This window comes from Geobacillus sp. G4, from assembly GCF_040327975.1.
Lineage (GTDB): Bacteria > Bacillota > Bacilli > Bacillales > Anoxybacillaceae > Geobacillus > Geobacillus thermoleovorans.
The window spans coordinates 54,900-139,280 of sequence record NZ_JBEPJY010000009.1 but is presented as its reverse complement, the minus strand read 5'-3'; the positions used below and the strand labels follow the sequence as shown (position 1 = coordinate 139,280).

General features: G+C 50.5%; 73 protein-coding genes and 6 pseudogenes (1 of these 79 cut by a window edge). 62 read left to right on the top strand and 17 right to left on the bottom strand.

From position 1 onward, the window contains the following. Positions 1-433: pseudogene (locus ABS784_RS12500) on the bottom strand (IS701 family transposase); the annotation flags it as partial. Between the two features lie 111 nt (positions 434-544). Between ABS784_RS12500 and ABS784_RS12495 the strand changes: the two are divergent. From ABS784_RS12495 to ABS784_RS12480, 4 genes and pseudogenes are all read left to right on the top strand, one after another. Continuing rightward, positions 545-1,057, top strand: a pseudogene (locus ABS784_RS12495) (glucuronate isomerase); the annotation flags it as partial. Between the two features lie 7 nt (positions 1,058-1,064). Next, positions 1,065-2,180, top strand: a complete 1,116-nt coding sequence (uxuA, locus tag ABS784_RS12490) for a mannonate dehydratase (RefSeq protein ID WP_352512675.1) — start codon at positions 1,065-1,067, stop codon at positions 2,178-2,180. Then, positions 2,156-3,001, top strand: coding sequence for an SDR family oxidoreductase (locus ABS784_RS12485; protein ID WP_352512673.1), 846 nt, complete (start codon positions 2,156-2,158; stop codon positions 2,999-3,001). The genes uxuA and ABS784_RS12485 overlap by 25 nt, the downstream gene beginning before the upstream one ends. Positions 3,002-3,087: 86 nt before the next feature. Continuing rightward, entirely contained in the window at positions 3,088-3,729 is a 642-nt protein-coding gene (locus tag ABS784_RS12480) for a YesL family protein (protein ID WP_352512671.1), read from the top strand. A 249-nt stretch (positions 3,730-3,978) separates the two neighbouring features. Here the strand turns inward: ABS784_RS12480 and ABS784_RS12475 are convergent, their stop codons facing one another. Further along, positions 3,979-5,202 carry an endo-1,4-beta-xylanase gene (locus tag ABS784_RS12475; RefSeq protein ID WP_352512669.1) on the bottom strand — a complete coding sequence of 408 codons (1,224 nt, stop codon included), beginning with the start codon at positions 5,200-5,202 and terminating at the stop codon, positions 3,979-3,981. Between the two features lie 453 nt (positions 5,203-5,655). Between ABS784_RS12475 and ABS784_RS12470 the strand changes: the two genes are divergently transcribed. The 15 genes from ABS784_RS12470 (at position 5,656) to xylB (ending at position 25,770) form a co-directional block, all read left to right on the top strand. Then, positions 5,656-5,823, top strand: coding sequence for a hypothetical protein (locus ABS784_RS12470; protein WP_160164937.1), 168 nt, complete (start codon positions 5,656-5,658; stop codon positions 5,821-5,823). Between the two features lie 14 nt (positions 5,824-5,837). Continuing rightward, positions 5,838-6,632: a Nif3-like dinuclear metal center hexameric protein gene (locus ABS784_RS12465; RefSeq protein ID WP_352512667.1), complete on the top strand. Its 795-nt coding sequence runs from the start codon at positions 5,838-5,840 to the stop codon at positions 6,630-6,632. A gap of 28 nt (positions 6,633-6,660) precedes the next feature. Next, positions 6,661-7,332, top strand: a complete 672-nt coding sequence (locus tag ABS784_RS12460) for an SGNH/GDSL hydrolase family protein (protein WP_352512665.1) — start codon at positions 6,661-6,663, stop codon at positions 7,330-7,332. Between the two features lie 625 nt (positions 7,333-7,957). Further along, complete coding sequence (locus ABS784_RS12455; protein ID WP_352512663.1) at positions 7,958-9,436, top strand: glycoside hydrolase family 5 protein; 1,479 nt, start codon at positions 7,958-7,960, stop codon at positions 9,434-9,436. Between the two features lie 291 nt (positions 9,437-9,727). After that, a complete protein-coding gene (locus ABS784_RS12450; RefSeq protein ID WP_352512661.1) occupies positions 9,728-11,032 on the top strand; it encodes an extracellular solute-binding protein in 1,305 nt (434 codons plus the stop codon). Positions 11,033-11,205: 173 nt separating this feature from the next. After that, positions 11,206-12,150 carry a carbohydrate ABC transporter permease gene (locus ABS784_RS12445; RefSeq protein ID WP_023633588.1) on the top strand — a complete coding sequence of 315 codons (945 nt, stop codon included), beginning with the start codon at positions 11,206-11,208 and terminating at the stop codon, positions 12,148-12,150. Then, positions 12,151-12,978 (top strand): carbohydrate ABC transporter permease, encoded by an 828-nt coding sequence (locus ABS784_RS12440; protein ID WP_023633587.1) that lies wholly within the window; start codon positions 12,151-12,153, stop codon positions 12,976-12,978. Positions 12,979-13,040: 62 nt separating this feature from the next. After that, a complete protein-coding gene (locus tag ABS784_RS12435; protein ID WP_352512658.1) occupies positions 13,041-15,137 on the top strand; it encodes a beta-glucosidase in 2,097 nt (698 codons plus the stop codon). Between the two features lie 56 nt (positions 15,138-15,193). Then, complete coding sequence (locus ABS784_RS12430; protein ID WP_023634176.1) at positions 15,194-16,033, top strand: aldo/keto reductase; 840 nt, start codon at positions 15,194-15,196, stop codon at positions 16,031-16,033. A 182-nt stretch (positions 16,034-16,215) separates the two neighbouring features. Next, positions 16,216-18,417: a dihydroxy-acid dehydratase domain-containing protein gene (locus tag ABS784_RS12425; protein ID WP_352512655.1), complete on the top strand. Its 2,202-nt coding sequence runs from the start codon at positions 16,216-16,218 to the stop codon at positions 18,415-18,417. Between the two features lie 229 nt (positions 18,418-18,646). Then, positions 18,647-19,546, top strand: a complete 900-nt coding sequence (locus ABS784_RS12420; protein WP_352512653.1) for a fumarylacetoacetate hydrolase family protein — start codon at positions 18,647-18,649, stop codon at positions 19,544-19,546. A gap of 23 nt (positions 19,547-19,569) precedes the next feature. Beyond that, the gene (gene gucD, locus ABS784_RS12415; protein WP_352512651.1) at positions 19,570-21,042 is read left to right on the top strand and encodes an alpha-ketoglutaric semialdehyde dehydrogenase GucD; all 1,473 of its coding nucleotides are present in this window, start codon (positions 19,570-19,572) and stop codon (positions 21,040-21,042) included. A 161-nt stretch (positions 21,043-21,203) separates the two neighbouring features. Next, on the top strand, positions 21,204-22,811 hold the full coding sequence (locus ABS784_RS12410) for a glycoside hydrolase family 43 protein (RefSeq protein ID WP_352512649.1): 1,608 nt from the start codon (positions 21,204-21,206) through the stop codon (positions 22,809-22,811). A gap of 108 nt (positions 22,812-22,919) precedes the next feature. After that, positions 22,920-24,257 (top strand): xylose isomerase, encoded by a 1,338-nt coding sequence (gene xylA, locus ABS784_RS12405; RefSeq protein ID WP_352512647.1) that lies wholly within the window; start codon positions 22,920-22,922, stop codon positions 24,255-24,257. Between the two features lie 13 nt (positions 24,258-24,270). After that, positions 24,271-25,770 (top strand): xylulokinase, encoded by a 1,500-nt coding sequence (gene xylB, locus ABS784_RS12400; RefSeq protein ID WP_352512645.1) that lies wholly within the window; start codon positions 24,271-24,273, stop codon positions 25,768-25,770. Positions 25,771-25,813: 43 nt separating this feature from the next. Here xylB and ABS784_RS12395 read toward each other — a convergent pair whose 3' ends face one another. Continuing rightward, positions 25,814-26,338 carry a hypothetical protein gene (locus ABS784_RS12395; RefSeq protein ID WP_128738870.1) on the bottom strand — a complete coding sequence of 175 codons (525 nt, stop codon included), beginning with the start codon at positions 26,336-26,338 and terminating at the stop codon, positions 25,814-25,816. Positions 26,339-26,539: 201 nt separating this feature from the next. Between ABS784_RS12395 and ABS784_RS12390 the strand changes: the two genes are divergently transcribed. The 6 genes and pseudogenes from ABS784_RS12390 to ABS784_RS12365 all read left to right on the top strand — a co-directional run. Then, complete coding sequence (locus tag ABS784_RS12390; protein WP_033012688.1) at positions 26,540-27,574, top strand: NAD(P)H-dependent flavin oxidoreductase; 1,035 nt, start codon at positions 26,540-26,542, stop codon at positions 27,572-27,574. Positions 27,575-27,677: 103 nt separating this feature from the next. Next, positions 27,678-28,865, top strand: a complete 1,188-nt coding sequence (locus tag ABS784_RS12385; RefSeq protein WP_033012690.1) for an iron-containing alcohol dehydrogenase — start codon at positions 27,678-27,680, stop codon at positions 28,863-28,865. Between the two features lie 221 nt (positions 28,866-29,086). Then, a complete protein-coding gene (locus ABS784_RS12380; protein ID WP_352512642.1) occupies positions 29,087-29,488 on the top strand; it encodes an acyl-CoA thioesterase in 402 nt (133 codons plus the stop codon). An 18-nt stretch (positions 29,489-29,506) separates the two neighbouring features. Then, on the top strand, positions 29,507-29,911 hold the full coding sequence (locus ABS784_RS12375; RefSeq protein ID WP_352512641.1) for a DnaA N-terminal domain-containing protein: 405 nt from the start codon (positions 29,507-29,509) through the stop codon (positions 29,909-29,911). 220 nt (positions 29,912-30,131) lie between these two features. Next, positions 30,132-30,809 (top strand): annotated as a pseudogene (locus tag ABS784_RS12370) (molybdopterin oxidoreductase family protein); the annotation flags it as partial. A gap of 235 nt (positions 30,810-31,044) precedes the next feature. Next, positions 31,045-31,470 (top strand): annotated as a pseudogene (locus ABS784_RS12365) (MFS transporter); the annotation flags it as partial. A 73-nt stretch (positions 31,471-31,543) separates the two neighbouring features. Here the strand turns inward: ABS784_RS12365 and ABS784_RS12360 are convergent. Then, positions 31,544-31,681 (bottom strand): hypothetical protein, encoded by a 138-nt coding sequence (locus tag ABS784_RS12360; RefSeq protein WP_011231352.1) that lies wholly within the window; start codon positions 31,679-31,681, stop codon positions 31,544-31,546. Continuing rightward, entirely contained in the window at positions 31,641-31,856 is a 216-nt protein-coding gene (locus tag ABS784_RS12355) for a Fur-regulated basic protein FbpA (protein WP_041467865.1), read from the bottom strand. The genes ABS784_RS12360 and ABS784_RS12355 overlap by 41 nt, the downstream gene beginning before the upstream one ends. A 180-nt stretch (positions 31,857-32,036) precedes the next feature. On the opposite strand from ABS784_RS12355, the gene ABS784_RS12350 reads away from it, so the two are divergent. From ABS784_RS12350 to ABS784_RS12305, 10 genes are all read left to right on the top strand, one after another. Then, positions 32,037-32,342 carry a MerR family transcriptional regulator gene (locus ABS784_RS12350; RefSeq protein ID WP_011231350.1) on the top strand — a complete coding sequence of 102 codons (306 nt, stop codon included), beginning with the start codon at positions 32,037-32,039 and terminating at the stop codon, positions 32,340-32,342. 299 nt (positions 32,343-32,641) lie between these two features. After that, entirely contained in the window at positions 32,642-32,953 is a 312-nt protein-coding gene (locus ABS784_RS12345) for a PTS sugar transporter subunit IIB (protein ID WP_011231349.1), read from the top strand. A gap of 1 nt (position 32,954) precedes the next feature. Beyond that, a complete protein-coding gene (locus ABS784_RS12340; protein WP_020279317.1) occupies positions 32,955-33,287 on the top strand; it encodes a PTS sugar transporter subunit IIA in 333 nt (110 codons plus the stop codon). 15 nt (positions 33,288-33,302) lie between these two features. Next, positions 33,303-34,622: a PTS cellobiose transporter subunit IIC gene (gene celB / locus ABS784_RS12335; protein ID WP_021321473.1), complete on the top strand. Its 1,320-nt coding sequence runs from the start codon at positions 33,303-33,305 to the stop codon at positions 34,620-34,622. A 26-nt stretch (positions 34,623-34,648) separates the two neighbouring features. Beyond that, the gene (locus ABS784_RS12330; RefSeq protein ID WP_352512637.1) at positions 34,649-36,061 is read left to right on the top strand and encodes a glycoside hydrolase family 1 protein; all 1,413 of its coding nucleotides are present in this window, start codon (positions 34,649-34,651) and stop codon (positions 36,059-36,061) included. A 158-nt stretch (positions 36,062-36,219) separates the two neighbouring features. Then, positions 36,220-36,933 (top strand): GntR family transcriptional regulator, encoded by a 714-nt coding sequence (locus tag ABS784_RS12325; RefSeq protein WP_023634484.1) that lies wholly within the window; start codon positions 36,220-36,222, stop codon positions 36,931-36,933. 466 nt (positions 36,934-37,399) lie between these two features. Further along, on the top strand, positions 37,400-37,975 hold the full coding sequence (locus tag ABS784_RS12320; protein ID WP_318538180.1) for a YkoP family protein: 576 nt from the start codon (positions 37,400-37,402) through the stop codon (positions 37,973-37,975). 60 nt (positions 37,976-38,035) lie between these two features. Then, the gene (locus tag ABS784_RS12315) at positions 38,036-38,884 is read left to right on the top strand and encodes a metallophosphoesterase (RefSeq protein ID WP_352512635.1); all 849 of its coding nucleotides are present in this window, start codon (positions 38,036-38,038) and stop codon (positions 38,882-38,884) included. A 174-nt stretch (positions 38,885-39,058) separates the two neighbouring features. Further along, positions 39,059-40,564 (top strand): Na+/H+ antiporter NhaC family protein, encoded by a 1,506-nt coding sequence (locus ABS784_RS12310; RefSeq protein WP_352512633.1) that lies wholly within the window; start codon positions 39,059-39,061, stop codon positions 40,562-40,564. 66 nt (positions 40,565-40,630) lie between these two features. Then, entirely contained in the window at positions 40,631-41,557 is a 927-nt protein-coding gene (locus ABS784_RS12305; protein ID WP_352512631.1) for an endonuclease I family protein, read from the top strand. 168 nt (positions 41,558-41,725) lie between these two features. Here ABS784_RS12305 and ABS784_RS12300 read toward each other — a convergent pair whose 3' ends face one another. Then, the gene (locus ABS784_RS12300) at positions 41,726-42,685 is read right to left on the bottom strand and encodes a bile acid:sodium symporter family protein (RefSeq protein ID WP_352512629.1); all 960 of its coding nucleotides are present in this window, start codon (positions 42,683-42,685) and stop codon (positions 41,726-41,728) included. Positions 42,686-42,911: 226 nt separating this feature from the next. On the opposite strand from ABS784_RS12300, the gene ABS784_RS12295 reads away from it, so the two are divergent. The 4 genes from ABS784_RS12295 (at position 42,912) to ABS784_RS12280 (ending at position 45,611) form a co-directional block, all read left to right on the top strand. Beyond that, complete coding sequence (locus tag ABS784_RS12295) at positions 42,912-43,133, top strand: FeoA family protein (protein WP_144329591.1); 222 nt, start codon at positions 42,912-42,914, stop codon at positions 43,131-43,133. Then, the gene (gene feoB / locus ABS784_RS12290) at positions 43,133-45,127 is read left to right on the top strand and encodes a ferrous iron transport protein B (protein ID WP_352512626.1); all 1,995 of its coding nucleotides are present in this window, start codon (positions 43,133-43,135) and stop codon (positions 45,125-45,127) included. Before ABS784_RS12295 ends, feoB begins: the two co-directional genes overlap by 1 nt. Before the next feature lie 14 nt (positions 45,128-45,141). Then, positions 45,142-45,288, top strand: a complete 147-nt coding sequence (locus ABS784_RS12285; protein ID WP_075261408.1) for a FeoB-associated Cys-rich membrane protein — start codon at positions 45,142-45,144, stop codon at positions 45,286-45,288. Positions 45,289-45,401: 113 nt separating this feature from the next. Next, positions 45,402-45,611, top strand: coding sequence for a hypothetical protein (locus ABS784_RS12280; protein WP_021321482.1), 210 nt, complete (start codon positions 45,402-45,404; stop codon positions 45,609-45,611). 178 nt (positions 45,612-45,789) lie between these two features. Here the strand turns inward: ABS784_RS12280 and ABS784_RS12275 are convergent, their stop codons facing one another. Beyond that, positions 45,790-46,212 carry a type II toxin-antitoxin system death-on-curing family toxin gene (locus ABS784_RS12275; protein ID WP_014195947.1) on the bottom strand — a complete coding sequence of 141 codons (423 nt, stop codon included), beginning with the start codon at positions 46,210-46,212 and terminating at the stop codon, positions 45,790-45,792. A gap of 20 nt (positions 46,213-46,232) precedes the next feature. Next, a complete protein-coding gene (locus ABS784_RS12270; RefSeq protein WP_014195946.1) occupies positions 46,233-46,514 on the bottom strand; it encodes an AbrB/MazE/SpoVT family DNA-binding domain-containing protein in 282 nt (93 codons plus the stop codon). A gap of 191 nt (positions 46,515-46,705) precedes the next feature. Between ABS784_RS12270 and ABS784_RS12265 the strand changes: the two genes are divergently transcribed. The 8 genes from ABS784_RS12265 (at position 46,706) to ABS784_RS12230 (ending at position 55,676) form a co-directional block, all read left to right on the top strand. Further along, positions 46,706-46,861, top strand: coding sequence for a hypothetical protein (locus ABS784_RS12265; RefSeq protein ID WP_352512623.1), 156 nt, complete (start codon positions 46,706-46,708; stop codon positions 46,859-46,861). Between the two features lie 440 nt (positions 46,862-47,301). Then, the gene (locus ABS784_RS12260; RefSeq protein WP_015374932.1) at positions 47,302-47,898 is read left to right on the top strand and encodes a DUF5317 domain-containing protein; all 597 of its coding nucleotides are present in this window, start codon (positions 47,302-47,304) and stop codon (positions 47,896-47,898) included. Positions 47,899-48,090: 192 nt separating this feature from the next. Further along, positions 48,091-49,920, top strand: coding sequence for a bifunctional diguanylate cyclase/phosphohydrolase (locus ABS784_RS12255; RefSeq protein ID WP_352512621.1), 1,830 nt, complete (start codon positions 48,091-48,093; stop codon positions 49,918-49,920). A 336-nt stretch (positions 49,921-50,256) separates the two neighbouring features. Then, positions 50,257-51,009 carry a DeoR/GlpR family DNA-binding transcription regulator gene (locus tag ABS784_RS12250; RefSeq protein ID WP_020278815.1) on the top strand — a complete coding sequence of 251 codons (753 nt, stop codon included), beginning with the start codon at positions 50,257-50,259 and terminating at the stop codon, positions 51,007-51,009. Further along, the gene (pfkB, locus tag ABS784_RS12245) at positions 51,006-51,917 is read left to right on the top strand and encodes a 1-phosphofructokinase (RefSeq protein ID WP_014195938.1); all 912 of its coding nucleotides are present in this window, start codon (positions 51,006-51,008) and stop codon (positions 51,915-51,917) included. Before ABS784_RS12250 ends, pfkB begins: the two co-directional genes overlap by 4 nt. A gap of 24 nt (positions 51,918-51,941) precedes the next feature. Next, complete coding sequence (locus tag ABS784_RS12240) at positions 51,942-53,813, top strand: PTS fructose transporter subunit IIABC (protein WP_020278816.1); 1,872 nt, start codon at positions 51,942-51,944, stop codon at positions 53,811-53,813. Positions 53,814-53,945: 132 nt separating this feature from the next. Next, positions 53,946-54,812: a permease gene (locus ABS784_RS12235; protein ID WP_352512618.1), complete on the top strand. Its 867-nt coding sequence runs from the start codon at positions 53,946-53,948 to the stop codon at positions 54,810-54,812. A 15-nt stretch (positions 54,813-54,827) separates the two neighbouring features. Beyond that, entirely contained in the window at positions 54,828-55,676 is an 849-nt protein-coding gene (locus ABS784_RS12230; protein ID WP_047757903.1) for a TIGR03943 family putative permease subunit, read from the top strand. 43 nt (positions 55,677-55,719) lie between these two features. Here the strand turns inward: ABS784_RS12230 and ABS784_RS12225 are convergent, their stop codons facing one another. Beyond that, positions 55,720-56,727 (bottom strand): MBL fold metallo-hydrolase, encoded by a 1,008-nt coding sequence (locus tag ABS784_RS12225; protein WP_352512616.1) that lies wholly within the window; start codon positions 56,725-56,727, stop codon positions 55,720-55,722. A 90-nt stretch (positions 56,728-56,817) separates the two neighbouring features. Here ABS784_RS12225 and ABS784_RS12220 point away from each other — a divergent pair, with 90 nt between their 5' ends. Then, positions 56,818-57,219, top strand: a complete 402-nt coding sequence (locus ABS784_RS12220; protein ID WP_014195933.1) for a secondary thiamine-phosphate synthase enzyme YjbQ — start codon at positions 56,818-56,820, stop codon at positions 57,217-57,219. A 126-nt stretch (positions 57,220-57,345) separates the two neighbouring features. On the opposite strand, the gene map is transcribed toward ABS784_RS12220, so the two are convergent. Both map and ABS784_RS12210 read right to left on the bottom strand, forming a co-directional pair. Beyond that, complete coding sequence (gene map, locus ABS784_RS12215; protein ID WP_014195932.1) at positions 57,346-58,095, bottom strand: type I methionyl aminopeptidase; 750 nt, start codon at positions 58,093-58,095, stop codon at positions 57,346-57,348. 263 nt (positions 58,096-58,358) lie between these two features. Further along, positions 58,359-59,663 (bottom strand): ATP-binding protein, encoded by a 1,305-nt coding sequence (locus ABS784_RS12210; RefSeq protein ID WP_014195931.1) that lies wholly within the window; start codon positions 59,661-59,663, stop codon positions 58,359-58,361. A 269-nt stretch (positions 59,664-59,932) separates the two neighbouring features. On the opposite strand from ABS784_RS12210, the gene ABS784_RS12205 reads away from it, so the two are divergent. The 5 genes and pseudogenes from ABS784_RS12205 (at position 59,933) to ABS784_RS12190 (ending at position 64,624) form a co-directional block, all read left to right on the top strand. Then, complete coding sequence (locus tag ABS784_RS12205; protein WP_352512614.1) at positions 59,933-62,299, top strand: immune inhibitor A domain-containing protein; 2,367 nt, start codon at positions 59,933-59,935, stop codon at positions 62,297-62,299. A 159-nt stretch (positions 62,300-62,458) separates the two neighbouring features. Beyond that, positions 62,459-62,704, top strand: a complete 246-nt coding sequence (locus ABS784_RS12200; RefSeq protein ID WP_020278820.1) for a hypothetical protein — start codon at positions 62,459-62,461, stop codon at positions 62,702-62,704. A 209-nt stretch (positions 62,705-62,913) separates the two neighbouring features. Beyond that, complete coding sequence (locus tag ABS784_RS12195) at positions 62,914-63,708, top strand: uroporphyrinogen-III synthase (protein WP_020278821.1); 795 nt, start codon at positions 62,914-62,916, stop codon at positions 63,706-63,708. A gap of 171 nt (positions 63,709-63,879) precedes the next feature. Beyond that, positions 63,880-63,981 (top strand): annotated as a pseudogene (locus ABS784_RS17365) (pyruvate synthase alpha chain); the annotation flags it as partial. Positions 63,982-64,096: 115 nt separating this feature from the next. Then, entirely contained in the window at positions 64,097-64,624 is a 528-nt protein-coding gene (locus tag ABS784_RS12190; protein WP_352512678.1) for a hemerythrin domain-containing protein, read from the top strand. Between the two features lie 219 nt (positions 64,625-64,843). On the opposite strand, the gene narI is transcribed toward ABS784_RS12190, so the two are convergent. From narI to ABS784_RS12170, 4 genes are read right to left on the bottom strand one after another with little or no spacing between them, the layout of a single operon-like run. After that, positions 64,844-65,548 carry a respiratory nitrate reductase subunit gamma gene (gene narI, locus ABS784_RS12185; RefSeq protein ID WP_014195922.1) on the bottom strand — a complete coding sequence of 235 codons (705 nt, stop codon included), beginning with the start codon at positions 65,546-65,548 and terminating at the stop codon, positions 64,844-64,846. After that, complete coding sequence (narJ, locus tag ABS784_RS12180; protein ID WP_014195921.1) at positions 65,524-66,099, bottom strand: nitrate reductase molybdenum cofactor assembly chaperone; 576 nt, start codon at positions 66,097-66,099, stop codon at positions 65,524-65,526. Before narJ ends, narI begins: the two co-directional genes overlap by 25 nt. A 54-nt stretch (positions 66,100-66,153) precedes the next feature. Then, positions 66,154-67,623 (bottom strand): nitrate reductase subunit beta, encoded by a 1,470-nt coding sequence (gene narH / locus ABS784_RS12175; protein ID WP_352512611.1) that lies wholly within the window; start codon positions 67,621-67,623, stop codon positions 66,154-66,156. Then, positions 67,613-71,299: a nitrate reductase subunit alpha gene (locus tag ABS784_RS12170; protein ID WP_352512610.1), complete on the bottom strand. Its 3,687-nt coding sequence runs from the start codon at positions 71,297-71,299 to the stop codon at positions 67,613-67,615. Before ABS784_RS12170 ends, narH begins: the two co-directional genes overlap by 11 nt. 171 nt (positions 71,300-71,470) lie before the next feature. Between ABS784_RS12170 and ABS784_RS12165 the strand changes: the two genes are divergently transcribed. The 5 genes and pseudogenes from ABS784_RS12165 (at position 71,471) to yidC (ending at position 78,267) form a co-directional block, all read left to right on the top strand. After that, complete coding sequence (locus ABS784_RS12165; protein ID WP_011231316.1) at positions 71,471-71,974, top strand: metal-dependent hydrolase; 504 nt, start codon at positions 71,471-71,473, stop codon at positions 71,972-71,974. Between the two features lie 86 nt (positions 71,975-72,060). Beyond that, entirely contained in the window at positions 72,061-72,813 is a 753-nt protein-coding gene (locus ABS784_RS12160) for an alpha/beta hydrolase (RefSeq protein ID WP_014195917.1), read from the top strand. A gap of 145 nt (positions 72,814-72,958) precedes the next feature. Next, positions 72,959-77,121 (top strand): annotated as a pseudogene (locus tag ABS784_RS12155) (tetratricopeptide repeat protein). Between the two features lie 85 nt (positions 77,122-77,206). Then, positions 77,207-77,473 (top strand): hypothetical protein, encoded by a 267-nt coding sequence (locus ABS784_RS12150; RefSeq protein WP_011231313.1) that lies wholly within the window; start codon positions 77,207-77,209, stop codon positions 77,471-77,473. A 44-nt stretch (positions 77,474-77,517) separates the two neighbouring features. Beyond that, a complete protein-coding gene (gene yidC, locus ABS784_RS12145; protein WP_352512607.1) occupies positions 77,518-78,267 on the top strand; it encodes a membrane protein insertase YidC in 750 nt (249 codons plus the stop codon). A gap of 57 nt (positions 78,268-78,324) precedes the next feature. Here yidC and ABS784_RS12140 read toward each other — a convergent pair whose 3' ends face one another. After that, complete coding sequence (locus tag ABS784_RS12140; protein WP_014195913.1) at positions 78,325-78,609, bottom strand: hypothetical protein; 285 nt, start codon at positions 78,607-78,609, stop codon at positions 78,325-78,327. A 124-nt stretch (positions 78,610-78,733) separates the two neighbouring features. Here ABS784_RS12140 and ABS784_RS12135 point away from each other — a divergent pair, with 124 nt between their 5' ends. Beyond that, positions 78,734-79,285 carry a cysteine hydrolase family protein gene (locus ABS784_RS12135; protein ID WP_352512605.1) on the top strand — a complete coding sequence of 184 codons (552 nt, stop codon included), beginning with the start codon at positions 78,734-78,736 and terminating at the stop codon, positions 79,283-79,285. A gap of 80 nt (positions 79,286-79,365) precedes the next feature. Then, entirely contained in the window at positions 79,366-80,835 is a 1,470-nt protein-coding gene (locus ABS784_RS12130; RefSeq protein ID WP_238980107.1) for a nicotinate phosphoribosyltransferase, read from the top strand. A gap of 144 nt (positions 80,836-80,979) precedes the next feature. Here the strand turns inward: ABS784_RS12130 and pepF are convergent, their stop codons facing one another. Next, positions 80,980-82,836, bottom strand: coding sequence for an oligoendopeptidase F (pepF, locus tag ABS784_RS12125; protein WP_352512603.1), 1,857 nt, complete (start codon positions 82,834-82,836; stop codon positions 80,980-80,982). Positions 82,837-82,925: 89 nt separating this feature from the next. On the opposite strand from pepF, the gene ABS784_RS12120 reads away from it, so the two are divergent. Further along, the gene (locus ABS784_RS12120) at positions 82,926-83,816 is read left to right on the top strand and encodes an aldo/keto reductase (protein WP_352512601.1); all 891 of its coding nucleotides are present in this window, start codon (positions 82,926-82,928) and stop codon (positions 83,814-83,816) included. Between the two features lie 12 nt (positions 83,817-83,828). Further along, a protein-coding gene (locus tag ABS784_RS12115; protein WP_352512599.1) for a DNA topoisomerase III crosses the window boundary here: on the top strand, positions 83,829-84,381 show its 5' end (the start). The gene runs 1,604 nt beyond the window's last position; the window shows 553 of its 2,157 coding nt (coding positions 1-553); its start codon is at positions 83,829-83,831; its stop codon lies off the right edge, out of view.

Sequence of the window (84,381 nt, the reverse complement as noted above, 5' to 3'; positions counted from 1 at the left end):
GCCAAACGAGCGAATGCCCCCAGACCGATTGATGATCTTTATGCGAGTAGTGCCAGTCGCACCCTTGAATGGCGTGCACAGCCCGTGACGAAGGCTTTGTTTTTTGGCAAATCGTATCATCAATCGAAACAAAAAGGGGTTGATTCTTCCGTTTGGCCAGTCGTTCGACCTGGGAAAGGATCCACTCTTGAAGCTTCCCAAGCAGCCTTTCCTCGTTCCAAGGGCTTTTCGTGAAAAAGTGACTGAGCGTCGTTCGATGATTCGGATGAAAGCTCCAGTAATGAATATCAGTCAATGTTCCCGAGAATCCCTTGGTGGTCAAGGCATCGACAATATGAATGAGATGCTTGATGACCGGTTTGGAAAGCTGCAGCGTCAACCCCAGCGTGAAGAAAAACTTGTGGATTCCTTGGTGATGTGCTAATCTATTCATGAGACATGAACCTCCTTGTGGATAGTTGGTGGTACATCTATTCTAACCAAGGAATCGGGTTCATGTCTCCTTTTTTGTTTAGTTGTCAATTTATGTCAGTGAATTTGCTCATCTACAGATGAAAAGATGTTTCAGCGTCTTGGTCCGAATACAGGATATGATTCGATTCATGACTTTTTCCTTGCCCAGCCGTTAAATGCCTTTCTTAATGAGCTAGAGTGTCGCGATCAACTGCCAAAAACGATTGTGTACACATTAAACCCTGCTTATAACTATATTGTCGCCTCAACGGTCGGCAATTTTCAATCAGAAGGAGTAAAAGGGAAAGTTCAATTTGGCGCAGCTTGGTGGTTCAATGATCATCAAGATGGCATCATCAGACACTTGACGGATCTTGCCAATGTCGGTGTGTTCAGCACGTTTGTCGGAATGTTGACCGATTCAAGGAGTTTTGTGTCTTATGTACGCCACGAGTATTTTCGCAGAATTGTATGCAATTTGATCGGTTCATGGATTGAAAAAGGAGAGGTGCCACAAGACTATGATTTTTTAGGGAAAATCGTTCAAGATGTATGTTACTTCAACGCGAAACAATACTTTCAAGTCGGCGTGAGTGGGGGATGAGATCAGAATGAAAATGACGTTTCGCTGGTTCGGAAAGGAACATGATACTGTTTCATTAGATCATATTCGGCAAATTCCAGGAGTTGAAGGAATCGTTGGAGCTCTATATCATATTCCAGTCGGTGAAGTATGGCCGCTTGATGATATATTGGAACTCAAACAGCAGGTAAATGAAAAAGGATTTCATCTTGAAGTCATTGAGAGCGTCAACGTCCACGAAGATATTAAACTTGGTTTACCCTCGCGAGATCGATATATTGAAAACTATAAACAGACGATTCGCAACTTGGCGAAAGCAGGAGTGAAAGTGATTTGTTACAACTTTATGCCGATTTTTGACTGGACCCGTTCTGATTTAGCCAAAAGGCGGCCTGACGGGTCGGCGGTGCTTGCCTATGAGAAACAAAAGATCGAACAAATCGATCCGGAGGAAATGATCGAACGCATTGAAAGTGGAGCGAACGGGTTTTTGCTTCCGGGATGGGAACCGGAACGTTTGAAAACAATCAAGCCTCTTTTTTCGCTATATAAAGGGGTAACCGAAGATGATCTATTTGACCATTTGCGTTACTTTTTGGAACAAATCGTTCCAGTGGCAGAAGAGTGCGGCGTTCGGATGGCTCTTCATCCTGATGATCCACCCTGGTCGGTGTTCGGATTGCCGCGAATTGCGACCAATAAGGAGAATTTGGAGCGGATCGTCCATATGGTCAACAGCCCGGCGAACGGGTTGACATTATGCTCCGGGTCGCTTGGAGCCAATCCGGCCAACGATGTTCCGGGCATTTTCCGCCACTTTTTGCGAATGGAACGAGTGCCATTTGCCCACGTCCGGAATGTCGAAATTCACGCGAATGGCGATTTTGAGGAAACGTCTCATCGCAGTTGCGACGGTTCGTTGAATATATGCGAGATTATGAAAGCGTTGCATGAGGCTGATTTTCAAGGGTACATTCGACCGGATCACGGTCGAATGATTTGGGGGGAACAAGCTCGTCCAGGTTACGGGTTGTACGATCGGGCGCTTGGCATTATGTACTTGCTTGGCATTTGGGATAGTTTGGAGAATGAAAAAAAGAAGCAGGAAGGTGAGAAGACATGCTCCCGATCCATCCAAGTTTAAAAGGAAAGGTAGCAGTCGTAACGGGCGGGGGTGGGGTATTGTGCAGCTGCATGGCGAAAGAGCTAGCCCGCCAAGGAATGAAAGTGGTGATTTTAAACCGAACGCTCGAGAAAGCTGAAAGAATCAAGGATGAAATTGAAGAGCAAGGAGGTGAGGCGCTGGCCATTTCGTGCGATGTTCTGAATGTCAAACGGGTCAAACAGGCGGCAGAAATGGTAGCGGAAGTTTACGGACCGTGTGATGTCCTGATTAATGGGGCAGGCGGAAACCATCCGCAAGGCATTACGACAAAGGAAATATTCGAGTTGCAGGATCTAGAGAATCAAGACATTACAACGTTTTTCGATTTGACGACAGAAGGGTTTTCCTATGTTTTTGATTTAAATATTCTTGGGACGATCATCCCGACGCAGCATTTTCTCAAACAGATGGTGGGCAGAGGGGGAACCATCATTAATATTTCCTCGATGAGCGCTCCGCGGCCGATGACGAAAGTGCCGGCGTACAGTGCGGCTAAAGCGGGAATTGAAAACTTCACGAAATGGTTGGCTGTGCATGTCGCCGAGATCGGGGTTCGCGTCAATGCGATTGCCCCGGGGTTCTTTTTGACGAAACAAAATGAACATCTTTTGAAACATCCTGACGGATCGTATACAGAGCGGACGAAAAAAATTTTGATGCATACACCAATGCGGCGGCTCGGCAAGCCGGAAGACTTGCTGGGGACTTTGCTTTGGCTTGTGGATGATCAAATGAGCGGATTTGTCACTGGAACGACTGTTCCTGTTGATGGCGGCTTTTTGGCTTATGCCGGAGTTTGAAGGGAGGATAAACAAAGCCTCCCCTCTTTTTTTGACTTATGATATACTGGTAAAAAGCAAGAAAGGACGAAAAGGGTGGATGAATCATGCGCACCGGTTTGCTAGATGGAAAGTTGTATCGGGCTTGTGAATGGATTACAAGACTTGCATACATCAATCTATTGTGGCTTTTTTTTACCGTCCTTGGACTTGTCATTCTCGGCATTGCGCCGGCGACGGTGGCGCTGTTTACGATCGTAAGAAAGTGGCTTCTCTTTCACGATCACGATGTTCCAGTGCTGAAAACATTCGTTCGCACGTATAAAGGTGAATTTTGGCGGGCGAACCGGATTGGGCTTTTGTTGATGGCGGTAGCGTATATTTTCTATATCGATCTTTTATACCTCGCCCACGTGCCAATAGAATGGAGATTTCCGTTTTCTGTTGCTTTGCTGATCATTTTCATTTTTTATACAGTGACGCTTTTATATGTGTTTCCGATCTATGTGCATTACGAATTGCGCTTTTGGCAATATATCAAATATGCCTTTTTCATTGGAATGGCCAATCCATTCATGACGCTCGTGATGCTGATGAGTGTTGGGGTCTTGTTCGTCTTATTGATGTATATTCCGGGGCTGATCCCGTTTTTCAGCATCAGTTCGCTCGCCTTGGTGGTGATGAGCGGCGCATTGCGTGTATTTCGCAAAACAGAGGAAAGGCTGGAGGTCAGGAAACAAGGGGGGTGATGATATGAACACCTTCCCTTAAGAGTAATGTAGAAAAAGGTCCATTATGGCTTAAAAGAAGCTTAAGCGGACTAAGGTGTTGTCAACACAAGCGATCAAAAAGGCTGGTTTAAAAGGATGCTTGTCTTCTCGATGAAACACCGGATATAGAAGTGAATTCGTTCAATACAGTATATATAGAAAGAGGATGCCTCGTTGCTGTTGAGACATCCTCTTCCTTGCTGGAGACACCTATGTGCTTTTGGCTGTCTATTTGTGGTCGATAATAGCCCAATATGCGGGTTTGACTTTGTAATCCGGTCCAAAAACGAACGGCGCATCTTTTCCTTTCCCTTTTTCCACTTTTGCGTACGGAGCGTTCGGGTCAACCACAACATTCCCGTTGGCGTCATAGTACACATCCGCACGGCTGTCGAGCCACGTATGATTGTCGGCGATGCCCCAGAAGGTGACGTTGCTAATTTTATCGCTCAACTTTTCATACAGTTTGAACAAACGATCATAGCGCGCTGCCTGATCCAAAAACTTTTGTTTTGGAATGGCGTCATACGTCGGGTAAGCGCGCGGCGGCCAACCGTACATGCTCACATCAAGCTCAGTGATTTGGTTGTCTAAGCCGAGAGCGGCGAACATGTTAATCGTTTTCTCGATTTCTGCTTCAGAAGGCCAGCCGATTTGAATGTGGGATTGATGGCCGATGCCGTCAATAGGAACGCCCTCTTCTTTTAATTGCTTCACCAAGTTATAAAGAGCGCTTCGCTTTGGTTCCACTTCGGTATTGTAATCATTGATATAAAGTTTAATCTTGTTGCCGCCATATTTTCTCGCTGTTTGGAATGCCACTTTAATATAATCGATGCCGGCGATTTGATACCATGGAGAGTTGCGCAGTTTTCCGTCGTCCCCCACAACCTCATTTACAACGTCCCAGTACTTAATGTCATCTTTGTACCGCTCGACGATCGTTTTAATATGAGTTTCAAGTCGTTTTAACAGCAGTTGTTTATTTTGTTCACGTTTCACTGGATCTGTTTCATTAACCATTGGCTTGCCTTCCTTGTCAAGAAAGAACCATTGAGGTACTTGGCTATGCCAAACGAGTGTATGGAAGCGAATATCCATGCCATTCTTTTTGGCGAATTGGACGATCTTGTCGGCTTGTTCAAAGTTAAATTTCCCTTCCTCCGGCTGAATGTTGATCGGTTTCATAACATTTTCAGCAACAATGCTATTGAAGTGGCGTTTTAGCATTTGGGCGTCTTTTTGGTTCAGCAGCTGATTTGGTTCAACAGCCGCCCCAATTGTGAATGAGTTTTTGTAGCGTTGATCCAGTTGTGGGGCATGCAATGCACTGATGCTGGGTTTGTTTGCATAAGAATCGGCACTCTCAGCAGATGTGGCGGTCATTCCGATAGGAAGCAATAGCGATAGAGCTAATCCAACAGTTACTGGTTTACGCATGACATTCCACATACCCATCGTTCCTCCTTCCTTCATATCGCAATATAGGGATGAAAGGGTTTTTCCTTTCGAGGAAAGGTGTTGCATTTCCCTAATTTCATTTTATCACGACCAACTTTGTTTGTAAAACAAATATACTAACTATTATGTATATTATAATTATTAATTCGATTATGGATATGTTGCCGATGCGAGCTGTTCGCTCTGGAACAATCAATAATTCGGTGCGCGAGAACTCCAATGAACAGGGATATAACATCTCTCCCTTTGCTTAATGATTTAACGGGCGCTATCATCAGCAATGGGAGAAGGAGATATTTCACTGAATTGGCGGATAGTACGTGAATACCACTATTGAGAATTTAAAAAATTCTGTATATAATTAGTTTGAATAGTAAACATACTGATTGCAACCATTTCATCCTTATTGTTTCTGAATAGAAGAAGTTTTAGGTAGAAAGCAACATGCTGAAGGGACAAGAGCAGGGGGTGAACTCAAAATGGCTGGACATGCTTGTTTTGTGCGCACACTTCGATGAGTCATTTTCATGCCAAGGTGGCGGGCAAGGCTCGTTTATGAAAATTTTTTGTGAACAAACAATAGAGTTTTATGGCAGCCAGCGTATTAATTGAAAGGAGACAGAATAATGGTAGTCACCGTTCAGGAAGTACTAGAACGATTAACAGTGTCGATAGGGAAAATCTCGAATACTGTGGATGCCCTTAAGTACGGTGATCCTAATATGAAAGTAAAAGGGATGGCAATTAGTTTCATGCCTACATATCGCGTGATTCGGCAAGCTATTTCAGCGGGCGCCAACTTCCTTATCACTCATGAAGGGTTGTTTTACAGTCATACTGACCATACTGAAATGATGAAAAAGGATCCGGTATATCAAGAAAAGATTCGCTTGATTCGCGAGTCGGGCATCGCCATTTACCGATTTCATGATGGTTGGCATCGATATCAACCGGACGGAATTATGGTAGGCCTAATCCGCGCTTTGGGCTGGGAAACGCATATCTCCAAATATTTGCCCACTGCGGCAATTATAGTGATTCCTCGCATGACTGCAAAGGAAATAGCTAAATATGCAAAAGAAAAGTTGCATGCCCCATTCGTGCGGATTACAGGAGATTTATCTGCCCCATGTACTCGTATTGGGCTATTAGTGGGGTATCGAGGCAGCGGATCGCTGTCGATTCCATTGTTTGAACAGGAGCACCTTGATGCGATTATTTGCGGAGAGGGACCTGAATGGGAGACACCAGAATACGTTCGCGATGCTGTGCATCAAGGAAGGCGAAAAGCACTGATTGTACTGGGGCACGCGGAAAGCGAAGAACCGGGCATGAGGTACTTGGCTGAGTGGTTGGGATTGCAATTTCCTGATGTCCCAGTCCATTTTATTCAAGAAGCTCCGCTCTTTCAAGTAGTTTGATAGAAAACTTCAAGGGAGGCAATGCGAAATGAAAATCGGTCGAGGGGAAAAGTTGTTGTTTATTGGCGATTCAATTACTGACTGCGGTCGTGCTCAGCCGGAGGGGGAAGGCTTGTTTGGCGCGCTGGGAACCGGGTATGTAGCGTATATCGATGGTCTCCTGCAGGCGGTTTATCCAGAGTTGGGGATTAGGGTTGTCAATAAGGGAATCAGTGGCAATACGGTGCGGGATTTGAAAGCAAGGTGGAAAGAAGATGTCATCGCACAAAAACCGGACTGGGTATCGATTATGATCGGCATTAACGATGTTTGGCGGCAGTATGATTTGCCATTGATGAAAGAAAAACATGTATACTTGGATGAATACGAAACAACACTCCGCAGTCTTGTCCTCGAGACAAAACCGCTTGTAAAAGGCATGATTTTGATGACGCCGTTTTATATTGAGGGAAATGAACATGATCCGATGCGCCGCACGATGGATCAATACGGCCGTGTTGTCAAGCAAATTGCAGAGGAAACAGACAGCCTCCTTGTCGATACCCAAGCAGCTTTTAATGCGGTATTAAAAACGATTTATCCGGCCGCTCTTGCTTGGGATCGTGTTCATCCATCTGTTGCGGGGCATATGATTTTGGCAAGAGCTTTTTTGACGGCGATCGGTTTTGATTGGAACAAGCCCAATGGATTGAGGGGATAGGCAATTGAGCCAATCGGCCCTTACTGGCTGAATCTTTTCTTTCCTCTTCTCCTTAGGGTGTACCTTTTCATCTTCTCAAGGAAATGAAAGATAATTTCTGAAATTTAAGCATGATTAGTTGTAATATTCTAAAAATGGTGATAAAATAAAGACAGATAGTTTGTGATATAAATAAACTATCTAATTGTTACTGGAGATTGGTAAGATCTAATATTCGACAGTAAGGAGAAAAAGTGTCTACTATTTCTTCGGATGCGGATGGGTTAAAAGAGATAGGTTTACGACGAACGACCACTAACGTCATAGACAATTCTTGTACTAGGCATCTAATTATGCGGTATTTTGTAAGCGGTTTATTTAGGAGGTGGCATTTGGTTCATCAACAAGGATATAAAGCAGTAATATCATTCGGGAGTGAGGAAGATGCGCAGAAGATATTATTGCTTAAAAACCTGAACCGATTGTCGGTTTTAACTAAAATCAACGGTATTTGATGGCAATATAGCACCCATTTTGCCCAGGGCATATACACTTAGATTAAGTACGAGAAGTCCATATGGGTGCGGATATGGAAGCTAGTTAATGAAAAAATAATAGATCAACAGAGGAAAGGATGAGATAAATTATGGAAATGCTTAAAGTCACTAAAAATAAGATTACTGACCAAAAGGGAAACCCTGTTCAGTTGAGGGGTACTTGCATTGGTGGCTGGATGAATATGGAGGATTTTATTAATGGCTATACGGGTTCAGAGCACGCGTTGCGCCATATGGTAGCTGAAGTGATTGGGAAAGGGAAGGCCGAGTTTTTGTTTGAGAGAATGCAACATTATTTCTTCGGGGAAGATGACATTCGGTTTATTAAAAGTTGGGGAGCCAATGTTATTCGTCTGCCGCTAAACTATCGGCATTTTGAGGATGATGAGCACCCGTTCACTTACAAGGAAAGTGGATTTGAGCGTTTGGATCATATTATTAACCTTTGTGAGAAGTATGAATTATACGTTATTTTAGATCTCCATGCGGTTCAAGGATATCAAAATACCCATTGGCATTCGGATAATGATATCCGTCATAGCTTGTTTTGGCATGACCGGACGTACCAAGATCGGTTTGTTGCCTTATGGGAGGAGTTCGCGCGCCGTTATCGGGGAAGAGCGGTTGTTGCTGGCTACAATTTGATGAATGAACCGTGTGTGAATACCCCACATGGGGATTACCCACATACGTTTTTCAATAATTACAAGCCGGATTGGGACAGGATTAACCGCATTTACCGGCGGACGGTTGAAGCCATACGCAATATTGACCCAGACCATATTATTTTCCTTGAAGGAGATCAGTATTCTAGATTGTTCGACGGATTGGAAGCGCCGTTTGCGGACAATCTTGTTTATAGTAGCCATAACTATACAGCGGCAGGATTTGGACCAGGGCCGTATCCAGGAGTGGCAGATGCAAAAAATGCCCGTGTGGATGGAGGGAAATATTGGGATAAAGAAGTACAAAGAAAGGAGTTTCAAAATCACCAAGGCACAAAGTTTGCCCAAAAATATCATGTTCCGCTTTGGGTAGGGGAGTTTGGTTCCGTGTATAATGGACCGGCTCATGAAATTCCTGACCGTTTACGGGCCATGGACGATCAAATTAGTATTTTCGAAGAGTTTGGTGCGCACTGGACAACATGGACGTATAAAGATGTCGGAGTAATGGGGCTCGTCACTCTTGATCCGGAATCAGAATACATGCAGCGGATCGCTCCGATCATTAAGCTAAAACATGCACTAAACACAGATGATTGGATGGTCTGGCTTCCGGGGTTTCGGGCAAGAAAGATGGTTGAAGAATTGGCGTCCCATCTCGAAGAAGTGATTGGGGATCCTGGGATTGTTCACAGTCATAATGTCGCTTGCCTCTCGCAAGCTATTTTAACAGTCTATACAGGGGCATTGATCCAGCCAACGTATGCAAAACTTTTTAAAGATTTATCAGAGGAAAAAATTGATGACATTATGCAGTCGTTTGCGTTTAAAAATTGCAAAATCAACCAAGGTTTGTTGGAGGTGCTGACGAAATACGCTAGTCAGTCCGTTTCCAATTCGTGAGTAACAAAATATAGAAAGAAAATAGCATTGGTTTAGTTTGTATTGTTCGTTTATCAAAGGATCTGATAGGGGGTGATGGTTCAAAAGACAATCTCTAGAGGACTGGTGATTTAGTGAAAAATCGGCCTAAAACGTATTTTTTCAAGTTGGGAAACCTTTTAAAATCAGCTCTTTCCCTGCGACAGAAAACACCAATTGAGCCGGAAATCAAGGTTTTTCACCAGCCTTCTAGGTTAACCTCGATAAAGAAACCTTTAATAGAAAAATAATAGCGAAAGGGGACGAGGGGAAATGTTTAAGTTTTTAAAAAGGGGTAAACTGTTTGCTTCAATTTTACTGGTTATTCTTTTGGCAGCCTGCCAACCAAAAGCTCCTTCAACAAATACAAGTAGTTCGGGTAAACCGAACTCTGGAGAAAAAACATTAACCGTTTGGCATATTGAAACAGGCGAGTCAGAGGTAGCTCTTAAGAATGCCGCGAAGAGGTTTGAGGAGAAACACCCGGGTGTAACTGTGAAGTTGGTAAGATATGAAAACGACCCGTACAAAACAAAATTAAGTGTTGCCATGGGCGGCGGAAATCCTCCTGATGTTTTTCATTCTTGGGGAGGGGGATGGCTAAAAAACTTTGTTGATGCTGGCCAGGTAATGGATATTACAAATAAAATTGACAAAGACAATTATTTGGAAGTAGCAATTTCTCCTGCTACTTATGATGGTAAGATTTATGGTGTACCAGTTGGGATGGATATTGTCCCTGTTTGGTATAATAGGGAAATTTTTGAAAAGTACAACCTTAAGGAACCCAAAACATATGATGAATTTTTAGAAATTATAAAGACACTAAAATCAAAGGGAATTATTCCTTTAGCATTAGCCAATAAAACCAAATGGCCTGGTTCTTTTTATATGATGTATTTGGCAGAAAGAATTGGTGGTAAGGATTTGTTTAATGAAGCTTTTGGGCGCACCGGTAGGGGATTTGATGATGAAGCATATGTCCAAGCAGCAAGAAAAATTCAAGAGTTAGTGAAAATGGGGGCGTTTCCAGAGGGAGTAAATGGCTTAAATTATGATACAGGTCAATCGAGACAGTTGCTGTATACAGGAAAAGCCGCAATGACTATTGATGGGAGCTGGTTCTTAGGTACAATCAGAAAAGAAATGCCAGAGTTTGAGGAAAAACTAGGATTTTTTATGTTCCCAATAATTGAAGGTGGAAAAGGTACTAATAAAGATATTGTAGGTGGGGTTAGTCCAGTTTACTCAGTTTCGGAAAAAAGTCCAAATAAGGACCTAGCGGTTGAGCTTATAAAAGAGTTTGCAAGCAAGGAAACGGCGCAAGAAATGGCAAATAAAGCTGGGGTTATCTCGGCCGTAAAAGGCGTTAAATATGAGGATGGTTATATTAAAAAAATCAATAGTGTTTTAGAAAACGCAGAATTTATGCAAACCTATTATGATCAAACTCTCCCAACTGAAGTTGCAACTGAACATTTGGATACAACTCAAGCACTTTTCGGATTATCAATAACTCCTGAGGAAGCAGTAAAAAGAGTGGAGCAAAAGGCTAAAGAAGTCATAGAAAAAAAATAAAGCAATAACAATTACAATTACAATACGATTATTTAATGGGATGTCATATAGGATTCCTGATCCTGTGGGTACCTAATTCAACGCCAAATAAAAAACAGACGGAAGGTATTGTAAGGATCAGGGCCATATGGCATCCTTGTATAAAAGAGGAAGGGGGAGGAGAAATTGTGAAAATGACTGTTAAGCAGTTGTCGACTGCCTCTATTCCTATGACAGCAGTTGGCAAGAAAAAAGTAACTTCTAAAATTAAACAAGGCCTAGTAATCGGAAGTTTTTTAGCTCCTGCATTGCTCGTGTATGGTATTTTTGTTTTATATTCCATTGTGATGACGTTTTACTATAGCCTCTTCGATTGGTCAGGGATTGATAATACTTTTAAATTTATCGGTTTACAGAACTACATAAAGCTTTTACATGATGAGTTGTTTTGGGCTTCCCTAAAAAACAATTCATTGCTGGTTTTTTCCTCTTTATTAACCCAATTGCCTCTTGGTCTAATAATGGCTTTATTGCTATTTAGCCCAATAAAGGGGATGCGTTTTTTTAGGTCGGTTTACTTTATGCCATTCTTAATGTCTACGGTGGCTATAGGCATCTTATTTACATTTATGTATGACGGGAACTTTGGAATAGTAAATCATATTTTAGGATTGCTCGGTTTGGACTCATTACAAAGGGCATGGCTCGGGAACGAAGATACCGCCATTTGGGCAGTTATTGCTACTATTTGTTGGCAGTATGCTCCATTCTATATGGTTTTATTTAGGGCGGCGATTGTAGGGATTCCGGAAGAACTTTATGAGGCTGCCATGATTGATGGAGCGAACTCAAGGCAACGCTTTTTCAAGATAACACTACCATTGTTAATGCCAACAATTGTTACCTCAAGTATTTTATCGATCATTGGTTCGTTGAAGTATTTTGATTTAATTTATGTAATGACCGGCGGGGGACCTAATAATTCCACAGAACTGATGGCGACGTACATGTATGAGGAAACATTTACAAACTTCAATATGGGCTACGGAAGTAGCATATCTTTTTCTATGTTTTTGATTGCATTCATAATCACTGTTATTATTGTCTTCTCTGAACAAAAAAGAAAAGGAGGAAGCTAAATGGCTTTTATAAAGAAAATAAGCAGTATGCCCCTTTATCTATTGGCCATTATCTTGCTGATATTTACCGGCCTACCGTATTTCCTTATGGTAAGTTCATCTTTTAAAAGCCAGCTTGAATTTATGACCTCACCTTGGTCTTTTCCTAAAGATTTTACCTTAGACAATTATTCCGCAGTACTTTCATCGAGCTTTCTCCGTTACTTTGGCAATAGCCTAATAGTTTCAACAGTTTCTGTGGTTATAGTAATTGTTATATCCGCAATGGCCAGCTACCCATTGGCAAGAATGAAATTTAGATTAAACAGACCTGTTTTCATCCTTTTCCTGATCGGGATGATGATCCCGATTCATACCACACTAATTCCAATTTATTTGTTAACGATTAACATTGGATTGTATGATACGATTTGGGGATTAATCGGTCCATATGTTGCATTTTCAATACCTGTATCGGTTGTAATATTCACCCAGTTCCTACAAGAAATACCTGTTGAATTAGAAGAATCAGCCAAGATTGATGGCTGCGGGCCATTTAGGTTGTTTTGGAAAATTCTGTTTCCGCTTTTAAAACCGGCTGTAGCAACGGTGGCCATTTATAACTTTATTCATATTTGGAATGAGTTTATTTTTGCGCTAGTTTTAACAAACTCAAAGGAAAATTCTACCTTACCGTTAGGACTAAGGGAGTTTTATGGCGAGTTTTCTGTCAATGTGCCAGGAATAATGGCAGCGCTCACATTGGGAAGTCTGCCTCTATTATTAGTATATTTTGTGGCTCAAGAAAAAATTGTGAAGGGGATCGCAGCAGGGTCTGTGAAGGGTTAAGAAGGTTAGGGAAAAAAGATTTATTAATAACAAAACAATAAAATGTTATGGGGAGGAAAAACATGAAAGTGAACAAACAATATCGCCTGTCTTACACATCAAGAGCACAAGAAATTGTAAATCAAATGACATTGGAGGAAAAAGTGTATTTAATGAGCGGTAAGGTATCAATGGAGCAAATGGTGGATGACTTTTCCAACGGGAAACACTATAATTGGATACCGTATCCGGCTGGTGGCAACGAACGACTTGGTGTTCCTGAAATGAAGTTTGTTGATGGGCCGCGTGGGGTTGTTTCAGGGAACAGCACATGTTTTCCCGTAACGGTGGCAAGAGGTGCGACTTTTGATAAAGACCTCGAGCGGCGGATTGGCCAGGCGATTGGAAAGGAAATCAGGGCGCATGGTGGTAACTTGTTTGGGGGAGTTTGCATTAACCTCCCTCGAAATCCAGGCTGGGGACGAAGTCAGGAAGTGTATGGGGAAGATTCTTTCCTTTTGGGAGCGATGGGGTCGGCATTAGTTGAGGGAGTTCAAGGAGAAAATGTCATTGCCTGCATCAAGCATTATGCTTTTAACAGTATGGAAAATGCAAGATTTAAAGTGAATGTTAAAGCAGATAAACGGACAGAACGCGAAGTGTATCTAGCCCACTTCAAGGACTGTGTTGACGCAGGAGCTGCCTGTGTCATGAGTGCTTATAACTTGTATCAAGGTGTGCATTGTGGACATAGTGATTATCTCTTAAACCAAGTTCTAAAAAATGAGTGGGATTTTGATGGGTTTGTGATTAGTGATTTTATTTGGGGAGTGAAAGATACAGTTGAAGCTGCAAATGGTGGAATGGATATTGAAATGTGTCATACGAAATACTTTGGTGAAAAGCTTATAGAAGCGGTTAAAAATGGCCAGGTAAGTGAAGAAACAATTAACAAGGCTGCGTTGCGCATTGTCAGAACATTGCTTGCATTCACAGAAGCAGACAGTAAAGAGTACAGTAAAGACTTAATTGGTTGCAAGGAACATATTAATTTGGCCTTGGAAGCAGCAGAAAAATCAATGACTCTGCTGAAGAATGATCAAAATGTTTTACCGTTTTCGAAAGAGAAGACAAAACGTATCGCTGTTATCGGAAAACTTGGAAACCAGGAAAATATAGGCGATCACGGATCGAGCAGAGTATTTCCAGAGTATGTTGTAACACCTCTGGAAGGGATAAAAAGAATCGCGGTGAATAGTGAAGTGATTTTTAATGATGGACAGGATTTGCTTAAGGCAAAAGAACTGGCAAAAACAGTTGATGCTGTTATATTTGTTGTGGGGTACAATCACGACGATGAAGGTGAGTTTATCGAGAATGCCGATGATACGAATACCTCTCAAATAATCGGCGAGGGTCACAGGTTTGCTGCTGGCGGAGACCGAAAGGGTTCGTTGGGGCTTAAGCGTGATGAGATAAAACTTATCAAGGAAGTTGGACCTTTAAACAAAAATTCAGTCGTTGTTTTAATTGGTGGAAGTATGATTATGATTGAGGAATGGAAAAATGATGTTTCCGCGATATTAATGGCATATTATCCTGGCATGGAAGGCGGAACTGCAATTGCAAAAACACTATTTGGCGATGTAAATCCTGGAGGCAAATTGCCCTTTGTTATTCCAGCTCATGAAAGTGATTTGCCACAAACTGATTGGGAGGCAACAGAAATAACATACGAATATTATCATGGGTATGCAAAGTTGGAAAAGGAAGGAAAATCCCCTTCATTACCTTTCGGTTTTGGCTTATCTTATACTACATTTAGTATATCAAATGCAAGGTTTGAGGTCCGGAACAATCAAATTATTGCGTCCTGTGAGGTTGAAAACACGGGAAACCGTGAAGGTGATGAAGTAGTTCAAATGTATATAGGGTTTAGTCAGTCCAAGGTTGACCGGCCAGTTAAGGTATTGCGCGGATTTGAACGGGTATCACTTAAACCGGGAGAGAAGAAGGTAGTGAGTATTGCATGTCCAATCGAGAAAATCAAATGGTTTAACCCGGATACAAATAAGTGGGAGCTAGAAATGATGGATTATGAAGTTTATATCGGAAATAGCAGCGATAGCAAAGATTTAATCGCAGGAAAGGTAAGTATAGGCAGTCATGTAAATAGCTAAGGAGCTCACGGACCACTTTAATATCAAAAAGGAACATTTCTAGAGGGAGGATCGCAATGTTGGAACATTTACAAAGTACAACAACATTGCATAACGGTGTAAAAATGCCTTGGTTAGGGTTAGGAGTGTTTCAAGTAAAAGACGGAGAAGAGGTTGTAAATGCTGTAAAAGCAGCTCTTGAAGTCGGTTATCGGAGTATTGATACAGCTGCGATTTACGGAAATGAACAGGGAGTAGGAAAAGCTATTGCGGAGTCAGGTATTCCTCGTGATGAATTATTTATTACAACGAAAGTTTGGAATGCGGACCATGGCTATGAATCTACATTAGCTGCTTTTGATGAAAGCATAAAAAAACTGGGATTAGACTATTTAGACTTGTATTTAATTCATTGGCCGTTACCCTCTCGGGGAAAATATGTTGAAACATGGAGAGCGCTTGAGAAACTTTATAAGGATGGGCTTGTTCGCGCCATTGGTGTGAGCAATTTTAAGATTCATCATTTAGAAGAAATTATGGCAAACTGTGAAATTAAACCGATGGTCAATCAAGTAGAGTACCATCCACGGTTTAACCAAAAGGAGCTACATGATTTTTGTAAAAGTCATGGTATACAGCTTGAAGCGTGGTCACCGTTAATGCAAGGAAGACTTCTTGACGATCCCGTGTTAGTTGAAATTGCAAATAAATACAATAAATCAGCCGCACAGGTCATCATCCGCTGGGATTTACAAACCGGGGTAGTCACCATTCCAAAATCTGTGAAACCTCACCGTATTGCAGAAAATGCGGATGTCTTTGATTTTGAGCTTTCGCAGGAAGATATGGATAAAATAAATGCTCTTAATCAGAACAAACGTATGTTTGCAGATCCTGATGAATTCGACAAAGTATAAATAAGAGTATAGAAAATGACAAAGGAAACGCCCACGAGCAAGTTTTGCTTGCTACTTAAGGATGAAAATGACGATTTACAAACAATGATTTTTATACAAATATGATGTTCAAATTTTTAGAGGATATCTTCGCCGGACAGAATAAAAGAAATTCTCTATTGTTTAGAAGGGGGGCGACGATTGTGTCAACTGTTAGGTACCCTTATATTGAGTGTAAAGTTAACCCATACCGAGACAATGTTCAAGGAAAGGCCAACGAGCCGATATGCGTCGCCGGGCTGCTCGACCGTGCGAAACAAATTTTAGGCCCTGAACTAAAAGGGGTGCAACCAGACTGGACGCTGGAGGAAATTTATGACCGGCTGCACCACAATGCCCCGAGAATTGCGATTATTGGCGGGTCGCCTGACCATCCGGCCCACATTATGGATTTTCAAACGATCGCCCGGGCGGCGATTCGCATTTGGCAAAATGGCGGTGTGCCGTTTCAATTTTCGACACCGGTGATGTGCGACGGGACGGCGCAAAGCAACCAAGGCATGAGCTATTCGCTGCAAAGCCGCAACGCCGTGGCGCAAATGATTGTAAACCAGCTGGAAGCGCACAGCTACCACGGGGCGTTTGTCATTCAAGGGTGTGACAAGCAGCCGCTTGGCGTAGTCAGCGCGTTGGCCCATCTTGACCGCGTCCGCCGCGAGCGGGGGGAGCCGCCTTTCTTCGCGACATTTGCGCCAGCCCATGTATTAAAAGGCGGGACGATTCCGCCTAAGTTGTATGCCGAGCTCGAGGAAGTCGCCCGGCGGGCGGAACTTGCCGGGGAAGAAGACATTGCCTATGACTTGCGGGATGCGCTCGCGTATATTTTGCAGTGCTCTTCCAACACGGCGTTTCAAGGGGTGCTCGAACGGGCGAGAGGAAAAGGGCTCATCACGAAAGAGCAGCACGAAGACTATGAAAAACGGTTGGCGGTGGCGACCTGCGACAGCCAAGGCGGAGTGTGCGCCTTTAACGGAACCGGCAACAGCTCCCGGCATTTGATCGCCGGATTGGGATTGATTCATCCCGCCTTGGAATTGCTCGCCGCCCCGCCGACGCAGGAGCAAATAAATATGGCGTTGGACAGCCTCGCCCATTTAATGAATGATCCGGTGTATGGAGTGGCCAATATTATGGCGGCCAACATCAAAAACGCGATTCGCATCCACAGCGCCACCGGCGGATCGACGAACATTATGATGCATATTGTGGCGGCTATGCTTTATGGGGGCTATCAGTTCGACCTGTGGGAGTATGATCGCATCCACCATGAAGTGCCGGTGCCGGATTTATTTGACTATAGTTTAACGGAAGGAAGAGACATTTTCGCACTGGCTGTTCAGTGCTGCAGCGGGAAGATCCGGGGAATGGAAACAGTATTCCATGAACTGATGAACAATGGAGTGCCGATGGATGTGGATGCTCCGACGGCAACCGGAACGACATGGCGGGAAAGACTGTCTGTCAACCAAGCGCAGCTGTCGGCGCAAAACGTCGAGCATAACCCGGTCATCTTATCCAAACCGAGACGGCCGTTTAGCGGGGTCGACGTGTTGTCAGGCAACTTCTTTGAAAGTGCGGTGGTGAAAATCAGCGGCATGGCGACAAGGCAAATTGACGAGTTTGACAAGAAAGTCGCCTTTGTCCTGTATTACGAGAACGAAGACGATGCCAACGAGGGGCTGCTTGATGTCCATTTGTTGGAAAAAATCAAACAAAACCGCTGTTTTCACCATCAAAGCTTGCTCGCTGCCTTGAAACATAACGCGCCGCATTTGTTTGAGCCATTGAAAGATCATGAATATGACGACCTGTTTGATGCGATGGCAAGGGAAGGGGCGCTGAAAATCGCGGTTGTGATCTCCGGCCAGGGGCCAGAGGCATTTGGCATGCCGGAAATGTTCACCCCGATGCAGCATATTAACGCGAACAGACAGCTAAAACGGATCGCGACGCTGATCAGCGACGGGCGGTATTCAGGCGTCACGTACGGGGCGGCCATCGGACATATGACGCCGGAAGCCATTCGCGGCGGAGGCATTTTGTATTTAAAAACGGGGGATCTTCTCTACATTGGCCTTCGTGAGCGGAGAATCGAATTTGTCGATGAATTGGCGTTCCGAAATGGAATTCTGCGGTTCGAGTTTGAATCGATCAAGCAGGAAAGAACGGAAATCGCCAACCAACGCGTAGCGGCGATGCGCAAGCGCCAACGGCGGATTGCGGCGAGCAACCGATTGATTGGGCATACCGATGCCGCCCATGGAGTTGTTCCGCTGCCGATTGCCGAAGAGGCCGTGTATGACTACAAAAAGGATGTTGTCCTTCCTACAGTCAAACGATCATAACGGGAGGATTGAAGTGATTCTTGCCTTCTCAGCATCTCCCAGCCTTCGGCCAAAATAACGGACACCGTGCTCGAGGAGGAAATCCGGCTGCTGCAAAATGCGGCTGAACAGATCTCAAAAGAAATGGGGTATATCCGCCCTAGCCGTTTATCTGTGTAATGAAGCGGCTTCTTTCTGACAAGATGATAAAACAGAGTTTTTTAATATCAAACAGTAAGGGGAGAGGGTTATGAGAATTATTCGCTACTTAGAAGATTCACAGGAAATAGTAGCCGCGGTTACCGATGATAATATCGTGTATCCGCTCCCGTTCCGCGATTTGATGAAAGTGGTTCGCGAGGCAAAACATCGCCAAATGTCGACCGTCAGCTATATTCAAACGCTGATTAGCGGAAAACAAGGGATCCACAAAGAGATAGGGGAATTGAATTTGCTTGTGCCGATTGTCGCCCCTGAGGTATGGGCGTCGGGCGTCACCTACGAGAAAAGCCGCGAGGCGAGAAACTATGAAACGGTCGAGAAGGCAACAGGCCAGGAAACGTGCTATGACCGGGTGTACAACGCGGAAAGGCCGGAACTCTTTTTGAAATCAACTGCGGCGCGTACGATTGGCCCGAATGCCCCCGTGTATTTGCGCAGTGATTCCAACTGGCAAATTCCGGAGCCGGAACTTGGACTGGTGATCACCCGAGAAGGGGAAATCGTCGGGTATACGATTGGAAACGATATGAGCTGCCGGGATATCGAGGGGGAAAATCCGTTATACTTGCCGCAGGCGAAAATATGGAAGCATTCGTGCGCCATTGGGCCGGCGATCCGCCTGACGGAGACAGTAGAAGACCCGTATAACTTGCAGCTGACTTGCCGCATTTACCGCAACGGCCAACTTGTCGTTGAAGAAAGCGCCAATACAAGACAGTTGAAACGAACATACGATGAGCTAGTGTCCTTCTTGATTCGCGATAACGAAGTGTTTGACGGCACGGTATTGTTAACGGGAACGTGCATCGTTCCCCCGAATCAGTTCACTCTCCAAGAGGGGGATCGGATCGAAATCGAGATTCCTGAAATTGGAGTGCTGTCCAATCCAGTCCAATCGCTGATTCGTCAAACAATCATTCATCAATAATGGATAGAAGGAGTGGGGAGAACATGGCAGTCCAAACCGAAATCAAAACATACTTGAACTACATTAACGGCAGCTGGGTCAGCTCCGTGAGCAATCAGGTCGAACCGAGCCTCAACCCGGCGAATCGGCATGACATCGTCGGGTATGTCCAACGTTCGACACTCGAAGATTTAAATGCCGCTGTAGCCGCGGCAAAACAGGCGCAAGCATCGTGGCGGAAGCGGTCCGGGGTTGAGAGGGGAGAGTATTTGTATAAGGCCGCTCGCCTTTTGGAACAGCGCCTTGACGATATTGCCGAAACGATGACAAGAGAAATGGGGAAAACGCTTGCTGAAGCAAAAGCCGAGACGATGCGGGGCGTCCATATTTTGCGTTACTATGCCGGCGAAGGAGCGCGGAAAGTGGGCGATGTGATCCCATCGAGCGACAGTGAGGGGTTGATGTTTACGACCCGCGTTCCGCTTGGGGTTGTCGGGGTCATTTCGCCATGGAATTTCCCTGTCGCCATTCCCATCTGGAAAATGGCGCCGGCGCTTGCCTACGGGAATACAGTCGTGTTAAAACCGGCAAGCGAAACAGCGGTGACGGCGGCGAAGGTGATCGAGTGCTTCCACGAAGCCGGTTTCCCGAACGGGGTCGTCAATATGGTGTGCGGTTCCGGATCGGTCATTGGCCAAGGGATTGCGAATCACCCCGATATTGACGGCGTGACGTTCACCGGCTCGAATGCTGTCGGAAAACAAGTCGGAAGAGCCGCGTTTGAGCGCGGGGCGAAATACCAGCTTGAGATGGGCGGAAAAAATCCGGTCATTGTGGCCAAGGACGCGGATTTGGATTTGGCGGTCGAAGGCACGATCAGCGGCGGGCTGCGTTCGACAGGGCAAAAATGCACCGCGACGAGCCGCGTCTTCATCGAGAAGGAAGTGTATGAGCCGTTTAAAGCGAAACTTCTTGAGCGGGTCAAACAGCTGAAAATCGGCAATGGCCTGGATGCGGACACATGGATGGGGCCGTGCGCCAGCGAGTCGCAATTGAATACGGTTCTTTCCTATATTGAGAAAGGGAAAGCGGAAGGGGCGAAGCTCCTTTACGGTGGAAAAAGATGCCTCGACGGCGAACTAGCCAACGGTTTTTACGTTGAACCGACGATTTTTGAAGAGGTCAACCTTCAAATGACGATTGCCCGCGAAGAGATCTTTGGCCCGGTATTGGCGTTGATTCCAGTTGACAGCATTGAAGAGGCGATTCGGCTCGCCAACGATACAGAATACGGGTTGAGCGCCTCGCTTTATACGAAAAATATCGGGAATGCGCTGCAGTTCATTCAAGACATCGAGGCCGGGCTCATTAAAGTCAACGCGGAGACGGCAGGAGTCGAGTTTCAAGCGCCGTTTGGCGGTATGAAGCAATCGAGCTCCCATTCGCGGGAACAAGGGCAGGCAGCGATTGAGTTTTTCACATCGATTAAAACGGTATTTGTGAAAGCCAGTGAGTAAGGTTAAGTAGCTAAGTAAAAACGTGTAGTTATTTCCGCCTCCAATATAAAAATGAAAATCAACAGTTTATAACCAATGGATTTCGTGCCTAAGCGGCATGTCATGCACGCTTATATGTCTTTTGTATGAAAAATTTAGCATTTTTCCTAGGGGGATCAGAAATGATCAAAATCAAAAATCCTATTTTAACCGGTTTCCATCCCGATCCATCCATTTGCCGGGCGGGAGACGACTATTACATTGCGGTTTCGACGTTTGAGTGGTTTCCGGGGGTGAGAATTTACCATTCGAAAGATTTAAAGAATTGGCGTTTGGTGGCGCGGCCATTGAATCGGTTAAGCCAATTGAATATGATCGGAAACCCGGATTCCGGGGGCGTTTGGGCGCCGCATTTGTCGTACAGCGACGGGAAGTTTTGGCTCATTTATACGGATGTGAAAGTTGTCGAAGGCCAGTGGAAGGATGGGCACAACTATCTTGTGACGTGCGACACGATCGATGGCGAGTGGTCGGATCCGATTTATTTAAATAGCTCTGGGTTTGACCCGTCTCTCTTTCACGATGAGGACGGAAGAAAATACTTGGTGAATATGTATTGGGATCACCGCGTCGGCCATCATCCGTTTTACGGGATTGTGCTTCAAGAATACAGTGTGGAACAGAAAAAATTGGTTGGTGAGCCGAAAATTATTTTCAAAGGAACGGACTTAAGAATTACAGAAGGGCCGCATTTGTATAAAATCAATGGTTATTATTATTTATTGACGGCGGAAGGGGGAACGCGATACAACCATGCGGCGACGATTGCCCGTTCGCGCTCTCTCTATGGTCCGTATGAGGTGCATCCCGACAATCCGCTGATTACGTCTTGGCCTTACCCGCGCAATCCGTTGCAAAAGGCTGGCCATGCGTCGATTGTCCATACTCATACGGACGAATGGTTTCTTGTTCATTTAACTGGTCGGCCGCTGCCAAGGGAGGGACAGCCGTTGCTGGAACATCGCGGCTATTGCCCGCTCGGACGTGAAACGGCGATTCAGCGGCTTGAATGGAAAAATGGATGGCCTTATGTGGTCGGGGGAAACGGTCCTTCGTTAGAAATTGACGGGCCGAACGTTAAAGAAGTTCCGTGGGAAAACGATTACGATGAAAAAGATGATTTTGATGGTGATACATTAAACCACCATTTTCAAACATTACGAATTCCTTTAGGGGAAGACATCGCTACCTTAAAGGCCCGTCCGGGACATTTGCGGCTGTACGGAAGGGAATCGCTCACTTCCCGGTTTACACAGGCGTTTGTCGCCAGACGATGGCAGCATTTTACCTTTGTTGCGGAAACGAAAGTCGCGTTTCGTCCGACGACTATCCAACAATCGGCTGGGCTCGTGAACTACTATAATACGCAAAACTGGACAACACTGCAAATCACATGGCATGAGGAAAAAGGACGGATTCTTGAATTGATGACATGCGACCATCTCGTGGTTGATCAACCGTTGCGGGGACGGGAGATTGTCGTTCCTGATGACGTTGAGTATGTGTATTTACGGGTAACCGTGCAAGCGACAACATACAAATATTCTTATTCTTTCGATGGAATGGACTGGATCGATCTTCCCGTCATGTTCGAATCATATAAACTGTCGGACGACTATATCAAAAGCCGCGCGGCGTTTACCGGGGCGTTTGTCGGCATGCATTGCCGGGACGGTTCAGGACAAAACAACTACGCCGATTTCGACTACTTTTTGTACAAAGAATTGTAGAATACTTTGTTTATATGATAGACAAACAAATGTGAAAGCGTTATAATAAAACCGAAGCAAGCCATTTTCGCTGATTGAACTTGATTCATGATGAAGGGGGACCTAGGCATGGCTTATTTTCCGAATATCGGCAAGATTGCGTATGAAGGACCGGAGTCGCGCAATCCGTTGGCGTTTAAGTTTTATAATCCGGAAGAAAAAGTCGGCGACAAAACGATGGAGGAGCATTTGCGCTTTTCGGTCGCGTATTGGCATACATTTACCGGGGACGGATCGGATCCGTTTGGCGTCGGCAATATGATTCGTCCGTGGGACAAATACAGCGGGATGGATTTGGCGAAGGCGCGCGTGGAGGCGGCGTTTGAGCTGTTTGAAAAGCTGAACGTTCCGTTTTTCTGCTTCCATGACGTCGACATTGCGCCAGAAGGGGAAACGCTCAGCGAGACGTATAAAAACTTGGATGAAATCGTTGATATGATTGAAGAGTACATGAAAACAAGCAAAACGAAGTTGCTGTGGAATACGGCGAATTTGTTCAGCCATCCGCGCTTCGTTCACGGGGCGGCGACGTCGTGCAACGCCGATGTGTTCGCCTATGCGGCGGCGAAAGTGAAAAAAGGGCTCGAGATCGCCAAACGGCTCGGGGCGGAAAACTACGTGTTTTGGGGCGGCCGGGAAGGTTATGAGACGCTTTTGAACACAGATATGAAGCTCGAACTTGACAATTTGGCCCGCTTCTTGCACATGGCGGTTGACTATGCGAAAGAAATCGGCTTTGACGGCCAGTTTTTGATCGAGCCGAAACCGAAAGAACCGACGAAGCATCAATATGACTTTGACGTGGCGACGGCGTTGGCGTTCTTGCAGACATATGGGCTGAAAGATCATTTCAAATTCAATATTGAAGCGAACCATGCGACGTTGGCGGGCCATACGTTTGAACATGAGCTGCGCGTCGCCCGCATTCATGGCATGTTGGGCTCGGTCGATGCCAACCAAGGCGATACGCTGCTTGGCTGGGATACGGACGAATTCCCGACCGACTTGTATGCGACGACGTTGGCGATGTATGAAATTTTGCAAAACGGCGGCCTTGGGCGCGGCGGCTTGAACTTTGACGCGAAAGTGCGAAGAGGTTCGTTTGAACCGGAAGACTTGTTCTACGCCCATATCGCCGGGATGGACAGCTTTGCGATCGGCTTGAAAGTCGCGCATCGCTTGTTGGAAGACCGCGTATTTGAACAGTTCATCGAAGAGCGGTACAAAAGCTATACGGAAGGCATCGGCCGCGAGATCGTCGAAGGGACGGCGGACTTCAAAAAGCTTGAGGAGTACGCCTTGCAGCTTGGCGACATTCGCAATACGTCCGGACGTCTTGAGCGCTTGAAAACGTTGCTGAATCAATATTTGCTCGAAGTCAGCGCGCCGAGTGGATCTCGTTCGTGAAAGAGGGATGAGCGTGGAATATGTCATTGGCGTCGATTTAGGAACAAGTGCGGTGAAAGTGTTGCTTGTCGACCGCAATGGGCAAGTCAGAGGGGAATGGACCGAGTCCTATCCCCTCTACCAGCCTCATTCCGGCTATAGTGAGCAGCGCCCGGACGATTGGGTGGAGAAGACGATTACGGCGTTGCGCCGCGTTTGGGAAACGGCGGGCATTTCTCCGGAGTCGGTCGTGGGCTTGAGTTTTTCTGGGCAAATGCACGGGCTTGTGCTACTTGATGGCGACGGGAACGTCGTGCGCAACGCGATTTTATGGAACGACACGCGAACGACGGAAGAGTGTCGGATCATTGAAGAAAAGGTCGGCCGCGATCAGTTGCTTTCCATTGCCAAAAATGAGGCGCTCGAAGGGTTTACGCTGCCGAAACTGCTGTGGGTGAAAAATCATGAACCCGAGCTGTACGAGCGGGCGCGGGTGTTTTTGTTGCCGAAAGATTATGTCCGCTTCCGCTTGACCGGGCACATGGCGATGGATGTATCGGATGCGGCGGGGACGCTGCTGTTGGATATCCAAACGAAAACGTGGAGCGAGGCGATCGCCCGGGCGGTCGGCGTCGATCTTTCGCTTTGTCCGCCGCTTGTTGAGGCGACGGCATGGGTCGGGACGCTGCGTCCGGAGGTGGCCGAACAGACCGGGCTGCCGGTATCGGTGAACGTGTTCGCCGGCGGGGCGGACAACGCCTGCGGCGCGGTTGGCGCGGGCATTTTGGCAGAAGGCCGCATGATGTCAAGCATCGGCACATCCGGCGTCGTCTTGGCGTATGAGCAAAGTGGGGAAAAAGATTTCGCCGGACGAGTGCATTACTTCAACCATGCCGAGCCGAACGCCTACTATATTATGGGGGTGACGCTGGCGGCGGGCTACAGTTTCGACTGGTGGAAGCGGACGTTTGCGGAAGACGTGCCGTTCGCTGAGATTGTAAAATGCGCGGCCAAGTCGCCGATCGGTGCGAACGGGTTGTTGTTTACGCCGTATTTGGTCGGCGAGCGGACGCCTTATGCGGACGCTGATATTCGCGGGTCGTTTATCGGCATCGACTCGCGGCAGACGAAATGGGATTTCGCCCGCGCGGTCATGGAAGGGATTACGTTCTCGCTCAACGAGTCGGTGGAGATCATCAAAGCGAGCGGCAAAACGATCGACTCGGTCGTCTCGATCGGCGGCGGGGCGAAAAGCGCCGAGTGGCTGCAAATCCAAGCCGATATTTTCGGTCTGCCGGTCGAGAAGCTGAAAAACGAACAGGGGCCGGGGCTCGGCGCCGCGATGATCGCTGCGTGCGGCGTCGGCTGGTTTGATTCGCTCAAGGAATGCGCCGACGCGTTCAAACAAGTCGATTCCATCGTCGAACCGCGGCCGGATGCGGTGGCGAAATACAAAGAGCTGTTTGCGATTTATCGCGATGTATATCCGCGTACGAAAGAACTGGCGAAACGGTTAAAGGCGTTTCGGCCGTGACTTCTCTCCCCCAAACCGGCTGGTGGGTTGGGGGAGAAGCATTTTATTTTTCCAACTGTTTTGTGCTTTGGTTCATCTGTGATTGTTTTGTGATCGCTTCGTCGATTAGTCGTTCGATTTCTTCACGTGTTTCAGCTCCGAAAATGTCATCTAACAGATGGGTCAATATATACAAATCGGTGATCGTATCTACTTTGTCCTGTATTTCTTTTGCCGCTGCTCCATACCGGGCTTTCATATATTTTTTGATGGCTTGTTGGCTTTCAAAAATTCTCCCTTTCAGCTCTGCTCTTTTTTCCAATTCCCGAAGTACTCTCACCATTTTGATCGCCTCCATTAGTCTTTCAACGTATTTCTCATCGATAAATTTGTCCGACACAGCAATAATCGTTGACAATAAGCGGAATTGTTTTTCTGGATCTGTAATCTTTTGGGCTAATTCTACTGCCTCAATTGCTCGTTCTGAACAGTCTACAGTACTTTTCATCAAGGGTAAAAAGATAAGATTCAACTCATCTCGTTCTGTTAGTTCCTCGTTGTTTTCGATTTTGGTTTTTAGTTGCTTCATTATTTGATCCCCGTCATAGTCTTTCATAAAGACAGCCTGTGTCTCGTTATTTCTTCGCCGTATCAGTTTTTTATTCCTTTGTAGGAGAATCAAAATGCTCCTATACGCAACGATGAAGGAATTTCTTGAGTAAAACGCGAAAGAGTTAAGAAGCCGTAAACGAGGATAGGACAACCACTAATGCAGAAAGAGGGTATTGCCATGTTCTCTACACTTCCCATCCCGATCATCCAAGCCCCGATGGCTGGCGGAGTGTCGACGCCTGAACTGGCGGCGGCGGTGTCGAACGCCGGAGGGCTTGGTTTTTTGGCCGGCGGGTACAAGACAGCGGAGGCCATGAGGAAGGAAATTCACAAGCTGCGGACGTTGACGGACCGGCCGTTTGGGGTGAATGTGTTTGTGCCGGGGGATAAAACAGTGGATGAAAAGGCGCTCGAACGCTACCGCGCCGTGCTCGAATCCGAGGCGGAGCGGCTTGGGGCGTCAGTCGGCGAGCCGAAATGGGATGACGACGACTGGGAGGCGAAGTTTGATGTGCTTCTTGAGGAGCGGGTGCCGGTCGTGAGCTTTACGTTCGGCTGCCCGGACAAGGAAGTGATCGCCGCCTTGCAAAAGGCCGGGTCGTTTGTCATGGTGACGGTGACATCAAGGGAAGAAGCCTGCATGGCTGCTGAAGCAGGGGCGAATGCGCTTTGTGTGCAAGGGGAGGAAGCGGGAGGGCATCGGGCGTCGTTTGGCAACGATCCGAAAAAGGATGAGACGCTCGCGTTGTTCCCGCTGCTGGCCCAAGTGCGGACGGCGGTTCGGATTCCGCTTGTGGCGGCGGGCGGGATCATGGACGGGCGCGGCATCGCGGCGGCGCTCAAAGCAGGGGCGAGCGCGGTGCAGCTCGGGACGGCGTTTTTGCGCTGCCCGGAAAGCGGGGCGCATCCGCTCCATAAGCAGGCGCTTGCCGATCCGCGGTTTGCCGAAACGGCCGTGACGAGGGCGTTTACCGGCCGACCGGCGCGCGGGCTTGTAAACCGGTTTATGGCGGAGTATCGCGCCATGGCGCCGGCGGCGTATCCGCATGTGCACCATATGACGAAGCCGCTGCGAGCTGCTGCCGCCAAGGCGGGCGACCCGGAGGGAATGTCGCTTTGGGCCGGGACAGGATACCGGCTGGTGCGGGAGCTTCCGGCCGCGGAGCTTGTCGAAGAGCTGAAGCGGGAGCTGGAGGAGGCGCAGGGCCGCTAAATTAGCCCTTGCATTTGTCTGATGGAAAAAGCGGGGCGCGTCGTTTTGAGCGAGTGTCTAAATGGCGCTGTTTGATCAACGAATAGAAAGGATGGGGAGAACCATGACCGCAGCTCGCATTGTTTTTCCGCCGCTCAGCCATGTCGGCTGGGGGGCGCTTACGCAGTTAGTTCCAGAAGTAAAAAGGCTTGGGGCAAAACACGTGTTGGTGATCACCGATCCAGCGCTTGAAAAACTCGGCCTCGTCGAGCAAGTGGCATCTCCGCTCCGGCAAGCAGGGTGCAGCGTGCATGTGTATACGGATGTTGTGCCGGAGCCGCCGCTTGAAACAGGGGAGAAGGCGGTGGCGTTTGTCCGCGACGGAGAGTTTGACCTTGTCATCGGCGTCGGCGGCGGCAGCGCGATGGATTTGGCGAAACTGGCCGCTGTTTTGGCCGTGCATGAAGGTTCGGTCGCCGATTATTTAAACTTAACTGGAACGAGAACACTTGAGAAAAAAGGATTGCCGAAAATATTGATTCCGACGACATCAGGCACCGGGTCGGAGGTGACGAACATCTCCGTGTTGTCCTTAGAAACGACGAAAGACGTCGTGACGCATGACTATTTGTTGGCGGATGTGGCGATCGTCGACCCGCAACTCACGGTTTCTGTTCCGCCGCGGGTGACGGCGGCGACGGGCATTGATGCGCTTACCCATGCGGTTGAAGCGTACGTGTCGGTCAACGCGAGTCCGACATCGGATGGGTTGGCCATCGCCGCCATGCGCCTGATTTCTCGCTCATTGCGCAAAGCGGTGGAAAACGGAACGGACAAACAGGCGCGCACCGATATGGCGAACGGCAGCTACCTGGCCGGTTTGGCGTTTTTCAACGCCGGGGTGGCCGGCGTGCATGCGCTCGCTTATCCGCTTGGCGGACAGTTTCATATCGCCCATGGCGAATCAAATGCCGTGCTCTTGCCATATGTGATGGGCTACATTCGCCAAAGCTGCACGAAACGAATGGCTGATATCTTAAACGCCCTCGGTGGCAACTCGAGCTTTTTATCAGAGGAGGAGGCGTCGCACCGCTGCGTCGAGGAGCTCGAGCGCCTCGTCGCCGATGTCGGCATTCCGAAGACGCTCGGCGGTTTTGGCATTCCGGAAAGCGCATTAGAAAGTCTGACGAAAGACGCCGTCCAGCAAAAACGGCTGCTCGCCCGCAGCCCGATGCCGCTTTTGGAAGCCGACATCCGCGCGATTTATCAAGCAGCGTTTGCCGGGACGATCATGGAACCGAACAACAAGTGAGAACACAAAAACAGGGGCTGCTTCAGGCTCCTGTTTTTTCTTTGGCTGTTGGAAATAGGGTCTCGCTCCTCAGGTTGGATCCCCCTTCCGCTCAAGGGGTGACGTTTTTCACGTTTTCTTGATGGTGAAGCAGGAATTTCCACATCGTGGAGCGAACCCATATACATCAGTCGCCTAAATTCGACAAAAGAAGATTCCGGTTCTGTTGAGGGGGAGCGTTTATGTTTACGACTGTCATTACGCCGCGCGTGTCGGAAACCGACGGCGTCGGCCATATTAACAATACGACCGTGCCCGTTTGGTTTGAAGCGGGGCGGCATGAAATTTTCAAGCTGTTTACGCCTGATTTGTCATTCAAACGTTGGCGAATGGTGATCATCCGCATGGAAGTCGATTATGTCAACCAAATGTATTATGGGCAAGATGTGACCGTGTATACCGGCATTGAACGCATCGGCAACACAAGCCTTACGATTTATGAAGAAATTCATCAAAACGGTGTGGTCTGCGCGAAAGGGCGGTCGGTGTATGTCAATTTCAATTTTGACACCGGGCGGCCCGAGCCGATTCCGGATGACATTCGGGCGAAATTGCGCGAACATCTATGGCAGCCAAGAGAGTAGATGAAAGGAGGTGACAGTGTGAAGGAGCATCATCTTTGGGAGCAAGTGAAAACGAAGCTTGCGCAAAAGCTGCCCGGCCCGTCGTTTGACACGTGGTTTGCCTCGACGTCGGCGACGGTGGATGAGGATTGGCTCATCATCGAATGCCTAAACGAGATTCAATGTGAATGGCTGCAAACAAGATATGGCGAACTCATCAGTGAAACCGTACGCGAAGTGTTTGGCCGCGATATGCGCATCTTCGTCTCTGTCCACGGCGAGCGGCAGCGAATCGAAAAGCGGCTCGAACAGCGGAACGGCGTTCCCATGACCTTTCGCCAATATATGACCCAGCTTGAGAAGCAAGTGGATGAGCTTGAGCGGCGCATTGACCACTACGCGCGAATCATTGATGAGCTGCTCGCGTCCCGCCCGATCCACTGATGATCCCCTATGAGCAACCTCCAATAAGAAGCGGCCTCCGCTCGATCATGCGAAGGCCGCTTTTTCGCGCGTGTTTTTATGTAATAAAAAGTTACGCTGATATGATAAATGCGTATATTAAACTGATTTTTTATGCGATTATTCATTATTTTATGTTAAAAATATGTTATATAAGTTTGCAAATAAAATGCATACTTCGTTTTTTGCATGATATGATGCTGGGGAGGTGAAACATGATTGGGAAATTTTATGAGCGATCGCTCACAAGCTTGGCAAGGGCCGCTGCTTTTCCTTTACGTCAGCCGAAGAGATTTTCAACGAACTGCGGCTGGCAAGCCGCGGCGGCAAAGCGGACTATTATGGTGTGACGTATGAGCGGCTGCGCCGCGAACGTGTCTACTGGCCTTGCCCCGATCCGCATCATCCCGGGACTCCTCGACTGTTTACGGAACGGTTTGCTCATCCGGACGGCAAGGCGCGGTTTGCGGTTTTGCCGTTTTGGATGGACAAAGAGGAGACGGATGAACGTTATCCGCTTTATTTAACGACAGGAAGGGTGCTTGCCCATTATTTAAGTGGAACGCAGACGCGGCGCAGTCCAGCACTGGCGGCGCGGCAGCCGGAGGCGACCGTCGAGATCCACCCGAGGACAGCCAAACGATACGGGATCGGCCCAGGGATACTTGTGCGCATTGAAACGCGGCGCGGTGCGGCGGTCGTCCGCAGCCGTTACAATGATCAAATTCGCGAGGATACCATTTTTGTCCCATTCCACTGGAGCGGCCTCGGGCAAATCAACAACGTTACGTCCGATGAGCTCGATCCGCATTGCCGGATGCCGGCGTTTAAGCGGTGCGCAGCTCGGGTGCGGCCGGTGGTCGATTTAGGGAGAAATTAGCCATCAAGATTCAAACATCGTTCTGCCTCTCATCAGCAGTTGGAAACCGCACTCATCAAGGTTCGCGAGCGGGGAACGCTATGGTGATGGGTCTAGTCAATCGCCGAATTTTTCAATGAATCACGAATGCAGAAAAAAAACTTCCCGGCAATACGGCGGGAAGTAGGTGTAGAAATCGCTTTCATTTCCATTTTAACATAACAAACACTCTGTGCCAAGGGGGAGTCGGGGGAAGATGGCGAGGAAATCGTTTTGGCGCGTCGGGCATGCGCCGACGCTATTGTCGTCGTTTTTGTATTTTGATATCAGCTTTATGATTTGGAACTTGCTTGGCGCGCTTGGTGTATTTGTCGCTGAGTCGTTTGCGCTCACGCCGGCGGAAAAAGGGATGATGGTCGCCATTCCCGTGTTGGGCGGGGCGCTGCTTCGCATTCCGATGGGGATGCTCGCCGACCGCTGGGGCGGGAAGCGGGCTGGTCTGCTTGGCATGGCGGTGACAGCTGTGCCGCTTGTGTGGGGGTGGCAGTTCGCTGACCGGATGTCGGATGTGTATGCGCTCGGATTTTTATTAGGGGTGGGCGGAGCCAGCTTTGCCGTTGCGTTGCCGCTTGCGAGCCGCTGGTATCCGAAAGAATATCAAGGGCTGGCCATGGGGATCGCCTGTCTATTGAAGAATGATGATGAGAAAAGGTGCCCGTGAAGAAATTCAGGGCACTTTCTCATTTGCGATCGTTTTACAATCGATTTTGCAAAAAACGAAGCAGTTCATCTGCTCGGTTGCCGATGAGCGCGATCAGTTGCTCAAACATCGCATCGCGCTCCAGATCGAGCTCAATGATGCGCTTGGCCAGTTCGAGCGCTTGTTTGTCCATGGCGGCGTCCTCCTTCGATCGTCTGGGCGGGGTGGAATCGTTCGTATTCGCGTCGCAGTTCGGCCATCGTCCATTCTTCAAGCCGCTCGCGGTCGGCGGCTAAGCCGAACCGTACGAGCTGTTCGATGTAAAATTGCTTTTTCTTCCGTACGGCGCTTCTCATCCATGTCCCCATTCGATTCCCTCCCTGTTTTTACCTTTACCATACTATCTTTTTCTTCAGTGTACAGCAAATGTGTTAAGCTCATTTACAGGAAATTTAAAAAATATGTTAATTTTATTTACAAAAGTTAGCGAGCTAACATCATTTTTTGTATAATTACGTTAGAAAATATAACGTATTGAGGTGAGGAGTATGACAGCTCATCCGCAAGAAGATCACTACAAATACAAAAAAGTCATTTCGATCGGGGTTGTCAGCGAACTGACCGGGCTGTCGCAACGGCAAATTCGTTATTACGAGGAACGGAAGCTGGTGTTCCCTGACCGTTCGAAAGGCATCCGCAAATATTCGTTCGCCGATGTGGAGCAGTTGATGAAAATCGCCAATCAGCGCGAGGAAGGGGTATCGACGTGGGAAATCCGTCAAGAGATGACGAAAGAGCTGCGCGAGCGGATGTTGAAAGGGCAAATGAATGCGCATTTTCGGCGGCGTTCCTAGGGGCGCGGGCAGATTCGAATTTTGGATGCATCCCCTGCTTGGAAGCAAAGCATGCAGAAAACCGCCTGGCCGTGTGCCAACAGGATGTAAACACAGCGGCGTTTGTCCAATCGTAAGAGCATAGTTGTTTGGCGCGCACAGAGATTCGTGCGTGCTTTTTTGTTTGCAGGATTAAAAGGTTGATTTTAAAAATATTAATCTTTTTTATTAAATGACTAGACAAATAAAAATAAATGTATATAATTTAAATTGAAAACGATATCATTTATTTTACTCAATGAAAAGAGGAGGAATGAATCATGAAACGGATTTTATTGGCGTGCAGTTCTGGCATGTCGACAAGCTTGCTAGTGACGAAAATGCAGGAGTATGCAAAATCCGTCGGTGAGGAGGCAGAGATTTGGGCGGTCGGCCAAGATCAGGCGAAAAAAGAGATGGCCCAAGCCGATGTCATTCTTATTGGCCCACAAATGAGCTTTTTGAAAGAGGAATTGCAAAAAGAAGCGCAAAAATACGGCATTCCAGTCGATGTCATTGACATGGTGGCTTATGGGATGGCGGATGGCAAAAAAGTGTATGAGCAGGCATTGAAATTGATGGGGGACAAGTAAGATGGAAAAAATCGATGTCAATCAACTCACCAATGAACAAGTCGCTTTCCAGTTGATTTTGCATAGCGGCAATGCCCGCAGCAAAATCGTCCAAGCCATCCGTGAATACCGGAACGGACAGGTCGGAGAAGCGGAGCGGCTGATTCAAGAAGCAGAGCAAGACTTAAGCATCGCCCATGATGTTCATTTTCAGCTCATTCAAAAAGAAGCGGGTGGAGAAGAAACAAATCTTACGTTGCTTCTTATGCATGCGGAAGACCATGTCATGTCAACGCTGGCAATGAAAGAAATTGTAAAAGAAATGCTTGCGCTGTTGAAGGAACGAAACGTGTAAAGGGAGGATGGCGACATGAACCAAGCATTATTCGAAAAACTAAGCAAAGTTCTCGTTCCGATCGCAGGAAAGTTGAACAATAGCCGTTATTTGCAAGTGTTGCGCGATGCGTTTATGTTAGCATTTCCGCTGACGATTTTCGGTTCGATCGCGGTCGTCATCGCCAACTTGCCGTTTTTGGACAAGGTGATGAGTGAAAACAGCCTCAATACATTCAAGGGGATGCTCGGCGTTGCTCCAAATGCAACGATGGGCGTGATGACGATTTTTGTTGTATTCGGCATTGGTTACTATTTATCGAAAAGTTATGAAGTCGAAGGGGTTTTTGGCGGTGCGATCGCGTTAGCTTCTTTTCTCTTGTTGACGCCATTCGTTTTGCAGGTTGAGGGGAAAGAGGCTGTGCAAGGAGTCATCCCGCTCGACCGCCTAGGAGCGAAAGGGATGTTTCTTGGCATGATTACCGCATTTACTGCTGGTGAAATTTACCGGAAGGTTGTGCAAAAAAATATTACAATCAAAATGCCGGCCGGGGTGCCGCCGGCGGTTGCGAAGTCGTTTGCGGCGTTGATTCCGGCGGTGGTCACCCTGACCTTCTTCCTCGTCGTTAATATCATTGTAACACAAATTTTTAAGACAAACATGCATGATGTCATTTACAATGCAGTGCAAGCACCGCTTGTCGGGCTGGGAAGCGGCATTATTCCAACGCTGATCGCGATTTTTGTCACGCAAATTTTGTGGTTTTTCGGATTGCATGGGCAAATCATCATTAACTCGGTGATGGATCCGATTTGGAACACACTGTCGCTCGAAAACTTAAATGCGTATACAAAAACGGGGGAAGTTCCGCATGTCGTCAGCAAACAGTTTATTGAAATTTACACGGTCGGCATGGGCGGAACGGGAATGACGCTCGCTGTCATTTTCGCCATCTTGCTCTTTATGAAGAGCAAGCAAATGAAGCAGGTGGCTAAGCTCGGGCTCGGACCCGGAATCTTTAACGTCAATGAACCGATTATTTTCGGTTTGCCGGTCGTGATGAATCCGCTCGTCATCGTCCCGTGGATTTTGGCACCGATGGTCGTCACGTTGGTGACCTATTTGGCGATGTCCTCAGGCCTTGTACCGCCGCCTAACGGCGTAGCGGTGCCGTGGACGGTGCCGATTTTCATCAACGGCATTATGGCGACGAACTCGCTGGCCGGCGGATTGCTGCAAGTGGTCAATTTCCTGATTGTGCTTGTCATTTGGTTTCCATTCTTAAAGTTCATTGACCGGATGAACTTGCAAAAAGAGCGGGAAGAGGGGCAAGACGCTGCGAAAAGTGCATCATAACGATACAGCAAATGAGGTGAATCACGATGGAACAACGATCAAAGCAACCAATCACGTATCGCTTTCCTGCCGGATTTTGGTGGGGAAGTGCGACATCAGCGACGCAAATCGAAGGAGCGGCAAACGAAGGGGGGAAAGGGAAGAACATTTGGGATCATTGGTATGAGAAGGAGCCACATCGCTTTTTTAACGGTGTCGGTCCGTCAACCACATCAGATTTTTATCACCGCTACAAAGAGGATATTGCTTTGATGAAGGAGATCGGGCATAATTCATTCCGGTTTTCGATTTCGTGGTCACGCTTGATTCCAGATGGAGTCGGTGAGGTCAATCCGGAAGCCGTGCGGTTTTACAATGCAGTCATTGATGAACTATTGGCGAGTGGGATCGAGCCATTTGTGAATTTGTATCATTTTGATATGCCGTTAGCAATGCAAAATATCGGAGGTTGGGAAAGCCGCGAAGTCGTGGATGCATATACCCGCTACGCCAGCATTTGTTTTGATTTGTTCGGGGATCGGGTAAAAAAATGGTTTACCCACAATGAACCGATCGTTCCGGTGGAAGGCGGGTATTTATATGATTTTCATTACCCCAACATCGTAGACTTCCGCCGCGCTGTACAAGTGGCTTACCATACGATGATTGCTCATGCCAAAGCGGTTGCCGCCTTCCGCAGGGCGGCGATACCGGATGGAAAGATCGGCATTATTTTGAATTTAACGCCGTCTTATCCGCGCAGCCAGCACCCTGCTGATGTGAAAGCGGCGCATATTGCCGATTTGTTGTTTAACAGGAGCTTCCTAGATCCTGCGGTGAAAGGAGAATACCCGCAAGATTTGATTGAACTGTTGGATGAACATGGATTTTTGCCTGTAACGGAAGCCGGTGATCGCGAGCTGATCAAAGAAAACACGATTGATTTGCTCGGCATCAACTACTATCAACCGCGCCGCGTCAAGGCAAAAGAAAATATGCCAAATCCGGACGCCCCGTTTTTGCCTGAACGGTTTTTCGATTACTATGCCATGCCGGGGCGGAAAATGAATCCGTATCGCGGTTGGGAAATTTATGAAAAAGGTATTTATGATATTTTAATTAATATAAAAGAAAAATATGGAAACATTGAGTGCTTTATTTCTGAAAACGGGATGGGTGTTGAAGGAGAAGAACGGTTCCGTGATGAAAGCGGCATGATTCACGATGACTACCGGATTGAATTCATTCAAGAGCATTTAAAATGGGTGCATCGCGCGATTGAAGAAGGAGCAAATGTTAAAGGTTACCATATTTGGGCGTTTATGGACAATTGGTCGTGGACCAATGCCTATAAAAATCGGTATGGGCTCGTGGCAGTCGACTTGGAGAACGGTTTGAAACGAACCATTAAAAAAAGTGGTTATTGGTTTAAATCGTTGGCAGAAAACAACGGATTTTAAACGGAAAGCAAGGCGTCCCGGGCAGCGGGGCGCTTTTTGTCGGTTGGGAGGACGGAGCGGCAACGCAAAAGCAGTGAAGGAGAAAGCCGCATTGGCTATTGTGCAAACAGATGATTGTTCGTACAATGAAAATAGGACAATGACGAGGGATGAAAACGATGCCAAAATATGAGCAAATTTCTAACGAAATACGCAGACGAATTAAAGAGGGAGTGTATTCCCTAGACGAGCCGATTCCTGATGAAATCTCGCTCGCTGAGGAGTTTGGCTGCAGCCGGATGACCGTGAAACGGGCGCTTGATCTGCTTGTGTCCGAAGGGCTGTTGTATCGAAAGCGCGGCCATGGCACGTTTATTGTAAAATCCGCCATGCTTGATGGATTGGTGAACGTCGTCAGCAACGAAACGCTCGGCTTGACGAGTTTATTGAAAGGTCGAAAGGTGACAAGCCATATTATCACGTTTGAAGTGCTGTTTCCATCTGATGAGGTGGCTGCTCATTTGTGCATCGACGCGAACACACCGGTGTACCACTTAATCCGGCTGCGCAATGTGGATGGCGAACCGTACGTCATTGAACGGACGTATATGCCCGTCCATTTGATCCCGGGGCTCAACGAAACGGTGCTTCATGGCTCGATTTATCGTTACATCACTCACGAACTCGGCTTAACGATTGCAGGGTCGCACCGAAAGATCCGCGCGGATAAGCCGAATGAGCTTGATCGCCAGTACTTGCAGTGCGCACCCGACGATCCGGTGTTGGAATTGGAACAGGTTGGTTTTTTGAACAATGGAGAGCCCTTTGAATACTCCTTTTCCCGTCATCGGTACGACAAATTCGTATTCGTCACCGTCAGCACCCGCCGCTAAACGGCGCCTGCTTTCGCGATCCGGGAAGGCAGGCGCGTTTTGTTTGCCGTTCAGGGTTGTTCTTTCCGTCTTTCTTCTAGAGAGTTGGTGGTTTATTGAACGCTCTCCCACCTACGCTAACGCTTAGAGGTGGGAGATTCTTGGGAACACCCGCCCAACGGCAGGCTATGAACCAAGCCATCCCCGTGCGTCCCACGGTTCGACTGCCCTACAACGACAGCAAACGAAGCCCTTCCTGCAAAAACCCGATCGTTTGGTTGATCAGCTCCGCTTGTGTTCGGGTGGGATACAGCCTGGGGCAGGGGGGGAAATGGAACTGGACCTCAGTACGCGCGTCTCCCGACTGGTTATGCAGCGATTTTTTCTCCTTTTTTCTCCTTTTTTCTCCTTTTTTCTCCATTTATAATGGCGCTCGATCGATTCCATAATGTAAATGGATAGAACGAGCAGGGGAAGGATGCTGCCAATGAGAAGCAAAGCGACGCAGTGGCTGTTGTCTGTATGGGGACTGATGGATCCGCTCTATTATGCATGTTCCCGCCTCGAATATGTTGGTGGGAAAGAGAACGGCTGTCGTTCCATTTTCCGCGTCCGTTTGCTTCGATACAAGGGTGAAACCATTCACCTTTCGGACGGAACGACGATCGCGGCCAATGACTGGCTGTTGAAAATTCACCTTCATAATGTTCGTCTGCTTCGCGAACTGATGCAGTATCGAGGCGATATTCAAAAAGGACGTTATATTTTCGAACAAGTGAAAGCCGGTTTGCCGCATGTCGCTCATCATCTTTACCATCACAAACAGTCCTCCCGCATAAAAGGGATCATCGGCGTGACGATGTTAAATAAAGGTTGTGAGAGACTAGGATTTGATGCCATTGACATTGGCAATTCATTTTACCGTTGGTTTAAAATGGCATCCCATTGGCCGATGATGACAGTGGCCCAACACCGTCTCATGCCGCTTGTCCGCCCGCCGAAATATTTGGTGATGTCAAAGGAAAAATTGTTTTCGTTGTACGGCTGCCATCTCATCCACTAACTCCCTCTTTCTTCTCTCCTCCGTTTCACTATAATGGGTATCGAGGGAGGAGAGAAGACGATGACTTTCTTTTTTGTTTTTCTTGCAATCTTGTTATTGCTTGCTTTGGCCATTCGCAAAGCCCACCGCAACACGTATGAAGCGGTTTTGCATAAAGTCCAAGTCGGCCGTTCAGAGGATGGAGACGGAGCCCTTCGGATTTTGCAGCTATCGGATTTGCATCTTGAAAAACTGTCGATCACCCCAGACGATTTATACGAAAAGCTGAAAGAGGAAGCGATCGATTTGATCGCGTTGACGGGCGACTTTTTGGACCGTGAGGAAAGCATCGCCAAGCTCAGTCCGTATTTGGCCGCGCTGAATGCATTGAAACCGACGTACGGCATGTATGCGGTGTTTGGCAACCACGATTACGTGCTTCAAGGCGAACCGTTTGCGCGCTTGAAAGCGACGCTTGAGGCGCACGGCTGCGTCGTCTTGCAAAACGAGACGAAAACGATCACCGTCAACGGTCAAACCGTCAATATCATCGGCATCGATGACTTTTACACGGGGCGCAGCGACATCAAAAAGGCATACGCCGGCGTGAAAGACGGCATCAACCTCGTGTTGACGCACGATCCGGACATCGTGCCGCATATGAAAGACTATCATTTTGACTACTTGTTGTCCGGCCATTTCCACGGCGGGCAAATTCATTGGCCAAAGCCGTACCATTTGGCGAAAATGAGCAAAACGCTCATCGAGCGGAACATGATCAAAGGTTATCATGAATGGGAGGGGAAACCGTTTTATATCAACGAAGGGCTTGGGCAAACCGGGGTGAACATTCGAATCGGCTCGAAGCCGGAAGTGACGCTCCACTTGTTGGCGCTGCCGTCCCGAAGAGAAGCAGTGAAAGCTGTCTAATTGGCAGCTTTTTATTTTTTTATTAGGCAGGAAAGCGGCTTCGCTTGCGCGTGCCACCATGCGGCGCGCTTTTTGTGTGGACTCGTCTCCCTGTTGTTGGGGGAAAATCAATGACCGTTTGCATAGACAAGGGAAACAATCGCCATACTTTTTAAAGAAAGGAGTGAATGGCCAATGGAACCGTCGTGGAAAGCTCTCTTGCCATTTTTAGTTGTCATCCCGATTTCAATTTGGACGAAGCAAGTGATCCCTGGACTGTTTGTCGGGCTGTTGGTCGGCAGCTATTTCATGACGCCGTCGTTGCTTGGCGGGCTGCGGACGATGCTTCATTACGTCGTCGATAACTTGATGCAGACGAACAACATTCGCATCATCATTTTCTTGTATGTGTTCGCCGGTCTTGTCAGCATGATCAAATATACCGGGGGAATCAAAGGGTTCGTCCATCTCGTCAGCAAAAAAGTGAAATCGGCCAAAACCGCCATGCTGCTGACGTGGATTTCGACGATGGTGACGTTTAGCGACCCCGATTTTCGCATCGTCACCGTCGCGCCGATCATGAAGGCGCTGCGCAAACGGCTTGGGCTGTCGTCCCAGCAAATCGGCTTTGCCATTGAGGTGACATCCAACCCGGTTGTCGCGCTCATCCCAATTGCCACCGCGTTTGTCGGCTATATGGTGTCGGTCATCGATAAGGCGCTTGATACGGCTGGCATCGGAGCGGAGCCGTACATCGTGTACGTCCGAAGCATTCCGTTTAACTTTTTCTCGTATGCCATTATTGCGGTTGGGCTCTACTACAGTTTTTTTGTCTATTCGCGCAAAAAACAAGCGGCAGTAAGCGAAAAGCGGAAAGAGGCGCCGATTCGAAGCTGGAACGAGCGGTTGGCGCTCGAAATGGCGGAGGAACAGCGGCTGGATGGCGGCGAGCCGAACGAGGCGCAAGGGGAAGAAGGAGACGCGATGCAGACATGCCCGCGCGCTTACCAAAAAGAAACGCCGGTCAAGCCGTGGAATTTGATCGTTCCGCTTTCGATCGTGCTTGTCTTGACGTTGTTTTTAAGTTGGTGGGACGGCCGCCGGGGGGCAAGAACGTTTTGGCAGGCGTTTTTGCAAAGCGATGCGCTCGGTGCGATGTTGGAGGCGCTTTTGTTTACCGTTATCATTACGGTCGCTTTCTTCCTTTGGCAACGATTTAAATTGAACGATTTGTTGACTCATTTTGTCAAAGGCGGCAATGAGCTCATTTCCGTCATTTTAATGCTGGCGCTCATTTGGGCGCTGTCGGCTGTGGCTGAGGACTTAGGGTTTTCGCAATACATTACGGGCCACGTCAAACAATGGATTCCACCGTTTTTTGTCGCCCCGATTTTGTTTTTGCTTGGCGCCGTCATCTCCTATTTTATCGGCTCGTCGTGGGGGACATGGGGGATGTTGATGCCGCTTGGCGTGACGCTTGCGAGCCAGTCGGGGACGAATATTTTGCCGGTCATCGGCGCCGTGTTTGCGAGCGGGACGTTCGGAGCGTTCGCCTCGCCGCTCAGCGACAATACGGTCACGCTGTGCACCATTTTGGATTTGCCGGTGATGGAATACGCGCGCACGAAGTTGATCCCATCGTTGATCGCCGCCGGCATCGCCGCCGTTTTGTTCGGCGCTGCGTCATTTCTTTTGCATTAGCGCCGTTGCCGTCCTCCCCTCTTTCCATGGTAAACTAAAAGAAAAAAGGAAGAGAGGGGAACGGCGATGGGGGAGGCGGAACGGCAGCTTGACGAGCTCAGCCAATGGCAGGCGGAAGATGCGGCGGAACAGCTGGAGCAGTTGAACGAGCGGCTCGCGGTGGAGGACGCGTATTATCGTGCGGATGAAGACCAACGGGCGCGCCAACGGTATTATCGCCATCTGCCGCTTGAAGGGGACGGATTGATGTTGTTTGTCCGCTATCACGAACTGGTGGCGCATACCCATAAGCGGCGGCTGCCGTATTTTTTCAGCAAGGACGAATATTTGTACACATGGGTCGACTTGCAGCCGGACGGAACGGTGCGAAGCTTGTACTCCGGCGAGCGAAAAGACCCGAAGATGTTGATCGTCCAAGATGTCCAAACGATGAAACGGCGCTACGATGAATTTCGCCAGTTGTTGAAAAAAATGAAGCATGGGCTCGGCGATGTGCACGAGCGGGTGAAAACGATCGAGCAGCAATGGAAATTCAATGCCGAACATGTCGTGCCGCAGTCTTGGTTTGGCGCCCGCGAACCGATGAAAGGCGATTTGCATCATTTATTCGTTTGCCAGCCGGAGTGCAATACGATGCGGTCGAATTTTCCGTACGCGGATTTCCCGTTTTACAATCCGGAAGATCCCGACGAGCAAATCCAAAACCGTTGCGGAGTCGTTCATAATGGCTATTTCGAGCCGGAATACGGCAAAGGGACGGCGGCAAGGGCGATGCTGTATTTTTTGCTTCGCTACCCGAAGGCGATCGCGAAGTCGTTTCGGCGCAAAATCGATATTCCGCTCCTTGTCCGTTGGCACGAACAATTTCCGCCGACGGTGTATGAACATCATCGCAACAGCGCGATTTTTTTCATCCAAGGCAACCGCAATCCGTTCATCGATTTCCCTGAACTGGCCGGGCGGATGGTGTTTCCGCTTGAAGGGACACTGTGAAATGAGGTTGAAGGCGGATGTCCGCCTCTTTTTGTTTCCAAAGAGCACCTGATCGCTCGGGAGTGGAGAAATAGGAGTGATGATAGGCAAAAAAAGCTGCCTCCGAAAGACGGTCGTTTATTTCGGGAGACAGCTTTTTCCTTGCTGCTAGACAAAGCATGAGAGAGGTCAAGCGGAAATTGTTTGTTCATCCGCCGCCTGGCTGTCCGCTTGTTTGCGGAAGTATGTTGCGACAATCGGACCGGAAATATTGTGCCAGACGCTGAAAATGGCGCTCGGAACAGCGGCGAGCGGCGAAAAATGGGCGGTCGCTAAGGCCGCACCAAGCCCGGAGTTTTGCATGCCAACTTCGATGGAAATCGCCTTTTGTTTTGGCGGTGACAGGCGAAACAGTTTGGCAAACCAATACCCAAGCAGCAAGCCCAATCCGTTATGAACAACGACAATAAGAAAAATAAGCAGTCCGCTTTTGGCAATGGCCGCCTGGTTTTGTCCGACGACGGCGGCGACAATGGCCACGATGGCGATGACCGAAACGAGCGGCAGCGCCGGGATGCACGCTTTGACTTGCTTTTGGAACAGAGCCTGGGCGATGAGCCCTAAAAGAATCGGAATCAGCACGACTTTGACGATCGACCAAAACAAGGCTGCGGCCGATACGGACAGCCATTTTCCGGCTAAAAGCAAGATTAACGAAGGAGTCAAAATCGGCGCTAAAATCGTAGAAACAGAAGTGACGGCGACCGACAGCGCCGTATCTCCTTTCGCCAAATACGTCATGACGTTGGACGCCGTTCCGCCCGGGCAGCAGCCGACTAAAATAATGCCGAGCGCCACTTCACGCGAAACCGGCAAAAAGTAAGCGAGCAAAAACGCGACAAGCGGCATGATCAGAAACTGGGCAACGACGCCGATCAACACATCAAGCGGACGCTTGAATACTTCTTTGAAATCATCTGCTGAAAGCGTCAATCCCATGCCAAACATCACGATGCCTAAAAGCGGCACAATATACGGGGCGATCCACGTAAACGCGCCGGGAGCGAAAAAAGCAAGCGCTCCGAACAAAAGCACCCAAATCGCAAACGTATTGCCGACAAAGTTGCTGATTCTTCCTAGTGTATTCACTGTACTCACTCCTTGAACAAAGATGGGAAAGATATACAAGAAATTATATATATTTTTTTGAAGAGTTCAACTAATATGAAGAATAATTTTGAAAAAATGTTGACAATATAGAATGATTGTGAAAAAAGTCACTTCCTTTTTCTTCGGTTATGCTATGATAGGAATTGAGAAAAAGAATCATTCTTGACACACATGAGAATAGACAGGGAAATAGGGGGAAAAGACGATGGTGCTGACCGATTTGCATAAAGGAGAAGCAGCGGTCGTCGTCCATTTGGCCGTCGAGCAGGAGGCACTGAAACAGCGCCTCCTTCATCTAGGGGTCAAAGAAGGAAAAATGGTGCGGTTGAAAGCTGCGATGCCGTTTGGCGGACCGGTGATGATCGAAGTTGATGGGCAGGCCATCGGCTTACGGCGCAAAGAAGCGTCGGCGATTGAGGTGAAATGATGGCGTACGTAGCGCTGTTTGGCAACCCCAATACTGGCAAAACGTCATTGTTTAACTGTTTAACCGGCTCTTATGAATATGTTGGCAACTGGAGCGGGGTAACGGTTGAGAAGAAAGTAGGAGTGCTCCGCCAACACGGTGTGCCGGTCGTCGATTTGCCCGGCATTTACTCGCTCCAGCCGCTGTCCCGTGATGAAGGAGTGGCGACTGATTTCTTATTGACCGAGCCATGCTCGGCAATCGTCAATATCGTTGATGCGTCGCAACTCAAGCGCAACTTGCATTTGACGGTTCAGCTATTGGAATTTGGCCGCCCACTCATCATCGCTTTGAATATGGTGGATGTCGCTGAAAAGCGCGGCGTCAAAATCGATGCCGCCAAGCTGTCGCGCCATCTCGGCGTCCCAGTTGTTCCGGTCATCGCCCGGACGGGAAAGGGGACAAAGGAGTTATCCCGCACCATTTTGTCGGCAAAAGACGGACACCATTCCCGCATTTTTATTGATTACGGCGTTGAGGTGGAACGCGCGATCTGTCGCATTGCCGAGCAGCTGCCGGACGATGTGCCTGGAAACAAACGATGGGTGGCGTTGCAGTTTTTGGAGGGGAATGAGCGCATCGCCGCCTATTTGCGCGGGCGGTTGGATCTTTCTCCGCTTCTGGAAGCCCGCGCAGAGGCGGAACAGAAGCTCGGATCTTCGGTCGCCGAACAGATTTATGAGACGCGTGACCGCTGGATCGGTGAGGCGATCGCTGTTGCGGCGATCGCGCTTGAGAACAAACCGTTGATATGGACGGAAAAAATCGATGTGGTTGTGACAAACCGTTATGTCGGGCTGCCGATTTTTTTGGCGCTGATGTATCTCGTGTTTATGCTCACGTTTAACTGGCTTGGGACGCCGCTTGCCGATCAGCTTGACGCTTTCTTCTCAGGGCCGTTCACTGATTGGCTGTCCCGTCTTCTCGACTGGGCGGGGGCGTCGCCGTTTATCAAGGCACTCGTTTTGGACGGGATTGTCGCTGGGGTCGGCGGGGTTCTGGTGTTTGTTCCGCAAATTTTCATTTTGTTCTTTTTCATCTCGCTTCTCGAAGACTCCGGGTACATGGCGCGCGTGGCGATGGTGATGGACCGGATGATGGAAGCGATCGGGTTAAACGGCAAGGCGTTTATCCCGATGATCATCGGCTTTGGCTGCAACGTTCCCGGGGTGATGGCGGCGCGCACGATCGAGCAGCCGAAAGAACGGCTGTTGACGATCTTGGCGCTGCCGTTTATGTCGTGTTCCGCCCGCTTGCCGGTGTACGCCTTGTTTGCCGGCACGTTTTTCGTCCGCGAGCAGGCGCTTGTCGTGTTTTCGCTTTACGTGCTTGGCATTGTAGTGGCTTTGGGGCTCGCCAAGTTGTTCTCATCGACGCTCTTGAAAAACGAAAGTTCGCTGTTTGTCATTGAACTGCCGCCATACCGCGTGCCGCAGGCGCTCACGTTATGGCGGAGCACATGGGAGAAAGGGAAAGGGTTCGTTCGCAAAGCCGGCACGTTTATTTTTGGAGGTTCGGTCGCCATTTGGCTGTTGACGTATATCGGGCCGCATGGGGTCGGCGTTGCCATGGATGACAGTTTTCTCGCCGCCATCGGCGGCCTCATCGCTCCGTTGCTCGCCCCGCTTGGCTTTGGCGCCTGGCAGGCGGGCGCGGCTTTGATCACCGGCTTTTTGGCGAAAGAAGTCGTCGTGTCCACGATGAATATTATTTACCACGTTCATGAGGCGAACGGGCTGAAGCAGGTGATCGCTTCACATTTCACGCCGCTGTCGGCGTTCAGCTTTATGGTGTTCGTCCTGCTTTATACGCCGTGTCTAGCGACGGTGGCGGCGATTCGCAAAGAAACCGGGTCGCGGAAATGGACGCTGTTGTCGATTGGCATCGCCTTAACGGTTGCTTATATGATTTCACTTCTTGTCTACCAAGCTGGAAAGATAGTAGGTTTTCCATGAAAGGAGAGAATATGATGATGGCGAATATCATCATTGGCGGAGCGATTTTTGCCTACGCCGGCTGGACGCTGGTCCGACACGTGAAAAAAAGCGCCAAAGGGGCGTGCGCGTCATGCCATGCGGCTGACCATTGCCGAGGCAGCTGCGGGACGGAGAGATAATCCGTTCAAGACAAACGGATTCCTGACGATGATCGGAATCCGTTTTTTCATTTTCCGACGAAAGACTTTCGCTTCCATGGTTGTAGGATAGCCAAAAAATAAGCGGGGATGCAATGGGCAAACTTTCGTTTCAACGGGCTCTGGAGGACAAAAGATCAGGCCGCTCTTTGTTTTGGCTGTTGGGTGTTGTTGCCTCAATGATGGCCGAAACACCGGGGGTAGAAAGCTTTTTTCGTTCAACCGTTGAAACTCAAGGGAAGACCGTGAGTGTGGAGGATAAACTTTTGACAATACTCAATACCTGCCGCAAGGTAAAAGTATGAAAAGCTGCGAATAGCGAAAAGGCGTCTTTGGATCAAGGTTCGCACAGTTGCGTAAAAACAAAGCAGCAAAAAACGATGTTGTTGTCCTGTCATCCAAGTTTACTGGGTTGGCGATGGAATTTCACGCAATAATTGAACTTGACCCGGCTTTGGCCCGCTCTTTTCCTCACTCTTTTCCTCATTCTTTTCGTTTTTGGATGGGACGGATGTAACTCTCTAATTCGTGGGCAAGATGCTGGATGCAATCATTTCCCCGGAACTTGGCATCCTCGACAAGGTACACCGTGAAATCTTCCGCTTCTTTATTGGTCATAGTGAATTCATATCCATTCAAATCAAGGAACGTGACGAATACGGTTAAAGCCGTCCGCTTATTGCCGTTGTGGAAAATATGACCTGTCGCGATGGAATGGTAATAGCAGCAAGCCTTTTCAATAATCGAAGGGAACTGTTCCTCCCCGAACAATTTCGTTTTCGGTCTTTCCAACATCCACGCGAATTTATCGGGGAATTGGATCCCCGCTTGTTCTGCGTCGTCGTACATTTCCATGACCGTGTAATGGATAAATATGATTTCTTCCGCTGTCAAATAATAAACCATGTTTTCCTCCGGTTGCTCCTTTATCTATATTTCAAGTTGCGCAGCGCTTCGTCATATTTGGAGATCGCGCGGTTCATCGCCATCACGACTTCAGGACGGACTTCTTTTGGAATTCGGTTTGCGCGTTTCATCACGATTTCCCCTCGTTCCTTGTCGTAATATATTTCGATTTCATCGCCTTTATTTAGGTTTAGCATCGTGGCTAAATCTTTCGGGATGCTAACGGACAAACTATTCCCGACTTGGCTAATCCGACGTGTATACGTTTTGTCATTCTTGCTTCCCAACATTTCCGCGTCCATTTCTTTTTCATCTCCTTTCCATATAATGGGCAAAAAGGGCGTTTTTATCCATAAAATTATTACTGTATAAACAATTATAACAATAATCTTCCGAAAAGCAATACGGAATAATAAAAAAGGGCTTTTTGTCTTTGAACGAGAAAAACGCATGCCGCATTTCTAGAATCGATGTCGTTAGGAGGGAAAGAGGAGTGCCGCATAAAGTGAGCTTGTACGGATATGCCGTCTGTGTGTTATGCCATGCCGGACATAGTGAGGTCGGAAGCGTCAAGCAGTGGAACATGAAACAGCCGCGTCACGGAACGGATCAACGACGGCTATCTTTATTATTGCTTGGGGGGATTTAGTGGGTTTATCAAATACCTTTGTCTTGCCGGAGGAATGAGGAATATTCATTGTTGCGACGGATCATCCGTTTGTCATCTTGCGCCGTGAAGCCAATCCCCATAAGCGAGGAAGCGGAACGGTGAGATGAGCGAGTACGGCTTGCTGGCTGTGGGCAGGCGCGCCCAAGAATCTCCTGCCGCTAAGTGTTTGCGCAGTCGGGGGATCATTCCATTGAGGGTAGGTTCTTTTTCACTATTCAATGGATATACATGACGCTGTTTTTGTCGTTTCTTGTTTCAAAGAATGACGAAAACGAAAAGAAGGAAACGATATTCATCAAAATTTGTTTGTAGTTAGGACGAACGGACTATTTACATGGAATGAAAAAAACGGTAAAAATAGAAGTGAGGACAGTAGTTTAGAAAAAAGAGAAAATTCTGTTTATCAAGGGGACAGCATTATGGTTTACGATGGAATCATTTTGTCGTTGTTGATCGGCTGGTTTCGCGGCGGAAGCCTGAAAGGGTTGGCCAACATGAAATTGCGCGGCGGTTGGTTGTTTCCGCTCTTGTTGGCGGTGCAGTTTATCGTCTTTTTCCTTCAAGAACGCATCGAGTGGATCGCCAAAATGAGCAACGTTATTTTTCTTCTCGTCTATATCACAGGACTCGCATTTCTGTGGCTCAACCGCCATCAGCCGGGGTTTCCGGTCATCTTCGCCGGCGTCTTGCTTAACTTTATCGTCATGGCCGTAAACGGCGGACGGATGCCGGTATCGATCGAAGCCGCCCAATTTCTCGGCCGCGAATACATCGAAGCGTTAAAAGCCGGTCTGTACGGCAAGCACCAGGCGATCACATCGGATACGCTTCTGCCGTTTCTTGGCGACATCATCCCGCTGTCTCCGCCGTACCCGCGCCAACAAGTCATCAGCATCGGCGACGTTGTGATGAACGTAGGGGCGTTCTTGTTCATCCAGCATCTGATGCTCAGCGCACCGCGGCATGGGGCAGACGATGCTGAGAAAGAAACAACGGCCGCTCCTGCGAATCAATAAACTAATTTTTAAGGGGGAAAAGGACATGAAATTCAAAGCAAAACAAGTATTGATCAATTTGTTCATCCTTGGTTCGGTGATTGTAGCGTTGACGTCGGGGTTTAAGCTCATTGAGTAGGAACAATAACGTTAATCTAAAAAGAGGGAGGAGATACTCCTTCTTTAAAATTTTTTAACTGAGAGTGATTTTGTATGGTTTTTGAACACTTAAAAAACAAAGAAAAGTTGTATACTATTATTGTCTCTCTTTTAGGGATATATATATTTGTTGCAGAGGTTGATATCCATGCTCAATCTTTAAAAGATTGGGCTTTAGTATATATATTGACTGGTTCTGTCGTTCTATTGAATCTTTTTCCTATTATCTTGCCTCCTAAAGCTAATTCTTTTTCGATGGATTCGGCTGTTTATTTGGCTACTTTATTTTTATATGGACTCAACTTTGCATTGCAGGTCCTTTTCATTTTTAGTGTTATAGAATTGTATCGTAATCAACGAATGTCTATATGGAGACATTTATTTAATTTCTCAATGTATTGCTTGATGATATCGGGTGCCTATTATTCATTTTTATTCTTCAATGGGGATATTGGGAAAATAAATGTCCATTATTTATTCCCTTATTTGATTAGTTTGCTAGTTTATTTTAGTATTAATGTATCATTAATATTTCTTTTCTTCTTTTTTCTTGGCCAAGTATTTAAAGGAGCTCTTGAGTTGGGGGTCCTAAAAGAGGCATGTGTTGGTTATTCAGTAACATTGCTTCTTTCAATGGTTTTAGCCATTTTGTTGTCGGAAGAGAAATATTTCGGCTTGTCCCTATTTATTATTTTAGTAACGATATTATCGATTGTTTTTAAGAAATTCTTAGAATTATACCAACTAATATCTAATCGAGCTAACAAAGACCACCTCACCGGTCTTTACAACCATGGCTTTTTCAAAGAAACGCTCAAGGAGCAGTTTTCCGACTGCAAACTGCTTAAACAGCCGTTGGCATTGGCGTTCCTTGATCTAGACGATTTTAAAAAATACAATGACCGAAACGGCCATTTGCAGGGCGATCGTTTGTTGACTTTTTTCGGGAAACTACTGCAAAAAGCAGTCGAAGGGATGAACTTCACGGTCGCCCGCTATGGCGGAGAAGAGTTTGCCATTTTAATGCCCAACACGACGAAAGAAGACGCGTACGCGTTTTTAAACCGGTTGCGCAAAGAAGTGAACGATACATATTTTGAAGGCGTCGAGCATATTCCGTATCGTTGCCTGTCGTTTTCGTGCGGCATCGCCGAGATGGAAAAAGATATGTACGAAAGCGAGGAATTGATCCATCGCGCCGATCAAGCGCTGTATTACGCCAAGGCGCAAGGGAAAAACAACGTGCAGCTGTATGATAAGCACAATATGTGCTTGGATGAGATTAAGTTTAAGCAAGATTTGGAAGCGCTCGAGCAGCAAGTGAAATTTTTTCTTTCCAAAGATGTCTATACATACCGCCATAGCAAACGGGTGTTTAAATATGCGTTGGAGTTTGGCAGTCGTCTTGATGAGTTGACCGACCATGAACGGCAGACGCTCATTTTAGGGGCGCTCATCCATGACATTGGCAAAATTGAAGTGCCACGCGATATTTTAAATAAGCGGGGAAAGTTGGAGAAGCATGAATGGGAGATCATTAAAAAGCACGTAACGTGGGGACGCGAGATTGTGGCGGCGGAGAAGCGGTTTGATGATTTGCTTCCGCTTGTCGAGCTGCACCACGAACGATATGATGGGAAAGGGTATCCGTACGGGCTGAAAGGGGAAGAAATCCCGAAACTGGCCCGCATTTTGTGTATTATCGATTCGTTTGACGCCATGACAACCGAGCGTCCGTACCAGCCGACGAAAACGTTTGAAGAGGCGCTTGAGGAAATCAAGCGCTGCGCAGGAACGCAGTTTGATCCGGTCTATGCGGCGAAGTTTATCGCGTTTGTGCGGAAGCATTATTTGCCGCTTGCCGAGATGGAGCAACTGAATTAAGTGAAAGAAGGCACTTGCCGATGGCAAGTGTTTTTATTTTTGGCTTTCCGTGAAAATCCTGCGCCGGCAAGCGGTGATTTTCAATCCCCGGGTGGGAGGGCAAACCATTGCCCATGGACCTTTCTGTGAAAAATCAAGCGTCGGTGGGCTGTGACGTTCATGTGCTGGGAGTAGAGAGGAACATTTACTTATGGATGAGATTTTGATCGATTTTGATTGATTGAATTATTTATTTGATTTATATTGATAGAAAATGAATGTTTTCGATTGATTTTTTCACTATCTTGGGATATGATAGAGTTGTAAGCGATATCCCCGATGATCGGAGGTGGGAGTGTGCTGACAGAAGAACGCCACCGCCTCATTTTGGACCTGTTGGCGCAAAAAGGAGTCATCAAGCTGCAAGAGCTCGTGGAGGCGACTGGGGCGTCGGAGTCGACGATTCGCCGCGATTTGACGCAGCTTGAAACCGAAAAGAAACTGCGCCGTGTGCACGGCGGGGCGGCCTTGTTGCAGCAGAAGCGCGAAGAGTTAAGCGTATCGGAAAAGTCGTTGAAATATATCGAAGAAAAGCGGCGGATTGCCGCGTATGCGGCCAGTTTGGTCCAAAAAGGAAACTGCATTTATTTAGATGCGGGAACGACAACGTGGGAAATGATTCCACATTTAGCTGACAAAGAGGTCATCGTTGTCACGAACGGCGTGATGCATGTCGAGCGGTTGCTTGAGCACAATGTGGCGACGTATTTGATCGGCGGCATGATCAAGCCGAAAACGAAGGCGTTGATCGGGCGCGGCGCCATCGAGTCGCTGCGGCAGTATCGCTTTGACCAATGCTTCATCGGCGCCAACGGCGTTCATTACGACTATGGTTATACGACGCCGGATCCGGAAGAAGCGCTGGTGAAATATACGGCGATGCAGCTGGCGCAACGCGCGTATGTGCTTGCTGACCATTCGAAGTTGAATGAAAGCGCGTTTGCGAAAATTGCTGATTTGCATGAAGCGGTGTTGATCACCGATGAATTGGATGAAGAGTGGAAAGATTTGTATCGAACAAAAACAACAGTAGAGGTTGTGGCTCCGTGATTTACACATGCACGTTGAATCCATCTGTTGATTATATCGTTCACCTCGATGAGCTGCATGTTGGTGAACTGAATCGTTCGGTGAAAACGTTCACATTTCCGGGCGGGAAAGGGATCAATGTATCGCGCGTGTTGAAGCGTTTGGATGTTGACAGCACGGCGCTTGGATTTGTCGGGGGATTTACCGGCGGGTTCATTGAAAGCGAGCTTCGGAAAGAAGGCATTGCCTGCGATTTTGTTCATGTCCCTGGGCAAACGCGCATTAACGTCAAACTGAAAGCTGGGCGGGAGACGGAAATTAACGGTGAAGGCCCGATGATTGCCGATGACGATGCAACGCAATTGATAGCGAAAATCGGAGCGCTTTCGGCCGGTGATGTGCTTGTGCTCGCCGGAAGCGCGCCGATGTCGCTGTCGGCGGACATGTACGAGCGATTGGCGGCTCGAGCGGTGAAACGGCGTGTTCGTCTTGTTGTCGATACGAGCGGTCCGGCGCTCGAGGCGCTGCTCGCCTGCCGGCCGTTTCTTGCCAAGCCGAACCACCATGAGCTGGCCGAACTGTTTGGCGCCGCTGTGCTGACGAAAGAAGACATCATCCTCTATGGCCGCCGGTTGGTTGAAAGAGGAGTAGAGCATCTCATCGTCTCGATGGGCGGCGCGGGGGCGTTTTACTTCGGCCGGGAAGCAACGCTGTTTGCCGAAGCGCCAAAAGGAACGGTGAAAAATTCGGTCGGGGCGGGTGATTCGATGGTCGCTGGGTTTTTAGCCGCCCATACGAGCGGAAAACCGATCGAGGAAGCGTTCGCTTACAGTGTCGCCGCCGGAAGCGCGACCGCGTTTTCGGAAGATTTATGCACGAAAGAGGAAGTCGAAGCGCTCGTCGACCGCGTCCGCGTCGTGCGTTTATAGGAGGAAATCAAGGGGGGCGTACAGATGAACGTCACGGATTTGTTAACAAAGGAAACGATGATTCTTGAACTTCGGGCAAAGACAAAAGAGGAAGTGATTGATGAATTGGCCGCGAAACTCGCCGAGGCGGGGGCGGTCAGCGATGTGGAGGCGTTCAAACGAGCGATTTGGGCGCGCGAACAACAAAGCACGACCGGCGTTGGAGATGGCGTCGCCATTCCGCACGCCAAAACGGCGGCGGTCAAGCGCCCGGCGGTGGCGTTTGGCCGTTCGACCGCCGGGATTGATTACGAGTCGCTGGACGGCCAGCCAAGCCATTTGTTTTTCATGATTGCGGCCCCGGAAGGCGGGGAACAGACGCATTTGCAGGCGTTGGCGAAACTATCGTCGCTGTTGATGGATGCCTCGTTCCGCACCCGGTTGGAGCGTGCTTCGGATGAAGAGGAGATCCTCCGTTTGTTCAAAGAGAAAGAGAACAAAAGGGAAGAACCGTCTCTGCAAGGCGCCCCATCTGGCGGCCGACGGAAAGTGCTGGCGGTGACCGCTTGTCCGACAGGAATCGCTCATACGTATATGGCCGCTGATGCACTGAAAGCGAAAGCGGCGGAAATGGGGGTGGCGATCAAAGTCGAGACAAACGGCTCCGATGGAGTGAAAAACGCTCTGACGGCGCAGGAGATTGAAGAGGCAACGGCGATCATTGTCGCAGCCGATAAACAAGTCGAAATGGACCGCTTCAACGGCAAACACGTCATTCAAGTGCCAGTCGCCCAGGCGATTCGTCAGCCGGAGAAGCTGATCGAGCAGGCGTTGCGCCAAGATGCACCGATTTATCGGGCGAGCAGCACGGCGCGAGGCAGCGCGGGAGCGGCGAAGCCGCGCACCGGTTTTTACAAGCATTTGATGAACGGTGTATCGAATATGCTTCCGTTTGTCGTCGGCGGCGGGATTTTGATTGCGCTTTCCTTCACCTTCGGCATTAAAGCGTTTGATCCGAAAGATCCGTCGTATCATCCGTTTGCCAAACTGTTAATGGACATTGGCGGCGGCAATGCGTTTGCGTTAATGGTTCCTGTGCTGGCCGCGTTCATCGCCATGAGCATTGCCGACCGGCCGGGGTTTGCGCCGGGGATGGTCGGCGGTTTTCTGGCGGCGAACGGCGGGGCGGGTTTCTTGGGCGGATTGATCGCTGGCTTTCTGGCCGGGTATTTGGTCGTCGGGCTGCGCAAACTGTTCAGCCGCTTGCCGCAGTCGCTTGAGGGGATTAAACCGGTGCTGCTCTATCCGGTATTCGGCATTTTCCTCACCGGCGTCATTATGATGTATGTGGTCATCGATCCTGTCAAGGCGTTGAATGAAGGGCTGAAACATTGGCTTTCCGGCATGGGAACCGCCAACTTAGTGCTGCTTGGCGCGGTGTTGGGCGGCATGATGGCGGTTGATATGGGCGGACCAATCAACAAAGCGGCGTATACGTTTGGCCTGGCGATGATTGAAGCTGGCAACTTTGCGCCGCATGCAGCGATTATGGCTGGCGGGATGGTGCCGCCGCTCGGATTGGCGCTGGCGACAACGTTCTTTAAAAAGAAATTCACGAAAGCCGAGCGGGAAGCCGGAAAAACGTGCTATATCATGGGCGCTTCGTTCATTACCGAAGGGGCGATTCCGTTTGCCGCGGCTGACCCGGTGCGGGTCATTCCATCGATTATCGTCGGATCGGCCGTTGCGGGAGCGTTGACGATGTGGTTCCATATCGGGCTGCCGGCGCCGCACGGAGGGATTTTCGTCATCCCGATCGTCAAAGGCAGTGCATGGCTTTATATCTTGGCTATTTTGATTGGTTCCATCGTAACCGCATTGATGGTCGGGTTGTGGAAAAAAGAAGTGGAAGAATAATAGAAGAAGAGGCGTTTCGCCAAAGGCGGAGCGCCTTTTTTGTTATGGAGTTTGCTATTTTTCTTACCAAATTTTCATGACAATGGTCATTTATCATGATAAAATGAACGGTTGTAAATGAGAGGAGAACCCATGATGAACACATTCTTGCAGCTGAATACGATTTTTATCAGCATATTGATTGAATCGTTGCCGTTCGTCGTGCTTGGGGTGTTTGTTTCCGGAGTCATTCAAATGTTTGTCAGTGAAGAGACCGTACAACGGTGGGTGCCGAAAAATCGCTTTTTGGCCATTGTTTATGCCACATTGCTTGGGGTGTTTTTCCCTTCATGCGAATGCAGCATCGTGCCGATCACCCGCCGTCTCGTCGCCAAGGGGGTGCCGCTTTACGCGGCCGTGCCGTTTATGTTAACGGCGCCCGTCATCAATCCGGTTGTGCTGTTTTCGACGTATATCGCTTTCGGAAGCAGTTGGACGATGGTATTGTGCCGGGCGCTGTTTGCTTGCGCTGTCGCCGTCGCTGTCGGCGCCGTGATGGCGATTCGGCATGAAGGCAGCGAGTTGCGCCATGAACGGCGCGAGATGCCGATGATGCCCCGTACTTGGAAAGAGAAAATCGTTGGCACCCTGCGCCATACGATCGATGAATTTTTTGCGACCGGGAAGTATTTGATCATTGGGGCGTTCATTGCTTCGGCGATGCAAACGTATGTGAAAACGTCGGCGCTTGTGTCGATCGGCAATGGGAAAGTGGCGGCCTCTTTGGTCATGATGGCGCTCGCCTTCGTGCTGTCGCTCTGTTCCGAGGCGGACGCATTTATCGCCTCGTCGTTTCAAAGCACATTTCCGTTTCACGCGCTGGCAGCGTTTCTCGTTTACGGGCCGATGCTCGATGTGAAAAATACGCTCATGTTGTTTCAGTCATTCCGAGCCCGGTTTGTGTGGAAACTGATTTCCTATATCACGTTGTTTGTGTTTGCCGGATCGCTATTGATCTAGCAAGGAGGTGGCGGCATGATTCGCATGTATATTTTGCTTGGGTTTGCGTTTTTGTTTTTTCATTTATATATTACTGGAGAGTTGAGCAAATACATTAATATGCGGTATTCGTATATTTCGTTTAGTGCGATGTTTGTGTTTGCTTTTTTAACGATTGTGCAATTTGTGCTGGCAAGCCGCAACGAGGAACCGCGCGATCATGGGGAAGAGTGCTGCGGCCATCACCATCATGAGCCGTCCGCACGCTGGAAGCGGGCGGTGAATTACCTTATTTTTGTTTTTCCGCTGGCTTCCGCCTTCTTGTTTCCCGTTGCGACGCTGGATTCTGAAGTCGTAAAGGCGAAAGGGATTCATGTTCCTGGGATGGCGGCTGACGGCAGCGATCCGTTTGCCCAGCGGCAGTTTTTGCGTCCGGATACGAGCATGTATTATGGGCGGGACGATTATCAAAATGCCATGGAAAAAGAGCTGAAAAAATACGGTCGTCTTGCTCGCTTGGAGTTGAATGATCAAAACTATTTAAATGCCATGGAAACGATTTATCAGTTTCCCGGTGCATTCGCCGCCCGCGACATTGAATTCACCGGGTTTGTTTACCGTGAGGAAACGACGCGCGCCAATGAGGCGTTTCTCCTTCGCTTTGGAATCATTCATTGTGTTGCGGATTCAGGGGTGTACGGGCTGCTCCTTCAGTTTCCAAAGACGGTGCCGCTTCAAAATGATGAATGGATTCATGTGAAAGGTACGCTATCCACCATGTATTACCAGCCGTTTCATATGACGCTTCCGTATGTAAAAGTGACGTCATGGGAGAGGGTGGCCAAACCGAAGGAGCCGTACGTATACCGCCAATTCAATGAATAAGAGCGAGCCGCGGACTGGCTTGCTCTTTTGGATAAAGTTGCGCTCATTCCTTTTGCCGCGCTTGTTTCACCATGGTGATTGCGCTTGTTTGGCTGAACGAATTGTCGAATTGGGAAAGGGCCGTCAACGCTTGGGCGGCATCGATCACCTCGCCGAGCTTCAAGCAAAGCAAGCGCTCCTCTTCCAATCCGCGCCGCCGCCATTCAGCCCATAGGCGGTCAAGCGCTTCTTTCGGCGTATCATCGGCGAGGCGGAACGCCCCGTAATGCATCGGCACAAACAGGCGGGCGCGGCAGTCCAAAAACGCCTGCACCGCTTCTTCCGGTGTGGTGTGCTGCGGCCCCATGAACCATTCCGGTTCGTACGCGCCGATCGGCAAGAGCGCATAGTCGATGGAAAAGCGTTCGCCGATGTCGCGAAAGCCGCGGAAGTAGCCGCTGTCGCCAGCAAAATAAACCGTCGGTGCGTCGTCCGCTTCAATGACCCACCCGCCCCAGTGCGACGTATTCGTATCCCAAAGCGTTCGCCGCGTCCAATGTTGGGCGGGAACAAATGTGAGCGATACGCCGTGAAAGGAGGCCGTTTCCCACCATGACAGTTCGGTGACATGGCGGTAGCCGCGGCGGCGGAACAAGCGGCCGAGCCCCTCGGGCACGAATATGTGCGGGTCACCGTGCAAACGGCGGAGGCTGCCGAAATGCAAATGGTCATAGTGGCCGTGGGAAATGAGCACAACGTCCACGGGCGGCATCTTGTCAAGCGGAACACCAGGAGCCGTCAAGCGTTTGGCCGCGCCCATCCAATTCGCCCAGACGGGATCGGTGACGATGGTGATGCCATGAAGTTGAACGACAAAGGTCGAATGGCCGACCCAGCAGAGCTGCGGCCGTCCGTTCGGCTTCTGAAGCCGCTCGTATTGAGGCGGTGAAACATGCGGCACGACGTAGGACAAATCTTTTTGTTTTTGTTTCCGCTCCCGCTGCCAGCGGCGGAAATCGGCCCATGTTTTGTGCGTCGAGACGCCGTCTAAGTTTTCATAGCGCTTGGCCAATGATTTCTCACTCCATTTTTTGTATTATATTATTTAGAGTAGCAAACCTTTTTTGCGAAGTACAAAATGTTTGCCCAGGTGGTGGAATGTATGCTTCGTTCGTTTACAATCCGCACGGCAAAGCGGGATGACATGATCGACATTACTTCATTCGTCGAGGAGACGGTGCGCCAGGCTAACGTGACGGAAGGGATCGCTGTCGTTTATTGTCCGCATACAACGGCTGGCATCACCATTAACGAAAACGCGGATCCAGATGTCAAGCGCGACATGATGCGCCGTTTTGATGAAACGTATCCGTGGGAGCATCCGCTTGACCGCCATATGGAAGGAAACACGGCCGCTCATATGAAAGCGAGCACGGTTGGCGCGTCGCAGCACGTCATTATTCACGAAGGCCGGCTGCTGCTTGGACGCTGGCAAGGTGTGTATTTTTGTGAATACGATGGGCCGCGCCAGCGGACGTTGTATGTGAAGGTGATCGAAGGTTAGCAACCATAATTTTATTATGTAAACAAAAGGAAAAGAATAAGGCGGAGAGACGATAGATAGGTTAGCAAGAAGTTTGGGCGAATTATGGATAACCCCCGGACAAAGTGTTTTGTCCGGGGGTTACCGTTACGCCGGCGTCGTTAAAATGAGCGGCCCGTTTTTTGTAATGGCGATCGTATGTTCATATTGCGCTGAATACGAGCCGTCGATCGTTCGCGCCGTCCAGCCGTTCGGATCCATTTTGCTTTGCCATGCCCCCATGTTGACCATCGGTTCGATCGTGATGACCATCCCCTCCTTTAAACGCATCCCTTTTCCTTTTTCGCCGAAGTGGGGGACATACGGCTCTTCGTGAATCGTCGGGCCGATGCCGTGTCCGGTGAAATCGCGTACGACGGAAAAACCGTGCGCTTCGACGTACGTTTGAATGGCGTGGCCGATGTCGCCGATCCGATTGCCGAGAACGGCTTGCTCGATTCCTTTATAGAGCGACTGCTCGGTGACGTTAAGCAGCTTTTCCACGTCTTTGCCGACGTCGCCGATGGCGTACGTCCAGGCGGAATCGGCGAGCGCTCCGCGCAAATTGACGACAAAATCGATCGTGACGATATCGCCTTCTTTCAGCGGCTCATTGCGCGGAAACCCGTGGCAAATTTCATCGTTAATGGAAGCGCATGTCGCATACGGATAGCCGCGGTATCCTTTTTGTTCCGGTTTGGCGCCGTATTTGGCCAAAAACGTTTCAACGAACCGGTCGATTTCCATCGTTGTGACGCCCGGTCCGATGCGTTTGGCGATCTCTTGATGACAGGCGGCGAGCAGCTTCCCCGCCTCGCGCATCAATTGAATTTCCCGTTCCGTTTTGACGTGAATCATGCAACTGTCTCCTTTTCCCTCGATGTGTTTCGCTTCGATAGTATTGTAGCAGAAACCGCTGTGATGTTAAACTAGGGCGATCCGTTCGCAACTGGGGATCTATTCCTGAATTTTACCCAAAAATAGTTTACTCATCTGTGCGAAGGGCGGCTAAAGGAAAAGATGCCCAGACCAAAAGAAAAGGCCCTTTGATGGCTGGGCATACAGGATATCGATATGTTGACCTTTGTTCACAAGAGCCCTTGCGGCCGGTCTTCGCTATATCATAAGGCGGCAAACAGCTGTTTTTCTTTATCAGAAATCGTTGAGGAAGAAGGAGACGGTGCGAGCGGCAAATAAATCGACACCGTCGTTCCTTTATGTATTTCGCTTTCGATGCGAATCGTTCCGTTCATCGATTCAATGATGCGGTAGACGACCATCATTCCGAGCCCCGTGCCTTTGACGCCTTTCGTCGTAAAATACGGTTCGCCAAGCCGTTCGAGCTGTTCTTTCGTCATGCCAACGCCGGTATCAGCGATGCGGATGAGCACACGTCCGTTGTCAATGGAGACGTATACTTGCAACGTCCCGCCGTTAGGCATCGCTTCGATGGCGTTTTTCATTACATTGAGCAAACATTGACGGAATTTTTCGCGCTCACCGATGACGGAAAATGGGGCAAGCGTCGCTTGAATATCGACGCAGCTCATATTGGCGAGCGGGCGGAGGATGTCAATGACTCGCTCGATTTCGAGCTTCACGTTCAGCTTTTCCGGCGTCTCGGGCGCCGGCTTGGCAAACGTCAAGTAATCGGTGATGATCGCTTCAGCTCGGTCAAGCTCCTCAATGGCGATGCGCGCATACTGGCGTCGTTTGTCGGCAGCGAGCGGCTGCTCTTCGATCAGTTGGATAAACCCACGCGCCGCGGTGAGTGGGTTGCGAATTTCATGAGAGATGGAAGCAGCTAAATGGGTGACGGCTTCCATTTTCTCGGCGCGAATCACTCGTTTGCGCAGCGCGATGTTATGGTGCACCATTTCCTGAAACGAACAAACGATGAGCATGCTGATGGGCTGTACAAACAAAAAGATAAGCGCAACGGAAGGCGGAGGAGAAACCGCAGCAGCCATCCACTCCGCTATGGCGACGGTCAATAGGCCAGAGCCGAAGCTGAGCGATGCAGCGAACAGCGTGCGCTGTTTGGTTGGCAGCTCGACAAACCGTTTTGTCAATAAACTGCTTGTTGCAGCGATGGCGATGGAAACGACGACGGTGACGAAGACGCCAGCTCCGCCGAACAGCGAGCGGTAGGCGATCGCCGTAAACGCTAAAACCGTCGCCGCCCCCGCTCCGCCGTACAAACCGCCAAGCCACAGAGGAATTTGCCGCAAGTCGAAGATGAAATCGCTCTCTGTTCCGACCGGGAGGGTGATGCATAACATGATCACGACGGCGTAACAAATGGTCGGCAAATAAAGGCGGAATCGTTTTGGTCTCTTCTCCTGCTCCGTACAGAGGGGAACGAGGAACACCGGCAGAAGGATGAAAAACAAGTTGAGCAAAAAGTCTTTGAAAATATTCAGCATCGCGGCACCTTCTTTCCCATCGTCAAGCTGCATAACCAGAATTTCTACAAAAACTGCGAATATATTACATTGTAACTGGAAAACTGTCTGGATGTTAAGGTGAAATCGATAGCCTTTTTTTGCTATAAATCTCGTTTTTTCGACAAATATAGGTAAAAAGGACTATTTTGTTCTTGATAAAAAATACCCTTTATTTTTTTATATTATTCTATAATATTTTAATTGTATATATTTTCTATCAACCTTTTATTTGATATGGAGGGATATTTTTGAAAAAACGGTCGATTCCATCACTTGTTGCGGCGCTGTCGCTCGGCATCGGGCTGTGGGCATCTCCGGCGGAAGCGCCGAGAGCGGCTAACGCCCCCGGCATTCCGGCTGTGAAGCAAGGGGGACCGGTCGATTTTGCAATTGCCAATGAGGAAAAGCTGGCGGAAATGTTGAAACGGAGCGGAAAGCTTCGCGCTGATGCGACTCCTGCTGAGGTGGAACAAGCAGTGCGCGACTATTTGCGGCAAAGGGCGATTCATATGCCGCGGGGAAAAGGAGAATTATACGATAAAGAGGCAAAGCGCGCCGAGGCGATGCAGGACGGACAGCAGACAAATGGCGTGCTGAACGGGAAAGGGAAAAAGCTCGGACAATCGAAAACGGCTTCCGTGCCATCCGTCAAGCCGGAGCCATGGAACGGCGGCAAGCGGGTCGACCGTGTACTCGTTTTGCTCATCGAGTATCCGGACTTTCCGCATAACAACATTCAGCCAACTGAAACGGATATGTATTATAAAGATTATACACGCGAACATTATGAAGATATGATTTTCGGCGGCGATGACGGCTATTACGATGGACCGAATGGCGAGAAGCTTATCTCAGTAAAAAAATATTATGAAGAGCAATCAGGCGGCAGCTATTCCATTGAAGGAAAAGTGGCAGGCTGGTATCAGGCGAAGTATCCGGCTAAATACTATGGCGGAAATGTACCGGCGCCGGATGGCAATGACGCCAATCCACGGGCGCTTGTGCGCGAAGCGCTGGCGGCAGCCGCCCAGGATCCGACCATTGATTTGCGTGAGTTTGACCAAGAGGATCGCTACGATTTAGACGGCGACGGCAATTATCGCGAACCGGACGGTTTGATTGACCATTTAATGATCATTCACTCCAGCGTCGGAGAAGAATCGGGCGGCGGTTCGCTCGGCGGCGATGCCATTTGGTCGCACCGCTGGAATTTAGGATCGGTGTACCGCATTCCGAATACGACGACGGATGTGCCGTATTGGCGCGGCCAACTGGCGGCTTACGATTATACGATTGAGCCGGCTGACGGGGCGGCAGGAGTGTTTGCTCACGAATACGGCCACGATTTAGGGCTGCCGGATGAATACGATACGATTTACTCCGGTCTGGGCGAGCCAGTTGCCTATTGGTCGATTATGTCAAGCGGAAGTTGGGCGGGACGCATTCCGGGCACCGAGCCGACCGGCTTCAGCGCCTGGGCGAAACAGTTTTTGCAGTCGACCATGCCCGGCAGCAACTGGCTGAGCGGAACGACCGTTGAGTGGAACGAAGTAACGCCAAACGGTGTTGAAGTCGTGCTCGATGAAGCGAACACGAAAGGGACGAACAACGATGCCGTGCGCATCAACTTGCCGGACAAAGAAACGGTCATCACGACCCCGCCAAGCGGTGCGTATGCCTATTTCTCCGGCAGTGGAAACAACTTAGATCATACGATGTCAACGACGATCGATTTGACGAGAGCGTCCAAGGCGACGCTGGCATTTGATACATGGTATGCGATTGAGAAAGACTGGGATTATGGGGCGGTAGAAGTAAAACCGCATGGCAGCAACGAATGGACAACAATTCAAGGAAACATTACGACGACCGACAATCCGTACGGGCAAAACCCTGGCAACGGCATTACCGGTACGTCAAACGGCTGGGTGAAGGCGGAATTTGACTTGTCGGCCTATGCAGGACAAACGATTGACCTTCGCTTCCATTACATCACTGATGTAGCGGTGTCGGAAGCTGGCTGGTATGTTGACAACATTCAAGTGACGGCAGATGGAACAATCGCGCTCACAGACGATGCAGAGGGCGACAGCGCTTTCGCGTTGGACGGTTTTGCGAAAAGCGACGGCATCGCGCGCTCGAAGCATTATTATTTGCTTGAATGGCGCAACCACCGCGGCGTCGATGAAGGGCTCGCCCATATTTTGCGCGGCGACCGGCTTCTTTCGTACGATCCAGGGCTTGTCGTCTGGTATGTGGATGAAGGCTATGACAACAACTGGACGGGCGTCCATCCGGGCGAAGGGTTTCTTGGCGTTGTGGATGCCGACCAGCATACGTTAAAATGGTCGGGCAATACGACAGCGTCGACTCGCTATCAAGTGCACGATGCGGCGTTCAGCCTGCAAAAAGGAGCCCCATTCCGCGTGGCAATCAATGGCTCACAGCTGATCGACAACGATACATCGCCGACGCCGGTGTTTGACGACAGCCGGTCGTATGACAATAAAGGGGCCGTCGACGCCGGCCGGAACGTGCCCAACTATGGCCTAAAAATCCGCGTCATCGGTGAAAGCGTTGACCGCACGGCAGCGCGTGTGTTGATCCACCGCTGACCACCTCCAAAGGCGCACGGAACATTTCCGTGCGCTGAACATTTATCGACACGGTTTGTCATCCCTTCGTCGAATTTGTTGATTTTTCTTTCCCCCTTTTTTCCGCTTTTTCCGTTTATAATCATAAGTAGGATCGGATGAGAAGGGGGAACAATCAGAATGGAATGGTATGAACAGCTGTCGGCGTGGATTGCCGAGAAGCAGCCGGTGCGTGTAAAAACCTATCAAGGGGAAGCGGTCGTGCTGCCGGTCAAGCTGTATCAGGACACGCGCAAACTGTTTGTTTACAACCGGCAAATGCGTCTAATGAACATTCCGTTGGACCGGATCATTTCCGTCGAGCCGACGCGCATCATCGGTTCCTTTGACCGTCGGGGAGAAGAGGCCATGGTACATACTCGTTGAACGGAGGGCACGCGTCTTTGGGCGCGTGTTTTTTTGATGGTGGTCGGCTGTTTCTGCCTGCGGTCTGTTCTGTTGCGCTGGGCTCTATACCCAATGAAGGCGGCATTCGCGTTGCGATGTGCCAGGGAGCGGAATGGTTTTTGTTGCATAGGCAAAGACCATCTTTTAGAATGGAAAGGACGAACGACTGACCATAAGGGGGAAGGGACATGCATGGCAAACGGATTGCCTTGTGCGCGTCACGCAAACTGGACGAAATGACAACGCTTATTGAAAAGCAAGGAGGAACGGCCATCATTCGTCCGGCGCAAGGGACCGTCTTTTCAAAGGGAAGCGAACTGGGAGAGGAAATGCGAACCGTCATCGCCATGCGGCCGGACTGGATCGTATTTACGACGGGAATCGGCTTTGAGGCGCTGTTGGAAGCGGCCGACCGGGAGGGAATGGCTGCTCAATGGCATCGAACGATCAAGGAAGCGAACGTGGCTGCCCGCGGCTATAAAACGGTGACGGCGTTGAAACAAATCGGCGTCACCCCGGTGGCCGCAAGCGAGGACGGGACGACGAAAGGGTTGATTGCTGCTCTTTATGGGCACGACTTTGCGGAAAAAAACGTTGTTGTACAGCTGTACGGCGATACCGCGCCAGCCTTGAAGCAGTTTTTTCTTGAACAAGGCGCTTTGTATACGGAATTGTTGCCATACCGGCATATCGCTCCGGATGAGGAGACACTGGCGACATTGTATAAAGAAATCGTCGGGCGCGAAGTCGATGCCGTCTGTTTTACATCGGCGATGCAAGTCCGCTTTTTCTTTTCGTTCGCCCGCGAGAAAAAAGAGATCGCATCGCTGCTTGACGCGTTTCGCACCGATGTCGTGGCCTGCGCCGTTGGCAAAGTGACAAAAGAAGCATTGGAAGAAGAGGGAGTCGATCGCGTCATCGCCCCGGAACATGAGCGGATGGGAGCGATGATTGTGACGCTTGCCCGTTATTTTCAACAATAAGCCCTGTTGAGGGTTGTTTTATATCAATTGTCCAACCTGCTATATAAGAGATCATCTTTTTGTTAAATGTTTTATATTATGTGTTTCATCAAAAATACTAAACTGTTTATTTTTTGTCACAGTTTTTCGAACATTTTCCGCTTATAATAAAACTGGGGATGTATTTTTCATATGAAAGGGCGGGGCGAGCATGAAACGAAGCTCATTCCAGCAGATGGAGAGCACGGTTCGGCGGGGATTTGCTACGGCGCGTCGCTCATGGGGGCGAGCGTGCTGTTTTTTTTTTTTGCGCTTGCCTGTCGGCGGTGTGATATGACTCACAACGATGGAGATGCTGCACACAGTATAATGGAAACAACGGACGGATCATAAAAAGGAGGAATTGATGATGCATTCATTTTGCCATATGGGCGGCCCTGAAGGGGTGAAATTATGCGCCGGTCTGGCGCAATTAAAACAAGAACACGGCCCGCTGCGCGCCCAAATGGAGCAGCTGCTTGCCGCAGCGGAGGCGATCGGCCGCGGGGAAAATGACCGCAACTGGCGTGAGCCGCTCGCTGATTTGAGAGAAAAAGTTGAATCGTTCGTCGCCGCCCTAGATCCGCATTCGGAGCGGGAAGAAGGCGTATTGTTCCCAATGATGGCTCGGTACATCGGGCGGACGACCGGCCCTATCGCCGTTATGGAATACGAACACGAACAGGCGAAAACGTGCCTTTCCATGTTTTTAGAAAAGACCGCCCAGCTGCCGGAGAACATCGACAGCAGACAGGCGTTGACGCTTGCCGGCGCGGTGATTGAGGCGTATCATATTTTGGATGAGCACTTCATGAAAGAGGAGAACGTGCTCTTCCCGATGGCCGAGCGGTTGTTGTCCGATGCGGAGAAAGAGGAGCTGTTTGCGCGCATTAACTAAGTAACAAATGGAAAACAGGATGCCCCAAACGACGGGCATCCTGTTTTTTATTATTGGTTCATTTGTTGGCAGGTTGTTATGCATGATCGTTAGGGTATGCGGAAGCGCACGTTGTTTCGTTCCCGCCGCCGTTAAAGTTGACAGGCCGGCTGTTAGGCAATCGGTTTGCCCCCTCCGCCTGTTCAGTTTAGGGTTCCTGATGTGACGCCCGCCGCTCGCTTACTTGGCGCGGTTGACCGGCTCTGCTTGTTTTGGCATTCGCTTTCGATAGACGACGTAGCTGCGCTGCAAGTAGCGGAGCGGGAAGCTGAATACGTGAACGAGACGGGTGAACGGCCAGACGGCGAACAAACCGAATGCAGCGAGAATATGAATCTGAAACCAAAGCGGCACCGCTTCCATATAAGCTGGGTTCGGACGGAACGTAAGAAGGCCGCGAAACCACGGGCCGATTGTCGTCCGGTAATCAAACCCGTGCGAATCGATGTTCAGAAACGTCGACGACAACCCGCTGGCGATCACGACAAGCAAAAATCCGAGCGCGACCCAGTCGCCGGTGCTGCTTGTCACCCGTACGCGCTTGACCGTCAAGCGGCGGCGAAAAAGGATCACGAAACCAACGAAGGCCGCCAAGCCGGCCGGAATGCCGCCTGCCAAGGCGAGGGCGTGGTACATCTCTTCTGTCACGCCAAGCGCCTCGTAAAACGGCTCGGGAATGAGAATGCCCATCACGTGGCCGACAAACACGAACAAAATGCCCCAGTGAAAGAGAAGGCTTCCAAGGCGCAACTGCCGTTTTTCAAGCAGTTCGCTTGATTTGGATGTCCAGCCAAACTGGTCGCGCTGGTAGCGCCAAATATGGCCGGCGACAAATAGGACAAGCGCCAAATACGGAACAATCACCCAGAGAAATTGGCTGGCCATGCCGTTGCACCTCCTTTCGGGAGCGGCGTCACGCCGAGTTGAGTGAATGTGTGATTGAGCGCGTCAAACAGCTGTGCATACGGGCTGCCTGCCGCTGCCAGCCGGTCGCCGATTTCGCGGATATGGCCGGCATAATCGGCGAGCAAGGCGGTCGTATGCTCTTGATCTGCATAGGCCATCCATTCAAGCATGAGCGGCAAGTAGTCGGGCAGCTCGTGATCGGAGACGGCGAATCCGGCCGCCTCGTAGCGCGCTTTTAAGGCGACGAGTTCGATTCCGCGCTCCCGCTGCTCGCCGTTTGTCATATACGTCAAGTACAAATTCGTTTTTTTGCCGAAATCAAATGTTTCGACATATTGCTCCATCCGCTCTCGAGCCGGGGTGACCGCGAGCTGTTCGGCCACTGCCAAAAGCGGCGCGCGGACGGTTTCATCGTCAAGCGAGCGGATGGCGTCTAGGCAGTCAGGAAGCGATTCGGCCCACTGTTCGTCCGGGTAAGACAACAAATACGATACACATAGAAAGACCGTTTGTTGTTGTTCGCTGTTCATCGTAAATCCTCCATTTCATTATTGAAGGGGGCGGGGCTCGCCTTCTTTCTCCTTTTACAGCGTGCCGCAAGCGCCCGGGCCGCCGGCGAACGCCAGCCCGCAGCTGCCTTGTTCCGCGTACAAGTCAGCGACTTCTTCGCGGTGCGATGCTGGAATGACGAAGCGGTCTTCGTATTTGGCAATCGCGAGCAAACGGTACATCTCTTCAATGTCTTCACGGCTTAAGCCGAGCGATTCAATGAGGCGGATGTCCGGCTGTTTGTTCGTTTGTTTCGCCCGCATGTATGAGCGCATGGCCGCCATTTTTTTCAATGTCGTGCGGATGTGCGCCGTATCGCCCGCCGTCAGCAAATTCGCCAAATATTCGATCGGAATGCGCATTTCATCAATGGCCGGGAAGATGTCATCGGCGCTCGCTTGGCTTCCTTTTCCTTCGATCGTATTCATGATCGGGCTCAGCGGCGGAATGTACCATACCATTGGCAGCGTCCGGTATTCCGGATGCAGCGGCAAAGCGATTTTCCAGTCGACGATCATTTTGTAAATCGGCGAGCGCTGCGCCGCGGCGATCCATTCGTCCGGGATGCCGGCTTCTTTCGCGGCGGCGGCGACGGCTGGATCGTTTGGATCAAGGAAAATATCAAGCTGGGCGTGGTACAGCTGTTTCTCATCGGCGACGCTCGCCGCTTCTTTCACTTGATCCGCATCATACAGCATGACGCCGATGTAGCGAATGCGGCCGACGCACGTTTCCGAACAAATCGTCGGCATGCCGGCTTCGATGCGCGGGAAGCAGAGCGTGCATTTTTCCGCTTTGTTCGTTTGCCAGTTGAAATACACTTTTTTGTACGGGCAGCTTGTGACGCAATACCGCCAAGCGCGGCAGGCGTTTTGGTCGACGAGGACGATGCCGTCCTCGTCGCGTTTGTACATGGCGCCTGACGGGCAGCTCGATACGCATGACGGATTGAGGCAATGCTCGCAAATGCGCGGCAAGTACATCATAAAGACGTTCTCAAATTCCGCTTGGATCGATTGCTCCATTTTGATGACGTTCGGGTCGACTAAGCCCGTGACATGGGCGCCGGCCAGATCGTCTTCCCAGTTCGGCCCCCATGACAGCTCCATCCATTCGCCGGTGATGCTTGATTTCGGCCGCGCCACTGGCTGGTATTGTTTTAGCGGGCTGTTCGTCAACGTTTCATAGTCGTAATTCCACGGTTCGTAGTAATCGTCGATCGTAGGCTGGTACGGATTGTAGAACAAGTTGACGAGCCGCATCGCTTTCGAGCCGGATTTGAGCCGCAGTTCGCCGTTTTTCAACTCCCAGCCGCCTCTATACTTCTCTTGGTTTTCCCATTGTTTCGGATAGCCGATTCCGGGTTTCGTTTCAACGTTGTTAAAGTACATGTATTCAGCGCCGGGGCGGTTCGTCCATGTGTTTTTGCACGTGACGCTGCACGTATGGCAGCCGATGCATTTGTCCAAATTCATCACCATGCCGACTTGCGCTTTAATCTTCAAGCCAATCAACCTCCTCGAGTTTGCGGATGACGACGTACAGGTCGCGTTGGTTGCCCGTCGGTCCGTAATAGTTGAATCCGTAGCTTAACTGTGCATATCCGCCGATCATATGCGTCGGCTTTACGTGGATGCGCGTCGGGCTGTTGTGCGTGCCGCCGCGGTTGTTTGTCAGCTTCGTGCCCGGCACGTTAATATGGCGGTCTTGCGCGTGGTGCATAAACGCCATGCCGCGCGGCAGCCGGTGGGAGACGACGGCGCGGGCGACGACGACGCCGTTTTCGTTGAAACATTCGATCCAGTCGTTGTCGTTGATGCCGGCTTCGGCCGCATCATCTTTGTTCATCCACACGGTCGGCCCGCCGCGGAAAAGCGTCAACATCGGCAAGGAGTCGAAATACATGCTGTGGATCGACCATTTGTTATGCGGCGTCAAATAGTTCAAGATGACTTCCTTTCCGTTTTCTTTCGGGCGTTTGTTTGAAAACGGACGGTGCGGCAACACCGGCTTGAACGTCGCCATCGTTTCGCCAAACTCGTGCATCAGTTCATGATCGATGTAAAACGACTGCCGGCCGGTCAACGTCCGCCACGGGATGAGCCGTTCGACGTTCGTCGTAAACGGCGAGTAGCGCCGCCCGCCTTTTTCCGAGCCGCTGAACGCCGGCGAGGTGATGACCGTTTTCGGCTGGGCGGTGATTTGTTCAAACGTAAAGCATTCTTCCTCGCGTTCTTTCGCTAAATCGGCCAATTTCAAATCCGTCTTTTTCTCAAGCGCCTCCCACGCTTTCACCGCCATTTTGCCGTTTGTAGTTGATGACAGCGTCAAAATCGCTTCAGCCGCTTTTTTCGCTTCGCTGATATCCGGGCAGCCGTCGGCGATGGAAGCGCGCCGGACAGTGCCGAGCCGGCGTTTCAACTGTTCATACTCGTCTTTCGCTGACCAGGCAATCCCTTTTGTGCCGATCGGCTGGCGGGCGACATTTGGACCTAAGGCGGTCATTTGGTCGTAAAGAAGGGTATAGTCGCGTTCAATGACGTGAATGTTCGGCATCGTTTTGCCCGGAATCGGTTCGGTTTCGCCTTTGCTCCAGTCTTTCACTTCACCGAACGGCTGCGCCAGCTCTTGCGCCGTATCGTGCAACAGCGGAGTGGCGACGACTTCTTTCATCGGCTTTAAGCCGGCTTGTTTGGCGACATCAGATACGGCTTTCGCAAGTGATTTGAAAATATCCCAGTCCGAGCGCGCTTCCCAGAGCGGAGGCACGGCTGGATTGAACGGATGGACGAACGGATGCATATCCGTGCTGCTTAAGTCATGTTTTTCATACCATGTCGCTGCCGGCAGGACGACATCGGAGTAGAGCGCTGTGCCGGCCATGCGGAAGTCCAAGTTGACAAGCAGATCGAGCTTGCCTTCCGGCGCTTCATCGCGCCAGCGGATTTCTTCCGGGCGCAGGCTGTCGCGGTCATCGTTTAACAAGCCGTTCGTCGTGCCAAGCAAATGTTTTAAGAAGTATTCGTGCCCTTTGCCGGAGCTTGAGATTAAGTTGGCGCGCCAGACGATCAAGTTGCGCGGAAAATTCGCCTCGTTGTCCGGATCTTCGATCGCAAACTGCAATTCTTTCTTTTTCAGCTGTTTCGCGACGTAGGCGCCGATCTCTTCCGGCGTGCGGGCTCCATGGCTTACTGCTTCGTTATACAGCTCGATGCCGTTTTTGTTAAACGTCGGGTACGACGGCAGCCAGCCAAGCCGCGCGGCCAAGACGTTGTAATCGCCAGGGTGTGAATAGCGCGCTTTTTTGGCCAGCGGTGAGATGAGCTCATCGACCGGCCGCTCTTCATAGCGCCATTGGTCGGTCGCAAAGTAAAAGAATGACGTGCCGTTTTGCAATTTCGCTGGTCCGACCCAGTCGCGGGCGGTGGCGATTGTCTGCCATCCTTCCACCGGCCGCAGCTTTTCCTGCCCGACGTAATGGGCCCAACCGCCGCCATTCACCCCTTGGGCGCCGACGAACAAGACAAGGTTCAAGACGGCGCGGTAAATCGTATCGGAGTTGAACCAATGGTTGATCCCGGCGCCGACGATGATCATCGACCGGCCGTTTGTGTCGATCGCGTTGTCGGCAAACTCACGGGCGATTTTCACGACGAGTTCGCGGTCGACGCCGGTGATCGCTTCTTGCCATGCTGGCGTGAATGGCACCTCGTCATCGTACGAGCGGGCGACTGTGCCGCCGATGCCGCGGTCAATGCCGTAGTTGGCCAAAATCAAATCATAGACGGTCGTGACGTAAACGTCTCCTGTTACGGTTTGCACTTTTTTCACTGGAACCGCGCGTTCGATCGTTTTTCCGCCCTCAGCGGTGAAATATGGAAGCTGGATCGAGATGACTTCATCTTCGCTCCCTAAAAACGACAGGCGTGGCTCAAGCGGCTGTTCTGTTTCCTCATCAACAAGACGCAAGTTCCATTTTCCTTTGTCTTCCCAGCGAGCGCCGATCGTTCCATTCGGCACGACAAACGAGTCGGTGTTTTCATCATAGATGACCGGCTTCCATTCGGCATTGTTCGTTTGTTTGCCAAGGTCTTTCGCCAACAAGAAGCGGCCGGCCGTCCATGCGCCGCCGTTTTGTTTTAAGGTGACGACAAACGGAAAATCGGTGTACGTTTTGGCATATCGTTCAAAATATGGAACGGTCCGTTTGACGTAATATTTGTTTAAAATAACATGTCCCATCGCCATCGCCAAGGCGCCGTCCGTCCCTTGCTTCACCGACAGCCAGTCGTCGGCGAATTTTGTCGACTCGGCGTAATCTGGGCTGACGGAGACGACTTTCGTGCCGCGGTAGCGCACTTCGGCTAAAAAGTGAGCGTCCGGAGTCCGGGTGAGCGGGACGTTCGAGCCCCAGGTGATGATGTAGCCGGCGTTGTACCAGTCGCTTGACTCCGGCACGTCCGTTTGGTCGCCCCAAATTTGCGGCGACGCCGGCGGCAAGTCGGCGTACCAATCATAGAAGCTTAACATCGGCCCGCCCATCAGCTGCATGAAGCGCGATCCGGCGGCATGGCTGACCATCGACATGGCTGGAATCGGGGAGAAGCCGACGTTGCGGTCCGGGCCGTATTTGACGACCGTATACAATAAGGAAGCGGCGACAAGCGTCAATGCTTCATCCCAGCTGACGCGCACGAATCCGCCCTTCCCGCGCGCCTGTTTGTAGCGCTTCGCTTTTTCGCGGTCTTCAACGATGCTTTTCCACGCCTCAAGCGGGTTGTTTGGATGATGGGAGAGCGCCTCGCGCCACATGTCAAGCAAGATGCCGCGGACATACGGGTATTTGACGCGCAGCGGGCTGTACATATACCATGAGAAGCTCGCGCCGCGCGGGCAGCCGCGCGGTTCAAAGTCCGGCATATCCGGCCCGGTCGACGGATAGTTGAGCTGCTGTCCTTCCCAGGTGACGATGCCGTTTTTGACGTAAATGTTCCAGCTGCACGACCCCGTGCAGTTGACGCCATGGGTCGAGCGGACGACTTTGTCGTGCTGCCAGCGGCGACGGTACGCATCTTCCCAGGCGCGGTCGCCGTAGGTTGTTTCGCTATGGCCGTCGGCTTGGCGCTCGATCGGCCGAATATATTTGAAACGGTTGGTGAGCGGAGATCGTTTTCGTGTCATTTGCTTCACTCCTTATTAGCGTTGTGTACTTTTAACTATAGCCATGATGTCAATAACGCGATGTTAACTTTGTCACACTTGGCATCATTGTCACAAATCCGTCAAAGAAACGAACAAATATTCTTTTCTGTGGTATAATGGGGAAAACGATAAAAGTTTGAGGGGATTTCGTTGCGATACTCCAGCCATGTCATTGCCACATTATGCCTCGGCGCGGCGGCGGCCGCGCATACAAAGCTGCCGTTTACCGCCGCCTATACGGCGGGGCTTGTCATCGGCAGCCTTCTTCCTGACATTGACGAGCCGTCGTCATACGTCGGCCGCCGTTCGTTCGGCGTCGCGGGGAAAGTAAAAGAAGCGTTCGGCCATCGCGGCATGACGCATTCGCTCATCGTCTGGGGGGTGCTTGCCGCCCTCGTCTGGCGCGACTCGGCGTCGCCGTTTACCGCTGGGCTCGTGCTCGGCTACTTGTTTCATATTGTGGAAGACTTTTTTTCTGTTCAAGGGGTGCCGCTGTTTTGGCCGTTTTCGTCCAAGCGGTGGAAAGTGCCGCTCTATCGGACGGGAAAAGGGATGGAGAAAGCATTGGTTGGCATCGCTTGGATCGCATTCGTCTATTTTGGCGTCAACGGCTTGTTTCACGAATGGTGGCGGTCATGGTTGTCGATGTGGTAACGGCGTCCGATCAAAAAAGGAAAAAAGAGGTGCGGCGGCGAATATAGTGAGAGGAACGGATTTGACTAGATAAGGGGGAGAGGAAGATGAGCGAACAATATCCGGTGCTCTCGGGCGCCGAGCCGTTTTACGCCGAAAACGGGCCGGTCGGGGTGCTGCTCGTGCACGGATTCACCGGCACGCCCCACAGCATGCGCCCGCTCGCTGAAGCGTATGCGAAAGCCGGCTATACCGTTTGCCTGCCGCGCTTAAAAGGGCACGGAACGCATTACGAAGACATGGAACGGACGACGTTCCACGATTGGGTCGCCTCGGTCGAAGAAGGATATGGATGGCTGAAACAACGATGCCAAACCATTTTTGTCACCGGGCTGTCGATGGGCGGGACGCTCACGCTTTATTTGGCGGAACATCACCCAGACATCTGCGGCATCGTGCCGATTAACGCCGCTGTCGACATCCCGGCCATCGCCGCCGGGATGACGGGCGGGGGCGAGCTGCCGAGGTATCTGGATTCGATCGGTTCGGACTTGAAAAATCCGGATGTGAAAGAGCTGGCATACGAGAAAACGCCGACCGCTTCGCTTCTTCAGCTGGCTAGGCTGATGGCACAGACAAAAGCGAAACTCGATCGCATCGTCTGTCCGGCGTTGATTTTTGTCTCCGACGAAGATCACGTCGTGCCGCCGGGAAACGCCGACATCATCTTTCAAGGCATTTCATCGACGGAGAAAGAGATCGTCCGCCTCCGAAACAGCTACCATGTGGCGACGCTCGATTACGACCAACCGATGATTATTGAACGGTCTCTCGAATTTTTCGCCAAGCACGCCGGATAAAACGAATCGGTATATGGCTGATCCTGTTCAAAGGAGAGGCCATTTTTTGTTTGTCGGTATTTTTGTGAAAAAATATGTGGCTGTTTTGCCGGGCTTGTTCTACACTTATAAATAGCTGGAAAAAGAATAAGGGAGTTTTCTTTGTATGAATCATATCAAACCGATCGCATTGCTCGTTGAAGAAAAACGAATCGTGGATGCCCTTGCCCAGGTGCGGCCGCATTTAGAAAACATGGGATTGTTTCAATGGCGGCCGCTCATGGCGTCATGGGACAGCATCGAGCCGTTTCGGGCGCTCATCCGGCTGTTTGATTATGCGCTCATGTACCGGCATAGCGGGCTTGTCGCGCGGTACGCCCACCGGAAGTTCAACACGTTGCAGACGCTCGCTTGGGTGTGTGATGAGTGGCTCGAGAACCGCCGGCCGCTCGATGTGGAAGAGGCGCTCACCCCGCGTCTTACAGAAGCGCTCGAAGGCCGGGTGGAGGAGCCGAGGGAATCGATCGCCCGGGCGGCGTTTGCGTTGGTGCGCGCTTTATTGGATATGCAGCGGGTCGAGGAGGCGCGGGAATGGATGGATGTGGTTGCCCGCTATGAGACAGCGCCGATGCATGACAAATGGGGCTACTTTTATATCGAGACCGGCGACCGGAAAAACGCGGAACAGGCGATTCGCGCCGGTCTCGACGACTCGGAGCGCGGCGATATGTGCTATTTGCTTCTTGCCGATTTGTATGCGCTCGATGGCCGCCACCGCGAGGCGCTTGCCGTTTTGGAAGAAGGAAAGCAGCGTTTTCCGCAAGTGTTGGCGTTTTACGCTGAGCGCGTGCGCCGCCTGCGCGATGTGCGCGCCTACCGCGAGGCGCTCGCGGCGATGGAGGAGCTTGACCGTTTGAATCCGCTTCATATGCATCGCCGTTATTTTGCCCATTTGCGCGCCGAATTGTATTACCAGCTTGACGAATGGGAGAAGCTTGAATCGCTTGTGAAAGCGGAGCCGCAGCTTGAAAAAAAACGCCGTACGCCCGCGCGCTTGGGCGGCAAGGGAAACGGTCGGTGGCGCTGCCGCTTGTGCCGGTCGTGCAAAAGCACAACTATTGCGTGCCGGCGAGTCTGGAAATGATGCTTCGATTGCTTGGTTCCCCCCGCACGCAGGATGAAGTGGCCGAACATATTTTTGATGTGCGCGGATCGAAGCTGTCCACGACCGTACATTATTTGGAAGATCTTGGATTTGTTTGCCGCTTTTTCATCGGCACGCTGCCGCGCTGGAAGCGGCTCATTGATGAGGGCGTTCCGGTGCTGTTGAGCGTCGATTACGAACAGTCATCACACGTCCAAGTGCTGTTTGGCTATGACGAACGGCTCGAGGCGTTTTATGTGCAAGACCCGAATCTGTTTGATCCGTTTGTCGTTTCCGAGGACGAGCTTGCCAAGTGGTATGCAGGGACGCATTATTTGTCGATTGTGGCGCTTCCCCGGGAAAAAGCGGCGCTCGCCGCCGAGCTTCCGGAGGAGGAGGACCGCTATTTCCGTGAGCTGCACGCGTTGGCTGAAAAGATGGACGAGGACGAACAGGCGCATTTCGCCGCCTTTGTCGCCTTTTTGCGCCAGCATGAGCACATCCCGTACACATGGCTGTATGTCATGAAGCATTTCGGCAGCGACGAGGCGAAGCCGCTTGTATTGGAGTATACGGAACGAGTCTTGAACGAGTATCCGGAACATAACGACTTGCTGCTGATGGCGGCGAAAGCGTACGTCTACACGCAAGAAATGGAGAAGGCTGAAGACGTGCTCAAACGGGTGAAAGGAAAGGCGCAAAGCCCGCTCTACCATTATTTGCGCGGGCGCATTGCCTTTTTTGCCAGCCGCTATGAAGAGGCGGCCCGCTATTTTCGCACCTCGCTCCAGTTGGACCCAGACCAGCCGGAAGTGTGGAGCTATTTCGGGCTCACCTCGGCGTACGCCGGTCATATCGAAAAAGGGCTCATCTCTTCGCGCGTGGCAGTCAGCCTGTATCCGGGCGATTTGTTTATCGAAACGAATCACGGTGTGCTGTTGTTCCATGCGAAGCGGTTCGCCGAAGCGCGCGACTGGTTTGATCGTCTTGTGCGCCGCGAGCGGCGGGATGCCCAGCTTTGGTATGAGCGGGCCCGCTGCGACATGGAGCTCGGCCGAAGGCGCAAGGCGGAACGCGGCTTTGGCGTCGCCAAAGCGCTCGACCCGCAGGAACCGCATCCGTATTTGATGTTGGCTGACTTGTATGATGATGCCGGTGATCGGGAAAAAGCGAAAGCGGTGCTGGAAGAGGGGCTGGCCGCTGCTAGACGCTTGGCGCCGCTTTACGTCCGTCTTGGCGATCTCTATATGGAGGAAGGGGAGGCGGAACAAGCGGTTTCGTGCTACAAAGAGGCGGTCCGTCATGACCGCGATGACGTGTTCGCCCATCTCGGCTTGGCGTCTGCCCTTGCGGAGCGCGGGGATATGGATGAGGCGCGCCGGTATGTGATCGAGCAGCGCGCCCGTTTTGCCGCCAACAGCGAATATTGGCTGAACGCGGGAAGATGGCTTGTCGCCCATGGGTTCGCCGACGAGGAGGAAGGACGCGAGACGGCGCTGTCGTGGTTGGAAGAAGGGTTGCGTCTGGCTGAGTTTGAGGCGGAAGAAGCGTACGAGTTTTACCTTGATCAGCTGGCAACGCCGTCTTTAGAGGAACGCGGCCGGGCGTTTTTAGAGCAGCTTGTCTCGGCTCGCCCGACACTCGCTTCGGCCCATTCCGCTCTCGGCGCCCTTTATGAACGGCAAGGCCGGCCGTCGAAGGCCATGGCGTTTTACCGAGAAGCTGCCGCCATGGGCCATGCGCTTTCCCTCTTCCGGCTCGCGGAGCTGTGCGCCTCGCTTGGACGCCACGAAGAGGCGAAACAACAGTATGAGGCTTGTCTCAAAGCCGATCCGTCGTTTGTCCTCTGCCATTTTCGCTTAGCTGCGCTCTATGAGGCAGAAGGAAACGAAGAGCGGCAGCACGCGCATTTGCTTCAGGCGGTTCGCCTTGCTCCGCTGCGAGTGGATAGCGAACAGCTTGCAGCGATCATAGAGCCTCCGGCGCTGCTTGAGACGTTGGCCGATGCCCGTCCGCGTGGAGGAGATGTGTGGTACTATGACAGCCTTGGGTATGTATATGGAGCGCTCGGACGCCGCGATCAAGAAAAGGCGGCGGTCGAGAGGGCGCTTGCTCTTGACCCGGATCACAGTGAAGTGCTTCGTCATTACGCGAATGTGCTTAGCCGGGAAGGACGCACGAAAGAGGCAATCAAGCTGCTCGAGCGGTTGATGGTGCGCCATCCGGACGATGAATCGTTGTACCCGTTGTATGTGGCTCTCTTTCCGAAAACGATGCGCGGCTTAGGGAAGCTGCGCCACCGGCTGGAGCGGCTGAAGATCGGCCGTGAGGCGAAAAGCGTTGTTTATCGGAATGCGGCCGCCGCTCTCCTTCCGTATTTGGAAGAGGAACAGAACGAAAGCGACGAGCCGGTGCGGTGGTGGACAAAAGCGAAAGAATGGATGGGCAGGTTTTCCTTGTTTTCGATCGTCATTGATTTGTATGAGGAGGCGATTCGCCTCAATCGCAGCGATGCGGAAGCCTATGGGCAGCTCGCCCGCCTCTATGCGGCGATCGAGCTGGAGGACGATGCCATCAAAACGTGGCGCCGAGCGCTCGCCCGCGTTTGGGATCCTTCATTGGCGCGTGAATTCGTCGAACACTTGTTGAAGGCCGACGATGAGAAGAAGCGCCAAGAAGCCAAGCGGTGGCTTGAACGGCTAGTGGCTGATGACCCGGACGATGTCGAACTGCGCGTGTTGCAGGCGGTCGTTTGGCTTCAAGAAGGGCAGCACGAGAAAGCCGAGCGGCAGCTGGAGGCGATCGTGGCGGAAGAACCGCTCGCCCGTGAGGCGCTCATGTTGCTTGGCGAACAGTATATGGAAACGGGCCGCTATCAGGAAGCGGCGGCGCTTTGGGAGCGCTACGCCGATTGGTATCCTGAGGATGAAGAGCTGAATATGCAGCTCGCGGCTGCTTATGAAGCGGCAGGGCACATTGAGCGGGCTTTGGCTGCCATTGAACGGTGCGTCCATATGGCCAAAGATGCTCGACTTCGCTACGAACGAGCCCGCTGTCTCGCGTTGCTTGGACGCTTCGATGAGGCGAAGCAAGAGCTTGAGGCGGCATTTTCGGCTGATGAAAGCGGAGAGCTCGCCATGTTGGCGGCTGACGAGCCGGCATTTCACCGCTTGGAGCGGATGTGATCAATTGTTGCTTTTCTTTTGATGGAAAGTTTGCTATTGTATGAGAAGAGAAGATGGACGGGGCAAAAGGGGGTGGACGGGACGCATGGAAGCGCCTATTGATTTGCTTGTGTATATGTCGCTTGTCGGCGCGTTATGGATCATCATGAAAGGGTATATGGGCGCACATCGGACAGCGAAATCATTGTTTTACGAGCCGGCGTTGGCCTCGGTTCGCGAGCGGGAGGCGGGAGGAGGCGCCGAACGAGCGGCGCTTCCATGGCGCCCGCTGTTTTTGCCGCAGCGGCGGAAAATTCCCGTTCGGGAACGGACAAGCCGAACGGATGAGGATGGAAGGCCCTTTCCTTTATGATGAAACGGCATGATTTTGCAACATGATAGTAAGGAGGGCTTTTCATGAAAAAATGGGTATTGGTGCTGCTTGGTGCAGTCTTGCTTCTTTCCGGCTGCAACCGCAACGAACCGATCAATGAACATAGCCAAGGCATTTGGAACCATTATTTTGTCTACCCGATGTCGAAGCTCCTTTTGACGCTTGGGCACTGGTTTGGCGACAACTACGGCATCGCCATTATCGTGCTGACGCTCATCGTTCGTTTTTGCTTGCTGCCGCTCATTTTGAAGCAGTTCCGCGCATCACTCGCCATGCAAAAGCTGCGTCCGGAATTGTTGAAGCTGCAAGAAAAATATAAAAGCAAAGACCCGGAAACGCAGCGCAAGCTCCAGCAAGAAATGATGCAGCTGTACCAAAAGCACGGCGTCAATCCGGCGAGCGGCTGCCTGCCGGTGTTAATTCAAATGCCGATTTTTATGGCGCTTTATTACGCGATTTCGCGGACGCAAGAAATTAAAACCCACTCGTTCCTATGGGTCGAGCTTGGCCACCGCGATCCGTATTTCATTTTGCCCGTTTTGGCGGCGTTGACGACGTTCATCTCGCTCCGCCTCTCGCCGTCGATGGCCGAAGAACAAATGCCGCAAATGGCGATGATGTTGTACATCATGCCGGTCATGATCTTTATCGGCGCCAGCTCCGTCCCATCGGCGCTGTCGCTTTACTGGGTGGTTGGCGGCTGCTTCTCGATCATCCAGTCGCTCATTTTGCGCAGTCAGCTGAAAGCGGCGAAAACGGCGGAAAATAGCTGACGGATCAGTGAAAATCCCGCGCCTGCTTCAAGCAGGCGCGGGATTTTCGCTTTGCGCTTATGGTTGCGCCGCTTTGTTGATTTGATTCAGCTGATAATTGTTGAACGGCACCCAACGGAGAGGCTCAGTGTAGCTGATCATGCGAATCCGGTTTGACGCAAATTTATTCAGGAAGACGACGGATAAACCGACGGCAAGAAGCACGAGCAAAAAAACGATATTGAAAAAAAGGGGGATCATATCGGCATATCCTACTTTCTGTTTTTGTAAATATTCGTAAAAACCATTCGTCAGAAAGGAATCACTTTTCCGCTGAGCGATGGAAGGCGAGTTTTGCATCATCGGCTCGCTTTCTTATGCAATCTTCTGCTTGCCCAGATTTTGCATGCTGGAGTAGAGTAAAAGTATAGCAGCGGCAATGTACAGCAAGACCCGTTTGTTAGACAAACACGCAGGAGGGATTTTCATGAAGAGAGCACTCATTAACATCGACTACACCGTCGATTTCATCGCCGATCATGGCGCGCTTACATGCGGGAAACCGGGGCAGGCGATTGAAAAAGAGCTCGTGCGGGTGACGAAACAGTTTATTGACAACGGTGATTTTGTCGTCTTTGCCATTGACAAGCATGTGGCGGGAGACGACTATCATCCGGAAACGAAGTTGTTTCCGCCGCATAACATTGAAGGGACGGAGGGGCGAAAGCTGTACGGGGAGCTCGAGGCGGTGTATCAGGGGAACAAGCATAAAAACAATGTGTATTGGATGGACAAAACGCGCTACAGCGCGTTCGCCGGAACGGATTTGGAGCTGAAATTGCGCGAAAGAGGCATCACGGAAGTGCATTTGGTCGGCTGCTGCACCGATATTTGCGTTCTTCATACGGCGGTCGATGCGTACAACAAAGGATTTCGCATCGTCGTCCACCGGCGGGCGGTGGCGAGCTTCGACGCGGCGGGACACGAATGGGCGCTCCGCCATTTTCGCCATACGCTAGGCGCGGAAATAGTGGAATAATGGAGAAAACGTGATAGAATAGACGATGAACATTGTTTTATTCGGCGGCGCCGTCATTCGTGTGTTGGAGGTAGCAATTCATGAAGACATATGCTGATGACAGTTTGATGCTTCATACGGACTTATATCAAATCAATATGGTCGAGACGTATTGGGAAGATCGTATGCATGAGCGCCGCGCTGTGTTTGAAGTGTTTTTCCGCAAGCTGCCGTTTGGCAACGGCTATGCGGTGTTCGCTGGGTTGGAGCGCGTCATTCAGTTTTTGCAACAGTTCCGATTTTCTGACAGCGACATCGACTATTTGCGCCAAGAACTTGGCTACCGTGATGACTTTTTAGACTATTTGCGGACGCTTCGCTTCACCGGCACGGTCCGTTCGATGCGCGAAGGGGAAGTGGTGTTTGCCAATGAACCGATTATGCGCATCGAGGCGCCGCTTGCGGAGGCGCAGCTCATTGAAACCGCCATTTTAAACATCATCAATTTTCAGACGCTCATCGCCACGAAAGCGTCGCGCATTAAGCATATTCTCGGGAACGAACCGGCTTTGGAGTTCGGCAGCCGGCGGGCGCAGGAGATGGATGCGGCGCTTTGGGGCGCGCGCGCAGCGTATATCGGCGGGATTGAGGCGACATCGAACGTGCGTGCCGGGAAGCTGTTTGGCATTCCGGTCGCCGGAACGCACGCCCATTCGATGATTCAAGCGTATCAGGATGAATACACCGCCTTTTTGAAGTATGCACGCCGTCATAAAGACTGCGTATTTCTCGTCGATACGTACGATACGTTGAAGTCCGGGGTGCCAAACGCCATTCGCGTCGCGAAGGAGCTGGGCGACCAAATCAACTTTATCGGCATCCGCATCGACAGCGGCGATCTCGCCTATTTGTCGAAGGAAGCGCGGAAAATGCTCGATGAAGCCGGATTTCCGAACGCGAAAATTTTCGCCTCGAACGATTTGGATGAAGATACGATTTTAAACTTGAAGTCGCAAGGGGCGAAAATCGATGTGTGGGGGATCGGCACAAAGCTCATTACGGCGTACGATCAGCCAGCGCTCGGCGCCGTGTACAAAATGGTGGCGATTGAAAACGAACGCGGTGAGATGGTCGATACAATCAAAATCAGCGGCAATCCAGAGAAAGTGACGACGCCGGGGCTGAAGCGGGTGTACCGCATCGTCAACAAAATCAACCATAAAGCGGAAGGCGACTACATCGCCTTAGAGAGCGAAAACCCGCAGCAAGAAGAGCGGCTGAAAATGTTCCATCCGGTGTACACGTTCATCAGCAAATTCGTCACCAATTTCGAAGCGCGTGATTTGCATGTGACGATCTTCGACAACGGCCGGCTCGTGTATACGTCGCCCCCGCTTCCGGACATTCAAGCGTATGCGAAAGAAAGCTTGCGCTTGTTTTGGGAGGAGTACAAACGGACGCTCAATCCCGAGCAATATCCCGTCGATTTGAGCCAAGCGTGCTGGGACAATAAGATGGAAAACATCCGCAAGGTGAAAGAAAAAATTGCAGGTGCATCTTTAAGTGAATAAACCGCCTTGGCTGCGGGGCAAGCGCATGGTGTCGCTTTGCGCGCGATCGACCGCCTTAACCGGTCCGGCGCGTTGCAGCGCAAAGCGATATTCTTTTTTCCGCCGCAATAACAAAGGTGTCCCGAACGGCGCGGGACACCTCTTTCATGTAGACCGCTGACGGTTTTGGCTTGGCAGCTGTCGATCGAGTTCGTCAACGAGTTCGGCGAAATGACCTAAGACCCGCTCGATCGGTTCGGGGCTTGTCATATCCACTCCGGCTCGCTTGAGCAGACGGATCGGGTCATCGGATGCGCCGGAGCGCAAAAATTGTTTGTACCGCTTCACCGCCTTGCCGCTTGTATCGGTTTGGATGTCGCTCACAATGGTGTACGACGCCGCGAGCGAAGTGGCATATTTGTATACATAAAAGGCGTCATAAAAATGCGGGATGCGCAGCCAGCCGCGCGCGGCGCCGGGATCGGCGGCGTACGCCGGGCCGTAATACGTTTTGAGCAGGCCAAGCCAAAGATGGTTCAGTTCGTCCGCTGTCAGACTGCCGCCTTGGCGCACTTTGTCATGAATCATCCGTTCAAATTCGGAATACATCACTTGCGTGTACAACGTGCCGCGGATTTGCTCGATTTGTTCGATGAGCAGGCGGAGTTTTTCTTCTTTTGTTTTCGCCTGTTTGTACAAATAATCGAGCATGAGCCATTCGTTCGCGGTCGAGGCGACTTCGGCGGTGAAAATCGAATGACCGGAATAATGGTACGGCTGCGCGCGGTTCGTGTATACGGAATGCATGGCGTGCCCAAGCTCGTGGGCCATCGTCAATACGCTGTCGAGCGAACCGTTGTAATTGAGCAAGATGAACGGATGGGTGTCATACGCTCCCGTGTTGTAGCCGCCGGTATATTTTTTCGGGCGCGGGAAGACATCAAGCCATCGTTCTTGAAACGCTCGGTGCACCTGTTTGATATAGTCGGCGCCGAGCGGCTTGAGTCCTTCCACTATGAGCGTCTTCGCCGTTTCGACCGGAATCGGTTTCATTGTTTCGCCGACGAGCGGCACGTACAAGTCATAGCTATGGACGCGGTCAAGCCCGAGCGCGCGCCGCCGCAGTTCGACATAGCGGTGAAGCGCCGGCAAGTGGCGGCGAGTGGCGGCGATCAAGTGATCGAACACTTCCTTTGGTACGTCATCGGCGGCCAGCGCGGCGGCAAGGCCGGATGGATAGCGGCGCACGTTCGCATACAATTCATCCGCTTTGACCGAGGCATACAGCGTCGCGGCTGCGGTTTGTTCCATGGCTTCATAACTTTTGGCTTTCGCTTCAAACGCCGCCTTTCGATAGCGGCGGTCCGGGTGCTCGAGCATGGCGGCGTATTGGTCGTCGGTCAATGTCACTGTCTTTCCGTTCGGCATCTTGACAGATGGCGGCTCGTAATCGCCGCGGGCGGCGTGGTCATAAATGTTCTCCGCTTCGCCGAGCGCCGGCGATAGTTTCGCGAGCAGCTGTTCTTCGCGTTTCGTGAGCGTATGCGGCTTTTGCTCACGCAACTCATGGAAGTAATAGCGGTACGCTTTCAGCGGTTTGCTTTTTTGGAGCTTCCTGAGCGTCCGCTCTGGGAGGGCGAGCAGTTCCGGCTCGATAAACGCTGTTTTCGCCGCATATTGGGCGGCGAGCGCTTCCACTTTTGCCCCGAGCCGGGCCGCCGTTTCATCTTCAATGTTGATATCGCGTTTTAAATGGGCGTAAAGCGACAGTTTTTCGAGCTTGCGGGCCGTTTGTTCGTTTAGGGCGAACAGTTTGGCGATCGTCTTTGCATCATCGAGTTTTCCTTCAAACGCCGCCAGTTTCGGCAAGGCGTTTTGCACCGCCTTGTAGTCGTGCATCCACTCGGCTTCGGATGGATAAATGTCGGCTAGGTTCCATTCGTATGCGGTTTCGGCGGCTGATGCCGGCCATGGGGAGGCGAAAAGAAGCACAGCGGCGAGCCCAAGAAGCCAGCGCTTCATATCATCACGTCCTTTCCGTTTTTTCCTCTTGTTGGTAGTATGCGCAAGCGGAACGATTTTAGCCAAAAATAAAGAAAGGGAGACAATCAATGGAACGAATTCGGTTGGCGGACGATTTGACGTTTTCCCGCCTCATTTACGGCTGTTGGCGGCTTGCGGACTGGGGCTATTCGCGCGAGCAGCTGCTCGGGCTCATTGAATTTTGTCTTGAGCGCGGCATTACGACGTTTGACCATGCTGATATTTACGGCGACTATACGTGTGAATCGCGCTTTGGCGAAGCACTGGCGTTAAAGCCAAGCTTGCGCGGTCAGATCGAGATCGTGACGAAATGCGGCATCAAGCTGCCATCGAAGTACGGGATGAAATTATACGATACAAGCAAAAATCATATCATCGCTTCGGTTGAGCAATCCCTTCGACACTTCCATACCGATTATATTGATGTATTGCTTATCCACCGCCCGGATCCGTTTATGAACCCGGAAGAGGTGGCCGAGGCGTTTCTCCAACTCAAGCAGGATGGAAAAGTGCGCTATTTTGGCGTTTCCAACTTTAAACGTTCGCAGTGGGAAATGCTTCAGTCGTATTTGCCGTTTCCGCTCGTGACCAACCAAATCGAAGTATCGGCGTATCGGTTGGAAAATCTTGAAGACGGCACCGTTGACCTTTGCCTTGAGAAGCGCGTTCCGCCAATGGTATGGTCGCCGCTCGCCGGTGGAGCGATTTTTTCCGCTGACGATGACCGGGCGGTGCGGTTGCGCGGGACGCTTGAACAAGTGCGAGGCGAAGTGGGCGCTGAGACGATCGACGAAGTGCTGTACGCGTGGCTCCTCGTTCATCCAGCGCGGATGATGCCGATTGTCGGCTCGGGGAAACAAGAACGCATCGAGCGGGCGGTGCGGGCGCTGTCTTTGTCGCTTTCCCGCGAGCAATGGTTCGCCATTTTGCAAAGCTCCATGGGGCATGATGTGCCGTAAGGGGAAAGGACGATGAAAGTCATTATTGCGGAAAAGCCGGACCAAGGGGCGACGCTCGCCTCGATTTTTCGGACGAAAAAACGGCAAGGCTATATCGAAATTTTGCCGAATGACTTGTTTCCCGACGGGGCGTATATGACATGGGCGATCGGGCATTTGTTCCAGCTCGCCCCGCCGGAGCGGTATCGGCCGGAGTGGAAGCGGTGGACGCTCGGCACGTTGCCGATCATCCCGGAACGGTTTGAGTATGAGATCGAAAAAGCGAAGGCGAAACAGTTCAAGGTTGTGAAAGAATTGCTGCGAAAGCCGGAAGTGACGGAAATCATCCATGCCGGCGACGCGGGGCGCGAAGGGGAGCTCATTGTGCGCAACCTCATCCGCCTAAGCGGCGTGAACAAGCCGATGAAGCGGCTTTGGCTGTCGTCCTTGACCCCGAAGGCGATCGAGGAAGGGTTCCGCCGCCTGCTTGATGAACGGACGACGCGCCCGCTCTATGAGGAAGCGTACGCTCGCGCCTGCGCGGATTGGCTCGTCGGCATGAACGCCTCGCGCGTGTACAGCCTCT

Excerpts from the sequence above, each read along its gene's own strand:
- uxuA (WP_352512675.1), top strand. The coding sequence starts at position 1,065 with ATGAAAATGACGTTTCGCTGGTTCGGAAAGGAACATGATACTGTTTCA.
- ABS784_RS12485 (WP_352512673.1), top strand. The coding sequence starts at position 2,156 with ATGCTCCCGATCCATCCAAGTTTAAAAGGAAAGGTAGCAGTCGTAACG.
- ABS784_RS12480 (WP_352512671.1), top strand. The coding sequence starts at position 3,088 with ATGCGCACCGGTTTGCTAGATGGAAAGTTGTATCGGGCTTGTGAATGG.
- ABS784_RS12475 (WP_352512669.1), bottom strand. The coding sequence starts at position 5,202 with ATGTGGAATGTCATGCGTAAACCAGTAACTGTTGGATTAGCTCTATCG.
- ABS784_RS12470 (WP_160164937.1), top strand. The coding sequence starts at position 5,656 with ATGCTGAAGGGACAAGAGCAGGGGGTGAACTCAAAATGGCTGGACATG.
- ABS784_RS12465 (WP_352512667.1), top strand. The coding sequence starts at position 5,838 with ATGGTAGTCACCGTTCAGGAAGTACTAGAACGATTAACAGTGTCGATA.
- ABS784_RS12460 (WP_352512665.1), top strand. The coding sequence starts at position 6,661 with ATGAAAATCGGTCGAGGGGAAAAGTTGTTGTTTATTGGCGATTCAATT.
- ABS784_RS12455 (WP_352512663.1), top strand. The coding sequence starts at position 7,958 with ATGGAAATGCTTAAAGTCACTAAAAATAAGATTACTGACCAAAAGGGA.
- ABS784_RS12450 (WP_352512661.1), top strand. The coding sequence starts at position 9,728 with ATGTTTAAGTTTTTAAAAAGGGGTAAACTGTTTGCTTCAATTTTACTG.
- ABS784_RS12445 (WP_023633588.1), top strand. The coding sequence starts at position 11,206 with ATGACTGTTAAGCAGTTGTCGACTGCCTCTATTCCTATGACAGCAGTT.
- ABS784_RS12440 (WP_023633587.1), top strand. The coding sequence starts at position 12,151 with ATGGCTTTTATAAAGAAAATAAGCAGTATGCCCCTTTATCTATTGGCC.
- ABS784_RS12435 (WP_352512658.1), top strand. The coding sequence starts at position 13,041 with ATGAAAGTGAACAAACAATATCGCCTGTCTTACACATCAAGAGCACAA.
- ABS784_RS12430 (WP_023634176.1), top strand. The coding sequence starts at position 15,194 with ATGTTGGAACATTTACAAAGTACAACAACATTGCATAACGGTGTAAAA.
- ABS784_RS12420 (WP_352512653.1), top strand. The coding sequence starts at position 18,647 with ATGAGAATTATTCGCTACTTAGAAGATTCACAGGAAATAGTAGCCGCG.
- gucD (WP_352512651.1), top strand. The coding sequence starts at position 19,570 with ATGGCAGTCCAAACCGAAATCAAAACATACTTGAACTACATTAACGGC.
- ABS784_RS12410 (WP_352512649.1), top strand. The coding sequence starts at position 21,204 with ATGATCAAAATCAAAAATCCTATTTTAACCGGTTTCCATCCCGATCCA.
- xylA (WP_352512647.1), top strand. The coding sequence starts at position 22,920 with ATGGCTTATTTTCCGAATATCGGCAAGATTGCGTATGAAGGACCGGAG.
- ABS784_RS12395 (WP_128738870.1), bottom strand. The coding sequence starts at position 26,338 with ATGAAGCAACTAAAAACCAAAATCGAAAACAACGAGGAACTAACAGAA.
- ABS784_RS12390 (WP_033012688.1), top strand. The coding sequence starts at position 26,540 with ATGTTCTCTACACTTCCCATCCCGATCATCCAAGCCCCGATGGCTGGC.
- ABS784_RS12385 (WP_033012690.1), top strand. The coding sequence starts at position 27,678 with ATGACCGCAGCTCGCATTGTTTTTCCGCCGCTCAGCCATGTCGGCTGG.
- ABS784_RS12380 (WP_352512642.1), top strand. The coding sequence starts at position 29,087 with ATGTTTACGACTGTCATTACGCCGCGCGTGTCGGAAACCGACGGCGTC.
- ABS784_RS12360 (WP_011231352.1), bottom strand. The coding sequence starts at position 31,681 with ATGGACAAACAAGCGCTCGAACTGGCCAAGCGCATCATTGAGCTCGAT.
- ABS784_RS12355 (WP_041467865.1), bottom strand. The coding sequence starts at position 31,856 with ATGGGGACATGGATGAGAAGCGCCGTACGGAAGAAAAAGCAATTTTAC.
- ABS784_RS12350 (WP_011231350.1), top strand. The coding sequence starts at position 32,037 with ATGACAGCTCATCCGCAAGAAGATCACTACAAATACAAAAAAGTCATT.
- ABS784_RS12345 (WP_011231349.1), top strand. The coding sequence starts at position 32,642 with ATGAAACGGATTTTATTGGCGTGCAGTTCTGGCATGTCGACAAGCTTG.
- ABS784_RS12340 (WP_020279317.1), top strand. The coding sequence starts at position 32,955 with ATGGAAAAAATCGATGTCAATCAACTCACCAATGAACAAGTCGCTTTC.
- celB (WP_021321473.1), top strand. The coding sequence starts at position 33,303 with ATGAACCAAGCATTATTCGAAAAACTAAGCAAAGTTCTCGTTCCGATC.
- ABS784_RS12330 (WP_352512637.1), top strand. The coding sequence starts at position 34,649 with ATGGAACAACGATCAAAGCAACCAATCACGTATCGCTTTCCTGCCGGA.
- ABS784_RS12325 (WP_023634484.1), top strand. The coding sequence starts at position 36,220 with ATGCCAAAATATGAGCAAATTTCTAACGAAATACGCAGACGAATTAAA.
- ABS784_RS12320 (WP_318538180.1), top strand. The coding sequence starts at position 37,400 with ATGAGAAGCAAAGCGACGCAGTGGCTGTTGTCTGTATGGGGACTGATG.
- ABS784_RS12315 (WP_352512635.1), top strand. The coding sequence starts at position 38,036 with ATGACTTTCTTTTTTGTTTTTCTTGCAATCTTGTTATTGCTTGCTTTG.
- ABS784_RS12310 (WP_352512633.1), top strand. The coding sequence starts at position 39,059 with ATGGAACCGTCGTGGAAAGCTCTCTTGCCATTTTTAGTTGTCATCCCG.
- ABS784_RS12305 (WP_352512631.1), top strand. The coding sequence starts at position 40,631 with ATGGGGGAGGCGGAACGGCAGCTTGACGAGCTCAGCCAATGGCAGGCG.
- ABS784_RS12295 (WP_144329591.1), top strand. The coding sequence starts at position 42,912 with ATGGTGCTGACCGATTTGCATAAAGGAGAAGCAGCGGTCGTCGTCCAT.
- feoB (WP_352512626.1), top strand. The coding sequence starts at position 43,133 with ATGGCGTACGTAGCGCTGTTTGGCAACCCCAATACTGGCAAAACGTCA.
- ABS784_RS12285 (WP_075261408.1), top strand. The coding sequence starts at position 45,142 with ATGATGGCGAATATCATCATTGGCGGAGCGATTTTTGCCTACGCCGGC.
- ABS784_RS12280 (WP_021321482.1), top strand. The coding sequence starts at position 45,402 with ATGGGCAAACTTTCGTTTCAACGGGCTCTGGAGGACAAAAGATCAGGC.
- ABS784_RS12275 (WP_014195947.1), bottom strand. The coding sequence starts at position 46,212 with ATGGTTTATTATTTGACAGCGGAAGAAATCATATTTATCCATTACACG.
- ABS784_RS12270 (WP_014195946.1), bottom strand. The coding sequence starts at position 46,514 with ATGGACGCGGAAATGTTGGGAAGCAAGAATGACAAAACGTATACACGT.
- ABS784_RS12260 (WP_015374932.1), top strand. The coding sequence starts at position 47,302 with ATGGTTTACGATGGAATCATTTTGTCGTTGTTGATCGGCTGGTTTCGC.
- ABS784_RS12255 (WP_352512621.1), top strand. The coding sequence starts at position 48,091 with ATGGTTTTTGAACACTTAAAAAACAAAGAAAAGTTGTATACTATTATT.
- ABS784_RS12240 (WP_020278816.1), top strand. The coding sequence starts at position 51,942 with ATGAACGTCACGGATTTGTTAACAAAGGAAACGATGATTCTTGAACTT.
- ABS784_RS12235 (WP_352512618.1), top strand. The coding sequence starts at position 53,946 with ATGATGAACACATTCTTGCAGCTGAATACGATTTTTATCAGCATATTG.
- ABS784_RS12230 (WP_047757903.1), top strand. The coding sequence starts at position 54,828 with ATGATTCGCATGTATATTTTGCTTGGGTTTGCGTTTTTGTTTTTTCAT.
- ABS784_RS12220 (WP_014195933.1), top strand. The coding sequence starts at position 56,818 with ATGCTTCGTTCGTTTACAATCCGCACGGCAAAGCGGGATGACATGATC.
- map (WP_014195932.1), bottom strand. The coding sequence starts at position 58,095 with ATGATTCACGTCAAAACGGAACGGGAAATTCAATTGATGCGCGAGGCG.
- ABS784_RS12210 (WP_014195931.1), bottom strand. The coding sequence starts at position 59,663 with ATGCTGAATATTTTCAAAGACTTTTTGCTCAACTTGTTTTTCATCCTT.
- ABS784_RS12200 (WP_020278820.1), top strand. The coding sequence starts at position 62,459 with ATGGAATGGTATGAACAGCTGTCGGCGTGGATTGCCGAGAAGCAGCCG.
- ABS784_RS12195 (WP_020278821.1), top strand. The coding sequence starts at position 62,914 with ATGCATGGCAAACGGATTGCCTTGTGCGCGTCACGCAAACTGGACGAA.
- ABS784_RS12190 (WP_352512678.1), top strand. The coding sequence starts at position 64,097 with ATGCATTCATTTTGCCATATGGGCGGCCCTGAAGGGGTGAAATTATGC.
- narI (WP_014195922.1), bottom strand. The coding sequence starts at position 65,548 with ATGGCCAGCCAATTTCTCTGGGTGATTGTTCCGTATTTGGCGCTTGTC.
- narJ (WP_014195921.1), bottom strand. The coding sequence starts at position 66,099 with ATGAACAGCGAACAACAACAAACGGTCTTTCTATGTGTATCGTATTTG.
- ABS784_RS12170 (WP_352512610.1), bottom strand. The coding sequence starts at position 71,299 with ATGACACGAAAACGATCTCCGCTCACCAACCGTTTCAAATATATTCGG.
- ABS784_RS12160 (WP_014195917.1), top strand. The coding sequence starts at position 72,061 with ATGAGCGAACAATATCCGGTGCTCTCGGGCGCCGAGCCGTTTTACGCC.
- ABS784_RS12150 (WP_011231313.1), top strand. The coding sequence starts at position 77,207 with ATGGAAGCGCCTATTGATTTGCTTGTGTATATGTCGCTTGTCGGCGCG.
- yidC (WP_352512607.1), top strand. The coding sequence starts at position 77,518 with ATGAAAAAATGGGTATTGGTGCTGCTTGGTGCAGTCTTGCTTCTTTCC.
- ABS784_RS12140 (WP_014195913.1), bottom strand. The coding sequence starts at position 78,609 with ATGATGCAAAACTCGCCTTCCATCGCTCAGCGGAAAAGTGATTCCTTT.
- ABS784_RS12135 (WP_352512605.1), top strand. The coding sequence starts at position 78,734 with ATGAAGAGAGCACTCATTAACATCGACTACACCGTCGATTTCATCGCC.
- ABS784_RS12130 (WP_238980107.1), top strand. The coding sequence starts at position 79,366 with ATGAAGACATATGCTGATGACAGTTTGATGCTTCATACGGACTTATAT.
- pepF (WP_352512603.1), bottom strand. The coding sequence starts at position 82,836 with ATGAAGCGCTGGCTTCTTGGGCTCGCCGCTGTGCTTCTTTTCGCCTCC.
- ABS784_RS12120 (WP_352512601.1), top strand. The coding sequence starts at position 82,926 with ATGGAACGAATTCGGTTGGCGGACGATTTGACGTTTTCCCGCCTCATT.